93 protein-coding genes, 1 tRNA gene and 1 pseudogene are annotated in these 91,364 nt (G+C 64.6%); 56 read left to right on the top strand and 39 right to left on the bottom strand.

Annotation, left to right across the window (positions count from 1 at the left end; genetic code table 11):
- A pseudogene (locus tag FS320_RS47165) lies at nucleotides 1–210 on the top strand (hypothetical protein); the annotation flags it as partial.
- Nucleotides 211–346: 136 nt separating this feature from the next.
- Nucleotides 347–2,602, top strand: coding sequence for a hypothetical protein (locus FS320_RS49680; protein ID WP_152709769.1), 2,256 nt, complete (start codon nucleotides 347–349; stop codon nucleotides 2,600–2,602).
- Between the two features lie 103 nt (nucleotides 2,603–2,705).
- Here the strand turns inward: FS320_RS49680 and ppa are convergent, their stop codons facing one another.
- Together ppa and FS320_RS04670 are read right to left on the bottom strand one after the other, a co-directional pair.
- On the bottom strand, nucleotides 2,706–3,233 hold the full coding sequence (ppa, locus tag FS320_RS04675) for an inorganic diphosphatase (RefSeq protein ID WP_152709767.1): 528 nt from the start codon (nucleotides 3,231–3,233) through the stop codon (nucleotides 2,706–2,708).
- Nucleotides 3,234–3,471: 238 nt separating this feature from the next.
- Nucleotides 3,472–3,978, bottom strand: coding sequence for a GNAT family N-acetyltransferase (locus tag FS320_RS04670; protein ID WP_152709765.1), 507 nt, complete (start codon nucleotides 3,976–3,978; stop codon nucleotides 3,472–3,474).
- 226 nt (nucleotides 3,979–4,204) lie between these two features.
- Between FS320_RS04670 and FS320_RS04665 the strand changes: the two genes are divergently transcribed.
- Nucleotides 4,205–7,744 carry a calcium-binding protein gene (locus FS320_RS04665; protein ID WP_162002828.1) on the top strand — a complete coding sequence of 1,180 codons (3,540 nt, stop codon included), beginning with the start codon at nucleotides 4,205–4,207 and terminating at the stop codon, nucleotides 7,742–7,744.
- Here the strand turns inward: FS320_RS04665 and FS320_RS45060 are convergent.
- On the bottom strand, nucleotides 7,737–7,901 hold the full coding sequence (locus FS320_RS45060; RefSeq protein WP_153885285.1) for a hypothetical protein: 165 nt from the start codon (nucleotides 7,899–7,901) through the stop codon (nucleotides 7,737–7,739). The genes FS320_RS04665 and FS320_RS45060 overlap by 8 nt on opposite strands.
- A gap of 164 nt (nucleotides 7,902–8,065) precedes the next feature.
- A complete protein-coding gene (gene acnA, locus FS320_RS04660; RefSeq protein WP_162002827.1) occupies nucleotides 8,066–10,771 on the bottom strand; it encodes an aconitate hydratase AcnA in 2,706 nt (901 codons plus the stop codon).
- Between the two features lie 220 nt (nucleotides 10,772–10,991).
- On the opposite strand from acnA, the gene ccmA reads away from it, so the two are divergent.
- From ccmA to FS320_RS04640, 4 genes are read left to right on the top strand one after another with little or no spacing between them, the layout of a single operon-like run.
- The gene (gene ccmA / locus FS320_RS04655) at nucleotides 10,992–11,624 is read left to right on the top strand and encodes a heme ABC exporter ATP-binding protein CcmA (RefSeq protein ID WP_152709761.1); all 633 of its coding nucleotides are present in this window, start codon (nucleotides 10,992–10,994) and stop codon (nucleotides 11,622–11,624) included.
- Nucleotides 11,621–12,289, top strand: coding sequence for a heme exporter protein CcmB (gene ccmB, locus FS320_RS04650; RefSeq protein ID WP_152709759.1), 669 nt, complete (start codon nucleotides 11,621–11,623; stop codon nucleotides 12,287–12,289). The genes ccmA and ccmB overlap by 4 nt, the downstream gene beginning before the upstream one ends.
- 3 nt (nucleotides 12,290–12,292) lie before the next feature.
- Nucleotides 12,293–12,781 (top strand): GNAT family N-acetyltransferase, encoded by a 489-nt coding sequence (locus tag FS320_RS04645; RefSeq protein WP_244626972.1) that lies wholly within the window; start codon nucleotides 12,293–12,295, stop codon nucleotides 12,779–12,781.
- A 49-nt stretch (nucleotides 12,782–12,830) separates the two neighbouring features.
- Nucleotides 12,831–13,727 carry a bifunctional helix-turn-helix transcriptional regulator/GNAT family N-acetyltransferase gene (locus FS320_RS04640; protein WP_152709756.1) on the top strand — a complete coding sequence of 299 codons (897 nt, stop codon included), beginning with the start codon at nucleotides 12,831–12,833 and terminating at the stop codon, nucleotides 13,725–13,727.
- Here FS320_RS04640 and FS320_RS04635 read toward each other — a convergent pair.
- Nucleotides 13,722–14,399 carry an ArsR/SmtB family transcription factor gene (locus FS320_RS04635; protein WP_152709754.1) on the bottom strand — a complete coding sequence of 226 codons (678 nt, stop codon included), beginning with the start codon at nucleotides 14,397–14,399 and terminating at the stop codon, nucleotides 13,722–13,724. The two genes, FS320_RS04640 and FS320_RS04635, sit on opposite strands and share 6 nt — an antisense overlap.
- 79 nt (nucleotides 14,400–14,478) lie before the next feature.
- Between FS320_RS04635 and FS320_RS04630 the strand changes: the two genes are divergently transcribed.
- Both FS320_RS04630 and FS320_RS04625 read left to right on the top strand, forming a co-directional pair.
- A complete protein-coding gene (locus FS320_RS04630) occupies nucleotides 14,479–14,808 on the top strand; it encodes an NIPSNAP family protein (RefSeq protein ID WP_152709752.1) in 330 nt (109 codons plus the stop codon).
- Nucleotides 14,805–15,170, top strand: a complete 366-nt coding sequence (locus tag FS320_RS04625; protein WP_152709749.1) for an antibiotic biosynthesis monooxygenase family protein — start codon at nucleotides 14,805–14,807, stop codon at nucleotides 15,168–15,170. Before FS320_RS04630 ends, FS320_RS04625 begins: the two co-directional genes overlap by 4 nt.
- Here the strand turns inward: FS320_RS04625 and FS320_RS04620 are convergent.
- The gene (locus FS320_RS04620) at nucleotides 15,154–16,140 is read right to left on the bottom strand and encodes a M23 family metallopeptidase (protein ID WP_152709747.1); all 987 of its coding nucleotides are present in this window, start codon (nucleotides 16,138–16,140) and stop codon (nucleotides 15,154–15,156) included. The two genes, FS320_RS04625 and FS320_RS04620, sit on opposite strands and share 17 nt — an antisense overlap.
- A gap of 432 nt (nucleotides 16,141–16,572) precedes the next feature.
- Between FS320_RS04620 and FS320_RS04615 the strand changes: the two genes are divergently transcribed.
- From FS320_RS04615 to FS320_RS04605, 3 genes are read left to right on the top strand one after another with little or no spacing between them, the layout of a single operon-like run.
- Nucleotides 16,573–17,313: a heme ABC transporter permease gene (locus FS320_RS04615; protein ID WP_152709745.1), complete on the top strand. Its 741-nt coding sequence runs from the start codon at nucleotides 16,573–16,575 to the stop codon at nucleotides 17,311–17,313.
- A gap of 3 nt (nucleotides 17,314–17,316) precedes the next feature.
- Nucleotides 17,317–17,472 carry a heme exporter protein CcmD gene (ccmD, locus tag FS320_RS04610; protein ID WP_152709743.1) on the top strand — a complete coding sequence of 52 codons (156 nt, stop codon included), beginning with the start codon at nucleotides 17,317–17,319 and terminating at the stop codon, nucleotides 17,470–17,472.
- The gene (locus FS320_RS04605) at nucleotides 17,465–18,043 is read left to right on the top strand and encodes a DsbE family thiol:disulfide interchange protein (protein WP_162002826.1); all 579 of its coding nucleotides are present in this window, start codon (nucleotides 17,465–17,467) and stop codon (nucleotides 18,041–18,043) included. The genes ccmD and FS320_RS04605 overlap by 8 nt, the downstream gene beginning before the upstream one ends.
- Here FS320_RS04605 and FS320_RS04600 read toward each other — a convergent pair.
- Complete coding sequence (locus FS320_RS04600; protein ID WP_152709741.1) at nucleotides 18,009–18,497, bottom strand: YaiI/YqxD family protein; 489 nt, start codon at nucleotides 18,495–18,497, stop codon at nucleotides 18,009–18,011. The genes FS320_RS04605 and FS320_RS04600 overlap by 35 nt on opposite strands.
- A gap of 137 nt (nucleotides 18,498–18,634) precedes the next feature.
- Here FS320_RS04600 and FS320_RS50165 point away from each other — a divergent pair, with 137 nt between their 5' ends.
- A complete protein-coding gene (locus FS320_RS50165; RefSeq protein ID WP_152709739.1) occupies nucleotides 18,635–19,978 on the top strand; it encodes an adenylate/guanylate cyclase domain-containing protein in 1,344 nt (447 codons plus the stop codon).
- Nucleotides 19,979–20,106: 128 nt separating this feature from the next.
- Here FS320_RS50165 and FS320_RS04590 read toward each other — a convergent pair whose 3' ends face one another.
- Entirely contained in the window at nucleotides 20,107–20,703 is a 597-nt protein-coding gene (locus FS320_RS04590; protein ID WP_152709737.1) for a septation protein A, read from the bottom strand.
- Nucleotides 20,700–22,049 carry a signal recognition particle-docking protein FtsY gene (gene ftsY, locus FS320_RS04585; protein ID WP_152709735.1) on the bottom strand — a complete coding sequence of 450 codons (1,350 nt, stop codon included), beginning with the start codon at nucleotides 22,047–22,049 and terminating at the stop codon, nucleotides 20,700–20,702. The genes FS320_RS04590 and ftsY overlap by 4 nt, the downstream gene beginning before the upstream one ends.
- A 69-nt stretch (nucleotides 22,050–22,118) precedes the next feature.
- On the opposite strand from ftsY, the gene FS320_RS04580 reads away from it, so the two are divergent.
- A complete protein-coding gene (locus FS320_RS04580) occupies nucleotides 22,119–22,796 on the top strand; it encodes an RluA family pseudouridine synthase (protein ID WP_152709733.1) in 678 nt (225 codons plus the stop codon).
- Here the strand turns inward: FS320_RS04580 and mtaB are convergent.
- Both mtaB and dapF read right to left on the bottom strand, forming a co-directional pair.
- Nucleotides 22,793–24,046, bottom strand: coding sequence for a tRNA (N(6)-L-threonylcarbamoyladenosine(37)-C(2))-methylthiotransferase MtaB (mtaB, locus tag FS320_RS04575; RefSeq protein WP_152709731.1), 1,254 nt, complete (start codon nucleotides 24,044–24,046; stop codon nucleotides 22,793–22,795). The two genes, FS320_RS04580 and mtaB, sit on opposite strands and share 4 nt — an antisense overlap.
- The gene (dapF, locus tag FS320_RS04570; protein ID WP_152709729.1) at nucleotides 24,046–24,930 is read right to left on the bottom strand and encodes a diaminopimelate epimerase; all 885 of its coding nucleotides are present in this window, start codon (nucleotides 24,928–24,930) and stop codon (nucleotides 24,046–24,048) included. The genes mtaB and dapF overlap by 1 nt, the downstream gene beginning before the upstream one ends.
- Nucleotides 24,931–25,147: 217 nt before the next feature.
- On the opposite strand from dapF, the gene FS320_RS04565 reads away from it, so the two are divergent.
- On the top strand, nucleotides 25,148–25,816 hold the full coding sequence (locus FS320_RS04565; RefSeq protein WP_152709727.1) for a GyrI-like domain-containing protein: 669 nt from the start codon (nucleotides 25,148–25,150) through the stop codon (nucleotides 25,814–25,816).
- Between the two features lie 9 nt (nucleotides 25,817–25,825).
- Nucleotides 25,826–26,497 (top strand): HAD family hydrolase, encoded by a 672-nt coding sequence (locus tag FS320_RS04560; RefSeq protein WP_152709725.1) that lies wholly within the window; start codon nucleotides 25,826–25,828, stop codon nucleotides 26,495–26,497.
- Here FS320_RS04560 and FS320_RS04555 read toward each other — a convergent pair.
- Nucleotides 26,454–27,518 carry an MBL fold metallo-hydrolase gene (locus FS320_RS04555; protein WP_152709723.1) on the bottom strand — a complete coding sequence of 355 codons (1,065 nt, stop codon included), beginning with the start codon at nucleotides 27,516–27,518 and terminating at the stop codon, nucleotides 26,454–26,456. The two genes, FS320_RS04560 and FS320_RS04555, sit on opposite strands and share 44 nt — an antisense overlap.
- A gap of 410 nt (nucleotides 27,519–27,928) precedes the next feature.
- Here FS320_RS04555 and FS320_RS04550 point away from each other — a divergent pair, with 410 nt between their 5' ends.
- The 8 genes from FS320_RS04550 to FS320_RS04515 all read left to right on the top strand — a co-directional run bounded on the left by FS320_RS04550 (nucleotide 27,929) and on the right by FS320_RS04515 (nucleotide 32,718).
- Nucleotides 27,929–28,144, top strand: coding sequence for an eL24 family ribosomal protein (locus FS320_RS04550; RefSeq protein WP_152709721.1), 216 nt, complete (start codon nucleotides 27,929–27,931; stop codon nucleotides 28,142–28,144).
- Between the two features lie 2 nt (nucleotides 28,145–28,146).
- On the top strand, nucleotides 28,147–29,709 hold the full coding sequence (gene ffh / locus FS320_RS04545) for a signal recognition particle protein (protein ID WP_152709719.1): 1,563 nt from the start codon (nucleotides 28,147–28,149) through the stop codon (nucleotides 29,707–29,709).
- On the top strand, nucleotides 29,706–29,975 hold the full coding sequence (locus FS320_RS04540; RefSeq protein WP_152709717.1) for a hypothetical protein: 270 nt from the start codon (nucleotides 29,706–29,708) through the stop codon (nucleotides 29,973–29,975). Before ffh ends, FS320_RS04540 begins: the two co-directional genes overlap by 4 nt.
- A 10-nt stretch (nucleotides 29,976–29,985) precedes the next feature.
- On the top strand, nucleotides 29,986–30,345 hold the full coding sequence (gene rpsP / locus FS320_RS04535; protein WP_152709715.1) for a 30S ribosomal protein S16: 360 nt from the start codon (nucleotides 29,986–29,988) through the stop codon (nucleotides 30,343–30,345).
- 5 nt (nucleotides 30,346–30,350) lie between these two features.
- Nucleotides 30,351–31,052 carry a ribosome maturation factor RimM gene (gene rimM, locus FS320_RS04530; RefSeq protein ID WP_152709713.1) on the top strand — a complete coding sequence of 234 codons (702 nt, stop codon included), beginning with the start codon at nucleotides 30,351–30,353 and terminating at the stop codon, nucleotides 31,050–31,052.
- A complete protein-coding gene (gene trmD / locus FS320_RS04525) occupies nucleotides 31,049–31,732 on the top strand; it encodes a tRNA (guanosine(37)-N1)-methyltransferase TrmD (RefSeq protein WP_162002825.1) in 684 nt (227 codons plus the stop codon). Before rimM ends, trmD begins: the two co-directional genes overlap by 4 nt.
- Nucleotides 31,733–31,840: 108 nt before the next feature.
- Nucleotides 31,841–32,185, top strand: coding sequence for a hypothetical protein (locus FS320_RS04520; RefSeq protein WP_152709711.1), 345 nt, complete (start codon nucleotides 31,841–31,843; stop codon nucleotides 32,183–32,185).
- Between the two features lie 134 nt (nucleotides 32,186–32,319).
- Nucleotides 32,320–32,718 (top strand): VOC family protein, encoded by a 399-nt coding sequence (locus FS320_RS04515; protein ID WP_162002824.1) that lies wholly within the window; start codon nucleotides 32,320–32,322, stop codon nucleotides 32,716–32,718.
- A gap of 102 nt (nucleotides 32,719–32,820) precedes the next feature.
- On the opposite strand, the gene FS320_RS04510 is transcribed toward FS320_RS04515, so the two are convergent.
- On the bottom strand, nucleotides 32,821–33,771 hold the full coding sequence (locus FS320_RS04510; RefSeq protein ID WP_152709707.1) for a PLP-dependent cysteine synthase family protein: 951 nt from the start codon (nucleotides 33,769–33,771) through the stop codon (nucleotides 32,821–32,823).
- Between the two features lie 102 nt (nucleotides 33,772–33,873).
- Between FS320_RS04510 and FS320_RS04505 the strand changes: the two genes are divergently transcribed.
- The 3 genes from FS320_RS04505 to leuC all read left to right on the top strand — a co-directional run bounded on the left by FS320_RS04505 (nucleotide 33,874) and on the right by leuC (nucleotide 36,774).
- A complete protein-coding gene (locus FS320_RS04505; protein ID WP_152709705.1) occupies nucleotides 33,874–34,539 on the top strand; it encodes a winged helix-turn-helix transcriptional regulator in 666 nt (221 codons plus the stop codon).
- A 220-nt stretch (nucleotides 34,540–34,759) separates the two neighbouring features.
- Nucleotides 34,760–35,143, top strand: a complete 384-nt coding sequence (gene rplS / locus FS320_RS04500) for a 50S ribosomal protein L19 (protein ID WP_152709703.1) — start codon at nucleotides 34,760–34,762, stop codon at nucleotides 35,141–35,143.
- Nucleotides 35,144–35,367: 224 nt separating this feature from the next.
- Nucleotides 35,368–36,774, top strand: a complete 1,407-nt coding sequence (gene leuC, locus FS320_RS04495; RefSeq protein WP_152709701.1) for a 3-isopropylmalate dehydratase large subunit — start codon at nucleotides 35,368–35,370, stop codon at nucleotides 36,772–36,774.
- Between the two features lie 73 nt (nucleotides 36,775–36,847).
- Here the strand turns inward: leuC and FS320_RS04490 are convergent, their stop codons facing one another.
- Nucleotides 36,848–37,153, bottom strand: a complete 306-nt coding sequence (locus tag FS320_RS04490; protein ID WP_152709699.1) for a hypothetical protein — start codon at nucleotides 37,151–37,153, stop codon at nucleotides 36,848–36,850.
- 124 nt (nucleotides 37,154–37,277) lie between these two features.
- Between FS320_RS04490 and FS320_RS04485 the strand changes: the two genes are divergently transcribed.
- The 9 genes from FS320_RS04485 to leuB all read left to right on the top strand — a co-directional run bounded on the left by FS320_RS04485 (nucleotide 37,278) and on the right by leuB (nucleotide 45,637).
- A complete protein-coding gene (locus FS320_RS04485) occupies nucleotides 37,278–37,535 on the top strand; it encodes a hypothetical protein (protein ID WP_152709697.1) in 258 nt (85 codons plus the stop codon).
- 4 nt (nucleotides 37,536–37,539) lie between these two features.
- A complete protein-coding gene (locus tag FS320_RS04480) occupies nucleotides 37,540–37,947 on the top strand; it encodes a metallopeptidase family protein (RefSeq protein WP_152709695.1) in 408 nt (135 codons plus the stop codon).
- A gap of 142 nt (nucleotides 37,948–38,089) precedes the next feature.
- Nucleotides 38,090–39,826 carry a ubiquinone-dependent pyruvate dehydrogenase gene (gene poxB, locus FS320_RS04475; RefSeq protein WP_152709693.1) on the top strand — a complete coding sequence of 579 codons (1,737 nt, stop codon included), beginning with the start codon at nucleotides 38,090–38,092 and terminating at the stop codon, nucleotides 39,824–39,826.
- A 121-nt stretch (nucleotides 39,827–39,947) separates the two neighbouring features.
- The gene (leuD, locus tag FS320_RS04470; RefSeq protein ID WP_152709691.1) at nucleotides 39,948–40,550 is read left to right on the top strand and encodes a 3-isopropylmalate dehydratase small subunit; all 603 of its coding nucleotides are present in this window, start codon (nucleotides 39,948–39,950) and stop codon (nucleotides 40,548–40,550) included.
- A gap of 34 nt (nucleotides 40,551–40,584) precedes the next feature.
- Nucleotides 40,585–40,962, top strand: coding sequence for a cupin domain-containing protein (locus FS320_RS04465; RefSeq protein ID WP_152709689.1), 378 nt, complete (start codon nucleotides 40,585–40,587; stop codon nucleotides 40,960–40,962).
- Between the two features lie 57 nt (nucleotides 40,963–41,019).
- Nucleotides 41,020–42,210 (top strand): lytic murein transglycosylase, encoded by a 1,191-nt coding sequence (locus tag FS320_RS04460; RefSeq protein ID WP_152709687.1) that lies wholly within the window; start codon nucleotides 41,020–41,022, stop codon nucleotides 42,208–42,210.
- A gap of 68 nt (nucleotides 42,211–42,278) precedes the next feature.
- Nucleotides 42,279–43,019 carry a metallophosphoesterase family protein gene (locus FS320_RS04455; RefSeq protein WP_152709685.1) on the top strand — a complete coding sequence of 247 codons (741 nt, stop codon included), beginning with the start codon at nucleotides 42,279–42,281 and terminating at the stop codon, nucleotides 43,017–43,019.
- Nucleotides 43,020–43,021: 2 nt separating this feature from the next.
- Nucleotides 43,022–44,446, top strand: coding sequence for a serine/threonine protein kinase (locus tag FS320_RS04450; RefSeq protein WP_152709683.1), 1,425 nt, complete (start codon nucleotides 43,022–43,024; stop codon nucleotides 44,444–44,446).
- Between the two features lie 84 nt (nucleotides 44,447–44,530).
- Nucleotides 44,531–45,637: a 3-isopropylmalate dehydrogenase gene (gene leuB, locus FS320_RS04445; protein WP_152709681.1), complete on the top strand. Its 1,107-nt coding sequence runs from the start codon at nucleotides 44,531–44,533 to the stop codon at nucleotides 45,635–45,637.
- 50 nt (nucleotides 45,638–45,687) lie between these two features.
- Here leuB and FS320_RS04440 read toward each other — a convergent pair whose 3' ends face one another.
- On the bottom strand, nucleotides 45,688–46,032 hold the full coding sequence (locus FS320_RS04440; protein WP_152709679.1) for a hypothetical protein: 345 nt from the start codon (nucleotides 46,030–46,032) through the stop codon (nucleotides 45,688–45,690).
- Nucleotides 46,033–46,172: 140 nt separating this feature from the next.
- On the opposite strand from FS320_RS04440, the gene FS320_RS04435 reads away from it, so the two are divergent.
- Nucleotides 46,173–47,327, top strand: a complete 1,155-nt coding sequence (locus tag FS320_RS04435; protein ID WP_152709677.1) for a sulfite oxidase — start codon at nucleotides 46,173–46,175, stop codon at nucleotides 47,325–47,327.
- Here the strand turns inward: FS320_RS04435 and FS320_RS45795 are convergent.
- Nucleotides 47,305–48,099, bottom strand: a complete 795-nt coding sequence (locus FS320_RS45795) for a hypothetical protein (protein ID WP_162002823.1) — start codon at nucleotides 48,097–48,099, stop codon at nucleotides 47,305–47,307. The two genes, FS320_RS04435 and FS320_RS45795, sit on opposite strands and share 23 nt — an antisense overlap.
- 120 nt (nucleotides 48,100–48,219) lie before the next feature.
- Between FS320_RS45795 and FS320_RS45790 the strand changes: the two genes are divergently transcribed.
- Nucleotides 48,220–48,702 (top strand): GNAT family N-acetyltransferase, encoded by a 483-nt coding sequence (locus FS320_RS45790; protein WP_162002822.1) that lies wholly within the window; start codon nucleotides 48,220–48,222, stop codon nucleotides 48,700–48,702.
- Between the two features lie 264 nt (nucleotides 48,703–48,966).
- The gene (locus FS320_RS04420) at nucleotides 48,967–49,998 is read left to right on the top strand and encodes an aspartate-semialdehyde dehydrogenase (RefSeq protein WP_152709671.1); all 1,032 of its coding nucleotides are present in this window, start codon (nucleotides 48,967–48,969) and stop codon (nucleotides 49,996–49,998) included.
- A gap of 171 nt (nucleotides 49,999–50,169) precedes the next feature.
- On the opposite strand, the gene FS320_RS49675 is transcribed toward FS320_RS04420, so the two are convergent.
- The 3 genes from FS320_RS49675 to FS320_RS50160 all read right to left on the bottom strand — a co-directional run bounded on the left by FS320_RS49675 (nucleotide 50,170) and on the right by FS320_RS50160 (nucleotide 57,090).
- Nucleotides 50,170–54,591 carry a beta strand repeat-containing protein gene (locus FS320_RS49675; protein WP_152709668.1) on the bottom strand — a complete coding sequence of 1,474 codons (4,422 nt, stop codon included), beginning with the start codon at nucleotides 54,589–54,591 and terminating at the stop codon, nucleotides 50,170–50,172.
- Nucleotides 54,592–54,698: 107 nt separating this feature from the next.
- Nucleotides 54,699–55,382, bottom strand: a complete 684-nt coding sequence (locus tag FS320_RS04410) for a carbonic anhydrase (RefSeq protein ID WP_152709659.1) — start codon at nucleotides 55,380–55,382, stop codon at nucleotides 54,699–54,701.
- Between the two features lie 13 nt (nucleotides 55,383–55,395).
- Nucleotides 55,396–57,090 (bottom strand): serine/threonine dehydratase, encoded by a 1,695-nt coding sequence (locus FS320_RS50160; protein ID WP_338105286.1) that lies wholly within the window; start codon nucleotides 57,088–57,090, stop codon nucleotides 55,396–55,398.
- Between the two features lie 68 nt (nucleotides 57,091–57,158).
- Between FS320_RS50160 and FS320_RS04395 the strand changes: the two genes are divergently transcribed.
- Nucleotides 57,159–58,043, top strand: a complete 885-nt coding sequence (locus tag FS320_RS04395; protein WP_152709657.1) for an HpcH/HpaI aldolase/citrate lyase family protein — start codon at nucleotides 57,159–57,161, stop codon at nucleotides 58,041–58,043.
- Between the two features lie 215 nt (nucleotides 58,044–58,258).
- Here FS320_RS04395 and FS320_RS04390 read toward each other — a convergent pair whose 3' ends face one another.
- Genes FS320_RS04390 through FS320_RS04375 form a run of 4 tightly spaced genes read right to left on the bottom strand, consistent with a single transcriptional unit; the run spans nucleotide 58,259 to nucleotide 60,672 of the window.
- Nucleotides 58,259–58,480, bottom strand: a complete 222-nt coding sequence (locus tag FS320_RS04390) for a Trm112 family protein (RefSeq protein ID WP_152709655.1) — start codon at nucleotides 58,478–58,480, stop codon at nucleotides 58,259–58,261.
- An 11-nt stretch (nucleotides 58,481–58,491) separates the two neighbouring features.
- A complete protein-coding gene (locus FS320_RS04385) occupies nucleotides 58,492–59,163 on the bottom strand; it encodes an LON peptidase substrate-binding domain-containing protein (RefSeq protein ID WP_152709652.1) in 672 nt (223 codons plus the stop codon).
- A gap of 24 nt (nucleotides 59,164–59,187) precedes the next feature.
- A complete protein-coding gene (gene trxA / locus FS320_RS04380) occupies nucleotides 59,188–60,093 on the bottom strand; it encodes a thioredoxin (protein WP_152709650.1) in 906 nt (301 codons plus the stop codon).
- A gap of 51 nt (nucleotides 60,094–60,144) precedes the next feature.
- Nucleotides 60,145–60,672: a prolyl-tRNA synthetase associated domain-containing protein gene (locus FS320_RS04375; RefSeq protein ID WP_152709648.1), complete on the bottom strand. Its 528-nt coding sequence runs from the start codon at nucleotides 60,670–60,672 to the stop codon at nucleotides 60,145–60,147.
- 148 nt (nucleotides 60,673–60,820) lie between these two features.
- On the opposite strand from FS320_RS04375, the gene FS320_RS04370 reads away from it, so the two are divergent.
- Together FS320_RS04370 and FS320_RS04365 are read left to right on the top strand one after the other, a co-directional pair.
- Nucleotides 60,821–60,895, top strand: a tRNA-Gly gene (locus FS320_RS04370).
- A gap of 221 nt (nucleotides 60,896–61,116) precedes the next feature.
- Nucleotides 61,117–63,513 (top strand): transketolase-like TK C-terminal-containing protein, encoded by a 2,397-nt coding sequence (locus FS320_RS04365; protein ID WP_152709646.1) that lies wholly within the window; start codon nucleotides 61,117–61,119, stop codon nucleotides 63,511–63,513.
- A gap of 15 nt (nucleotides 63,514–63,528) precedes the next feature.
- Here the strand turns inward: FS320_RS04365 and FS320_RS04360 are convergent, their stop codons facing one another.
- Nucleotides 63,529–64,155 (bottom strand): LysE family translocator, encoded by a 627-nt coding sequence (locus FS320_RS04360; RefSeq protein WP_152709644.1) that lies wholly within the window; start codon nucleotides 64,153–64,155, stop codon nucleotides 63,529–63,531.
- A gap of 185 nt (nucleotides 64,156–64,340) precedes the next feature.
- Here FS320_RS04360 and FS320_RS04355 point away from each other — a divergent pair, with 185 nt between their 5' ends.
- A complete protein-coding gene (locus FS320_RS04355; protein WP_152709641.1) occupies nucleotides 64,341–66,122 on the top strand; it encodes an ABC transporter ATP-binding protein in 1,782 nt (593 codons plus the stop codon).
- A 161-nt stretch (nucleotides 66,123–66,283) separates the two neighbouring features.
- Here FS320_RS04355 and FS320_RS04350 read toward each other — a convergent pair whose 3' ends face one another.
- A complete protein-coding gene (locus FS320_RS04350) occupies nucleotides 66,284–67,006 on the bottom strand; it encodes a fused DSP-PTPase phosphatase/NAD kinase-like protein (protein WP_162002821.1) in 723 nt (240 codons plus the stop codon).
- A gap of 308 nt (nucleotides 67,007–67,314) precedes the next feature.
- Between FS320_RS04350 and FS320_RS04345 the strand changes: the two genes are divergently transcribed.
- From FS320_RS04345 to FS320_RS04310, 8 genes are all read left to right on the top strand, one after another.
- Nucleotides 67,315–67,596 carry an acyl carrier protein gene (locus FS320_RS04345; protein ID WP_009490841.1) on the top strand — a complete coding sequence of 94 codons (282 nt, stop codon included), beginning with the start codon at nucleotides 67,315–67,317 and terminating at the stop codon, nucleotides 67,594–67,596.
- 250 nt (nucleotides 67,597–67,846) lie between these two features.
- Nucleotides 67,847–68,308, top strand: a complete 462-nt coding sequence (locus FS320_RS04340) for a 3-hydroxyacyl-ACP dehydratase FabZ family protein (protein WP_152709639.1) — start codon at nucleotides 67,847–67,849, stop codon at nucleotides 68,306–68,308.
- Nucleotides 68,308–69,432 carry a beta-ketoacyl-ACP synthase gene (locus FS320_RS04335; protein ID WP_152709637.1) on the top strand — a complete coding sequence of 375 codons (1,125 nt, stop codon included), beginning with the start codon at nucleotides 68,308–68,310 and terminating at the stop codon, nucleotides 69,430–69,432. Before FS320_RS04340 ends, FS320_RS04335 begins: the two co-directional genes overlap by 1 nt.
- A 10-nt stretch (nucleotides 69,433–69,442) precedes the next feature.
- Nucleotides 69,443–70,723, top strand: coding sequence for a beta-ketoacyl-ACP synthase (locus tag FS320_RS04330; RefSeq protein ID WP_152709635.1), 1,281 nt, complete (start codon nucleotides 69,443–69,445; stop codon nucleotides 70,721–70,723).
- Nucleotides 70,724–70,726: 3 nt separating this feature from the next.
- Nucleotides 70,727–71,473, top strand: coding sequence for an SDR family NAD(P)-dependent oxidoreductase (locus FS320_RS04325; protein ID WP_152709633.1), 747 nt, complete (start codon nucleotides 70,727–70,729; stop codon nucleotides 71,471–71,473).
- 351 nt (nucleotides 71,474–71,824) lie between these two features.
- Nucleotides 71,825–72,847 carry a zinc-binding dehydrogenase gene (locus FS320_RS04320; RefSeq protein WP_152709631.1) on the top strand — a complete coding sequence of 341 codons (1,023 nt, stop codon included), beginning with the start codon at nucleotides 71,825–71,827 and terminating at the stop codon, nucleotides 72,845–72,847.
- Nucleotides 72,848–72,977: 130 nt separating this feature from the next.
- Nucleotides 72,978–73,925, top strand: coding sequence for a lipid A biosynthesis lauroyl acyltransferase (locus FS320_RS04315; RefSeq protein WP_162002820.1), 948 nt, complete (start codon nucleotides 72,978–72,980; stop codon nucleotides 73,923–73,925).
- Between the two features lie 28 nt (nucleotides 73,926–73,953).
- Nucleotides 73,954–74,691, top strand: coding sequence for a DUF1223 domain-containing protein (locus FS320_RS04310; protein ID WP_152709629.1), 738 nt, complete (start codon nucleotides 73,954–73,956; stop codon nucleotides 74,689–74,691).
- On the opposite strand, the gene FS320_RS04305 is transcribed toward FS320_RS04310, so the two are convergent.
- From FS320_RS04305 to FS320_RS04295, 3 genes are all read right to left on the bottom strand, one after another.
- Nucleotides 74,692–75,303 carry a TPM domain-containing protein gene (locus tag FS320_RS04305; RefSeq protein WP_152709627.1) on the bottom strand — a complete coding sequence of 204 codons (612 nt, stop codon included), beginning with the start codon at nucleotides 75,301–75,303 and terminating at the stop codon, nucleotides 74,692–74,694.
- Nucleotides 75,304–76,059, bottom strand: coding sequence for a TPM domain-containing protein (locus FS320_RS04300; RefSeq protein ID WP_244626970.1), 756 nt, complete (start codon nucleotides 76,057–76,059; stop codon nucleotides 75,304–75,306).
- A 61-nt stretch (nucleotides 76,060–76,120) separates the two neighbouring features.
- Nucleotides 76,121–76,720, bottom strand: a complete 600-nt coding sequence (locus tag FS320_RS04295; protein ID WP_152709625.1) for a LemA family protein — start codon at nucleotides 76,718–76,720, stop codon at nucleotides 76,121–76,123.
- 147 nt (nucleotides 76,721–76,867) lie between these two features.
- Here FS320_RS04295 and FS320_RS04290 point away from each other — a divergent pair, with 147 nt between their 5' ends.
- Nucleotides 76,868–77,509: a LysE family translocator gene (locus tag FS320_RS04290; protein ID WP_152709623.1), complete on the top strand. Its 642-nt coding sequence runs from the start codon at nucleotides 76,868–76,870 to the stop codon at nucleotides 77,507–77,509.
- On the opposite strand, the gene FS320_RS04285 is transcribed toward FS320_RS04290, so the two are convergent.
- Nucleotides 77,481–77,975, bottom strand: a complete 495-nt coding sequence (locus FS320_RS04285; RefSeq protein ID WP_152709621.1) for a hypothetical protein — start codon at nucleotides 77,973–77,975, stop codon at nucleotides 77,481–77,483. The genes FS320_RS04290 and FS320_RS04285 overlap by 29 nt on opposite strands.
- Nucleotides 77,976–78,192: 217 nt before the next feature.
- Between FS320_RS04285 and FS320_RS04280 the strand changes: the two genes are divergently transcribed.
- Nucleotides 78,193–78,699 carry a hypothetical protein gene (locus FS320_RS04280; RefSeq protein ID WP_152709619.1) on the top strand — a complete coding sequence of 169 codons (507 nt, stop codon included), beginning with the start codon at nucleotides 78,193–78,195 and terminating at the stop codon, nucleotides 78,697–78,699.
- 158 nt (nucleotides 78,700–78,857) lie between these two features.
- Here FS320_RS04280 and rlmN read toward each other — a convergent pair whose 3' ends face one another.
- The 3 genes from rlmN to FS320_RS04265 all read right to left on the bottom strand — a co-directional run bounded on the left by rlmN (nucleotide 78,858) and on the right by FS320_RS04265 (nucleotide 81,675).
- A complete protein-coding gene (rlmN, locus tag FS320_RS04275; protein WP_152709617.1) occupies nucleotides 78,858–80,171 on the bottom strand; it encodes a dual-specificity RNA methyltransferase RlmN in 1,314 nt (437 codons plus the stop codon).
- A 148-nt stretch (nucleotides 80,172–80,319) separates the two neighbouring features.
- Entirely contained in the window at nucleotides 80,320–81,027 is a 708-nt protein-coding gene (locus FS320_RS04270) for a hypothetical protein (RefSeq protein WP_244626969.1), read from the bottom strand.
- Between the two features lie 300 nt (nucleotides 81,028–81,327).
- Nucleotides 81,328–81,675: a YkvA family protein gene (locus FS320_RS04265; RefSeq protein WP_244626973.1), complete on the bottom strand. Its 348-nt coding sequence runs from the start codon at nucleotides 81,673–81,675 to the stop codon at nucleotides 81,328–81,330.
- 119 nt (nucleotides 81,676–81,794) lie between these two features.
- On the opposite strand from FS320_RS04265, the gene FS320_RS04260 reads away from it, so the two are divergent.
- The gene (locus FS320_RS04260; RefSeq protein WP_152709613.1) at nucleotides 81,795–82,580 is read left to right on the top strand and encodes an SDR family NAD(P)-dependent oxidoreductase; all 786 of its coding nucleotides are present in this window, start codon (nucleotides 81,795–81,797) and stop codon (nucleotides 82,578–82,580) included.
- A gap of 7 nt (nucleotides 82,581–82,587) precedes the next feature.
- Here the strand turns inward: FS320_RS04260 and FS320_RS04255 are convergent, their stop codons facing one another.
- From FS320_RS04255 to FS320_RS04225, 7 genes are all read right to left on the bottom strand, one after another.
- Nucleotides 82,588–82,992, bottom strand: a complete 405-nt coding sequence (locus FS320_RS04255; protein WP_152709611.1) for a GFA family protein — start codon at nucleotides 82,990–82,992, stop codon at nucleotides 82,588–82,590.
- Between the two features lie 3 nt (nucleotides 82,993–82,995).
- Nucleotides 82,996–83,298, bottom strand: coding sequence for a 4a-hydroxytetrahydrobiopterin dehydratase (locus tag FS320_RS04250; protein WP_152709609.1), 303 nt, complete (start codon nucleotides 83,296–83,298; stop codon nucleotides 82,996–82,998).
- Between the two features lie 67 nt (nucleotides 83,299–83,365).
- Nucleotides 83,366–84,382 (bottom strand): YeiH family protein, encoded by a 1,017-nt coding sequence (locus FS320_RS04245; protein ID WP_152709607.1) that lies wholly within the window; start codon nucleotides 84,380–84,382, stop codon nucleotides 83,366–83,368.
- A 127-nt stretch (nucleotides 84,383–84,509) separates the two neighbouring features.
- Nucleotides 84,510–85,100 (bottom strand): histidine phosphatase family protein, encoded by a 591-nt coding sequence (locus FS320_RS04240; protein WP_152709605.1) that lies wholly within the window; start codon nucleotides 85,098–85,100, stop codon nucleotides 84,510–84,512.
- A gap of 36 nt (nucleotides 85,101–85,136) precedes the next feature.
- Nucleotides 85,137–85,673 carry an RNA 2',3'-cyclic phosphodiesterase gene (gene thpR, locus FS320_RS04235; RefSeq protein ID WP_152709603.1) on the bottom strand — a complete coding sequence of 179 codons (537 nt, stop codon included), beginning with the start codon at nucleotides 85,671–85,673 and terminating at the stop codon, nucleotides 85,137–85,139.
- A 196-nt stretch (nucleotides 85,674–85,869) separates the two neighbouring features.
- Complete coding sequence (locus FS320_RS04230; protein ID WP_152709601.1) at nucleotides 85,870–86,913, bottom strand: aldo/keto reductase; 1,044 nt, start codon at nucleotides 86,911–86,913, stop codon at nucleotides 85,870–85,872.
- A gap of 65 nt (nucleotides 86,914–86,978) precedes the next feature.
- Nucleotides 86,979–87,641 (bottom strand): arylesterase, encoded by a 663-nt coding sequence (locus tag FS320_RS04225; RefSeq protein WP_152709599.1) that lies wholly within the window; start codon nucleotides 87,639–87,641, stop codon nucleotides 86,979–86,981.
- 72 nt (nucleotides 87,642–87,713) lie between these two features.
- Between FS320_RS04225 and FS320_RS04220 the strand changes: the two genes are divergently transcribed.
- On the top strand, nucleotides 87,714–88,406 hold the full coding sequence (locus tag FS320_RS04220; RefSeq protein WP_152709597.1) for an ABC transporter ATP-binding protein: 693 nt from the start codon (nucleotides 87,714–87,716) through the stop codon (nucleotides 88,404–88,406).
- Between the two features lie 11 nt (nucleotides 88,407–88,417).
- A complete protein-coding gene (locus FS320_RS04215) occupies nucleotides 88,418–91,006 on the top strand; it encodes an ABC transporter permease (RefSeq protein ID WP_152709595.1) in 2,589 nt (862 codons plus the stop codon).
- Nucleotides 91,007–91,364: the final 358 nt, after the last annotated feature.

The raw sequence follows: 91,364 nt of genomic DNA, 5'->3' as shown, positions 1-91,364 counted from the left end.
TCAGAGGCCTCGGCCTCGCCTCTGTCCACGTCCAGCCAGTCGAGTAATCCGACGAACCGCCGTATACGGACCCGTATGTACGGTGGTGTGGGAGGGGTGGAACCGCGAGGCTCCCCCCTATCCCGATTGTCCTCGGCGGTGCAGATCCTGCGACAGGCCTGGGCCGAGTATCGCAGCACCGGGTCAGACGCCGCCGTCCCGGCCGAGTGACATCATGAAGGGGCCAGGTACCCGGCCTGGCCTTCGTCGTTGCGGGGGCATGCCGCATGCCGACAGCCTTCCTTTTATGCACGTAATAACATAATAATGCACCCAAGCTGCTATTTCAGACCGCTGGGGCACATTCATGGCCAATTACGTTTACGACTCGCCTGACGACCTGCCGCTTCCCGGCGCCGACGCATTGATCCAGCTCGCGGACACGATCGCGGGAAGCACCATCATCGACATGATGCTTGAGAGCGCCACCGGAACGGTGTTCCAGGCGTCGAGCAAGCAGCGTGTTACCGTCGGAAGCAACGGCTCCGTCAAGGGCGACACTTACGGTCTGCACCTCCTGGGGATCGACAGCAGCGTCCTCAATGACGGCGTGATCGGCCAGATCGCCGCCACAGCAAGCGACTTCACGACCGATGTCGGCATCCGCTTTTCCGGCGCCGGACTAGGCTCAGTGACGAACTTCCAGACGATCAAGGGCGCCGTCGGCATCGAGATCGCCGCGACATCAGCCGCGGCCAGGCTGGATCTGCTCAATTCCGGCACGATCGAGACCACAGGTCTCGCTGTGATCGGCGGTCAGGGAGGCGACCGGATCATCAACACAAATGCCCTCAAGACCACCTCCGTCACTCCCGGGGCCGTTGCCCTGGACCTGGGAGCCGGCGATGACCTCTATGATGGCCGGTCGGGAACGGTCGTCGGGATCATCAAACTCGGAGACGACAACGACGTCGCCTATGGCGGTTCCGGCAGCGAGACATTCTCCGGCGGAAAAGGCAGCAACATCATCGACGGTGGAGCGGGCGACGACACCTTTGTCGTCGGGGACGGGTACAACACGATCAATGGCGCCAGCGGCACCGATACGGTCGATTATTCGAACGCGACGTCAGTATCGACGCCGCCAAGCGGCTTCACCATCAATCTCGGGTCCAATTCGGCCTACGGCAACGGGTACGCGGACGCACTCACCAATATCGAAAACGTCATAGGGAGTGCTTATGCGGACACGATCACGGGCGCCTTTCTCTCGAACAACATCAAAGGCGGCTCCGGCGACGATACCCTGGACGGCGGCTCCGGCGATGACACTCTGGACGGCGGCAGCGGCAACAATACCGCAAAGTTTACGGGTTCGACAGCGGCGATCGTGGATCTCTCGAACCTGCAGCCTCACAACACGGGATACGGTAACGACAAGCTGATCGACATCCAGAATCTGGAAGGCGGCTCGGGAGGCGATCAGCTCAAGGGCGACCAGCATGCCAATCGTCTCGACGGCAACAGCGGCAACGATATCCTCACCGGTCAGGCGGGCAACGACACGCTTCAGGGTGAATCGGGCAATGACACGCTCGAAGGCGGCGCGGGCAACGATATGCTCGATGGCGGGAGCGGGGCCGACACGGCGGTCTTCTCCGGTGCACGGGACAATTACATCATCGTGACCGACACCAATGGGGTTACGATCACCGACAAGACCGGGCAGGACGGCACTGACCTTCTTAAGGATATCCGGTTCGCCCAGTTCGGCGATCAGACCGTCGCGCTCGTCAACGGCAATCCGACCAGCATCTCCCCTTCAGGCGCCAGCGTCTCCGAGAGCTCTGTCATCGGCGCCACGGTGGCCACATTGTTCGGTTCCGATCCCGACGGAGACAGTCTGACCTTCAGCCTGATAGCGGATGCTGGAGGCCTCTTCGGCATCAGCGACGGCAAGCTCATTGTCAGGAATGCCCTCAACTACGAAACGGCGACGCAGCATATCGTCACCGTCAAGGCTTCGGATGGCTGGGGCGGAGAGTTCACCAAAAGCCTGACGATCACCGTCAGGAACAACACGGCCGAGACGACACCGATCGTCAAGTCAGGCACGGCGGCCGCGGACCAACTCGTGGGCGAGGCAGGCAACGATCGGTTATTCGGCCTGGACGGTAACGACGCGCTCTTCGGCGAAAATGGCGCTGACACGCTCAACGGGGGCACAGGAAACGATACGCTCTCCGGCGGAATTGACGCCGACACGCTCAATGGGGGAGCAGGAAACGACACCCTTTTCGGCGGGACGGAGAAGGACGTCTTCGTGTTCGATCACAAATTGAGCGTGAAATCCAACCTCGACTATGTGCAGGATTTCCTTCCGAAGGACGATATCATTCATCTGTCGAGAAAAATCTTTTCCAAGATCTCCAAGGGAACCCTGTCGAGCAAGGCGTTCGTCGTCGGCGATCACTTCAAGGACAAGGACGATCGGATCCTGTATCTCAAGAGCGCCGGCGCCCTCTTCTACGATCCGGATGGGTCCGGATCCGCGAAGCCGATTCAGTTCGCCAACATCTCGAAGAAACTTCCGATCACCCACAAGGACTTTCTCATCTTCTGAGGCTTGTCGGACCGAACAAAAAGGCCCGGCTCACGGATGAGCCGAGCTGGAGGCTTCGGCGACCGGCGAGAACGCCGGCCGCTCTTGATCCATCGATCTGACCTTATTTCTTCGCCCGCTCGATCGCCTCGACGATCAGGCGGCGGGCCTCTTCGGCGTCGCCCCAGCGGATGATCTTGGCCCATTTGCCGGGCTCGAGGTCCTTGTAGTGCTCGAAGAAGTGCTCAATCTGCTTGATGGTGATCTCGGGCAGATCCGTATAGGTCGAGACCCGGTCGTAGCGCTGGGTCAGCTTGCTCGACGGAACCGCGATGATCTTCTCGTCCTGGCCGCCGTCGTCCTCCATCACGAGAACGCCGACAGGGCGCACGTTGATGACCGCGCCCGGCGCGATGGCGCGGGTGTTGGCCACCAGCACGTCGCAGGGGTCGCCGTCGCCCGACAGCGTATGAGGAATGAAGCCGTAATTACCCGGATACCGCATCGAGGTGTAGAGGAAGCGGTCGACGAAGAGCGCGCCGGATTCCTTATCCATCTCGTATTTGATGGGCTCGCCGCCGAGCGGCACTTCGATCACGACGTTGACGTCGTCCGGCGGGTTCTTTCCAATCTTGATCGCGTCAAGGCGCATAGAGCTGTTCTCCGGAACGAGGCTTGAAGCATTGTCTCGGGTGAGCCGTCCTGCCATGCAGGGGCGCCTTCACACCGGTGAAAATGCGGCAAAAGCGAGACTTGAGAGCGACTTAGGCCCGATGATCGAGTGGCCGCTCCTGAAGCTTGGACGCTTCACTAACCGGACGAAGCTCCGGCAACAAGGACCGAGAGCCTGATTTTTCGGGCTTTTGACCGAATGAAGGCCGTTTCAGACGTCAGCGGAAGAGATAGGCGACCTTGGCGAGCGGCGTTCCGCCGATGCGCTCCTCGACCCGGGCGATCGTTTGCCCGCCCATGCTCTCGTAGAACGCGCAGGCGCGCTCGTTGTCTGCAAGCGCCCAGACGACGATCCTGTCCATCTCCCGGGCCTTGAGGTCGTTACGTACGGCCTTGAACAGGCGCCGCCCGAAGCCGATGCCCTGGTATTCCGGCAGCAGGTAGAGCTCGTCGATCTCGCCGTTCGCGGGCAGCGACCGGTCGCGGCATCGGCCGTAGGACGCATAGCCGACGGCGCCCTGGCCGATGTCGAGCACCACGAGCGGGCGTCCGCGCGACACGGTGGAGCGCCACCAGCGCGGGCTGCGCCGGGAGAACATCTTTTCCAGGGTCACGCCGGGAATGATGCCGAGATAGGCCTCCCGCCAGGCCGCATCGAAGACCCGCGAGAGGGCCGGGGCGTCACCGGGCTTGGCGTGACGGATACTGACGAGAAGGTCGCTCATGGACACGAAGGCGGGCGAGAGGAAAGTCAGGATGAAGTGTCCGCCCAGCGGGGTTAACGGGCCATTAACGGCGCCGCGCCCACCGGTCGCGGAAGCCTGACTTTATAAGGTTCGCTGGCCGCCAGGGGGCGGGCAAAAGGACGCAAGCGGGCACCTTGGATCGTGTGGCAGCCGGCATGAGGGGTGCTATGTAACGTTACATAGCAAAGGAATGAGGTGTTTGGTAATGGCAGCCCCAGAACAATGGAGCCCGATCTTCGACATTGGATCGTACGGTAACTCTCTCTACCCGATAACCAGCACAGCTGTGTTGAGGGACGGATGGGTTGTCGTTACATGGCTGAATACTACCACTCATCAAACTCAATATCGTGTCCTCAATGCGGATGGCACTGCCTTCACGAGTGAAGTCATTGTCAATTCTTCACAAGAAAAGCCGATAGAACAACCAAATGTCGCGGCTTTACCGAACGGCTTGTTCATGGTTTCTTATGACGACTACCTGACCGGTGGCGAAAGTAACCTCAATTTAAATAAATACGACGTCTTCACGGGAATCTTCGCGTCTAATGCTATCGATCGTAAGAACGGTCCTTTAGCTCCAGTAATCTCGTCATTTAAAGACGGTTCTTTTAATATAAATTACAACTACGGCGTAGATGGAAGTAAATACTATCATGATGCTGCGCCATCGGGTTCCGACACAAACGGTTACGGTCAAATCGACGGCGATTACAAGTTAAAGATTTTTGGAATAGGGAGTGTTTCTGTCGACCAATCAAGCTATGCGCTTCTATTTAAGCAGCAGATAGATGCTCAAAGAGAAAATATCTCTATCAATATCAGAAGCAAGAAGGGCGATCTTATCGCAAATAAGCTGGTAGTGACGGCAAATAACTCTCTCAGTGAATACGCTTCCGTTGCAGCTCTTAGCAACGGCAATTATGCCGTCGTTTACGTTGAGCAAAGCAATCCGCAAACGCTGAAGGCAAAAATCTTCTCAGCAGGCGGAATTCTTCTCACCCCCAATGCAATCGTCCTTTATCAGTCCGACTCTCTCATCTGGGACCCATCAGTACAAAAAACATCCAACGGCGGCTTCGTATTTGCGGTTTGCCGGTCGGCCGGGGTGGTACAACTGGGGACTTTCTCAAGCGAAGGTATCAATCTCTTCCAAATCAACGGAGGAACTTCCGTAAATGAGTCGGAGATCAGCACTCTCAATGACGGGCGATTTGCCGTCACTTGGCGAGCAGATCTGGCGATCAAAGGTCAAATCTTCGATCCCCGCACGGCCCCGGTCGACTGGACAGGCGACGATATCGGGCAGCAATTTGCCGGGACGAAGTTCGGCGACCATCTGCGCGGCGCGGGCGGCAACGATACGCTGTTTGGGTCCGCTGGGGACGACGTTCTGAACGGAGGCGACGGCGGCGACCGGCTCGACGGCGGCGCCGGCTGGGATCTCGCGACCTATATCGACACGCCGGACGCCGTGATCATCGATCTCTCCGACAATTCGAACAATGGCGGCGCGGCCGCCGGCGACGTTCTGATCGGGATCGAAAGCCTCCAGGGCACCAACCAAGGCGACACCCTCACCAGCGTCCTGGGTGCTAACGGAAGCGGGTCGGAACTGCACGGCGCCGGCGGGGGCGATATTCTCAAGGGGCAGAACGGCGGCGACAGGCTTTATGGTGAAGAGGGCGACGACACCCTGGAGGGCGGCGCCGGCAGCGACATCCTCGACGTCGGCAATGGCTGGGATCTTGCCACCTACATCAACGTCGCCGGCCAGGGCGTGACCGTCGATCTCTCGAACAATGCCAACAACGCGGGCGGCGCGCTGGGTGACACGCTGGTCGACATCGAGGTCGTGCAGGGCTCGAACCAGGCCGACACGCTCACCAGCATCGACCGGGGCGGCGGCACCGGGGCCGAGCTGCACGGCGCCGGCGGGGCTGATACCCTCACCGGGAAAGGCGGCGGTGACCGGCTGTTCGGCGAAGCCGGCAACGACATTCTGCGGGGTGGCGCGGGCGGCGACGTGCTCGACGGCGGCGCCGACAGCGACACCGCCGTGTTCTCCGGCCAGCGCAGCGCCTACACCATCACTGACAACCTGGACGGAACCTTCACGGTCACGGGCCTCGACGGCACCGACAGGCTCACGAATATCGAGCTCGTGAAGTTTGACGACGTCACCGAAACACTGACGCCCGGCGCCGAGAACCACGATCCGGATCGTCTCACCTTCCTGGACGACAGCAACGCGGCAAGCGTCGACGCAGACGCCATAACCCCGGTGCTCGGAACGCTGAAGGCGCACGACCCGGATACCGGCCAGACCCTGAGCTATGCGATCGATCTGTCCGACGCGAACCAGGGCAGGTTCACGATCACCAACGGCAACCAGCTGTCGGTCGCCTCGGGCACCCTGGACGCCGGCACCTACACGGTGAAAGTGCGGGTGTCCGACGGCCACGGCGGCGCGCTGGTGAAGGATTTCACCATCGTCAGCAATCCCGTGGTGAACGGCAATCATGCGCCGTCGACCCTGCGCCTCAATGACGCCACGCAGGTCTCGATCAACGAGAATGCCCTGTTCAACGGAACCTTGTCGGCGTCGGACGGGGATGGCGACACCAACCTGACCTGGAGCTTCGACGACAGCGTCGCCGGCCATGCCAACAGCCTGTTCGAGATCGACAATTCGGGTACCGGCAACAAGCTTCTCAAGCTGAAGGCCGGGATCGACTACGAGGCTCTGCCGGCCGGTCAGAAATACGTCACGGTCTACCTGAAAGCCGATGACGGCAAGGCGGGCGGGACCAGCGCCACCCAGGCCTTCACGATCGCCGTCGCCGATCTGGACGAGACCCCGCCGAACCAGGCTCCGACCGGGGTGACGCTGTCCGGGCACGCGGCCAACGAATACGCCATGGCCGGGCGCGAGGTCGGCACCCTGTCGGCCACCGACGCCAACAACGATGTCCTGTCGTATGCGCTTCTCGACGATGCCGGCGGCCGCTTCATGCTCTCCGGCAACCGGATCCTGGTCGCCGACGGCTTCCGCCTCGACTTCGAGCAGGCGCGCTCGCACACGATTTCCGTGCAGGCGTCGGACGGCCGGGGTGGCGTCACGAGTCAGGACTTCACCATCGACGTCGGCAACATCGATCCGGAATTCACGGGTGGCACGGCGCGCAACGACATGTTCTACGGCGGCGTGAAGAACGACGTTCTGCTCGGCAATCTCGGCAACGACCGCCTGTTCGGTGGGGCGGGCAACGACACGCTCAAGGGCGAGGCGGGCAACGACACGCTCGGGGGCGGCGCGGGGCTGGACAAGCTCTACGGCACGAAGGGTGCGACGAGCCGGGACGCGTTCGTCTTCGACACCAAGCTCACCAGCAGGAGCGTGGCCTCCAAGAACAAGGACACGATCGTCGATTTCGGGCCGAAATACGACTCGATCTTCCTCGACGACGCGGCGTTCGGCAACAGGACGATCGCCAACTACCTGAAGGGGAAAGGGGCGGGGCTCGACCATGCCTACAAGATGAAGAGCAGCTTCTTCCGCGTCGGCGACAAGGCGCTCGACCGGGACGACTTCTTCATCGCCAAGAAGGTCAAGCCGACCGAGGTCAAGCTGTACTGGGATGCGGACGGTTCCGGCTCGAAAGCCATGCTGGAAATCGGCACCGTGAAGCTTCAGAAGGGCGAGGGCACCGCGCTCACCTACAAGGACTTCCTCTTCATCTGAACGAAGGAGTTCGCCGCGAACTCATCCTGAGAAGCTGGAAATCCCCCTCCCCCGTCATGGCCGGCCTTGTGCCGGTGATGCCGATGAAGTGAAGCGCCGAGCCTGACAGGATCGGGATGGCCGGCACGAGGCCGGCCATGACGGGGGAGGGTGTCATCCCGGCGGCCACAGGCCGGTGATGACGAAGACGGTGAATGCCCCGCCTCTCGGGACAAGGCAGCGCTTCATCGATCGGCCCGGGGCCTCATGAGAAGACGCGCTCAAAGTGAAGCCCGCCCCTTCGCAGGGGCGGGCTCGTTCGTTTTGGGAGGCTTGCCGTTCTTACGCCGCGAGCTGGCGCAGGACGTAGTGCAGGATGCCGCCGTTGCGGAAGTACTCGACCTCCTCCAGCGTATCGATGCGGCAATGCACCGGCACGCGCTTCACCGAACCGTCGGCGGAGGTGACCTCCATCTCCATGCGCTGGCGCGGCTTCAATTCGCCGGCCAGCCCCTTGATGGTGATGGTCTCGTCGCCCTTGAGGCCGAGGGTCTCCCAGGACGTGCCCTGCTCGAACACGAAGGGAGCGACCCCCATGCCGACCAGGTTCGAGCGGTGGATGCGCTCGAAGCTCTCGGCGATGACGGCGCGCACGCCGAGCAGGTTCGTGCCCTTGGCCGCCCAGTCGCGGGACGAGCCGGTGCCGTATTCCTTGCCGGCGAACACAATGAGCGGAACGCCTTCGGCCTTGTAGCGCATGGCGGCGTCGTAGATGAACATCCGCTCGCCGGAGGGGTGGTGGATGGTGTAGCCGCCCTCGACCACATGGCCGCTCTCGTCCTTCACCATCTGGTTCTTGATGCGGATGTTGGCGAAGGTGCCGCGCATCATGACCTCGTGGTTTCCGCGACGGGTGCCGTACTGGTTGAAGTCGGCGACGCGCACCTGGTGCGACTGCAGGTATTCACCGGCCGGCGAGGCGGCGCGGATGTTGCCTGCGGGGGAGATGTGGTCAGTGGTGATCGAGTCCTGGAAGAGGCCCAGAATCCGTGCGTTCAGGATGTCCGTGACGGGCTTGGGCTCCTTGGTCATGCCCTCGAAGTAAGGCGGGTTCTGCACATAGGTCGAACCCATGTCCCACTCGTAGGTGAGCCCCGGCTCGAAGGTGACCTTCTTCCAGTTGGCGTCGCCCGAGAACACGTCGGCGTAGCGGGTCTTGAACAGCTCGCTGGTGATCGTGCGGTCGATGAACTCCTGCACTTCCACGGACGACGGCCAGATGTCCTTGAGGTACACCGGCTTTCCGTCCGAGCCCGTGCCCAGCGGATCGTTGACGAGATCCACCAGCATGGAACCGGCGAGCGCATAGGCCACCACCAGCGGCGGCGAGGCGAGGTAGTTCGCGCGCACGTCCGGGTTCACGCGGCCTTCGAAGTTGCGGTTGCCCGAGAGCACCGACACGGCCACGAGGTCGTTGTCGTTGATCGCCTTCGAGATGTTTTCCGGCAGCGGGCCCGAGTTGCCGATGCAGGTGGTGCAGCCGAAGCCCACGAGGTTGAAGCCGAGCGCATCCAGGTCGCCCTGGAGGCCGGCCTTCCTGAAATATTCCTCGACGATCTGCGATCCCGGCGCGAGCGAGGTCTTCACCCACGGCTTGGAGGTCAGGCCCTTCTTGACCGCGTTGCGGGCGAGCAGGCCGGCGCCGATCATCACGCTCGGGTTCGAGGTGTTGGTGCAGGAGGTGATCGCCGCGATCACCACGTCCCCGTGGCCGAGATCGTAATTGGCGCCGTCCACCTTCACGCGCTTGGCCGTTTCGCCGGCCTTGCGGAACTCCTTCTCCATGGCGCCGAGGAACTCGGGCTTGGCAGTGTCGAGAGTCACGCGATCCTGCGGGCGCTTCGGACCGGCGAGGGAGGGAACCACGTCGTTAAGGTTGAGCTCGAGGGTGTCCGTGAAGACCGGGTCCGCCATGTCGGGAGTCAGCCACATGCCCTGCGCCTTGGCATAGGCCTCGACGAGGGCGACGCGCTCGTTGGTGCGGCTCGTGGTGCGCAGGTAATCGATGGTCTTGGCATCGACGGGGAAGAAGCCGCAGGTGGCGCCGTATTCGGGAGCCATGTTGCCGATGGTGGCACGGTCCGCGACCGACATGTCGGTGAGGCCGGGGCCGTAGAATTCCACGAACTTGCCGACCACGCCCTTCTTGCGCAGCATCTGGGTGACGGTGAGCACGAGGTCGGTGGCGGTCACGCCCTCACGGAGCTTGCCGGTGAGCTTGAAGCCGATCACCTCGGGGATGAGCATGGAGACCGGCTGGCCGAGCATGGCGGCCTCCGCCTCGATGCCGCCCACACCCCAGCCGAGAACGGCGAGGCCGTTGACCATGGTGGTGTGCGAATCGGTGCCGACCAGGGTGTCGGGATAAGCGGTCTCTTCGCCGGTCGCCGTGTCCTTGCGGGTCCAGACGGTCTGGGACAGGAACTCCAGGTTCACCTGGTGGCAGATGCCGGTGCCGGGGGGCACGACGGAGAAGTTCTCGAAGGCGGTCTGGCCCCACTTGAGGAAGCGGTAGCGCTCGCCGTTGCGCTGGTATTCCAGCTCCACGTTGCGATCGAAGGCCTTCGGGGTGCCGAACTCGTCGACGATCACCGAATGGTCGATGACGAGGTCGACGGGCACGAGCGGGTTGATCTTGCGCGGGTCGCCGCCGAGGTTCTTCATGGCGTCGCGCATGGCGGCCAGATCCACCACGGCCGGAACGCCGGTGAAGTCCTGCATCAGGACGCGGGCGGGACGATAGGCGATCTCCTTCTCGTCCTTGCCCTTGTTGTTGAGCCAGGCGGCCATGGCCTCGATATCGGCCTTGGTGACCGTGCGGCCGTCCTCGTAGCGCAGAAGGTTCTCGAGCAGCACCTTCATGGAGAAGGGCAGCTTCGAGGCGCCGGTGAGACCGTTCTTCTCGGCCTCGACGAGGGAGTAATAGGTGTAGGACTTGTCACCGACCTGAAGGGTCTGGCGGGCATTGAAGCTATTGTTGAGCGTCACGGCGAATCCTCGCGTGCATTTGGGTTACGAACATTGTGTTCGGCCGAAAGCGCGATATGCGCGCGCCGCTCCGGGGGCGCCCGGACAGGGGAGTAAGCGCGCGAGGCGGATTGGACGCCTTGGCGCGCGGCGCAGCCAGGGGTGCTATAGATCATTTCGAACCATCCCGCTACACGGTTTAGAACCATTCTGGGGTGCAATCAGGGCAGGGGTGCAGGGTTTGCGTCTGAGCGTTAACAATTTGGCCTGCGAGCGAGGGGAGCGCCGGATCTTCGAAGGCGTTTCGTTTACCCTGCAGGCCGGCGAGGCCCTGGTGATCACCGGCCGCAACGGCGCCGGCAAGTCCTCTCTCCTCGACATCCTGGCCGGCCGGCTGCACCCCGCAGACGGCATGATTCTCTTCAGCGACGCCGGCGAGCGAACCCTCGCCGAATGTCTGCATTATGTGGGTCATCGCGATGGCCTGAAGGCGGCGCTCACGGCGGGAGAGAACCTGACCTTTGCCCGCGATTTCCTCGGCAACCCGGATTTGTCGCCGAGGGAGGCCCTTGAAGCGGTCGGACTGGCCCACGCGGCCCGGCTGCCGGTCGCCTATCTCTCGGCCGGGCAGCGCCGCCGGGTCGCGCTCGCCCGTCTGCTAGTGGCCAAACGGCCGCTCTGGCTTCTGGATGAGCCGACCTCGGCCCTCGATACCGCCTCTCAGGAGACCTTGCGCCTCCTGCTCGAGAGCCATCGGGAGAACGGCGGCATGATCGCGGCCACGACCCATTCGCCGCTCTTCCTGACGGACGCGAAGGAGATCCGGATCGAGCGGAGCCTCTCTCCCGCAGCCCTCGCGGGAGAGGGAGCATGATTCGCTCCTTCCGCGCGGTCCTGATCCGCGACCTGAAGCTCGCCGCCCGCGTCGGCGGCTCGGGCGTCATGGGGCTCATCTTCTTCCTGATGATCGTGACGCTCATTCCCTTCGCGCTCGGGCCCGACCTCAACCTGCTCTCGCGCATCGGCCCGGCGATCCTTTGGATCGCCGCGTTGCTCGCCACGCTCATCGGTCTCGACCGGCTGTTCCAGGCCGATCAGGAGGATGGGTCCCTCGATCTTCTGCGCCTGTCGCCCGCGCCCCTGGAGATCGTCGTGCTGGCGAAGGTGGTGGCCTATTGGCTGGTCACCGGCCTGCCGCTCGCCGTCGCGGCGCCCTTCCTCGGCCTGCTCGTCGCCCTCTCGCCGGAAGGCATGCTCGCCATGGTGGCGACCCTTCTGGTCGGCACGCCCGCGCTCACCTTCATCGGGGCGGTGGGCGCAGCGCTTACCTCCTCTTTACGGCGCGGCGGGCTGATCCTGGCGATCCTCGTCCTGCCTTTCATGATCCCGACCCTGATCTTCGGCGTCTCGGCGGCCAATGCGGCTCTCGGCGGCACGATCCCGTTCGCAACGCCGTTCCTGATCCTGGTCGCCCTGTCGCTGATCGCCGCGGTGGTCGGGACCGTCGGGGCCGCCGCCGCCCTGCGGTCGGGGGAATAGCCGATGACCGAGCGCCTCGTCCTGCGCATGCGCCGCTCCCTGGCCGAGCCCGTCCCGCAGACTGCATGGCCGGTGGGAACTGGACTGATCCCATTCGCGCCGGACCTGCATGCGGGGCAAGTCCATGCGCTCCTTGGGAAGGCTTACGCGCAGGGCGGCGGCTATGTGGAGCCCTTCGCGATCTGGTGGCCGAGCCTGCGGGATGATTCGGAGTATGATCCGACGCTCTGCTTCATCTCGGCGGATGAGCAAGGTGAGATTCTGGGGGTGGCGCAGTGCTGGACGAGCGCCTTTATCAAGGATCTGGCGGTCGCTCCGGCGATGCGTCGGCAGGGACTGGGCTCGGCCCTGCTGTGCCACGTGCTCCGTGCCTTTTCGGAAAGAGGGGCCTTTTTCGTCGACCTGAAGGTTGATACCGGCAATCCATCCGGAGCGCTGCGGCTCTATCGCTCGCTGGGCTTCGACGAGATCGAGTCCTATCCGACTGGCTAGAAGCGGACGAAAGCTTGCGTCGCCCTGATCCTCTGACTAGAGTCAGATAATGAACGAGCGCCAGATCCAGCAGGTTCGCCGCTTCAACCGCGTCGTCACGCAGCATGTGGGCGCGCTGGAGGACAGTTATCTTCGGCGCGGTCGCCCCCTGGGCGAAGCGCGGCTCCTGCACGAGATCGGACCGGACGGTATTGATGTGCGGGCCCTGCGCGACAGGCTCAAGCTCGATTCAGGCTATGTCAGCCGCCTGCTGCGTTCGCTGGAAGCCCAAGGTCTTGTGAAGACCCACCGCCGGACGGGCGATGCACGGGTCCGGCGCGTCGTCCTGACACCGAAGGGGCGTACGGAACGTGCGACTTACGATTCGTTGTCGGACGATCTCGCAGCCTCGTTCCTCTCACCCCTCGACCCGGTTCAGCGCGACCGTCTGGTGAACGCCATGGCGGATGTCGAGCGGTTGCTGCGTGCAGGCGCGGTGGAGCTGCGCCTCGAGAGGCCGGACAGCGCCGCGGCGCGCTCATGTCTGGAGCAGTATTTCAGGGAGCTTGCCGAGCGTTTCGAGATCGGCTTTGACCCTGCCAGAAGCAACCCGGCCACCATCGAGGAAATGACGCCGCCGGCAGGCTTTTTCATCGTTGCCTGGCTCGACGGCCATCCCGTGGGGTGCGGAGCGCTCAAAGCGGGGGACGGCATCACGGGCGAGATCAAGCGGATGTGGACGTCGCCCTCCGCACGCCGTCTCGGGATTGCGCGAAAGATGTTGCGCTCGCTCGAGGAAAAGGCGCGCGACGCCGGTCTTGAGTGGCTGCACCTGGAGACCAACCGCACCCTGACGGAGGCTCAGGCGCTCTATCGCCAGGAAGGCTATCGGGAAGTCACCCCCTTCAACAGCGAGCCTTATGCGCATCACTGGTTCGAGAAGCGGCTGGGATCGAACTCTCTATGACAGGCCGAACGCCGCTTCGAATCCCTCCACGCCCTCGCAGGTGAAAGTGAGAACGCGGCCCGCATCGCGCCGGACCCATTTCCTGTCGATCATCGTGGAAAGAATCCCGGCACCCAATGCGCCGCCGAGATGGCTGTGCCGCTCGCTCCAGTCGAGACAGGCCCGGCAGACCGGGCGGCGGCCCTTTTCCAACCTGGACAGATCGATCCCGAAATCGGCGAAGAAGACGCGGCCCTTGTCGGTGAGGGCAAGATCGTGCCCGCCTTCGATGAGGCCCCGGCGCAGGGCTCCGTTCAGCATCGCGACGCCGCGCTCTCCGGCGAGATGATCGTAGCAGACACGGGCGGATCTGAGCGCGGCATCCTTCGGGCCGGTCCTGACGCGGGTCGCCCCGGTGCGCTGGGCGAGGCCCATCAGGGCCTCCAGAACCTGGGCCACGTCCGGTCCCGAGAGCCGGAAATAGCGATGCCGTCCTTGCTTCTCCGCGGTCAGCAGGTTGGCGGCATCGAGCTTGGACAGATGACCGCTTGCGGTCTGAATCGTGACGCCCGCGGCTTCCGCGAGCTCGCTCACGGTGAGCGCTCGCCCATCCATGAGGGCGGTGAGGATATTGGCCCGGGCCGGATCGCCCAGGAGGGCAGCCACGGACGCGATGACGGGACCATCTTTCATAGTTCGATCATAGCCGAACCATCGACGTCCGGCAATGTGCTAAGACGGGGATGCGTTCCAGCAGACAGGATGTGTTGAGATGATCACCTGCTTCATTCGCTATGAGATCGATCCCTTCAAAGTGGAGGCTTTCAACGAGTATGCCCGCAACTGGGGGCAAGCCATTCCCCGTTGCGGCGCCGATCTCATCGGCTATTACGCGCCGCACGAGGGCTCCGCCACGACGGCCTACGGGCTCTACAACATCAGGAACCTCGCCGAATACGAGGCCTATCGCGAGCGCCTGCGCGGCGATTCCGCAGGGCGCACCAATTACGAATTCGCTAAAAAGGAGCAGTTCATCCGCCGGGAAGACCGGATCTTCCTGCGGCTGGTCTCGGCCCCACATGCGGAGCTCTTGAAACCATGATCGCTGTGATCTTTGAGGTGTGGCCGGACGGGGATGGCGGAAAGCGGGATTATCTGGGTCTTGCCGCCGCGCTCCGCTCCGACCTCACGGCCATGGACGGCTTCATCTCCGTCGAGCGCTTCCAGAGCCTCACCGAACCCGGGAAGCTCCTGTCCCTGTCGTTCTGGCGCGACGAGGAGGCGGTGCAGGCCTGGCGCAACCTGCCCTCCCATCGCGCGACCCAAGGGGCCGGCCGCACCGGCGTCTTCCGCGATTACCGCCTGCGGGTCGCGGCCGTGATCCGCGACTACGGCTTGAACGAGCGCGAGCAGGCGCCCGCGGACAGTCGGCAGGCGCATGAAGACATCACGGCCGGAGGCTGATTCCGAAAGCCTGCTCGATGGCGGGCTTTCCATCGCGCTCGACCTGGTAGATGGCGCGATAGAGGCCGGGGCGGAAACCGCCCTGAGGCTGCTTCACGCCGGCAAAGGCCATCCACTGCGCCTTGGCGCGGTCGAGGGGCGGGGCCTTATTCTGGGCGAGCGGCTTGCCGTCGGGGTCGAACAGGGTGAGCGTCTGAACGTCGCCGCCCTTCAGGCCGATCGCGCGGACATAGGCCACGAGCGCGGGAGACTTGGTCGTGGGCGGATCCTGCTCGGCCGCGCCGGATTCGATCGCCTCCATCGTCACGGGACCGGGGGCGAAGCCCTTGTTGAGGACGCTGCCGCCCTGATAGGCGAGCGCCCGCTGCAGCGAGGCTTCCCATAACGACGTGCCGCCGCCGCAGGATTTTTCCGGTGCGCCATAGGCAAAGGGATCGACCGGCTTGCCGTCCTTGATCAGCGTGAAGTGAAGATGCGGAAACTCGGTCAGCCCGGACAGGCCGATCTGCCCAATCTTGTCGCCGGCCTTCACCTCGCGGCCGGAGCGCACCGTGAGGCTGCCTTTGGCCATGTGGCAATAGGCGGTGCGCCAGCCATTGCCGTGATCGATCACCACGGCATTGCCGCAGCCGATCTGGCTGATCCGCTCGCGGTCCTCTTCCTTGACGAAGGCGTCCGGGACGCCCTCGCGGGTGCTCGCGACCTTGCCGTCGGCCGCAGCGACCACGTCGACGCCGGCCTTCTGCACCGCCATGTTCGGCACGCGAATGTCGGTACCGTCATGGGTGTCGTAGGTGAGGGTGCCGCATTGGTAATCGCTGGCGCCGGGCGTCGGATCGCGGTCAACGTAATGCTGGATGAAGCAGCTGCGACCGATCTCGCAGGCGACAGGCAGGCGCAAGGTGATGTCTTGCGCGGCTGCGGGAAGAGCGAACGTAAGGCCGAAGAGGCTCAAGAATCCAAGGCGCATGATCGCTCCGCAACAATGATGCGGATTATAGGCTGGTTCTTGGGGCGGATGAAGGGCAATTGGCTTGATGTCATTCCCGGCCGGAGCGTCAGCGGAGGGGAAGGGAATCCATAGCTCTGCGCCTGACCGTGGATCCCCTTCCCGGCCTGCGGCCGCCGAGGATGACATCCACCGCGTCACGGCCTGCCTGTCCCGGCCATTCCGATAAGGTAAGGCTCTGCGTTTCAATTCCTCGGGATCACCGGCACAAGGCCGGTGATGACGTGAGTGTGGGCTGGATCTCAGAGACACTAAAGCCAAGTTCCTACGCACAATTCCGGAATGCTCAAACCTCGCCAAACCGCCTAAAAACTATCATTCTGGCGAAAACGTTATGCGCCTTGCGACGATCTCCACGTTGCAGGCGCAGTCCAAGGCCGCTACATCGACCTCATGATCCGAGAGCTTGCCAATCCGACCCGCTTCATGAGCCTCAGCGGCGCGATTCTGCCCTGGCTGGCAGGCCTGGCGGCACTGCTCCTGGCGGTCGGCCTCTACATGGTCTGGTTCACGGCGCCGGCCGATTACCAGCAGGGCGAGACGGTCAAGATCATGTACATCCATGTCCCGGCGGCCTGGCTGTCCCTGTTCTTCTACATGATCATAGCCGCTTCAGCGCTCGGCACGCTGGTCTGGCGCCATCCCCTGGCCGACGTGTCGCAGAAGGCGGCCGCGCCCATCGGCGCGGCCTTCACGCTGATCTGCCTCGTCACCGGCTCGCTCTGGGGGAAGCCCATGTGGGGCACCTACTGGCAGTGGGATGCGCGCCTCACCTCCATGCTGGTGATGCTGCTGATCTATCTCGGCATCCTGGCCCTTTGGCACGCCATCGAGGAGCCGAACCGCGCCGCCCGCGCCGTGTCGATCCTCACGCTTGTGGGCGCGGTGAACGTGCCGATCGTGAAATTCTCCGTCGACTGGTGGAACACCCTGCACCAGCCGGCCTCCGTGTTCCGGCTCGGCGGCCCGACGATCCATCCCTCCATGCTGGTGCCGCTCCTGATCATGGCCATCGCCTTCACCCTGACGGGCCTCGCGCTGCATCTGTCGGGCATGCGCACGGAGATCCTGCGCCGCCGGGTGCGCACGCTCACCATCCTCGAGGCCGAGCGCCTCGACGCACAGGCGGCCTGACCCATGTCGCACACGTTCTTCATCGCGTTTTCCTATATCCTGACGGCGCTGGTCGTCGTCGGATTGATCCTGCGCGCAATCATCGATCATCGCATCCAGGTCCGTGCGCTGGCCGAACTCGAAGCGCGCGGCATCGGCCGGAGGTCCCGCCGTGGCTGAAGCCGCCGAGCGCCCGCGCTCCCGCCTCCTCTTCCTGCTGCCGGCGCTCGTCTTCGTCGCGCTGGTGGTGCTCTTCGGGGTACAGTTGATCTCAGGGAGAAATCCCGCCGAGGTGCCCTCGGTCCTCATCAACAAGCCTGTTCCCAGCTTCAATCTCGCGCCGCTCGAAGGTCTTCTCGCTGACGGCAAGCCCGTGCCCGGCTTCTCGAATGCGGATCTCAAGGGCCGCGTGACGGTGGTGAATGTCTGGGCGTCCTGGTGCGCGCCCTGCCGGCAGGAGCATCCGCTGCTGGTCGATCTCGCCAGGGATCCGTCGGTCCGCGTGGTCGGCATCAACCAGAAGGACAATCCCGACAACGCCCGCCGCTTCCTCGGTGCGCTCGGCAACCCTTACGCGGCCGTCGGTGTCGATCCGAACGGCCGCGCCTCCATCGACTGGGGCGTCTACGGCGTGCCCGAGACCTTCATCGTCGGCCCCGACGGCACCATCCGCCACAAGCATATCGGCCCGCTGACGCCAGAGAATTTTTCGGCGTTCAAGGAGCGCTTGAGCCAAATCCCGCGCGCTTGAGGCGGTTGATCGCCACGTCCAGCGCCGAGAGGAAGGCCGAGCGGTCTTTGGGTGAAAAGGCCTTTGGCCCGCCGGTCACCTCGCCCATGGCGCGCAGGTCCTCCATCAGGTTGCGGGTGGCGAGCGCCATGCCGACGGTGGCTTCGGTAAACGGCTTTCCGGTCGGGCCGATCACCTCGGCGCCCGCCTTCACGCAGCGGCTGGCGAGCGGGATGTCGGCGGTGATCACGATGGCGCCACGCCCGGCGCGCTCGGCGATCCAGTCGTCGGCCGCGTCGAACCCTGCGCTCACCACGATGCGTTCGATCAGCGGATCCTGCGGCACCTGCAGAAAGGAATTGGACACCACGAAGACCTTGACCCGATGACGCCCGGCGACCCGGTAGATCTCGGTCTTCACCGGGCAGGCATCCGCATCCACATAGAGGGTGATCGCTTGGAAGGCCTCGTTCATGATCCATATATTCCTGTGGGATGCGGGGATGCTGCCGGGTCTTGCTGGCAGGTCATGATGGCGTAACCATTCGGTAATCGACGTTGAGGCACGTGTCGGCCTGAAAGATCAACCCATCCGGGAGCGAAAAGAAACCCGTGACCCCTCGATCCCGCATCCGCGCCGCTCTCGGCCTTATCGATAACTTACGGACGACTCCAGTCCTGAGCGATGCCACGCACCGGCTGATCCGCGAGGCCGATACGGGCGCGCTGCAGCGGGCGGGGCTCGCCCGTATGGTCACGGCCGGGCTGCTGCTGCTCGCCGTCCTGGTCACCACAGCGAGCGTCGAGCTCACCAATCCCATGGCGCTCAAGCAGGTTTGGGCCGCGGAGCTGACTCTGGTCCTCTTCGGAGCACTGGGCTGGGTCGGCGCCTGGCTCGCCTCGAAGCGGATCGGCATCGAAAGGCTGCCGGTCATCACGGCCGTGCTCGATGCCATCCTCGTCCTGGGCAATCTCGCCTACACCCATTGGGGATTGGGGATACCCGGCAGCCTCTTTGCGGTGTTTCCGGTAGCCTGGGTCGTGCCGATCACCATGGCGGCGGCGGCGATCCATTACCAGCCGAAGCTCCAGGCCTTCGTGGCCGCCATCTATGTGATCGGCCTTTCGCTTCTCGCCTATGGCGGCGGATATTTGAGTCCGGCGGAGCGCCAGCAGGACCTGTCCGAGATCATCGGCGTGTTTTCACCGCAGGCCAACATGGTCCGCATCGTGATGGTCTTTGCCGCCGGCTTGATCCTCATCCTGGTGGCGCGCCAGGGACGGCTGATGCTGGAGCGGGCGGTGCGGGAGACCACCCTGCGTGTCAACCTCACCCGCTACCTGCCGCGCGAGCTCGCGCCGATCCTTACGGACCAAGCCTTCGCAACCCTGCGCCAGGGCAGGCGCATCTCGGTGACCGTGCTCTTCGTCGACATCCGCGCCTCGACGACTTTCGGCGAGACCATGGAGCCGGCGCAGCTTGCCGTCTTCATCACGTCGTTCCGCCGGCGAGTCTTGAGGGCTGCCTCCCGGCATGGCGGCGTCATCGACAAGTTCACCGGCGACGGGGCCCTCATCCTGTTCGGCGTCCCGGGCGCGCGGGACGACGATGCCAGCCGGGCGCTCGCCTGCGGCCGCACCCTTCTGACCCTGATCGAACGCTGGAACGCCAAGCGCGGCTTCAACCCGCCGGTGCGCCTCGGCATCGGCATCCATACGGGCGACGTCTTCTGCGGCGTGGTGGGTGACGAGAGCCGCCTTGAATTCACCGTGGTCGGCGAGACCGTCAACATCGCCTCGCGCATCGAGCAGGCGACGAAAGCCGCCGATTGCGAACTGCTGGCCTCGCAGGAGACTGTCGTGACGGCGGGCGAGGAGTCGCTCTGGACGGAGGCCGAGTGCGAACCCCTCCCGGGCGTCACCCGCAAGATGGTGCTGATGAAGCCGGCCGGGTGAGGAGCACCGAACGCTCCCTTGTCATGGCCGGGCTCGTCCCGGCCATCTCGATTCTGTGAGGCGCCGCGCCTTACCGATCGGGATCACCGGCACAAGGCCGGTGATGACGTCGTGGTGGAGAGAGCAGCTTAAGCCTCTCCTGCCTTCTTGATTTCATGCCGCAGCAGAAGCGGCGTCTGCGCCAGCGCGAAGGCGATGGTGAGCGGCATGATGCCGAAGACCTTGAAGCTGACCCAGAAGTCGGTGGTCTGCGTGCGCCAGACGATCTCGTTCAACGCCGCGAGCGCGAAGAAGAACAGGGCCCAGCGCAAAGTCAGTTTGCGCCAGCCTTCTTCCGTGAGGTCGAACATGCTGTCGAGCACGATCTGGAGCAGGGGCTTGCGGAAGTAGAGGCCGCCGAGCAGCACGAACCCGAACATCGTGTTCACGATGGTGGGCTTGAGCTTGATGAAGGTCTCGTCCTGCAGGAACAGGGTGAGCCCGCCGAACACCACCACGACGATGCCCGACACCACCGGCATGATCGGCAGCTTGCGGACCAGCAGGTAGCCAATCCCCAAGGCGATCACCGTCGCCACGATGAAGACGCCCGTGGCGGCGAAGATGCGCTGGCCTTCCGGGAAGCCGAACCGGTCCCCATAGGCATTGCCGAGGAAGAACAGAGCGAGCGGGCCGAGTTCGAGGGCGAGCTTGAGCAGAGGAGGGAGGCGCTTTGCGTCGGTCATGAGGTTGCTTCTAACCCGGCGATGGCTTTTGCGAAATCCCGTGCGGTGAAAGGTTCCAGGTCCTCGACCCCTTCGCCGACCCCGATGAAGTGCACGGGCAGGCGGAATTTCTCGGCCAGCGCCACCAGGATGCCGCCGCGAGCGGTGCCGTCGAGCTTGGTCATTACGAGGCCGGTCACGCCCGCCGCCTTCTGGAACAGCTCGACCTGGCTCATGGCGTTCTGGCCCACCGTCGCGTCGAGCACGAGGAGGGTGGCATGCGGCGCGGACGGATCGAATTTCTTCACGACGCGCACGATCTTTTCGAGCTCGGCCATCAGCCCGACCTTGTTCTGCAGGCGACCCGCCGTGTCGATGAGAAGCACATCCGTGCCGTTGGCCTTCGCCTCCTGCAGCGCATCATAGGCGAGGCCGGCCGCATCGGCACCCTGGCCGCGGGCCAGGACCGGCGCGCCGACCCGCTCGCCCCAGATTTTGAGCTGCTCAATGGCCGCCGCGCGGAAGGTGTCGCCGGCAGCCAGCATCACCGTCAGGCCTTGCTGCCGGAACTTTTGCGAGAGCTTGCCGATGGTCGTGGTCTTGCCCGCCCCGTTCACGCCGACCATGAGGATGACGAAGGGCTTTTTCGTGCGATCGATGGTCAGCGCCTGGGCGACCGGCTGGAGAGTCTTCTCCACCTCGCCCGCCAGAATGGTCTTCACCTCCTGCGGAGAGATCTCCTTGTTGTAGCGGCCCGACGCGATCGCCTCCGTGATCCGCATGGCGGTGGGCACGCCGAGATCGGCCTGGACCAGGGCGTCCTCCAACTCTTCGAGCGTCGCGTCGTCGAGTTTGCGCTTGGTGAAGAGACCGGTCACGCTGTCGGAGAGGGACGAGGACGTGCGGCGCATGCCCTCCGTCAGACGTTGCCACCAGCCCCGGGCCGGACTTGGCTTGATCTCGGGCGCGGGAGAGGGAAGGATCTCCGCGGGCGCAGGTTCAGGGGCCGGCAGGTCCGCGGCTGCAATGTCGGGGCGCAGCTCGAGTCCGGCCTCGGTCACGATGCGCGGCAGCGGCTCCTGCGGATTGGTGCCCTCCGGGTCCAGGCCCTCCACGGGTTGGAGATCGGCCCCGGCCAGCTCCGGCGGCGTCTTGTCCTCCTCCGTCGTATCGGGGGAGGCGGTGGTCACGGTCGGGGGCGCGGCCGTCAGATCGTCCGCGGCATTCGCCGGCGGCGAGGGCATTGTATCGGGATGGCCGCCGGCCCGCGGTGTCTCCGGCGCCGGTTCGGGGACCACAGGAGCTTCAGCCTTGCGCCCGAACAGACGGGAGAGGAATCCGGGCTTGTCGGGCTTGGTTTCGGCCATGGGTCTCGCTCTCGCCTCTTAAAAATCTCGTGCTTGCATTCATGCGCGTGCCTCGATAGCCGAGGCATCATGAATGCGGAAGAGATAGTGTCCCGATTGCTGTATCGCGATGCCCTGATGCTCGTGATCGACAAGCCCGCCGGCTTAGCCGTGCATCCCGGCCCCAAGGGAGGCGAGACGCTGTTTCATCACCTCGATGCCCTCCGCTTCGGTTTGCCGCGCCGTCCGGAGGCCGCGCACCGCCTCAACAAGGACACCTCCGGCTGCCTTGTTCTCGGCCGCCATCCGAAGGCTATCGCGCGGCTCAACGAACTGTTCCGCAAGAAAGAGGTCGACAAGGTCTATTGGGCCGTGGTCGAGGGCGGGCCTCACGAAGGCGAGGGCGAGATTGATCTTCCACTCGCGCCGAAATCGCCCGATCGCGGCTGGTGGATGAAGGTCGATCCCAAGGGCCAGCCCTCGCTGACGCAATGGCGGGTGCTCGGCCGGGGCGAGGGCCTGACCCTCCTCGAACTGCGCCCCATCACCGGCCGCACCCATCAGTTGCGGGTCCATTGCGCGGCCATGAACTTTCCGATCCTCGGCGATCCGATCTACGGCACGGCCCCACGATTCGGTGGTCCGGGCCTGCACCTGCACGCGAGAAGCGTCACCGTGCCGCTCTATCCGAAGAAGCCGCCGATCACGGCCGAGGCGCCGGTGCCGGAGCATATGCGGGAGCGAATTGCGGCCTGCGGCGTAATTTAAGCCGCCAGCAATTCCTTGCCGTCGTGGCCGGCGATGGTCGCGGGCACGATCTCGCCCGGCGTCACGGGCTTGTCGAAGCGCACGAGCGTAAACCCTTCGGTGCGGCCGAGCTGGTTCGTCTCGACCAGCACGTTGCGTCTCGCTCCGACTTCCTCCCCTAGATGCTTCAGCAGCGCGGCCTCGCCCTTTTCGCGCAGGTGACGCGCGCGATCCTTCACCACATCGCGCGCCACCTGCGGCATGCGGGCGGCCGGCGTGCCGGGGCGAGGTGAGAACGGGAAGACGTGGAGATGGGTCAGGCCGCATTCCTCGACGATGTCGAGGGAGCGGGAGAACATCTCCTCGGTTTCGGTCGGGAAGCCCGCGATGATGTCGGCACCGAACACCATGTCGGGGCGCAGCCGCTTCACCTCTTCGCAGAAGGCGATGGCGTCGTTGCGCAGGTGGCGGCGCTTCATGCGCTTCAACACCATGTCGTCGCCGGCCTGCAAGGAGAGATGCAGATGCGGCATCAGGCGGCCCTCATTGGCGATGACGTCCAACAGATCGTCGTCGGCCTCTACCGAGTCGATGGAGGAGATGCGCAACCGCTCCAGCTCCGGCACGTGGCGCAGCAGGCTTTTCACCATGGTGCCGAGTTTCGGCTCGCCCGGCAGATCCTTGCCGTAGCTCGTGATGTCGACGCCGGTGAGCACCACCTCGCGGGAGCCGTGCTCTACGAGAGTGCGCACCTGCTCCACCACCGCGCCCATGGGCACCGAGCGGGAATTGCCGCGACCGTAAGGGATGATGCAGAAGGTGCAGCGATGGTCGCAGCCGTTCTGCACCTGCACGAAGGCGCGGGTGCGCCCGCGCATGCCGTCGATGAGATGCACGGCGGTTTCCTTCACCGCCATGATGTCGTTGACCAAAACCTTTTCGCTTAGCATTGCACCGAAATCGCGCATGCCGGCCCAGGTCTCGGCCTTCATCTTCTCGTGATTGCCGACGACTTGGGAAACCTCCGGCATCGCCGCGAAGGTTTCAGGCTCCACTTGCGCGGCGCAGCCCGTCACGATGATGCGGGCACCGGGCTTCTCGCGGGCGAGCTTGCGGATCGACTGGCGCGCCTGGCGCGTCGCCTCGCCGGTGACCGCGCAGGTGTTGACGATCACGACTTCGCCAAGGCCCGCCTCTTCCGCGTGGCGCTGCATGGCCTCCGACTCGTAGGTGTTGAGCCGGCATCCGAAGGTGACGACCTCGACCGCCATCAGGCCACCTCGGTAAAAAGGGCAGGGGAGAAGGTGCCCTCATGCTCCAGCTCGGTCGGGCCGGTCATGAGCACGTGGCCGTCGCTCTCGCGCCATTCGATGATGAGATCGCCACCTGGGAGGGTCACCACGGCCTTGCGGCCGGTCAGCCCCTTGCGGGCGGCCGCCACGAGGGCCGCGCAGGCGGCGGAGCCGCAGGCACGGGTTGCACCGGCCCCGCGCTCCCAGACGCGCAGCACGATGTGTTCGGAGCTCGGAACTTGAGCGAACGAGATGTTGGCGCGCGTCGGGAAGACCGGATCGTGCTCGAATTTCGGACCGATGGCGGCGAGGTTATAGGCCTGCGCATCCTCGACCCAGAAGATCGCGTGCGGATTGCCCATGCTGACCGCCGAAGGCCCCTGAAGCTCGGGGGCGTCGGGCAGCGTCGTGTCGACCGCGATCGTGCGGGTGTCCGGATAAGGATCGCGCAGGGGAATCTCGTTCCACCCAAAGCGCGGCGGGCCCATGTCGACGGTGAAGACCGTATCGGAGACCTGCTCTACCGGCAGCAGGCCGGCCCCGGTCTCGAGCACGAGATCGCCTTGAACCGGGCGGCTCATGACCGGATCGGCCGTCAGCGCCCAGGCAACGCAGCGGGTGCCGTTGCCGCAGGCGCCGGCTTCCGAGCCGTCCGTGTTGTAGATGCGCATGAAGGCATCGGTGCCGGGCGTCACGGGATCGTGCAGCACCATCAGCTGATCGAAGCGCGAGCGCGGATCGGCCGCGATGGCTCGCGCTTCCGCCGCGCTCACGCGATGGGAGGAGCCGCGCAGGTCGAGCACGGTGATCTCGTTGCCGAGACCGTTCATTTTCAGAAAACGGCTGTTCGAAAGGGCAGTCATGGGGGCGTATATGGCTTAAAATGCCGGAAATCGCGAGAGGGATCGCGATTGTCTGCGGCAATATCGTCAGATGGCTAGAAACCCGAGGCCTCTGGGCCTGCTGCAATCCGTCCTCCACAGACGCGCGCGGACGGCCTCGCCGCTGCACCAAAACCTCCCTATGGTGCTGCATTATATCCCTTCGTGATTCGTGATTCGCGGGTGAGGCGTCCTACTCATGCGGCTGCGCTCTTTAGGTTTTCTTCTCGTTGTTGCCCTCTGCTCGAGCGTCGCCCTTGCGCAGACGCCACCGGCGGCCAATCCGCCGCCGGCCGCGCCCGAGGCACCGGCTCCGGCACAGCCCGGCGCAACTCCTCAAGGACCGGCAACGGCGCAGCAGGCAGGCCGCACGACCCTGTTCCCGAACCCGAGCGATCCGACAGGCGTGGAGGAGGGCGTTCTGGTTGCAAAGCCCACGGTGGTGCTCAACGGCATCAGCACCTGGGACGAGGCTTTCACCAACCTGAAAAACGCCTTCGCCAAGATCGAGGGCGAGTTGAAGAAGGCGGGGATCACGCCGACGGGCCGGCCGCTGACGATCTTCGTCGATACCGACGACAACGGTTTCAAATACGAGGCGATGGTGCCGATCGCCCAGGTGCCGGAGGGCAAGACCGAGCTCACCCCCGAGATCAAGTTCGGCAAGACGCCGGAGGGCAAGTCGTTCCGCTTCGTGCACAAGGACGCTTATGACGAGATCGATGGCACCTACGAGACGATCACGGCCTATCTCGACATCAAGGAGATCGTCGCCAAGGACGCCTTCATCGAGGAATACGTGAGCGACTTCACGGATTCGCAGGACACTAATTTCGAGGTGAACATCTACGTTCAGCCCAAGGAATAATCGCCCTCAATGATCGCTCTCTTCGACCTTGACGGGACCCTGACGAACCCGAAGGCAGGTATCACCCGTTCGATCCAGTACGCCCTCGAGAGGCTGGGACATCCTGTTCCGGAAGCGGACGAGCTCACTTGGATGATCGGTCCACCCCTGATCGCAAGCTTCGCAAAACTCCTGGGCAGTTCCGATGACGCTCAGGAGGCTCTGCGCCTTTACCGCGAGCGGTTCGGCGAGACCGGGCTGTTCGAGAACGAGGTCTATGCGGGCATCCCGGCCCTGCTCCAGAACCTTCAGGAAAAGGGCGTTCGCCTCTTCGTCGCAACGTCGAAGCCGCATGTCTTCGCGCGGCGGATCCTCGATCACTTCGATCTGTCGCACTTCTTTATCGAAATCTATGGATCCGAACTCGACACTCGGAATGCCGACAAGCGCGATCTCATCCGGCACATTCTCGATCAGGAGAAGTTCGACCCTGCACGCGCCGTCATGATCGGCGACCGGGAGCATGATGTCATCGGCGCCAGGGCCAACGACATCGCCACCATCGGCGTCACCTGGGGCTATGGTTCCCGGCGGGAACTGCTGGACGCAGGCGCCGCCTGCCTGGTGGACGAACCTCGTGAACTGGAGGCACCGATCCTCACCCTGACCGCGTCCATGCCTCCCCGGGCCGTAACGGTCTGAACCGCTCTGCCGGAATTTCGGCCGCCTGGAGCGCCGCCGCCAGTTCCTGCGGCGGCTCGTCGACGCCCTCGTTGGTGAGCCGGAACGTGCCCCAATGATGGCCCAGCGCCTGCTCCGCCTCAATGATGGCGAGCACCTTCACCGCATCCTCCGGGTTCATGTGCTGCGGCTCCATGAACCAGCGCGGCTCATAGGCCCCGATGGGCAGATGGGCGAGACGGGGTCGGTCGAAGCGTTCACGCACGGCATGGAAGATCCTGCCGTCGCCGAAGCCCGTATCGCCGATATGGTAGATCGTGCCCGAGGGCGTGGTGAGCACATAGGCGCACCAGAGCGCCATGCGCCGGTCGTTGATGCCCCGCGCGGACCAGTGATAGGCCGGCTCGAAATGGGCCGTGACGCCGTTCCCCAGATCCACCGCCCCACCCCAGTCCCGCGTCTCGACCGGGATCTCTGGATGCTCGGCCCGGATCACCGCATCGTTGCCGAGCGGCGCGATGATTTTGGGGCGATCCCGCTGCCAGAGCCTCCCCAGGGTCTCGGTGTCGAGATGGTCGTAATGATTATGCGTGATCAGCACCGCATGGATCGGCGGCAGGTCGTTGAAGGCGATGCCCGGCGGATTGACCCGCTTGGGGCCCGCGAAGGAGACCGGGCTTGCCCGGTCGGAGAGTACCGGATCGGTGAGGATGTTGAGCCCGGCCACCTGGATCAGGAAGGAGGCATGGCCGATCAGGGCCGTGCGCAGTCCCTGCACCTCGGCCGGAGGCTTGTCCTGGAAGGGGCTTGGAAAGCTGTCCGGCCAACCTTTCCGCCCGCCGCCGAGCTGCCAGCGGGCGAGCTCCAGAAATCCCTTGTCCTGAGGCTGGCCCGGCGAGAAGAACCGCACCCCGTCGAAATGATCCGTGACCGGACCCTCGTAATAGCGGTTCACCGCCCGGGCGGCGGTCATCCAGCCAAGGGCGCCGGTCGCGGCGATGACGGGGAGGCCTAAAGCTTTGAGAAGGGTGCGGCGGTTCATAGGGGCGTCAGGTCCAGCGAAGCTTTAAGCATGGGGATGCTGGTGCGGATCGGCAAGGGGCCTCAGCATCGTCCCGTCATGTCATCCGCAACGTCATGGCCGGGCTTGTCCCAGCCATCCCGGTTGTTTGAAGCGCCGCGCCTCACACGTCGAGATCACCGGCACAAGGCCGGTGATGACGCGGAGGAGCCTCCGCCTTGTCCGGGAAGGGAGCGATGAAGCCCCCAAGACTCTCCATTTTCTGTCTTTTCCTTGACTCTTGCACCTTTTCCCCTTAAGCGCTGGCCGCAAATCTGTAGAGCGAGCCCTTTTGAGCCGCCGCCCAGCCCGAGAGGCTGGAGGTCAACGTCCGACAGCGCGATGCGCCCTCGGGCGCGCTTTCATTTGGGTTTCGCCTTGAGGACGAACGGATGTCGGACGACACATTGCGCATCGAGGACGCGGTCAACGAGACCTGCCCGTGGTCGGGGAAGCCGATCGCGGCGGATTCGCTCACCCTCTATCGCGGCGAGGTGGTCGGGTTCTGCAATCCGGGCTGCCGCGACAAGTTCGAGGCGGCCATCCGCCACTTTGAAAAGGCCCTTGCCGATCGCGATGTACCCCTCATCGCAAAAGGAATTGAGTGACCATGTTCGAAGGCCTTTCCGACAAGCTTTCCAATATCCTCAACTCGCTGACGCGCCGCGGCGCGCTCACCGAGGAGGACGTCAACGCGGCTCTGCGTGAGGTCCGCCGCGCCCTGCTCGAGGCCGACGTGGCGCTCGAGGTCGTGCGTTCCTTCACGGACAAGGTCCGCGCCCGCGCCGTCGGCGCCGAAGTTGTCAAGTCCGTCTCCCCCGGCCAGCAGGTGGTCAAGATCGTCCACGACCAGCTGGTCGAGATGCTGGGCGCGGACGCCGAGGTCATCGACCTGAACGCGCCGCCGCCCGTCGGCATCCTCATGGTCGGCCTGCAGGGTTCCGGTAAGACGACCACCACGGCCAAGATCGCCAAGCGCCTGACCGACCGCGAGAAGCGGCGCGTGCTCATGGCCTCCCTCGACACCCGCCGTCCGGCCGCCATGGAGCAGCTCGCGGTGCTCGGCAAGCAGGTGGGCGTGGATACGCTGCCCATCGTGGCCGGCCAGTCGGCGGTGCAGATCGCCCGCCGCGCCATGGAGGCCGCCCGTCTCGGCGGCTACGACGTGGTGATGCTCGACACCGCCGGTCGCGTGACCGTGGACGAGGCCCTGATGGTGGAGGCCGCCGAAGTGCGCGCCGCCACCAACCCGCACGAGGTGCTGCTCGTCGCCGATGCGCTCACCGGCCAGGACGCGGTCAACACCGCGCGCGCCTTCGATCAGCGCCTCGGCGTCACCGGCATCGTGCTGACGAGAATGGACGGCGATGCCCGCGGCGGCGCGTCGCTCTCAATGCGCGCCGTGACCGGTAAGCCGATCAAGCTCATCGGCACGGGCGAAAAGGTCGATGCGCTGGAGGAGTTCCACCCCTCGCGCGTCGCCAACCGCATCCTCGGCATGGGCGACATCGTCTCGCTGGTCGAAAAGGCCGCCGAGAATTTCGACCAGGCGCAGGCCCAGCGCATGGCCGAGAAGATGCGCAAGGGCAAGTTCGATCTCGAAGACCTGCGCGATCAGCTCGCCCAGATGGAGAAGATCGGCGGCCTGAACGGCATGCTCGGCATGCTGCCGGGCGTCGCCAAGATGAAGTCGCAGCTCGAGAGCGCCAATCTCGATGACCGGATCATCAAGCGCCAGCGCGCCATCATCGATTCCATGACGCCGGCCGAGCGCCGCAACCCGGACATCCTGAAAGCGTCCCGTAAAAAACGCATTGCAGCGGGTGCCGGCGCGAAGGTCGAGGAGATCAACAAGCTCCTGAAGATGCACCGCCAGATGGCCGACGTCATGAAGATAATGGGCGGCGGCAAGGGCAAGGGCATGGCGGGCGCGCTCGGCAAGATGTTCGGCATCGGCGGCGGTGGCGGAGGTATGGGCGGCATGCCCCAGCCGACACCGGAGCAGATCGAGGCGCTGCAGAAGCAGATGGGCGGCAAGCTGCCCGACTTCCCCGGCGGCGGCGGCCTCCCGTCGATGCCGAAGGGCGTGCCGGGCTTGCCAGGTCTCGGCGGAGGCAAGATCCCGGGTCTTCCGGGCATCGGCGGCTTCCCGTTTGGAGGAAAGAAGAAGTGACCGAAGGTTTGACGGCGGCGGAGCTGCTTCAGCGCGCTCATACGCTGTCCCAGAGACTGGAAGGTGCGGGCATCTGGAATCAGATCCGCCTCTTCCGAGAGGACGGTATTACCGTTCTCGCACGTGTTCCCGGTGAATACTGGGAGATCGATCTGCTCGAGGACGGCACGACCGATGTGGAAGTGTTCCGAACCGCGGGTGACTTGGAGGACGAGTCCTCTATCGAACGCCTGATCAGCGAATTTGGTGAAAAGCCTAAACACTAGGAGCTAAAGAATGTCCCTGAAGATCCGTCTCACCCGTGGTGGTGCGAAGAAGCGTCCCTACTACCGCATCGTCGTTGCCGATTCGCGCTCCCCGCGCGATGGCCGTTTCATCGAGAAGGTCGGTACCTACGACCCGATGAAGCCGAAGGACGATGCCGGCCGCGTCGTTCTCGACAACGAGAAGATCCAGGCCTGGCTCGCCAAGGGCGCCCAGCCGACCGACCGCGTCCTGCGCTTCCTCGATGCCGCCGGCCTCCTGAAGCGTCCGGCCCGCAACAACCCGAACAAGGCCGTCCCGGGCAAGAAGGCCCAGGAGCGCGCCGACGCCAAGGCCGCCGCGGCTGCCGCCGGCGAAGGCGAGGCTGCGTAAGCATCATGAAGAAGGAGCGCTTCAACCAGCGCTCCACTTCTTCCTTCTCTTTGGAGAAGGGCAGGGGTGGTGGTGTTGGCGCAAACCTGCCTAAGGGTACGCCAACACCACCACCTCCCCACAAGGGGGATGAGCGCAGATCTGCGCTCGTCCGGGACGATCTCGTCCTCGTCGGTGAGTTCGGTCGCGCCCATGGCCTCAAAGGCGAGGTGCGGTTGAAATCCCATACTGGCGATCCGCAGGCGATTGCCGATTACAGGCCGCTGATCGCATCCGACGGCCGATCCATTTCTCTCAAAAACGTGCGGCCCGCTCCCGGCGGCGCCCCGGATCTCCTCATCGCCATCGTCGATGGCGTCACCACGCGCGAAGCGTCTGAGGCGCTCAACCGCGTTCAACTCTATGTGGAGCGCGACAAGCTTTCTCCGCCCGATGAGGATGACGAATTCCTGCTCGCGGACCTGATCGGCCTCTCGGTTCAGAACGAAGCAGGCGAGATCATCGGCACCGTGGTCGACGTGCCCAATTACGGCGGTGGCGACCTTTTGGAGATCGCACCGGCGCAAAAAGGCCCGACCGCGTTCCTGCCTTTCACCAAGGCCTTCGTGCCGACAGTGGATATCGCGGACAAACGCATTGTGGCCGTGCCGCCGGACGATCTGTTCGAGCCTGCGAAATCCGCGCCGGAACCTGAGGACGAGGCGTGAGTTTTTCCGCCACCGTTCTCACCCTTTATCCCGACATGTTCCCAGGGCCGCTCGGCATGTCCCTGTCGGGCGATGCGCTCGCGCGCGGCGTGTGGTCCCTGACGGCGAAGAACATCCGCGACCATGGCCTCGGCCGTCACCGCACGGTGGACGATACGCCCGCCGGCGGCGGACCCGGCATGGTGATCCGCTGCGACGTGCTGGCCTCCGCCATCGACGCCACTGTTCCGGCCGACGATCCGCGCCCGAAGCTTTTGATGAGCCCGCGTGGCAAGCCGCTGACGCAATCCCGTGTGAGGGAACTGGCGGCGGGTCCCGGCGTGGTCATTGTCTGCGGCCGGTTCGAGGGCGTGGACGAGCGCGTGATCGAGGCGCGGGGCCTGGAGGAAGTCTCCATCGGCGATTACGTGCTCTCCGGCGGCGAGATGGCGGCGATGATCGTGCTCGATGCCAGCGTGCGGCTGCTCCCCGGGGTCATGGGCAAGGAGGCCTCCGGCACCGAGGAGAGTTTCGAGTCAAACCGCCTTGAATACCCGCATTACACGAGGCCGCGCGAATGGGAGGGGCGGCCCATTCCGGACGTGCTGCTCTCCGGCAATCACGCCGTGATCGAGCGCTGGCGCCGTAACGAATCGGAGCGGATCACGCGGGAGCGGCGACCGGATCTGCTGGAGCGTTAGGATCTCCCTACAGGGCGGGCCTTGGGCAAAATGGACACTGCCCCGCACGCGGAACGCCGACCACAGCCAAGGGTTTAATGGACGGGGCCTCGATCATAGGAGGTCGATATGGTCGGTCGCATCATTCTTGGCACGGCATTTGCCGTCATTCTTGTCAGCCCTGGCTTCGCGGGACCATGCACGCAACGGCTTACCGATCTGGAGAAATCCATCTCGGCAAGGCAGGAGGGCGCCGGACCTGCGCTGGATGCGCCTGCGACGACAGGTTCTGCAGTGCAGGGCTCAACCCCCGGTCAGGGACAAGGTGCAAACGTCACAGGGCAGAGCCAAGGCCACAATCAGGCCATGCAAATGATCCAGCAGGCGAAACAGCTCGATCAGCAGGGCAAGGAAGCCGAATGCATGGACATGGCCAGCAAGATCGGCGCCATGGCTCCGCCACCCACCAAGTAAGACCAAGTGCTCTCCGGTCGGCGTGCGGGCGGTTCGAGGCCGGCCGCATTCCACCGATCTTGATGTGTGCTCCGCTCTGCCCAAAATCCTTCAAACGCCCAAGATCCTTCAAACAATGCAAGGGAGACGCCTTAGTGGTCCAGGGTTTCGAGCATGTGGGCATGACCAGCAGCAATCTGGACGAGACCATCGCGTTCTATTGCGGCCTGTTGGGGCTGAAGGAGGTGCTGGTCAAGCGTACGGGCGAGGGCGGGCGCATCGCGTTTCTCGAGATCGGTGGCGTCATGCTCGAAATCGTCGAGCCGGCCGCATCGATCCAAACGCCGGCGCGCGAGGTTCCCGTCACCGAGGCCGGCATTCGCCACATCACCTTTCGGGTTGATGACGTCGACGCGATTTATGAAAAGCTTCGTTCCGCCGGCGTGGAGTTCACCGTTCTTCCCCGGACGGCCGCGAACAGCGAACTGATCCGCAAGGTGGCGTTCTGCAAAGATCCGGACGGAATCATCGTCGAATTCCTGGAGCGTGTGTGATCGTCACACCTGGAGCATTTTTCGGCGGAGCGGATCCGGTTCGCCGTCAATAAATGCGACACGGCAAAGAAGAGAGTTGCTTCCAGGTCCTTGGAAACAACTCTAGAGGCGATTTGCTTCGAGCCTCGCCCCAAACATCTTCAGATATTTCATCCCCGTATCGCACATGACGGTGACGACGATCGCATCGGGCCCCAGCCGTTCGGCCAGACGAAGGGCCGCGACGACATTGGCGCCCGTCGAAGTGCCGGCGAACAGGCCTTCCTCGCGGGCCAGCCGGAGCGCCATCGCCGTGGCTTCTTCCGTCGTGACCCGCTCGATCCTATCGGCGATGCTCGCCTGCCAGAGCGGCACCACATAGCCCGCGCCGATTCCGTCGATCTTGTGGGCGCCCGATGGTCCGCCCGACAGGACAGGCGATTCCGCAGGCTCGACGGCCATGATTTGGATGGGCGAATGGTGCCACCGCAGGCCTTCCGCGATTCCGCGCAAGGACGCCGCCGTTCCGACGCTCTGCACGAAGCCATCGATCCGACCATTCGTCTGCTGCCAGATTTCATCGACCATCCTGTGATAGGCGCCGATCTGATTCCGGTTCTTCATCTGGTCGGTCCAGAAGGAGCCCTTCGCCTCGGCGATGATGCGGGCCTGCTCGATCATGTCCTTCGTCAGCTTCTCGGTCATGCGCCCGCTGTCGCTCGGCACGATGTGCAGCGTCGCGCCCAAAAGCGCCATGTGATCGCGCTTCTCCTGTGCGAAGGCATCGGAGGTCACGATGTCGAGCGGATATCCTTTCACCGCACAGACGAGCGACAGGGATACGCCGGTGCTGCCGCCGGTATATTCGACGACCGAGCCGCCCGGTTCGAGGCGCCCATCGGCTTCGGCAGCCTCGATCATGGCGAGCGCCATCCGATCCTTCATGCTGCCGGTGGGATTCTCGTTTTCAAGCTTCAGCAGGACGCGGCCGCCATGGGCAGGCTGGATGTTGCGCAGAGCGATGAGAGACGTGTTGCCGATACGGTCGAGGATGGTGCTGGGGTGGTCGATCATGGGCGTTATCCAAAACGTCTGCCTTGTAGGCTGCGGCGATCGGCCTGTCAGGTCCGGAATCCGGACTTCTGTTGGGTACAAGGCCATGCTAGCGCTTAACCCATGGCAGATTACGGTCAGTTCTGTTCCGTGGCGCGCGCCCATGAGGCCATCGGCGGGCGCTGGACCCTTCTCGTCGCGCGCGAGCTTCTGTGCGGCAGCCGGCGCTTCAACGACATCCGCCGCGGCATCCCGCGCATCTCCCGCACCATGCTCTCGGAGCGTCTGCAGGAATTGGCGCATGTCGGAGCCATCACGCGCATCGACGGCGAGAATGGGCCGGAATATGCGCTGACGGAGGCAGGCAGGGAGCTGATGGGTATCGTGGGCGCTCTCGGCACCTGGGGTCAAAGATGGCTGCCGCGGCGCGCCGAGGATGAGGATCTCGATTTGGAACCCCTGCTCGTCGACATGCAGCGGCGCGTCCGCACCGACAAGCTGCCCAAGGACCCGATCGTCATCCGCTTCGCGATCGAGGGGCAGCGCCAGCCGCGCTTCATGCTCCTGAAAGCGGCGGAGGTTTCGCTCTGCACGCAGAACCCAGGCTTTCCGGAGCCGCTCTGCATTCGGACCCGTCTCCCTGCGCTGGTCGCCTGGTGGCGGGGAGACGTGAGCTTCGCCGAGGTGCAGCGGATGGGACTGACGGTGGAGGGGCCGAGGGTGCTGGCACGGGCGTTTCCGAACTGGTTCGAGCGCTACCTGTTTGCCGAGGTCGCACCGGCCGTTTAGGGGTGAGAGGAGCGCCATCCCCGGCGGTCGTCGGCTGGGGATGTTATCTGGGCCTCGCGAGGTCCGGATCGCCCGACTTCCATCCGGGATGACAGCCGGCCCATAGGCTCGACAATCCTCCAAATCTCCTGTATAGGCGCGGCCTCAACTTAAAACAGGACGCCGAAATCCCGCGGGTTTTGAGATCGCTCAGGGCCTCGCAACGGCAGGAGTATAGACGATGAACCTCATTCAGCAGCTCGAGCAGGAGCAGATTGCCAGGCTCGCCAAGACCATCCCCGTCTTCCAGCCCGGCGATACCGTTATCGTCAACGTGAAGGTGAAGGAAGGCGAGCGTACCCGCGTGCAGGCCTATGAAGGCGTCTGCATCGCCCGTTCCGGCGGCGGCCTCCACGAGAGCTTCACGGTCCGCAAGATCTCCTACGGCGAAGGTGTCGAGCGCGTGTTCCCGCTCTACTCGCCGCTGGTCGAGTCCATCAAGGTCGTGCGCCGCGGCGCCGTCCGCCGCGCCAAGCTCTACTACCTGCGCGATCGTCGCGGTAAGTCGGCCCGTATCGCCGAGCGCGCCGAGAAGAAGACCGCGACCCCGGCCGCGGCCGAGTAAGGCTCTCGTCCCATCAGAGAATTCGAAAGGCGCGGCTCAAACCGCGCCTTTTTGCTGACGAGGCAGGCTTGGCGGCAAGCCATCGCGACAAAAATATAATTGCGCGATGACCCGCGTCTGCTATGCGATCGTTTCAAGGCGGTGTGCGCTCAGGACATCTTCCCGTCCGGGCGATAGGCCGCTAAACACGCCAAACCACTTTTTACGACCGTTGGAAGAGACACATGGCCAAGCCCCGCACCCTCTATGACAAGATCTGGGACGATCACGTCGTCGATCAGCAGGATGACGGGACGTGCCTTCTCTACATCGACCGTCACCTCGTCCATGAGGTGACCAGCCCCCAGGCCTTCGAGGGCCTGCGCATGACCGGACGACAGGTGCGCCAGCCGCACAAGACGCTGGCGGTGGTCGACCATAACGTGCCGACCTCCGACCGCTCGCACGGCATCGAGGATCCCGAAGCCGCGACCCAGGTTGCCGCTCTCGCCCAGAACGCCAAGGATTTCGGCGTCGAGTACTACAACGAGCTCGACACCCGCCAGGGCATCGTCCACGTGGTGGGCCCGGAGCAGGGCTTCACTCTGCCGGGCATGACCATCGTGTGCGGCGATAGCCACACCTCGACCCATGGCGCCTTCGGCTCGCTCGCTCATGGCATCGGCACCTCGGAGGTCGAACACGTCCTCGCCACCCAGACGCTGATTCAGAAGAAGGCCAGGAACATGCGCGTGACCGTGGACGGGCAGCTGCCCGCCGGCGTCACCGCCAAGGACATCATCCTTGCCATCATCGGTGAGATCGGCACCGCGGGCGGCACCGGCCATGTGATCGAATATGCGGGCGAGGCCATCCGGTCGCTGTCGATGGAAGGCCGCATGACGATCTGCAACATGTCGATCGAGGGCGGTGCCCGCGCCGGCATGGTGGCGCCCGACGAGAAGACCTATGCCTATCTGAAAGGTCGCCCCAAGGCGCCGCAGGGTGAGGCCTGGGAGGCGGCCGTGCGTTACTGGGATTCCCTGCGTACGGATGAAGGCGCTTTCTTCGACACCGAAATCCGCCTCGACGCCGCCAATCTCCCGCCCATCGTCACCTGGGGCACATCGCCTGAGGATGTGGTCTCGATTGCCGGCGTGGTGCCGAACCCGGACGACATCCCCGACGAGAACAAGCGCCGCTCCAAGTGGCGGGCGCTCGAGTACATGGGCCTCACGCCGGGAACGAAGATCACCGACATCGCCCTCGACCGTGTCTTCATCGGCTCCTGCACCAACGGCCGCATCGAGGACCTGCGCGAAGTGGCGAAGGTGGTCGAGGGTAAGCGCGTGGCCGAGAGCGTCGACGCCATGATCGTGCCCGGCTCCGGCATCGTGAAGATGCAGGCCGAGGCCGAAGGTCTGGACAGGATCTTCAAGGCCGCCGGCTTCGACTGGCGTGAGCCCGGCTGCTCCATGTGCCTCGCCATGAACGCCGACCGCCTCGCGCCCCACGAGCGCTGCGCCTCAACGTCGAACCGCAACTTCGAGGGCCGGCAGGGCTTCAAGGGCCGCACCCATCTGGTGTCCCCGGCCATGGCGGCGGCTGCGGCCATCGCGGGTCGGTTCGTGGACATCCGCACCTTCGGCTGATCCGAAACCTCAGACAAACAAAAAGCCGTGGCTCACCCGAGCCACGGCTTTTTTCATGAGAAATGCCTAAAGCTTAGTCCACATAGACCCGGCGACCGCCGGCCACGACTTGGCGGCAACGCTCGACCGGACGGCGGACGACCACGCCGCTCGGGCGGACGCGCTCTTCCATCACCGTGCGGCACACGGTGCGGGTTCGCGCCGGACGCACCACGCGGCGCTCGACCACGCGATCGCGATAATAGGGCCCATGATGCCGTTCCTGTGCCACGCGAACGCCCGACGGGCCGATCCGCACATCGACGCCCTGAGCCGACGCCGCACCGGTGCCGAAAACCACCAGCCCGGCCGCAGCCAGGATACCAAACACTTTACGCATTGTTGCCTCTTGATCAGTTGTCTACTCGGGGCTGTTAACGGCCAAGCGTGCGAGGCGTTCCGTTGCGAAGAAGCAATCCGATAGCCATGGTAAAGCAACGGTAAAGGTTTTTGAGGAGGGTTTCATGAGCGATCGGGACCAGGAAGCCCGCGAGGCGCTGGAGCGAGTCCAAAGGGATTCGGAGACTCTCGGCTCATCGGCGCTCGCCCGCATGGGCCGGCGGGCCGGCGATCACTTCGGCGCCAAGGATGCCGTCGGCTCGGCCAAGGATGGTGGTACCGATCCGATCGAACTCTGGGGGCGCCGCATCGGCCGTGCCCTGTCGCTCGTCGGCGTGGTGATCTTGGGCCTGTGGCTCATGGTTCAACTTGGAATTCTCTGACCCCATGATCGTTCCAGCCCATCTTCAGGCACCCTCCCTCGACGATCTCGAAGCTCTGGCGCAGGATGCCTATGCCCGCCTGCCGGAGGAATTCCGTCGACTCTGCGAGGGTGTGGTGATCCGGGTCGAGGATTTCCCCGATGACGAGACCATGCAGGAGATGGGCTGTGAGACCCCCTTCGACCTGCTCGGCCTCTTTCGCGGCATCGGCCTCGCCCAGGGCGGCAGCATGATGCACACGGGCCAGTTCCCCAACATGGTCTGGCTCTACCGCCGCCCGATCCTCGACTATTGGGCCGAGCACGAGGAGACCCTAGGCGGCGTCGTGACCCATGTGCTGGTCCACGAGATCGGCCATCATTTCGGCCTCTCCGACGAGGACATGGAAGCGATTGAGGCGGCGGCCGGGTAAAGCGCTTTGTTGCGAAGGGCCCTGCCACGTTTTGCAGGCTACCCTCGGCCCACAGCCGCGCCACATAGCTCTTGAGATTAACAGCCCTACCGAAACAGCCGCTCCGGCAGCCGCGATCCACCTGCGTTCAGGAGAATCCCCCATGGCAAAGACTGTGGCCGAACAGTTCGTCGAGATCCTGGCCGCTGCCAGGATCAAACGCATTTACGGCATCGTCGGCGACAGCCTCAACGGTCTGACGGACGCCATCCGCCGCCAGGGTCAGATCGAGTGGATCCACGTCCGGCACGAGGAAGTCGCCGCCTTTGCGGCCGGTGCCGAGGCGCATCTGACCGGTGAGCTCGCCGTCTGTGCCGGGAGCTGCGGGCCGGGCAATCTGCATCTCATCAATGGCTTGTTCGACTGTCACCGCTCCCGTGTGCCGGTGCTCGCCATCGCCGCACACATCCCCTCGGCCGAGATCGGCAGCGGTTATTTCCAGGAGACGCACCCGGAGAATCTCTTTCGCGAATGCAGCCATTATTGCGAACTCGTCTCCGGTGCCAGTCAGATGCCGCGCACCCTCGAGGTCGCCATCCGTGAGGCGAGAGCCAAACGCGGCGTATCGGTGCTGGTGATCCCTGGCGAAGTTGCCCTCCAGCCGGCAGCCGCTGCGCCTCCAGTCAAGCTCGACGGGCTGCTGCCGTCCGCTCCCGTCATCACGCCTGCGCCGGACGATCTCGACCGTCTCGCGGCGCTGCTCAATGGCGGCGATCGCATCACGATCCTGTGCGGCTCGGGCTGCGCGGGTGCCCATGACGAGCTGCTAGCCTTGGGAGAGCACCTCCAGGCGCCCATGGTGCACGCTTTGCGTGGCAAGGAGCACGTGGAGTGGGGCAACCCCTACGATGTCGGCATGACCGGGCTGATCGGCTTCTCGTCCGGCTACTACGCCATGCGCGATTGCGATGTTCTGCTGATGCTCGGCACTGACTTTCCCTATCGTCAGTTCTACCCGGACGATGCCGGCGTTCGCATCGCGCAGGTCGACCTCCGGGGCGAGAACATCGGCCGCCGTGCCGCGGTCGATGTCGGTGTCGTGGGCGATGTCCGCGCGACATTGGCGGCCCTGCTGCCGCGGCTCGATCGAAAGCGCGACGGAACCCATCTCGGCCGGGCGCGGGAGCATTATGCCAAAGCACGCCAGGCGCTCGACGACCTCGCCGTCGGGACGCCCGGCAAGCGGCCGATCCATCCGCAGCAGGTCGCCAAGGCGATCAGCGACCAGGCCGCGGCGGACGCCGTGTTCACCTGCGATGTCGGCCTGCCGACGGTCTGGGCTGCGCGCTATCTCGCGATGAACGGCAAGCGGCGGCTTCTCGGGTCGTTCTGGCATGGCTCGATGGCGAACGCGATGGCGCAGGGGATCGGCGCCCAGGCGGCCTGCCCCGGCCGGCAGGTGATCTCGCTGTCGGGCGACGACGGCTTCGCCATGCTGATGGGCGATCTCCTCACCCTGACCCAGCAGCGCCTTCCGGTGAAGGTCGTCGTGTTCAACAACGGCACTCTCGGTTTCGTCGAACTGGAGCAGAAATCCACCGGCTTTCTTGATTTCGGCACGGAACTCCAGAACCCGGACTTCGCCGCCATGGCCGAAGCCATCGGCATTCGCGGGATCAGGCTTGAAGATCCGGCCCAGGTGGATGAAGGGATCGCTGCCGCGCTTGCCCATGACGGGCCGGTCCTGATCGATGCGGTGGTGAACCGGACGGAGCTGGCAATGCCGCCCTCGGTCACTCTGGAGATGGCGAAGGGATTTACCCTCTACATGGTGAAGGCCGTGTTGAACGGCCGCGCCGACGAGGTTTATGACCTCGCCCGGACGAATCTCTGGCGCTGACGCAGCCGGCACCGTTCAAGGCCTGCGCTCCCGCGACCATCGTTGGCCTAGCCGTCTTCACAAGCCTTTGATATGAGGCACCTGACAGCGGCCCGGCTGCCGCCTTCAGGGATGTGAGACCATGGACAAGTTCACCGTGCTGGAAAGCGTCGCGGCGCCGCTGCGGATCATCAATATCGACACCGATATGATCATCCCCAAGCAGTACCTGAAGACGATCAAGCGCACGGGTCTCGGCACGGGCCTCTTCTCCGAGATGCGCTACCGGGAGGACGGCTCGGAGAACCCGGATTTCGTGCTCAACCAGCCGGCCTATCGCAAGGCCAATATCCTGGTGGCGGGCGACAATTTCGGCTGCGGCTCGTCCCGCGAGCATGCCCCCTGGGCGCTGCTCGACTTCGGCATCCGTTGCGTGATCTCCACCAGCTTCGCCGACATTTTCTACAACAACTGCTTCCAGAACGGCATCCTGCCGATCAAGGTCTCGCCCGAGGACCTGGAGAAGCTCTTCGACGATGCGGAGCGCGGCGCCAATGCCACGCTGACCATCGACCTGGAGAAGCAGGAGATCCGCGGCCCCGATGGCGGTACGGTCACCTTCGATATCGACCCGTTCAAGAAGCACTGCCTGCTCAACGGCCTCGACGGCATCGGCCTGACCATGGAGAAGGCCTCGGCCATCGACAGCTTCGAGAAGAAGCTCTCTGAACGCGCCTGGGCCTAAAGCCGCTTCCTCCCATTCCCGACCGGGACAGGCGATGGCACAAGGCAAGCCAAGGGTTCTTGATCGCGACGAGCGGGCCTCGCATCCCGACCTCTGGAAAGGTCGTGTAGAGGGCCATACCCTCGGGACGGGCGTCACCGTTCTCTTCTATGCCACCGAGGAGGTCGGCGTCGGGCCGAAATGGCACGTTCACCCTTACGATGAGATCTTCATCATCCGCCAAGGCCGGGCTCTCTTCACCGTCGGCGACGAGCGCTTCGAATGCGAGGCGGGTCAGATCGTCCTCGGCCCGGCCGGAATGCCGCACAAGTTCACAAATCTCGGTCCGGGCCGTCTCGAGACCACCGATATCCACGTCAGCGATCGTTGGATTCAGACCGATCTTCCCGATCCAGACCTTGGTCCGGGTTAAGCAGTGCTTCTGCCCCGTTTTCACAAGATTAACCAAATTCCCTGCAATGTGCGGGGCATGAAGAACATTCTTGCCCCCGCTCTCTTCGTTCTCGCCGGCCTTGCTGCTGCAACCCCGGCCTCGGCCCAGGCCGATTTCGGCTCATGCCTTTCCGGCCTGCGTGCCCAAGCCGCCGCCAAGGGCATTTCCGGCCAAGCTTTCGATGTCGCGACCCGCGGCCTCACGCCGGACCTGACCATCCTCGACCTCATGAACAACCAGCCGGAGTTCAAGACCGCGATCTGGGATTATCTCTCGGCGCTCGTCGACGAGGAGCGGGTACAGGACGGCCGGACCGCCATGCGTCAGTGGGGGCAGGCGCTCGCCTCGGCCGAGGCGCGCTTCGGCGTCGATCGCCATGCCATCGCCGGTGTCTGGGGCGTGGAGTCCAATTTCGGCAAGGATATCGGCGGACGGCCGCTGATTCAGTCACTGTCGACGCTTGTCTGCTATGCGCCGCGCCGCAACGACTACTTCAAGGGCGAGCTGATGGCGACGCTCAAGATCGTGCAGGACGGCGACATCAACCCGGCGAACCTGCGCGGCTCCTGGGCCGGTGCTTTCGGCCATACCCAGTTCATGCCGTCCACCTTCCAGCGCCTCGCCGTCGACGGCGACGGGGACGGGCACCGGGACGTCATGACCTCCGTGCCGGACGCGGTTCACTCGACGGCCAACTTCCTGAAAAAGGCCGGCTGGGTGAACGGCCTGCCATGGGGCTACGAAGTACGCCTGCCGTCGAACTTCAACGCGAGCCTCGCCGGGCGCAAGAACAAGAAGCCGCTCGCCACCTGGGCCGCCATGGGCGTGCGGCGCGTCGACGGGCGTCCGCTTTCGGGCAGCTACGCCGCCGGCATCATCACCCCGGCCGGCGTGAACGGCCCGGCCTTCATCGTCACCAAGAATTTCGACGCAGTCTATTCCTACAACGCGGCCGAATCCTACGGCCTCGCCATCGCTCTGCTGGGCGATCGCCTCAAAGGCCTGCCCGGCATTCAGACCGCCTGGCCCACAGACGATCCGCCGCTCTCTCGCGCCCAGCGCCGCGAGCTGCAGCAGCTCCTGACTGCCCGCGGCTATGATGTGGGCGAGCCGGACGGCAAGATCGGCGCAAAGACCCGCGAGGCCATCAAGGACGTGGAGCGCCGCATCGGCCTCGAGCCGCGCGGCCGGCCCGGCGGCAAGGTGCTGGAAGCCCTGCGGGGTTGAGCCCGCGCACCCCAATTCCCAGCACCGGCTAGTTGCAGTGGCAGTGAGTTTGGAGTTGTACTGACTCCATGCTCATCGCCATTCTCACTGATATCCACGGTAACCGCGAGGCATTGTCGGCCTGCCTCGCCCATGCACGCCTGCTTCATGTCGATCGTCTGATGTTTCTGGGCGACTATGTCGGCTACGGCGCCGATCCGGCCTGGGTGGTCGACACGGTCAGGGGGCTCGTGGATAAGGGCGCCGTGGCGCTGCTCGGCAATCACGATGCGGCGATCGACGGCTCCGACGAGGACATGAACAGCGTGGCCCGGGAGGCGATCCGCTGGACCCGCAATCAACTCGGCATGGAGCAGCGCCGGTTCCTGGCCGACCTTCCCCTCACCCATGAGGAGGGGAGCGTCCTCTACGTTCATGCCAACGGATATGCCCCCCGCAACTGGGACTACATGGCCGGTCCCATGGAGGCCATCCGGCATTTCAGCCGCGTGGACTCACACATCACCTTCTGCGGACATGTGCATGTGCCCATGCTCTACCATATGAGCACTACTGCCAAGGTCGGCACCTTCTCGCCGGTCGCCAACAATGACATCCCGCTTCTGCCGACCCGGACCTGGCTCGCGGTGATCGGTGCTGTCGGGCAGCCGCGGGATGGGGTCGCGGCGGCGAATTACGCGGTCTTCGACACCGCCCGTCAGACCCTGCGCTATCTGCGCGTGCCCTACGACACGGCCACCGCAGCCCGCAAGGTGCGCGAGGCGGGTCTGCCGGAAAAGTTGGCCCTGCGCCTCGAGCAGGGCCGCTGAACATGCGGTGGCGCCTGAGCCCGGGCATGGTGATCGACGGCTTCGAGCTCCAGGAAAATCTGGGCACCGGCGGAATGGCGCAGCTCTGGGCCGTTTCCCGAGGCGGCGAGCCCGCGCCGCTGATCATGAAGATCCCGATGCTGATCGACAGCGATGATCCGCTGCCCATCGTCTGCTTCGAGACCGAGCAGATGATCATGCCGCGTCTCGCGGGTCCGCATGTGCCCCGCTTCGTCGCGACGGGCTCGCTCGATCTCATGCCCTACGTCGTCATGGAGCGGATCCCTGGCGAATCGCTCAAGAGCCGGCTCGACGAGGTTCCTCTGCCCTGGCCTGAAGTCGTCACGATCGGAGCGAAGGTGGCGCATGCCCTGCACGACCTGCATCTCCAGCACGTGATCCATCTCGACATCAAGCCGAGCAATGTGATGATCCGGGACACCGGCGAGGCGGTTCTCATCGATTACGGCTTTGCCCGGCACGAACGCCTGCCCGATCTCCTGGCCGAGGAGTTTCGTGAGCCGTTCGGAACCACGCCCTACATGGCGCCGGAGCAGGTATTGCAGGACAGGGCCGATCCGCGCAGCGATCTCTTCGCGCTCGGCGCGATGCTGTATTTCTTCGTCACGGGCGAGCGCCCTTTCGGTAATCCGCGCGGCGGCCAGATCCGCCGCCGCCTGTGGCGGGATCCGGTTCCGCCGCGGGCGCTGGCTCCCGATTGTCCGCCCTGGCTGCAGGAGGTGATCCTGCGCTGCCTGGAGATCGATCCGGACGACCGTTACGCCACAGCGGCCCAGCTCGCTCTGGACCTGGAGAACCCGGAACAGATTCGGCTCACCGAGCGGGCCGAACGGCTGGAGCGGGACGGTGGCGTGAAGACCTTCCGGCGCTGGCTCAAGGCCCGCAAGGCACAACCTCTCGAGACGCCCAACATTGCCGGACAGCTGTCCCGGGCGCCCATCGTCCTTGCCGCCGTCGATCTTTCACCGGGAAACGAGGATCTTGCCGAATCCTTGCGCATGATGATCGGCCGCATTCTCTCCATCGAGGGCGAGGCGCGGATTGCCTGCGTCAATATCCTGAAAACCTCGCGCATCGCCGTCGACATCCTGGAGGACGAGGAGGGGAGAAGCCTCCATGTCCAGCGTCTAGTCCTGCTCCGGCATTGGGGCGCGTCGCTCGACATTCCGAAGGAGCAGATCACCTACAGCGTGCTGGAGGCGCCCGATCCGGCCTCCGCGCTCGTCGACTACGCCCGCCACAACAATGTCGACCACATCGTCATCGGCGCGCGGGCCTCTTCCGCCCTGCGCCGCTACCTGGGCAGCGTTTCGTCCCGCGTCGTGGCGGAGGCGCCCTGTTCGGTGACCATCGTCAGGACTTCGAAGGACCGACGGGCAGAGAACAGCCCCGACGCCTTCGCCTAACGGCCAACGCGACAAGAGCTTGCCAAGCCGTCCATTCGGCCCTTTAAGGGCCTGCATTGGATCACGATAGAACAGGGGTCACCCATGGCAACGCACAAGCTTCTCCTTCTCCCCGGCGACGGCATCGGTCCGGAGGTCATGCGCGAGGTCGAGAAGATTGTGGGCTGGTTCCGCAAGCGCGGCGTCGGTTTCGAGACGGAGACGGATCTCGTCGGCGGCTCGGCTTACGACGCGCACGGCGCGGCGATTTCCGAAGCTGCCATGGAACGTGCTCAGGCCGCCGATGCGGTGCTCTTCGGCGCGGTCGGCGGGTCGAAATGGGACAGCGTACCTTACGCGGTGCGTCCCGAGGCCGGTCTGCTGCGCCTGCGCAAGGACCTCGGACTCTTCGCCAACCTGCGCCCGGCGATCTGCTATCCGGCGCTGGCCGATGCCTCCTCGCTCAAGCGCGAGGTGGTGGAAGGCCTCGACATCATGATCGTGCGCGAGCTCACCGGTGGCGTCTATTTCGGCGAGCCGAAGGAGATCGTGACCCTGGAGGACGGCTCCCAGCGCGCCGTCGACACGCAGCTCTATCACACGCATGAAGTCGAGCGCATCGCGCGCGTTGCTTTCGATCTCGCCGGGAAGCGTCGCAACAAGGTCTCCTCGGCCGAGAAATTCAATGTCATGAAGACCGGCGTGTTCTGGCGCCAGGTCGTCACCCGCATCCATAAGGCCGAGTTCTCGGACGTGGAACTCGAGCACGTGCTCGCCGACAACTGCGCCATGCAGCTTGTGCGCAATCCGAAGCAGTTCGACGTGATCGTCACCGACAACCTCTTCGGCGATATCCTGTCGGATATCGCCGCGATGCTCACCGGCTCGCTCGGCATGCTGCCCTCCGCCTCGCTCGGCGCGGAGGATCCGGCGACCGGCCAGCGCAAGGCGCTTTACGAGCCCGTGCACGGCTCCGCGCCGGACATCGCCGGCAAAGGCCTTGCCAACCCCATCGCCATGATCGGCTCCTTCGGCATGGCCCTACGCTATTCCTTCGGTCTCCTCGACGAGGCGGACCGTCTCGATAAGGCCATCGCCAACGTGCTCACCTCCGGCACTCGCACCAAGGACATTGCAGGTCCCGGCATGAACGCGGTCGGCACGCAGGATGTGGGCGATGCCATCGTCAAGGAACTCGAGGCTCTCTCGTAAAACGCAAAAGCCCCGGGTCATGCCCGGGGCTTTCCGTTTCAGGGATCGATTTATCGGATCGAGCCTGTCGCCTCGACGTCCGGAACGCCGAACATGGGGAACGGATTACGTGACCCTACGAAGGGTCCGTTGGTGATCGGATCGGGCAGGGTGCCGACGCCGAAGCCCGCGCCGGCGGGAGCATAGGGCGGGCTCAGCAGATAGGATTGCGCCTGCCCGTAACCCGTGTAACCCGGATTGATCGATCCGACCGGAACGACGGGACCCGGATCGAGGAAGCTGCGGGGCTGGACCCTGAGGACGAGGGGGCGGTTTCGGGTCTGCGCCTCCGCCACTCCCGAGACGATCGTGAGCGCAGCCAATGAAGCCAGACCCAAAAGTGCGAAGCGGCGCATGGGTAATCCTCCAAGAACGGCGCCCAGTCCTTGTGCTGTGCGCGATCATCGTGTGCGATGATGTCAAAACAAGACGGCCCCCCTTAAAATGGTTCCGTCGAAGCGTGACATTCACCAACAGGTGAGAAGGACAGCAGCCGATGCAGGACAAGAAGGCCCGTTTCGACCTCTCAGCGAAGGAAGGTTTGAGCCTGTTGGGCGAGACTCCACTGGTCGCTGAAACCCCCGAGGAGCTTCTCGACGACGAGACGACGCCGATTGCGCGCTTCTTCGTCCGCAACAACGGATTGCTGCCCCAACCGGTGGACGACGCTGAGTCCTGGACCTTCACCATCGATGGCGAGGTCGAGCGCCGGCTCGACCTGACCGTCGCGCAATTGAAGTGCCGTTTCCCGCAAAAGACCTTTCGTATGGTGCTCGAATGCGGCGGCAACGGACGGTCGTTCTTCGAGCCTGAGGCGGAAGGCAATCCCTGGACCCATGGCGGCGTCGGCTGCGCGGAATGGACGGGTGTCTCGCTGGGTGACGTTCTGCGCGAGGCGGGCCTGAAAGAGACGGCATTGTTCACGGGCCATTTCGGTGCCGACCCGGACAAGCACGGAAGTCATGAGCGGCAGGCCATGTCGCGTGGCGTGCCGATCGCCAAGGCCCTGGAGGAGCATACGCTGCTGGTCTGGGCGATGAACGGCGAGCCCTTGCCCTTCATCCATGGCGGCCCCTTGCGCCTCGTCGTGCCGGGCTGGCCAGGGTCCTTGAGCCAGAAATGGCTCACGCGGATCTGGATCCGTGATCGGGAGCATGATGGACCGGGCATGACGGGGCTGTCCTATCGCCTTCCGATCCGTCCCCTGCCGCCGGCCTATCGCCTTCCGATCCGTCCCCTGCCGCCGGGCTCGAACGGGCAAGGCATCGAAACCCGGATCCTCGAATCGATGCCCGTGCGCAGCATCGTCACAGCGCCGGCAGATGGCAGGCGCTATCCTGAAGGCACGCGCTCGATCGAGGTCCGGGGCGCCGCCTGGGCGGGCGACGACGATGTGGCGCGGGTCGACGTGACCGTCAACGGTGGCGCGACTTGGACCGAGGCGGCAACGACGCTGCCGCGCAACCGCTACGACTGGGTGCGCTGGCACGCTTCTCTCACTCTGCCCGGCAACGGCTATTATGAGATCGTCGCCCGTGCCACTGACTCGCAGGGGCGCGCTCAGCCCTTCCGGGCCGCCAACTGGAATCCGAACGGTTATGGCTGCAATGTCATGCACCGCGTGGCGGTTACCGTCGGGCCGGAGGTCTGACCGTAACCGACGCGGTGCGGGCGCTCGGGCCACAGGCGTCTGGGCGATTGCGCTCGGCCTGGGCGAAAACCGCTTTTAATGACGGACCGGCGCCGCCTGCCGGGGTGATCCCGTCGATGAAGCAGGCGAGCTGCGCCTCGTCGGGAGGTGAGGATCCGCACAACCAGCCCTGGAAGCTGAATTCAGCCATCGCATCCGAAAAACGGAAGGCCTCGCAGGTCTGCTCACCCTTGTTCGCAAGGATCATAGGGGCGGCTTCCACGGGGCCGAATTTCGTCGCGACAACCCGGCTTTGGCCCTGATGGGCGACCGCGAGGCCCGAGCGCGCCGCCCGCCGAACCGTCTCGATATAGAAGCTTCCGGCAGGCTCAGCCGGTCCTTGGACCAGAACAAGCTGCGCATACCGGAAATCGCCGAAGCGCCCCAGGATCAGGGTGTCCTCCCGGGCTCCGTTCGCATGCTCGCGTGCTTCCGACGTCACGGGGCCGGACGTGCCTGCCAATGCATAGACAGCCGGGGAGGGAGGCAGCGATTTCCAGACCGGCGCCGGCGCGACCAGAACAGAGGACGGAATCGCTTTCTGGCGCTCGGCCGGACGAATGTTCTGCTCCTGCTCGAGGGCGAAATAGACGAGGCCTGCGATGCTGCAGGACGACATCAGAACGACGCGCAACCAGGGCAGGGGTTTTCGACGCAGGCGACGAGCGGGGCGTTCGTCGACCCAATCGGCAACGTCGTCCTCATCCCATTCGGCATAAACCGCCCGCGGCATCGCTCAAACCAATCAAGTCCAGTGGTCAGATCATCCACATGTTCTACCGTGACACTGGCCAGGCTTCGAAAGGTTTTGCTAAGCAGGGTAAACCAAAGCTTAACCGACCCGAGCGCTCCCATGTCCCAGACCGTCGTTCGTCTTGCCACGCTTGAGGATGCTGCGCATGTTGCGGCCTTGGTTCGGGCTGTGGATCTGCATTATGTCGGCCCCGACGTCGCCCGGCCCATCGAGCCGACCTTGGCCATGGTCGAGCGCTCCATGCGGGAGGCGGAAGGCACGCGCTATGCCCTGGCCTCCCGTGACGGCCGCGCTGTCGGCCTCGCCTGCTTTGCGGTGCTGCGGCCCGGCTTCAGGCTCTCGGGTCTCCTGTTCGTCAAGGAGCTCTTCGTCGAGAGCCACGCACGCGGACAGGCCGTGGGCGTCGTGCTCATGCGGTGGTTGGCGGAACATGCCCGTGCCCAGGGGCTGACGCGAATCGACCTGACGACCGACGGCACCAATACCGGGGCGCAGGCGTTCTATGAACGCCTCGGAGCCGAGCGGATGAACAAGGTCTTCTATCGGTTCAACCTCTCGACCGACGTGCTGACGGGCGATTGAACGCTTGCCACAAAAGAGAACGCTTGACGAAAGCGTGCCTTTGGTGTGTTTCTGGCGGCGTATCGAAGCCCGGTCAGGGCTTTTGGATGGACGATGGCAATGGCGCTGCTCACCCTGACGACGAGCAAAACGAAAACCGCCACGACGGCTGCAAAAACAGCCGAATAAGCCTCGTCGTCCCCGGTCCTCTCTCCCTCGGGGCGAGAGGCGACACCCCAACAGGGTTTTTGGTTTTCCGGGGAGAGCGATAACAGGAGAAGTTCAATGGGTTTCAAGATCGCCGTCGTCGGTGCGACCGGCAATGTGGGCCGCGAGATGCTCAGCATCCTCGCCGAGCGGGCCTTCCCGGCCGATGAAGTCGTGGCACTGGCCTCCCGCCGCAGCCAGGGGTCGGAAGTCTCCTACGGCGACAAGATCCTGAAGACGAAGACCCTCGACACCTACGATTTCTCCGATGTCGACCTGTGCCTCATGTCCGCCGGGGGCGAGGTCTCGAAGGAATGGTCGCCCAAGATCGCTGCCCAGGGCGCAGTCGTGATCGACAATTCGTCCGCCTGGCGCTACGACCCGGATGTGCCGCTGGTGGTTCCAGAGGTGAATGCCGAGGCCCTCCGCGACATCCGCAAGGGCATCGTCGCCAACCCGAACTGCTCCACGGCCCAGCTCGTCGTGGCCCTCAAGCCGCTGCATGAGCGCGCCACCATCAAGCGCGTGGTCGTCGCCACATACCAGTCGGTCTCCGGCGCCGGCAAGGACGGCATGGACGAGCTCGACCGCCAGACCAAGGCGCTCTACTCGCTCCAGGACGTGCAGGAAAAGAAGTTTCCCAAGCGCATCGCCTTCAACCTGATCCCGCACATCGATGTGTTCATGGAGGACGGGTACACGAAGGAAGAGTGGAAGATGATGGTCGAGACCAAGAAGATTCTCGACCCGAAGATCAAGCTCACCGCAACCTGCGTGCGCGTGCCGGTCTTCATCAGCCACTCGGAGGCGGTGAACGTGGAATTCGAGAACCCGATCACCGCCGACGAGGCCCGCGACATCCTGCGCGCGGCGCCCGGCGTCATGGTGATCGATAAGCGTGAGCCCGGCGGCTACATCACGCCCCACGAGGCAGCCGGCGAGGACGCCACCTACATCTCGCGCATCCGCGAGGACATCACGGTCGAGAACGGCCTGTCCTTCTGGTGCGTCTCCGACAACCTGCGCAAGGGCGCGGCGCTGAACGCCGTGCAGATCGCCGAAGCCATGGCCAATCGCGGATTGCTGAAGCCGAAGAAGCAGGCGGCCTAAGCGCTGATCGGACGCAAGGCGTCCGTTCTAACGCATGAAAGCGAAGAGCCGCTGTTGGATGCGACAGCGGCTCTTTTCACGTCCGCAGCGCCTAGAGGGAGCGGCTTCCCGTCTCGAACTCGGCCTTGGTAGAACCCCTGCCGGGGTCGAGTTTGTCGCGAAGATCGTCGATCAGATGATGAAGAAGTCGGTGTGATCGAGCACCCCGCCCATCTTCTTCGGATTGGGTTCGTAGTTGATCGTCGCGACCTCGACCGCGGCCTTGCGGCCGGTGCCGTCGGCATCGAACAGGATCTGCGCCTTCTTGGCCCCGGTCTTCTTGATGATGATGTAGTCGTTCCCGTCCTTCGCGCTGTCGAAGGCGACGTTGGCGGCGCTGATCTTCTGGGCCTTCAGGTCGTTGCCCTTCTTGTCCAGCTTCGTGAAGACCGGGGTCTTGAACACGTCGCCGTCGAGCCAGATGGCGTCCTTCTTGTGCTCGAAGCCGTAGACAATGTCCTTGTGCTTGTTCGCTTCCGCCTTGCTGTTCTTCAGGTTGGTGTCGAAGAGGAAGACGTCGACGTCCTTCAAGCCCTTGGTCGCGCTGGTGCTGCCGTAGAGCTTGTCCTTGCCGGAGCCGCCGCCGATCGTGTCGTTGCCGCCATCGCCCTTGAGCATGTCGGCGCCTGCTCCGCCGACCAGCCGGTCGTTGCCGAGCCCGCCCGAGAGCGTGTCGTTGCCGGCGCCGCCAAAGAACACGTCGTTGGCGATCGAGCCGGCCGTGGATTCGGGATTCCAGTCGATCACGCCGATGGCGATGTCCTTGACGAAGGAGGCTCCGGCGCTGTCGGTCACCTGGACCTTGATCCTGTGCGCAGCCGCCTGCTCGAAATCGAGCAGGAAACCGTTGTCGACCACAAGGTCGTGTCCGTTGACGATCTTGAAGCGGCCGCCGGCGGTGTCGATGAGCTGGTAGGTGAACGTCTCGCCGTCATCCTGGTCGGCAGCGCCCAGATCGCCCACGAAGTCGCCTGCTGCCGACAATTCGCGGATGGAGGTGTTCGACAGGGTGATGTCGGTCGGTCCATGGTTGATCGGCTTGATCGTCAGATCGATCTGTTTGGTGACGGTGAAGGCCGCATTGCTCTGATCCGTGATCTTCACGTGCACCGGAACCACGGTGGAGCCGAGCACGTCGCGCAGCCCGCCCGCCCCTACCTTCACGTTCCCGCCGGCATCGATTGAGAACTCGTTGCCCGTATAGGCGCTGCCATCGGCATTCACGAGAGCATAGGAGTAGCTGCGGAAGGCCGGCCGCGTATCCGGATCGATTACGCTCTGCAGAGTCGCCAGCGCGGTGCCAGCTTGCGCGTCCTTCGACACCGCATTGACCGCATAATTCGCGCCTGTCTGCGCCTCGTTCACGTCGTTGAGATAGACCTTCACGGTCGTGTTGCCGGATACCTGCCCGTTTTGCCCGCTCTCCCGGGCGCGAACCACCACGTTGAAGTACTTCTTCTCGTTCGACTGACCGGCATTTTCGGTTTGAAGCCCGATGTTCGCGGCCTCGTAATTGGCACCGCCCGTGAAGGAAATCGCGCCGGTATTCTGATCGATGGAGAACAGGTTGCCGGGATTGACGACGAGCTCGTAGAGGATCGTCGTCCCGCCGAAACCGTCGTCGGTCGACTGAACCGTCGCGACGGTCGCCACTGGTCCGCCGTTCTCGCTGAGTTCCGTGACCGGGCCGTGTTGAGGCGCCGACGGCGGCGCGTTGCCGTCACCGACAGGGTTCACCGTGATCTGGAAATCCTTGTAGGTCGAGACGGCTCCGGGACCGCCGTTCCTGTCCGTGACCTTCAGGGTGATCGTATAGGTTTCGGTTTTGGTGATGTCGGTCAGCGCCGCCACTTTCAGCTGGCCGTTCTCGATCTTGAACCGCCCGCCCGCATTGCCGGCGCCGCTCGTACCATTGGCACCCGTGGTGTCGAAGGCATAGAGGAGCCCCGCATCGCCTTCCGGATCGCTTGCCTGCAGGGCGCCGATGAGGGCGCCGTCGGCAGCAGATTCGCTGATCGCGGCCTTCGTCGTCCCATCCGTGAAGGAGAAGCCCGTCGCCGCCTCGTTGACGTCGCTCACATAGACTTTTACCTGGGTGGCCGCGGACGACCAGCCCGTGAGAGTCTCGGTGGCCTTGACGCTGAGCATATAGAACTTGCGCACCAGCGTCCCGACCATCTCGGTCTGGAGATCGGGATCCTCCATTGATTCATAATCGACGGCTCCCACGAGACTGATCACGCCGCTTGTCGGGTCGATGACGAACTTGCTGCCGGGATTGGACGCGATCGAGTAAGCGACGGACCCGGCCGCAAGTCCGGGCGATAGCACGCTCGCCACGGGGGTGAACGGCGCGGCGTTCTCGTTGATCGGGTTCACGGACCCTTGCACCGCGGGCGCGACAGGGGCCCGCGTCGGTACGGTGATCGTGCCGTCCTGGAATTGCAGGAACTCGATGTTCTTCAGCGTGTCCGTGCCGTCGCGTGCGGCCGTGTTGTCGATGATCGTCAGGGTGCCGTCGGGGCTACGTGTGATGGTGTAGTCGGACAGAAGTCCTGAGAACACCGCCGTGTCCTGGCCGGCGCCGCCGTCGAGTTGGTCGTCGTTGCCGCCGCCTTCGAGACGATTGCTCCCGCCGTTGCCGGCGATCATATTGGCAAGATTATTGCCCGTGCCGTTGCTGTCGCCGGCGCCGGTGAGGACGAGGTTCTCCACATTGTTGGCAAGCGCGTAGGAGATCGAGGCGCGCACCGCGTCGGTGCCCTCGTCAAGACCCTCGGTGACGATGTCGCTCGCATCGTCGAGGATGTAGGTATCGTTGCCGAGCCCGCCGGCCAGGCGGTCTGCCCCCGCGCCACCGTCGAGGAGGTTGCTGCCTGCGTTGCCGGTGATCTCGTTGGCGCGTTCGTTGCCGATGCCGCTGATGTTGCCCGACCCGGTGAGAACGAGATTTTCCACATGCGCGCCGAGCGCATAGGACACGGAGGCGCTCACCGTGTCGGTGCCTTCGCCGGCCTGCTCCGTTACGAGGTCGCCTTCATGATCGACAATATAGGTGTCGCTGCCCTCGCCACCGGCGAGGACGTCCGCCCCTGCGCCGCCGTCGAGATGATTGCTGCCGCCGTTGCCGACGATGCTGTTCGCGAGGTCGTTGCCGGTGCCGTCGATATCGCCTGCGCCCGTGAGAAGGAGATTCTCTACATTCACACCGAGCGTGTGAGACACGGAAGCGCGCTCCGCGTCGGTGCCCTCGTCGGCCGCTTCCGTCACGACGTCGTTTCCGTCGTCGACCACATAGGTGTCGTTGCCCGCACTGCCCGCAAGATTGTCGGCGCCAATGCCGCCATCGAGAAGGTTGCTGCCGGCATTGCCGGTAATCCTGTTGGCCAGTGCGTTGCCCGTGCCGTTGAGGTTGGCGCTGCCCGTCAGCCAGAGATTCTCGAGATTCGTGCCGAGCGCGTAAGAGATCGACGCGCGGACGAGATCGGTGCCTTCGTCAATGGCCTCGCCCACGACATCACTCAGGTCGTCGATGACATAGATGTCATCGTCCATGCCGCCTGCCATTTGGTCGATGCCTACGCCGCCGTCGAGATAATCCTGCCCGACGCCTCCGACGAGGCTGTCGTCGCCGCCATTTCCGAACAGCGTGTCGTTGCCGTCGCCGCCAGCGAGGGTCTCCGTACCGCTGCCGCCATAGGCGACGTCATCATCGTCGCCTAAATCCACGATATCGGTCACCGTTCCGGTGCGCCCATCATAGAGATCGTTGCCAGTATTGAGCAGAATGGCACCCTGGATTATGCCCTGGTTGAGGATAGTATCCCGCTCACCGGAGCCGGAGACGGCAGTCTGCGCCGCAATCATGCCGGTATTGTTCAGGAAGGCATCGCCAAAGCCGAAGGCGATTCCGAAAGCCCCGGCTTGGACTAGGCCGCTGTTGGTGACGTTGCCGGAGTTCTCGACGAGGATCCCCGTCTTTCCAGCGAGAATCGTGCCGCTGTTGAAAACGCCATAGGGAATATCGGGCGACACGGTGGTGGAGGGGACGAGACCGGAGGCCGCGTTCAGACGAATTCCGGTGTCGCTCGCCTCGATCCGTCCCGTATTGACGATATGGTTGAAGTTGCCATCGCCGTGGGTGTCGGTGCCAAGAATGCCGTAGAAGCCCGACAGGATTCCATTGTTGAGAATATGATTGTCGGTACCGTCGATCCAGATGGCGGCACTCTCGAACACGGTCAGAGAGGACGAGATCTGGCTGTCGTTGACCACCACATTGGCAACATCCCCTAGAAAGATGCCACTGTTGATGCCTCTAACGGTCCCGGTGCTGCCGACCGTGATGGAACAACCAGCCGAGGAGAAATCAATCGCATTTATTTGTGAGCGGATCGCGCCATCGACGAGGACCTCCAAGCCCTCATATCCACCTGTTACGGCCGAGTTGACAGTCGTGATCGATCCGCTCTGCGTGACGTGAAGTGTCTCATACGTCGACGGATCAAGGTCGATTGTGGTGGTCCGCGCGTTGGAAACGAATAAAGTAGACATGACAGCCCCCTGAATAACCGAGATATGTTATTATATCTCGTAGGGCCGTCAATCTCTAAACAGTCTAGGAATAAACCGAACGGATGGTGGCCGATCGGTACCCGCGTCTAGGGCGCGTCGACGCGGCGGGCGCTGAACATCGAGACGCGGTGGGGCATATCCTCGACCATGGATCTGTATTCCCCAGTCTCCGGATCGCGCACCATCAGGACGCCGGATGCTACGCCGAAAAAGGCGCCATGGAGCTGCAGCTTGCCACGCTCCACGAGAATGCGGACGCAAGGGAAGGTCATCAGATTGTTGAGACTGTTCTCAATAGCGGCGAGTTCCAGCCGGGCGAGATAATCGGAAAAATCCGTGTTTGCCCGTGGGCCGATGCGATCGGCGGCAGGTGCAATCAGGTTCATCCAGCCGCCGATGAAATCGCCCGGCGACAGGGGGGCCTTATCGTCGGCGAAGGCGCGGATGCCGCCGCAGCGGGCATGGCCCAGCACCACGATATGCTTGACCCTGAGCGCCTGCACGGCGAATTCGAGCGCCGCGGAGGTGCCGTGGTAATCTCCACCCGTCTCGAAGGGCGGCACCAGGTTCGCCACGTTGCGCACCACGAACAATTCGCCGGGGCTTGCGTCGAAGATCACCTCCGGCGAGACGCGGCTGTCGCAGCAGCCGATCACCATCACCTCCGGCGACTGGCCTTTTTCCGCGAGAGCCTCGAAGCAGTTCTTCTCGCGCGGGAAGCGCTCGTCGAGGAACGCGCGGTAGCCTTCGGTCAGACGTTGCGGGAACATGGGCGTCCTTCCATTACGGGTGGGTTATCTCGGCGAGCTTGGCGAGTTCGACATTGGCGCCGCACAGGAGCACGCCAACCCGCTCGCCCGAACGGGGTTTATAGGCCCCCGAGATCAGCGCCGCCAGTGCCGCCGCGCCACCGGGCTCGGACGCGACGCGATAGTCTCGCCAGAGCAGCCTCTGCGCATCGCGGATCGCCGTGTCGGTGACGAGCGCCACGTGATCGACGGTTTCGCGGCAAATGGAATAGACCAGATCGCCCGTGTTCTTCGCGCCGAGCGAATCGGCGGCGACGGAATCGACCTCCACGTCCACAGGCCGCCCGGCCTCGAGGGAGGCGTGAAGCGCCCGCGATCCTTCCGGCTCGACACCCACCACCCTCACGCGGCCGGCCCACCAGCTCGACACGCCGCTGATGAGCCCACCGCCGCCCACCGCGACGAGAACGGTATCGAGGGCTGGGGCATCCTGCTCCCATTCGAGCGCCGCCGTGCCCTGTCCGATCACGGTGCTCTCGGCGCTGAAGGGATGGATGCGCAGGGCGCCGCTCTCGGCCACATAGAGGTCGCAGGCGGCTTGGGCATCCGCATAACGCGCGCCGCCGATCACCACCTCGGCCCCGTGCGAGCGAATGACGGCGATCTTGGCCGGGCTCGAGATCTCCGGCACGAAGATGCGCGCTCTCACACCCAGCTGCTTCGCCGCATAGGCCACGGCCGCGCCGTGATTGCCCCCGGACGCGGCCGCAACGCCGGCTGCCGGGACCTCCTTCGACAGCAGAGTGTTGAAGGCACCGCGGGTCTTGAACGAGCCCGCATGCTGCAGGAATTCCAGCTTCAGGCTCACCGGCCCGTCATGGCCGAAGGCGTTTCCCAAGTTCAGAACCGGTGTGCGGCGGATATGAGGGGCGATGCGGGCAAGAGCCGCTTCGATATCGGTGCGGGTGATGGGCATGGTTGAACCTTGGGGCAACATGCGGAGCGTCCAGATGGCGACCGGAAGGCCGTGCGCATCACGGCCGGGCGGATCGGGAAAGGATTGTCCCCCACCTCTCGCGAGATCCAGCGCCACGGTCAACCCCGCAAGCGCATCGAGCAGGTCGTCGGCCGCGGCGCCTCGAGGAGGGGAAGCCTCGATGAGGGCCTCGGGAAGAAGCCCGGAGCGCCTGAGAAGCTCGCGACGAAGCGCCATGCCGGGCCCGTAGGGTGTTCCCTTCGCCTTCTTCGGCTGGCCGAGCGCCTGGCCTCCGTTCAATGCCCAGAAGGCGAGTTCAGGATGCACCTCGTAAACGCGCGGTATCAGATCGGGCCGCGCCCGCAACAAGGCATCGATCTCGCGGATCTTCGGGAAGATGGCAAAACCCTGCCGCGACACCTTTCGTGACGGATCGGAGGTGGCGGCGGCGATCGTGCAGGCGTCCGCGTAGTCGATTGCTTCCACGGCGCGGCGCGAGGGAATGGCGAAGACGGAGGATTGCCGTTCGCCGAGCAGGGGACGAATCAGCTGCTCCGGCAGGCGGCCCGATCCTTCAGTCCGGTCGGGCAGGCCGATGGGCATGTCGACCGCGATGACCGCAGGCTGCTCCGGCGCATCGGCGATGGCTTCCAGCGCCCGGACCGTCACGACACGCTGGGCGTTCGGATCGTCCACCCGCATGAGCACCGCGATCCACCCGGCCCGGCAGCCGTCGACTCCTGCAACCCACATCCTTCGGCATCTCCTTTGCTGACACTCCCGAGAGCATTACAACCGATCGGTCACCTAGGGAAAAAGCCATGATTCCGATTCGCCCGCGCCGCAGCGCCCTCTACATGCCCGGCTCCAATGCCCGTGCCATCGAGAAGGCGACGACGCTGGCGGCCGATGTGGTGATCTTCGACCTGGAGGATGCGGTGGCGCCCGACACGAAGGCGCAGGCGCGCGAGCAGGTCTGCGCGGCCGTGGAGGCGGGGGGCTACGGCCTGCGGGAACTGGTGATTCGCATCAATGCGCTCGAAACGCCCTGGGGCGAGGCGGATCTCGCGGCCGCCATCGCGGCCGCTCCCGATGCGATCCTCGTGCCGAAGGTTTCCTCTGCGGAAACGCTCGCGGCGGTGGGCCTGCGCCTGCGCAAGCTCGGAGCCGCGGAGCGCACCAAGATCTGGGCGATGATCGAGACGCCGCTCGCCATTCTCCGAGCGGAGAACATCGCCAGCGCAGCTCGTGACGTCGACACGCGGCTGGCCTGCTTCGTCATGGGCACCAACGATCTCGCCAAGGACACCCGCGCCCGCCTGCTGCCGGGCCGCGCGGCGATGCTGCCCTGGCTGATGACGGCGCTCGCCGCCGCGCGGGCGCACGGCATCGACATTCTCGACGGGGTCTACAACAACCTGTCCGACGCGGACGGCTTTCGCACAGAGTGCGAGCAGGGGCGCGATTGCGGGTTCGACGGCAAGACTCTGATCCATCCCGATCAGATCGCGGCTGCCAATGAGATTTATGCACCGTCACAGCAAGAGATCGAGAGCGCCCGTGCCATTGTCGCGGCCTTCGAACGGCCGGAGAATGCAGGCAAGGGCGCGATCAGCCTCAACGGCCGCATGGTCGAGCGACTTCATGCCGAGATGGCGAAGCGGACATTGGCGTTGGCCGAGGCGATTGCAGAACAGGCGCCGTGAAGGTCATCCCGGGCCGGGGCGCGGAATATGGGGGTTGTTCGCTGGAGCCTCCTCGTCATGGCCGGCCTGTCCCGGCCATCCCGATTCACAAAGGCGCTGCGCTCTGCTCGATCGGGATCACCGGCACAAGGCCGGTGATGACACGAGAAAAGGGCGATGTCCGCTGCTGCGAGAACCCGGACCGCCTGAGGCGTTCGGAATGCCTCTGAAATCGCTCAATCGGCCAATTGCCTGGCCTCTTCGGGCAGCATGATCGGGATGCCGTCGCGGATCGGGTAGGCGAGCTTGGCGCGTCGGCTGATCAGCTCCTGTCGGACCGCATCGTATTCGAGGGTTTCCTTGGTGAGCGGGCAGACGAGAAGCTCCAGGAGCTTGGGGTCGATCCGCGTCGCCTCCACGGGCTGGGGCGTCTCGCTTTGAGTCGTATCCGGAACCATCGTCGTCATTCCTATTGCAGGGTCGAGTCGGAGCCGGCACCGCCGCGGGCGAGCTCGATCTCGGTCAGCGCGATGAGCACCTCCGCGCGGCTTTTCAGATTGGGCGCTTCGAGCAGCGCCTGCTTCTCGCGCACGCCGAAGGGGCTCATCATGCAGAGCGCATTGACGAGGGCCTCGTTGGGAGCCTCCTCGATGCCGCGCCAGTCGACCTTCACATGCACCGCGTTGACGAAATCGCGCAGGGCCTTCACCACACCGGCGCGATCCACGTCGTTCTCGCCGAAGCGGGCGGTGAAGTCGTTGGCAAACGGCTCGAACCTCACCCGGCACTGGCGGAACAGGTTGACCGGCGGCAGCTCCTCCTCGATGCGGAAGCGTGCGATGCCGATGAGCGTGATCAGATAGCGCCCGTCGCCGGTCTCGGCGAGCTGAGTGATGCGGCCGGCGCAGCCGACCCGATAGAGCTTCGGCACATTCGCCAGGGGATCGTTGTCCGCATCGGGCTGCACCATGCCGATGATGCGGTTGGTTTTCAGCACCTCATCGACCATCGCAAGGTAACGTGGCTCGAAGATGTTGAGGGGCATCTGCCCCCGCGGCAGGAGGAGGGCGCCAGGGAGCGGGAAAACGGGAATGACCGACGGGCAATCCTCCGGCCCTCGGTATACCGCGTTCATTCCCATTCCGATCTCCCAAACCGTCGGGCGTCAAGAGAACAGGAGCGAGGAGAGCCTCCGCCGCCCTGCCAGCGTCATCGCATCCATCGGCCCCCAGGCCTCGAAGAACTGGACGAGCTGCTTGCGCGCGCCATCATCGTTCCAATTGCGGTCGCGGCGGACGATTTCAAGGAGGTGGTTGGCAGCTTCTTCGCGCCGTCCGCGGGCGTTCAGCCCCACCGCCAGATCGAAGCGGGCCTGATGGTCCGTGGGGTCGGTCTCGACCCTGCGCTGGAGATCCGCCAGGTCGCCGAGAGAGCCTGCCTGCTCGGCGAGCTCGATCGCCGCCCGAGCGCCGGCGAGAGCCGGATCGTTGGCTTTGGCTTCGGGCGCCATGGCGAGGAAGCGCTTGGCGCCCTCCAGATCGCTCACCTCCACATGCAGTTTCACGAGCGCGGCCAACGCCACGACGTTCTCCGGGTCCTGGGCAAGGACGGCGGAATAGAGCTCGGCCGCCCCGCCGATATCGCCCTCGGTAAACAGGCGGTCGGCCTCGGCCAGGATCTCCTCGGCCGCGTTGGGGCCGAGCGGACCGACCAGGCGCTCGATGAAGCTCTTGATCTGGCTTTCGGGCAGGGCGCCCATGAAGCCATCCACCGGCTGGCCGCGCTGGAAGGCGAAGACGGCCGGGATCGACTGCACGCCGAGCTGGCCCGCGATCTGCGGATGCTCGTCGATGTTCATTTTCACGAGCTTCACCTTGCCGCCGGCGGCACGCACGGCCTTCTCCAGAATCGGGGTGAGCTGCTTGCAGGGCTCGCACCAGGGAGCCCAGAAATCGACCAGCACAGGCTGCTGCATGGATTCGGCGAGCACGTCCTGGCGGAAATTCGCCGTGGTGGTGTCCTTCACGAGATCGTCGGAGGAGGTTCCGGGGACAGGGGTATCGGACAGCATGCGATCCTCGAAAGGTGAGAGTCGTGAGAAAGACGCTCCTTAAATGGGAGCTTAAGCGTTGTCTGGCAATTCCACCGGCGGCTCCGGGAGGCGCAGAATGAGCGGATCGTGCCCCGTGGCCCGCAGGAATGTCACCAGATCCTCCCGTGACACGCCGGTGGTCATAGAATTGACCAGGGGGTGAAAATTCACCCGCTCATGCTCCATGAGATTGGCGTCGAGCACCATCGTGACCCTGCCTTCACTATCGTTCACCACTGCGAAGGCGGTGACCGAACCGGGCTCGACCCCGAGCAGGGCACGCAGCTGCTCGGCGGAGCCGAAGGAGAGGCGGCCGGAGGCGCCGATGGCCTCATGCGTGCGCTTGAGATCGATGGCGGTGTCGTGCTTGGCGGAAATCAGGAAGTAGCGGCCCTTCTTGTCCTTCACGAACAGGTTCTTGGAATGGGCGCCCGGAACCTGCTCCTTGACGGATTTCGATTCGGCCACCGTGAAGACGGGCTCGTGCTCCACCGTCTCGGCCCTGATGCCGAGCGAGGACAGACGATCCAGGAGTTCCTGCGGAGACAGATGGGCCAAGATGATCCTCCATATGCACTCGGCTTCTAGCGACCGGATGAAGCAGGCTCAAGGGTCTGCTGAAAAACTTCTGCAGGACCCACTTGCAAAGCGAGCCGTTTTGGGGCACATCAACGGCCTCGCAACGATGCCTCGCGCATCGCGGAGCGCGGGTGTAGCTCAGGGGTAGAGCACAACCTTGCCAAGGTTGGGGTCGAGGGTTCGAATCCCTTCGCCCGCTCCAATTTCTCTCACAATCGAGAGTTTTACGAAGGCCCGCCGCTTGGCGGGCTTTTCGTTTTCTCAAGCTCCTCCGAAAAGCCGATCCGACGCTCAATCCCTTCTGCGGCGCATCGTTGATGCGAAAAACCGGGCCCCTTTTCCGCACGATGAGCGCGGCCGCCGGCTTGGGCCTCGCCTCCCCGTAGCTTCGAGCGTATATCTCGGCCAAACGGGAGAAAACACATGGCGGACGCGCGGCACCTGGGCATCTTGAAGGAACTCGAGCGCAAGGTGCTCTGGCTCTCCACCTGGACGATTCATAACGCCAATCACCTGCGTTCCAACGAAGACGGGTTGAAGATCGGCGGCCATCAGGCCTCTTCGGCTTCCCTCTCCACGATCCTGACCGCGCTCTACTTCTCGGTGCTGCGGCCGGAGGACCGGGTGGCGGTGAAGCCCCATGCCAGCCCGATCTACCACGCGATCCAGTACCTCTTCGGCCGCCAGACACGTGAGAAGCTGGAGAATTTCCGCGGCTACAAGGGCGCGCAATCCTATCCGTCCCGCACCAAGGACATCGACGATGTGGATTTCTCCACCGGCTCGGTGGGCCTCGGCGTCGCACAGACCCTCTTTGCCAGCCTCGTGCAGGATTACGTGAAGGCGCACGGCTGGGCGAAGGACATGCCCGAAGGCCGCATGATCTCGCTCGTGGGCGATGCGGAGATGGACGAGGGCAACATCTTCGAGGCGCTGCTCGAGGGCTGGAAGCACGGCATCCGCAATACGTGGTGGATCATCGACTACAACCGCCAGAGCCTCGACGCCGTGATCCGCGAGGGATTGTGGGAGCGCTTCGAGGCGCTGTTCCGCAATTTCGGCTGGGACGTGGTGATCCTCAAGCATGGCGCTCTGATGCAGGAGGCGTTCAAGGAGCCCGGCGGCGAACGCTTGCGCGACTGGATCGATTCCTGCCCGAACCAGCTCTATTCGGCCCTGACCTACCAGGGCGGGGCTGCCTGGAGGAAGCGTCTCCTCGACGATCTCGGCGATCAGGGTCCGGTGACGCGCCTGATCGAGAAGCGCTCGGACGAGGAGCTGGCGCAGCTCATGTCCAATCTCGGCGGGCACGACCTGCCGAGCCTGCTCGACGCCTTCGAGAAAGCGCGCCGGCATGACCGCCCTGTTTGCTTCCTCGCCTATACGATCAAGGGCTTCGGCCTGCCGCTCGCCGGCCACAAGGACAACCATTCCGGCATGCTGACGCCGACCCAGATGGAGGCTTGGCGCGCCACCCAAGGCGTACGCGCAGGGCACGAATGGGACAAGTTCGAGAGTTTGAAGCTCCCGCAGGCTGAGATCGAGCGATTCCTGAAGGAAATCCCGTTCATCCAGAAGGGCACCCGGCGCTACTCCGCGCCGCAGGTGCCGGTCCCCGAGAAGCTCGCCTTCCCGGCCAATCCAGCCATGTCGACCCAGCAGGGGTTCGGCTTCATCCTCAACGAACTCGCCCGCTCCGACCACGCGCTCGCCTCGCGCGTGGTCACCACGGCGCCGGACGTGACCGTCTCGACCAATCTCGGCACCTGGGTGAACCGACGTGGATTGTTCGCCCGCGAGAGTCTCGTCGACACCTTCAAGAAGGAGCGGATTCCCTCGACCTACAATTGGGAATTCTCGCCGAAGGGCCAGCATATCGAACTCGGCATTGCCGAGATGAACCTCTTCATCGTGCTCGCGGCGCTCGGCCTCTCGCATTCGCTCTTCGGGGAGCGGATCCTGCCCATCGGCACCCTCTACGATCCGTTCATCTACCGCGGCGCCGATGCGCTGAACTATGCCTGCTACCAGGATGCCCGCTTCATGATCGTCGCAACGCCCTCGGGCGTGACGCTGGCGCCTGAGGGCGGCGCACATCAGTCCATCGGCACGCCGCTCGTCGGCATGGCGCAGGACGGGCTCGCCTCCTTCGAGCCCGCTTTCGTCGACGAGCTTGCCGTGATCATGCGCTGGGCCTTCGACTACATGCAGCGCAACGGGGAGGGCGAGGCGGACGAGAATACCTGGCTGCGCGACGAGACCGGCGGCTCGGTCTATCTGCGCCTGTCGACCCGCAGCCTCGAACAGCCGCAGCGTGAGATGACCCTGGACCTCGCCTCAGACATTCGGGCCGGCGCCTATTGGCTGCGAAAGCCCGGCCCCAATGCCCAGGTGGTCGTCGCCTATACGGGTGCGGTCGCGCCGGAGGCCATCGAGGCCGTCGGACTCATGGCCGAGGACCGGCGCGACATCGGCCTGCTCGCCATCACCTCGGCCGACCGGCTCAATGCCGGTTGGACGGCGGCGCAGCGCGCCCGCGAGCGCGGGCTTGTCCATGCGCGGTCCCATGTGGAGCGCCTGCTCGCCGACGTGCCGCCCCATTGCGGGCTGATCACGGTGATCGACGGTCATCCTGCGACGCTCGCCTGGATGGGCTCCGTCATGGGCCACCGCACGCGCTCGTTGGGCGTCGAGCATTTCGGCCAGACGGGCACGATCAAGGACCTTTACCGCCATTTCGGCATCGACGCGCAAGGCATTATCTCAGCCGCCGAGATGATCGCGCCCGGCCGGCCGATCCGGCATCTCAAGGCCGTGTGAAACGCGGCGGGGCCTTTAAGCCTGCCCTGCCCGCAAAGCTACCGTTGCGACGCCGGCACCGATCAGAAGGCTGCCGCCGGTTCGGTTGATCACGCGCATCGTCCGCGGGCTCTGCACCATGCTGCGCGCCCGCGACGCGATGAGGGCATAGGTGATGACGTTCGCGAAGGCGAGGATCAGGAAGGTTGCTGCAAAGAGGCTGACCTGCGGCAGGAGCGCGAGCTTCGGATCGATGAACTGCGGCAGGAAGGCGATGAAGAAGGTCAGGCCCTTCGGATTGAGCGCCGTGACGAGCCAGGCATGGCTCAGCATCTTCAGGGCCGACGCAGCATCCATGCGCGGCTTGGCATCGAGGGCTCCGCCGGCCCGCCAGAGCTTGATGCCGAGCCAGATCAGATAGGTGGCGCCTGCCCACTTGAGGATTGTGAACAGCGTGGCCGAGGCGGCGAGCAGCGCCCCGAGGCCGAGAAGCGATAATGTCATGGCGGTGAAATCGCCCAGCGCGACGCCGATGGCCATGGGCAGGGCGGTCCGCCAGCCCTGTCCGAGGGCGTAGGAAACGACCAGCAGGATGGTCGGTCCCGGAATGACGAGCAGCACGGCGGAGGCAGCCGTGAAGGCGAGCCAGGTCTCGAGGGTCATAGCATTTCCTGTTCGATGGTCCGGTCATGCAGCCATGGATTCGGGCCCGTGTCGAGAGGAGGAGTGCGCTTGTCCGAAAGCGGCAAAGCGGCGCTGGTGGCATTCGAGCCCTGCACAGGATTTGCCGCCGGGGGGCTTTGCGTGCTAACCGCGAGCCCTTCGGCACGAGAATCTCAAGACAGAGCATGGCCCGTCAAAGCCTCCTTCGAGGCGACACCCTTCCCTTGATCGTCCGCCTGTGGCGGGACTGGATGCGTCCGCACGCGAGGACGCTCGCCCTGGTGCTCCTGCTCGTGACCCTGGTGTCGGGCGCGACAGGGCTCTACCCGGTGCTGATCAAGGCGGCCTTCGACGCCTTCGACGCCAAGGACGCGCAGGCCATCATGCTGGCGCCGCTCTTCGTGATTGCGGTCACCTCCGTGAAGGGCTTTTCGCTCTTGGCTCTGACGGTCCTCACCAACAAGGTGGTGACGCGGATTGAGGCCGACATGCAGACGGCACTCTACGGCCACCTGATCGAGGCCGATCTCGCCCAGATCGGGCGCGAGAGCCCGGCCGCCCTGACTCAGCGCTTCACCACGGATTTCGCATTCATCCGCGAGGCGCTCACCCGTCTCTCGACGGTGTTCCTGCGCGAGATCACAACCATCATCGCCCTGGTCGCGGCGATGCTCTGGATCGACCCGGTCCTGACCCTGGTGGCGGCCGTCATCGCGCCCTTCTTCGCCTATCCGGTGAACAAGATCGGCCGGAAGCTGCGCCGCGTCGCCGTCTCGACCCAGGAGCAGACGGGCCTGATGGCAAGCCTCATCACCGAGAGCCTGGCTGGAACCCGCATCGCCAAGACCTATGGGCTCGAGCGCTATCTCAAGACCAAGGCCGCCAGAACCTTCGACAATGTGCGCGACCTCAAGATGAAGGCCGCCAATGCGCGCGGGCGCATGGATCCTATCCTCGAGACCGGCGGCGGCCTCGCCGTTGCCCTCGTGCTCATGCTGATCGGCCGCAGGATCCTGTCCGGCAACAGCACGATCGGCGACTTCACCGGCTTCGTCAGCGCCCTTGTCATGGCGGCGCAGCCGATTCGGGCGCTCGGGAACCTGAACGCCATCGTGCAGGAGGCGGCGGCGGCTCTCCATCGTACCTTCACCATCATGGACGAGGCGCCCCGGATCCAGGACAAGCCCGGAGCCAAGCCGCTCATGCTCGAAGGCGGCGAGATCGTATTTTCGGATCTCACCTTCTCCTACGACGGCGAGGCCGTGGCGCTCGACCGCGTCGATCTGGTGGCCAAGGCCGGCCAGACCACGGCCCTGGTGGGCCGCTCCGGCTCGGGCAAATCGACCCTCCTGTCGCTTGTGCCGCGCCTCTATGACGTCAACCAGGGCGCCGTCTTGATCGACGGGCAGGACGTGCGGGACGTGACCCTGCCCAGCCTGCGCCGCGCCGTTGCGGTCGTGAGCCAGGACGTGATCCTCTTCGACGACACCATCCGGGCCAACATCGCCTTCGGCCGCTCGGATGCGTCCGAGGAAGACATCGTTGCTGCGGCCAAAGCGGCAGCGGCCCATGACTTCATCCTGAAGCAGCCGGAAGGCTACGACACGGTGGTCGGCCCCGGTGGCGGACGCCTGTCGGGCGGCGAGCGCCAGCGCATCTCGCTCGCCCGCGCCTTCCTGAAGGATGCCCCGATCCTGCTGCTCGACGAGGCGACCAGCGCCCTCGATTCGGAATCGGAGCGCCTGGTGCAGGATGCCATCCGTCGCCTCATGAAGGGCCGCACCACCCTCGTCATCGCCCACCGCCTCTCGACCGTGCGCAATGCGGAGAAGATCGTGGTGATGGAGAACGGGCGGGTTGCCGAGACGGGGTCGCACGAGGCTCTGATTGCGAAGAGAGGCACCTACGCCCGCCTGCACCGCCTGCAGCTCTCCGACGACGGAGAGCACAACCTCGTGGCGTCTTAAACTCTGCGAACAGCCTTCAGAGCCTCACCCCAAGGAAGGAAGCGTCTCGAAGGGCGAGGCGTCTCCAGGGGGCGCTGGATCCTCCTTCGAGACGCGGACTACGTCTGCTCCCCAGGATGAGGTTCGAGAAGGTGACCGGGCTAGGCCACCGTCGCTGCGGCCTATTCGCGCCGTATGATCCTGTCGATCAGGAGGCTCGACCAGAAGCTCGGGCGGAAGTTCCGCTCCAGGGCCTCGGCATCGTATTGCGTCTCGATCCAGGTGAGGAACGGGATGCCCTTGGCCTCGCCCTCTCGGCGGTAAAGATCGAAGAATTCATCGAGGATGCCCGTCTTCGAGAAGCGGAAATGGCCGAAGCGCACGGAGAGCTGGCGCTGAGCCTCATCGATGGATCTGCCTTCGAAGACGACAAGGTAGAGAGCTGCGACAAAGCCCGCCCGATCTGCGCCCGACTTGCAGTGCAGGACGGCCGGGTATTCGATCTTGTCGAAGAATGCCTTTGCGGACAGCAGCGTTTGCCGGTCCGGCGCCCCGCGGGACCGGACGATAAACTCCTCCAGATGGATGCCGAGCCGCTCGCAAGTCTCCTTCTGGAGCTGCCACGAGCCGTGCTCGCGACCGCCGCGCAGATTGATGATGGTGCGCACGCCCTCGCCTTTAAGGGCGGCAATCTGATGCGGAGCGGGTTGGGCCGAGCGCCACAGGCGGTCGGTCACCCGGTGCTTGTTCAGGTAGAAGAGGCGGAAGACCCCATGATCGACGAGCAGCATGTTCGCCCAGGCGCGCAGGCGACCGGGCAGCCCCTCCACGGGCCTGTCCCAGCGCGCGATGCGAGCCATGCGGCGGGCATAGCGGATTTCAGGCTTGAGAAACCTGTTGAACACGTCGATCCAAGCAATCTGTCTAAATGTAAGATAATTCGGGTTGCGACCGAAGGCGGCCCTTATCGGCGATGGGAACCGATTAATCAATCGCTTGCCCCTTAAGTAGTTGCCGCAGGTAAAATTCCGACGCTTGGGCCGAAACGGGTCCTCAGAGATGCAACCAATCGGTTGCCGCCCTGCAGCCGGTCGTGTAAGGGGTGCGTTTCGAAACAACCCTCCTCGACGAAAAGAGCGGCTGGACACCGGGCCTTGAGAGCTTGCCGGCGCTGGATCGTTGAGATCAACAAGCAGTTCAGGAGAGCGGCGTCATGTCGTCCACCTTCGAGACCGTCGCCGGCATCATTTCAGAGACCGCCGATATCCCGCGCGAGCAGATCACGCCCGAGAGCCATGCCATCGAGGATCTGGGCATCGACTCCCTGGCCTTCCTCGATATCGCCTTTGCCATCGACAAGGCCTTCGGGATCAAGCTGCCGCTGGAGCAGTGGACGCAGGAAGTGAACGAGGGCAAGGCACCTGCCGAGGAGTACTTCGTCCTGAAGAATCTCGTGGCGCGCATTGACGCACTCGTGGCCGCCAAGCAGGCCTAAAGACAAATCATCCCGGCGGGCCGGCCGATTGAAGCCGGCTCGAAGAGGCGATCCATCAGCGCTCCGCCTCATGGATTCTCTTCCCATCGAAACCGCCGGGAGCCTAACGCATCGTGCGGAACCAGAGGCCCGCGTCAGCGAAAAGTGGACCCGGTTTTCCGCATCAAAGATGCGCCAGTTTAAAATGAGCATCGGACCCAAAGGTGCAATCCACTTTTGGGTCCGATGCTCTAGAGGGTACGAGATCCGGATGCGCCTCGAATATTTTGAAATGATCGACCGGGTGACGAGCCTCGACCGCAACACCAAGCGGATCGAGGTATCCTCCACCGTGCCGATGGAAAGCACGGTTTTCGAAGGACATTTCCCCGGCCATCCCCTCGTCCCCGGCGTCCTTTTGACCGAAACCATGGCCCAGGCCTCCGGCTATCTCGTGCTCGGCCTCATGGGCTTCACCCACATGCCGTTCCTGATGGGCGTCGACAAGGCGCGCTTTCGCACCTTCGTCGGACCGGGTACGGTGCTCACCGTCACGGCACAGCTGGAACATGAAGGCTCGGGCTACGCGGTGACCAAGGCCAGGATCACGGCCGAGGGCAAGCCGATCTGCGATGCGGAGCTGCGCTTCCGGATCATGCCCTTCCCCGAAGGCATGGACGGCCTGATGCGTGCGCAAGCCAAGCGCATCGGCCTCCTGGAGGAGGCGGTTTGATGCGGGATGTCATCATTACGGGGATCGGCCTGGTCTCCAGTGCCGGAGAGGGCCTGGAGGCGCATCTGACAGCGCTTGCGGGCGGCGGTGCTCCGAACACGGACACCACCACCTTCGAACCCTTCCCGGTCCATCGGATCACGGCTCTGGAATGGGACCGGCAGATCCCGAAAAAGTCCGACCAGCGCCAGATGGAGGCATGGCAGAAGCTCGGCTGCTATGCCGCAGGCCTCGCCCTCGACGCGGCCGGTGCGAAGGAGGATGCGGCCCTGAAAGGCCGCATGCAGCTCATCGTCTCCGCCGGCGGCGGCGAGCGGGATTATGCGGTCGACGGGCAGATCCTCACCGGGCTGCGGCAGGCCGAAAACCCGGGCGTCTTCCTCAACGAGCGCCTGATGGGCGACCTGCGCCCGACCCTGTTTCTCGCGCAGCTCTCGAACCTCCTGGCGGGCAACATCTCCATCGTCCACGGCGTGACGGGAGCCTCGCGCACCTTCATGGGTGAGGAATCGAGCGGCGCTGATGCGATCCGCATCGCCCGCGAGCGCATCGCCTCGGGGCAGGACGACATCTTCCTCGTCGGCGGCGCCTACAATGCCGAGCGGGCCGACGTGCTCCTGATCTATGAGATGGGCGGCTTCCTCTGGAAGAAGCCCTACCGTCCGGTCTGGGAACGCCCCGCCGATGGCGGCGGCATGATCCTCGGGTCCGGCGCCTGCTTCATGGTGCTCGAATCCCGCGAGCACGCGGCATCGCGCGGCGTAAAGCCGCTCGCCGCTATCGCGGGCATCGCTTCGGACCGCTCCCGCCGCAAGGCAGGCAGCATCGTGGGGGCGCTCCATGCCCTGTCGAAGCAGCTCGGCGCGAAGCCCGATGTGGTGCTGTCGGGCGCCACCGGCATCAAGGGCCTCACGGACGAGGAGCAGGCGGCGCTCAAGGACATCGCGCCGGGTGCAGCGGTTCACGCCACTGGCGATCTCGTCGGCCATACGATGGAGGCGCAGGCTCCCACAGGCGTCGCGCTGGCCGCTGGCCTGATTGCACAAGGAAACGCAGGCGAGGCGCTCGTCACCTCCGTCGGCCATTGGCGCGGCGAGGGCGCCATCCGGCTCACCAAGGCTTGAGGAGAAGGCTATGGCGCTTCGCGATAATCAGGGTCGCCCGCTCGTCGCCGTCACCGGCATGGGCACGGTCACATCCCTCGGCCAGGGCAAGGATGATACCTGGGCCGCTCTCACGGCCGGCAAATCCGGCATTCACCGTATCAACCGCTTCCCCACGGAAGGCCTGCGCACCACGATTGCCGGCACCATCGACTCGATCGATGTGGAGCCCTTCTGCGCTCCCATGCTCTCCGAGCGCCTCGCCATGCTAGCGACCGAGGAAGCCGTCGGCCAGTCCGGCCTCGCCCAAGAGGATTTTCCGGGGGCGTTGTTCATCGCCGTGCCGCCGGTCGAAATGGAATGGCCGCAGCGCGAGGCACTGGCCAAGGCTTCCGGTCAGGAGGGTGACGTCACCTACAAGGACCTCCTGAAGGCGGCGGCTTCCGGCGAGTTCAAGCCCTGGCACGACCTCTTCATCTTCGGCACCGTCGCTGACCGGGTCGCCGACCGCTTCGGCACCAGGGGTTCGCCGATTTCCCTTTCCACCGCCTGCTCGTCCGGCGCCACCGCCATCCAGCTCGGCGTCGAGGCAATCCGCCGGGGCGAGACCGATGCGGCGCTCTGCATCGGCACTGACGGCTCGGTCAATCCGGAATCTCTCATCCGCTTCTCGCTGCTCTCGGCGCTTTCGACCCAGAATGAGAACCCGGAAGGCGCCTCGAAGCCCTTCTCCAAGAACCGCGACGGCTTCGTCATGGGCGAGGGCGGCGCGGCCCTCGTGCTCGAGAACGCGGAAAGCGCGAAGGCGCGCGGCGCCAAGATCCTCGGTTATGTGCTCGGCTGCGGCGAGAAGGGCGACGGCTTCCATCGTACCCGCTCCTCGCCTGACGGCATGCCGGCCATCACGGCGATCCGCCAGGCGCTCGAGGATGCGGGCGTTGTCCCTGAGGACATCGACTATATCAACGCCCACGGCACCTCGACGCCGGAGAACGACAAGATGGAGGCCATGAGCTGCACCGCCGTGTTCGGCGAGCGCATGGCGAATCTCCCGATCTCCTCGAACAAGTCGATGATCGGCCACACGCTCACGGCCGCCGGTGCGGTCGAGGCCGTGATGTCGTTGCTCACCCTCGCCACCGGCCGCATCCCGCCGACGATCAACTATCAGGTGCCGGACCCTGCGATCCCGCTCGACGTGGTTCCGAACGTCGCCCGCGACGCGAAAGTGAATTACGTGCTTTCGAATTCCTTCGGTTTCGGCGGCCAGAACACCTGCCTCGTCTTCGGGGCCGAGCCGAAAGGGGCTTAGATCATGACCCGGGTTCTGGTGACGGGCGGGGCTAAGGGTGTGGGCGCCGCCATCGTGCGGGCGCTGGTTGCGGCCGGCCACGATGTCGATTTCACTTACCGCTCCTCGGGCGATGCCGCGAAGGCGCTGGCCGACGAGCTGATGCAGGCCCATCCCGGCTGCACCATCACGGCGCATGAAATCGATCTCGCCGACAAGGCAGCCCTGGACGCCTTCTGCGAGAGCATCGAAGGCGAGGGCTTCTTCGGCCTCGTGCACAATGCCGGCCAGCCCTACGACGCGCTCGCCGCCATGATGCAGCAGGACAAGGCCGAAGCCGCCATGCAGGTGAACTTCTGGTCGCTCACCCGGATCGCCAAGGCGCTCATGCGCGGCATGATCCGCGCCAAGGCCGGCCGCATCGTCACCATCGGGTCCGTCGCGGCGCTCCAGGGCAATCCCGGCAACGCGGCTTACGCGGCCTCCAAGGGCGCGCTGATCTCCTATTGCCGCACGCTCAGCGTCGAGACCGCCAAGCGGGGTGTCACCGTCAACGTGATCGCGCCGGGCTTCATCGACACGGACATGATGGCCCCTTACGCGGCCTACCGTGAAAACATGGAAAAGCAGATCCCGGCAGGACGCTTCGCCAAGCCGGAGGAGGTCGCCGGCCTCGCCGCATTTCTCCTGAGCGAGCCCGCCGCCTACATCACGGGCGCAGTACTGCCGATCGACGGCGGCCTGACCTCGATGCTGGGCGTGCATCGGTAGTCTCCCCTGTCGTCCTCGGCGCTGATGCTTTGCGAGAGAATGATACCTCTCACGTCATCCCCGGCCCTGTGCCGGTGATCCCGATGGATTGAAACGCCGCGCTTTTCCTTATCGGGATGGCCGGGACAAGCCCGGCCATGACGTGGAGGGTGTCGTCCCCGGCGGCCGAAAGGCCGGGAGAGGGTCCACTGACAAGCGCTGCGGGCGATGATGGATCGTCTTTCCCGCTCCGGCCGGGAACGACACAAAACTTGTCATCCGCCCCTCAGCCCTTTAAGCCGCCGGAAAAGAATTTCTCTGTGAACGCTGCACTTTGAGACGCAGGCGGTCACACGACCAGGATTGGTTTTCATGCGCTCCCTTCAGCTCTTCGGCGACCGTGACCTTCGCATCACCGAGATGGAGGCGCCTCCGCCGCCTGCTCCCGGCGAGGTACAGGTGCGGGTGAAGGCGCTGGCTCTCAATTTCCTCGATGTCTGGGGTTTTCGCGGCATGGCCTTTGCCAAGCGCAAGATGCCTCAGGCCGTGGGCGTCGAAGCCTCGGGGGAGATCGCCGCGGTAGGCGAGGGTGTGACCCGGTTCAAGGCGGGCGATCCGGTGACCATGTACGGGGCCGAGACGTGCGGCCACTGCAAGGCCTGCCAAAAGGGCTGGGACAATCTGTGCGAGAACGTCGCCGGCATCATGGGCTTCCATATCGACGGCTTCGCGCGCGAGCTCATCAACCGGCCGGAGCGGCTGGTCATCCCGGTGCCGCAGGGCGTCTCCTTCGAGCAGGCGGCCTGCGCGCCCATCGGCTTCGGCACCGTGCAGCACATGCTCTTCGACAACGCCAAGCTGGAGCCGGGCGAGTCGATCCTCGTCCATGCCGGCGGCTCGGGCATCGGCACGGCGGCGATCAAGATGGCCAAGGACATCGGCTGCACCGTCTATACGACGGTGGGCGACGACGAGAAGGGCGAGAAGGCGAAGGCGCTCGGCGCCGATAACGTCGTCAATTACCGCACCGAGCGCTTCGAGGGCGAGGTGCGTCGCCTGACCAAGCGCAAGGGCGTCGACGTGGTGTTCGAGCATGTGGGCGCCGAGACCTGGAACGGCTCGCTCCTCTGCCTCAAGCGCGGCGGGCGCCTCGTGACCTGCGGCTCGACCTCGGGCGTCTCTACAACCATGAACCTGATGCAGCTCTTTCAGCAGCAATACCGGATCTTCGGCTCTTTCGGCTGCCGGATCGAGAACATTGCGCAGTCGCTCGACAAGATGGCCGGGGGCATGACGCCGGTCATCGACGCTGTCTTCCCGTTGGACGAATTCCAGAAGGGCCTGGAGCGGCTAGAGGGCCGAAAGGTCTTCGGCAAGGTCGTCGTGACTTTCTGACCCGGCCTCTGGTACAAACGGCCGCGCAGCTACAGATCTTGACGAAACGGGCTCCCCGCGAAAAACACGCGGGGCCTTTTCTTTTTAATGCCGGCCCGGCGCCGGCTCATGATGCCAGGACTCAAACGACGTGCAGCAGCCCCACCGCTCCCGCAACCTTGTCTCGCGTTTCATCGGATCGGTCGTGGTCGGCATCGTGCGTGGCGTCTTTGCTTTCTCGCGGGCTCTGGGTCCTGAGCGCTCCGGCGCCGTGGGGGCTGCGCTCACCCGCACCTTCGGTCCCTTGCTGCGGGCCCACAGGACGGCCCTTGCCAATATCCGAGCGGCTTATCCGGACAAATCCGACGCCGAGGTGAAGGCTCTGGCGCTCGCCGCCTGGGACAATCTCGGTCGCACGGGCGGCGAGTATCCCCATCTCGGCCGCCTGTTCGATTTCGATCCGGACAGCACGACACCCGGCCGGACCGAGGTCGACGGGATCGACCACTTCCTGGCTCTTCGTGACGACGGCAAGCCCGGGCTCATCTTTTCCGCCCATCTGGCCAATTGGGAACTGCCCGCGATTTGCGCCGCGCGCTTCGGGCTCGATACCACGGCAGTGTTCCGCGCGCCCAACGATCCGGCCATCGCCCGCGTCCTGCACGAGATCCGCAGCGAGACCATGGGTAATCTGGAGGCGGCCCGCCAGGGTGCGGCCTTCGCCATGCAGGGCGCGCTGGAGAAGGGCGGCCATCTCGGCATGCTCATCGACCAGCATTTCACCAGGGGCGTGATCGTGAACTTCATGGGCCACCCGGCCCTGGTGAACCCGATCCTCGGCAAGTTCGCCCGCCGGTTCGATTGTCCGGTTCACGGCGTGCGGGTGATCCGCTTAGCCGACCATCGCTTCCGCCTGCAGCTCACGCCGCCGCTCGATCTGCCCCGCGATCCCGACGGGCAGATCAACGTGCAGGGCGCCATGCAGGCCATGACCTCCGTCGTTGAGGAATGGGTGAGGGAATATCCCGAGCAATGGCTGTGGATGCACCGCCGCTGGCGGGTTCCGGCCGCCGTTCAAGGTAACGTGAGTTTCCCTTGAGGTCGATTTCGTGTTCGATAGCGGCACCATGGCGTCCCGTTTGACACTGACTTTGGCGGCCCTCGGTCTGGCCGCTCTCCTTCAGCCTGCTCTGGCGGACCCCCCGCGTGCGGTCGTCGAGCTGTTCACGAGCCAGGGCTGCTCCTCCTGCCCACCGGCGGATGAGCTCCTGGTTGAATATTCTCGCCAGCCGGACGTCATCGCGCTGTCCATGCCCGTGAATTATTGGGATTATCTCGGCTGGAAGGACACGCTCGCCCGTGTGGCCTTCACCGAGCGCCAGAAAGCCTACGCCCATTCCCGCAAGGACCGGCAGGTCTTCACGCCGCAGATGATCGTCAACGGCAAGAAATCCTGCATCGGCTCCGACCGGGACCAGATCGAGACGGCCATCCAGGCCACCTCGAAGGGGCGCAAGTCCCTGCCGGTGAACGTGACCGTGGGTGAGCAGAACGGCATGTTGACGATTGCCGTGGAGGAGACCCCGGACACCGCGCAGCGTTCGGCCGAATTGTGGGTGCTGCCCGTCCTGAAGTCGCAGACGGTGCCGATCGAGCGCGGCGAGAACCGCGGCAAGACGATCACCTATGCCAATGTGGTGCGCGGCCTGACGCGCGTCGGCGAATGGCTCGGCGGCTCGGCCCGTTTCGAGGTGCCGCTCGAAACCGCGCGCAGCGGCGGGGACGCCTATGTGGTGCTCCTGCAGAGCACCGACGCGGCCCGGCCCGGCGTCATCCTGGGCGCCGCGAAAGGCCCCGGCCTCTAGTCACATCAGAATGATGACTTTGTTGGGCAGCTCGTCCACGTCGTCAAGGCGGGGAGGGGCGTGCTCCGCCAGGATCGCGCCCGTGCGCCGGATGGCCTCGATCAGACCTTCCGTCATGCGCCCGTCTCTGATCGCTGCGGTCAGGTCTGCGACGATGTCGGCCCATAGTCCCGCATCGACCCGGTCCGCGACGCCCGTATCGGCCAGGATCTCGGCATGGTGCTCGGCGAGCGCCAGATAGATCAGCACACCCGTCTTCTCCCGGGTGCGGGTGAGACCCCGGCGCAGGAACTCGTGCGAGGCGGCCTCGTGGGCCTGGGCACGCCTGATCGAGCGCGGCACCAGGGCATAGCGCAGCTTCGGCCAGGAGAGGGCGAGGCTCAAAGTCAGCGCCACCGCGAGCTGGATCAGGAAGATCCGCGACGTGCTGATCGATGTCAGCCAGATCAGCGGCCAGGGCGTGATCAGCGCCGCGAGAAGCGCCCAGAGAAGCGGGATCGCGCGGTAATGGCCCGCCTGCTCGGCGATGACGAGCACGACCTCGCCGGAGGTGTTGTCCTCCTCGTCGCTGATCGCATGGGCGAGCCGCATCTGATCGTCGGGTGAAATCATCTACCAGCTCCCCGAAGCGCCACCGCCGCCCGACGAGCCGCCGCCTCCCGAGAAGCCTCCCCCGCCTGACCATCCACCGCCGCCACCGGACCAGCCCCCTCCGCCCGACCATCCGCCGGGCGTGACGATCCAGGGACCACGGCGTCCCCGCCTGACGCCGCGCCCTCGTCCTGCTCCCATCAGGCGCGAGATCAGAAAGAACAGCATCAGGAGAATGATGAAGGCAATGACGGGATCGATGCTCGTGGTGTTGTCCTCGCGCACTTCGGCCCGGCGATGCCATTCCTCTGCGTCGCCGGTGAGGATCGACAGCATGGCGTCGACGCCTGCATCGATGCCGCCGGCGAAATTACCTTTCTGGAACTGTGGCGCGATGGCCGTGGTGATGATGACCTTGGAGAGCGCATCCGTCAGCGCACCTTCCAGCCCGTAACCCACTTCGATGCGTACCTTCCGCTCCTGCGGCGCGACGAGGAGCAATGCGCCGTTGTCCTTGCCCTTCCGGCCGAGCTGCCAGTGCCGGAAGAGCCGGTTGGCGTAGTCCTCGATCTCGTAGCCTTCGAGGGAGCGCAATGTCGCGACCACCACCTGATCGGTGGTTTTGTCCTCATGGGCCTTCAATTTCGCTTCGAGTGCTGTCCGCTCCTCGGGTTTCAGGAGATTCGCCGCATCGACGACACGGCCGGTGAGCTGCGGAAAGGTCTGAGCGAGGGCGGGATTGAGCCCAAGGAAGACCATGACGCCAAGCGCCACCATGACCCCCTGCCAAGCGGATAAGGGCAGGACGGAAGGGCCACCCCTCATCGGACGAAGCACGTCAGAACTTCACCTCTGGCGGGCGATCGGAGCCGGCGGTGGCGGTGAACGTCTCCATCGGCTTGGCGTCGGGATAGACGATCGAGGCGATCCAGCGGCCGGGAATGGTGCGCAGCTCCGTGTTGTAGCCCTGCACCGCCGCGATATAGTCGCGCCGCGCCACCGCGATGCGGTTCTCCGTCCCTTCGAGCTGGGATTGCAGGGCCAGGAAGTTGGCGTTTGATTTCAGTTCCGGATAGCGCTCGACGGTGGCGAGCAGCCGGCCCAGCGCACCGGAGAGCTGGTTCTGCGCCTCTTGGAACTGCCGGAATTTCTCAGGGTCCGTCACGGTGGAGGCATCGACTTGGACCTGCGTGGCCTTTGCCCGAGCTTCCGTCACCTGGGTCAGCACCTCGCGTTCCTGCTGGGCGAAGCCCTTCACGGTCTCGACGAGGTTGGGGATGAGGTCGGCCCGGCGCTGGTACTGGTTCTGCACCTCGCTCCAGGCGGCCTTGGCCTGTTCCTGCAGGGTCGGGACGTTGTTGATGCCGCAGGCGGACAGGCCGAATGCCAGGATCATGCCGATCAGCGCCACGTGCATCCTTGAGAGCAAAGCCTTCATCTTTGTCCTTCCCGCGATTCGGTTTTTTCGAACCTTTGCTGGGTTCAACACATGGAGCAGGGGTGGCGTTTCAACAAGCTGCTTTTCGGTGGCCGTACACATGGGATTGGGGCATGATCCCGCCGGTTTACGGATCGGATTCTCCGCATGACCTTCCTGCCTGACGTCAGCACCCTGCTCACCTATACGCTGGCCGCGATCCTGCTCTTCATCACGCCGGGTCCGGACATGAGCCTGTTCCTGGCGAAAACCATGGCGGGTGGGCGGAAGGCGGGCATGGCCTCGATGCTGGGCGCGATGGCAGGATGCTGCGTGCATACCGTGCTGGCGGCGCTCGGCCTCTCGGCGCTTCTGGCGGCTTCCGTGACCGCCTTCACGGTGCTGAAAGTCGTCGGTGCGCTCTATCTGCTGTGGATGGCGTTCGATGCCGTACGCAACGGCTCAGCGCTGCATCTGAGAGAGGAAGGACGGGCGGAGGTTCCGTTCTGGAAGACCTTCTTCATGGGGGTGGGGATCAATCTCACGAACCCGAAAGTCGTCCTGTTCTTCGTGACCTTCCTGCCGCAATTCGTCGACTCGGCCGATCCGCATGCGGCAGACAAACTGATGTTCCTGGGCCTCTATTTCATCGCGCTCACGGCACCCATGGGCGCGCTCGTGATCCTGGGCGCCGACAAGGTGATCTCGCTCCTGCGCGGGCACCCGAAATTCATGCGCGGAATCGATTATTCCTTCGCCGGTCTGTTCTCGGCCTTCGCGATCAAGATCCTGACGACATCGGCGCGGTAGGATCGGGACGCCGAGGCTCGCGCCGGGCGATAAGCCAATAGACCAAGCCCGCCACGGCTCCGGTCAGGCCGAGCACGAGACTCACATGCAGCTCCGCCGGCGAGGTGATCCGCGCCGATCCGCGCAAAATCCATGGCACCGCTGCCGTCAGAATCCCGGTGGCAAGCGCATGCCAGAGCAGGCTTCGCAGCCCGAGAACCTCGCTGATGATCGCGATCAGCAGCGGCGGGAAGATGAGCAGCGTGAACATGATGCGGCCGACGGCCAAGAACGCGTCCTCCACGATAGGGCCGGGATCCTCAGCGGCGAACACCGCGTCCACCAGCGACCAGAAGCCGACGAAGAGCGTATCCCCCGTCAGCATCGCCATGACCGGATCGACGACGGTGGCTATGAGGAAAAAGGTGCCGCTCGCGCCGATGGCGATGAGGAGCGCGAAGGGGATGAGGAGGAGCCAGCGGAACATGCCGGCGCATAGTGGCAAAGTTCGCATCGCCCCGCCAGAGGTCCCCGCGGGACGGACCGGTTTCCCCACCGAACGATGCGCTAGAGCTATTTCTCCTTGCCTGGAGATAGCTCCCTTCCTTGCCTTGCGGCATTTTTCGGTGAACCGGAGCCCCTTCGCCGAAAAATGCTCTAGTTAAGGAACAGGGCGGCGGGCATCCATGCAGGAGGAGGACGTCATGGCCACGTCGAAGCTGGACGAGCGACGGCTCATGAGCGACGAGGAATATACCCTCGTCGAGCAGACCCATTATCCCGTGCTGGGCAAGTTGGAGGATGCGGCGCTCAAGGACCTGACCCAGCGTCTGCGGGAGCGGCGCGACCGGGCCCGGGATATCGCCCATCGCCAGCGCCGCGACGTCCGCGGCAAGGGCCGGCAGGCCACGACCTTCGAGAAGCAGGATGCCGGCAACCGTCAGAAGGCGGGCATCCTGGCCGAGGCCCTGACCCGGATCAACAGCGAGCGCATGCACCGGAAAGCGGACGAATTCCGGGCGAACGCCCGCCGTGCGTTGCTTCTGCGGCAGGGCGCAGAGGCCGCGGAGCGTCCCGGTTCCGGACGGACGCCCCGGACCGGCATGCGCAAGAACCCGAGCACCCGTCGCGAGCGGATCGTCAATCCCATGGACGCCGGGCGCGTCTCGCAGGCGGGCAAACGCGCGCAGGCGGTGCGGGACAATGCTTAGGGAATGCTCCGCTTCCTCTTCCGTCATCACCGGTCTTGTGCCGGTGATCCCGATGAATTGAAGCGTCACGTTTTTCCGATTGGGATGGCCGGGACAAGCCCGGCCATGACGAGGAGAGGTATGATCTCTTCTGAGCGAAGGCGTGGAAAGTCGGAGCGCTACTCCCCGTCCCCCAGGGCATAGACGCCTTCGGCCCCGATGCCCTGTTCGGCCATCATGCGGGCGCGGGCGCGCAGCTTCTCTGTCTCGCTCTTGAGCTGGCCGCAGGCGGCGAGGATGTCGCGGCCGCGCGGGGTGCGGACGGGCGAGGCGTAGCCTGCGCGGTAGACGATCTCGGAGAAGCGCTCGATCCGCTCCCAGTCCGAGCACTCGTATTTCGAGCCGGGCCAAGGATTGAACGGGATCAGGTTGATCTTCGCCGGAATGCCCTTCAGCAGGCGCACGAGTTCGCGGGCGTCTGCATCCGAGTCGTTCACGCCCTTGAGCATCACGTATTCGAACGTGATGCGGCGCGCGTTCGACAGGCCTGGATAGGCGCGGCAGGCATCGAGCAGCTGCTTGATGTCGTATTTGCGATTGATCGGCACCAGTTCGTCGCGCAACTCGTCGCGCACCGCATGGAGCGAGATCGCCAGCATGGTGTTCGCTTGCGCACCCAGACGCTCCATCTGCGGCACGACGCCGGAGGTGGAGACGGTGATGCGCCGGCGGGACAGGGTCAGACCCTCGCCGTCCGACATCACGTCGATGGCGGCGATCACGTCACCGATGTTGTAGAGCGGCTCGCCCATGCCCATGAACACGATGTTGGACACGAATCGTCCGCCGTCGTTGGGCACGAACGCGCCTTCCGGCGGGGTGGCGTCGGGCCAGTCGCCGATGGAATCGCGGGCGACGATGAGCTGCGCCACGATCTCGGCCGAGGTCAGGTTGCGCACGAGGCGCTGTGTGCCCGTGTGGCAGAAGGAGCAGGTGAGCGTGCAGCCGACCTGGCTCGACACGCAGAGCGTGCCGCGGTCGACTTCCGGAATGTACACGCACTCGATCTCCGCGCCCTTGTCGAGCGGGCCGGTGGAGGGCATGCGGATGAGCCACTTGCGGGTGCCGTCCTTCGACACCTGCTCGGACACGACCTGCGGGCGGGCAAGCGTATAAGCGGCCGCCAGCTTGGCGCGCAGCTCCTTGCCCATATTGGTCATCTCGGCAAAGTTCTTCGCCCCGCGGAAATAGATCCAATGCCAGAGCTGGGCGACGCGCATCTTGAGCTCGCGCTCGGGCACGCCGATGGCGGAAAGCGAATCCTTGAGCTGGTCGCGCGTAAGGCCGATGAGCGAAGCGCCGCCGGGGGCTGCTCCCGCCGCCACGTTCAGCTCCGCTTTCTTTTCGATGAACCCGGCCGCGCGCGCGGCATCGCTCACGGCCACGGGGGCCGCATTGGGGTTACGCTTGGCGATGTCGAGCACCGTCGCCATGGGAAATTCAGCCTCGTTGTTGGGAATGAGCGGGTCTTATAACACGATTGCGTCGGAAACGTGAGCCTCGCAACGCAAAATTCCGGGCTTTCAGGCCCGGAACATGCGCATCGAGGCTGTCATTTTCAACGGTGCAGGGTGCTTCTGCTTACGACGCGCATTCCTTGCGGGCGTGCTCCAAAGCTTTGCCGAAGCCGGTGAGGGAATAGCGGTCCGTCAGGCTCGAGCCGCGGGCCGATTGCATCTTCACGGTCACGGTTCCGCTGCGTGCCATGGTGGCGATGGCCTGACCTTCCTCGGCGGGGTTTTTGAGCCAAGCATTCGTGGTCTTGGTGATCAGAGCATAGGAGGCATTGCCGATGGCGGCTTCCGCCGGGCCGTTCTCCTTGGCGGCGAAGCCGAGCACCAGGGCGACCTCGTTCTTCACGTTCTCCGCCGGGCGGAAGGACACGAAGAGATAGGCCGGGTCCCGGTTCACGTTCTTCGGCAGCCGGTCCTTGGGCTGGCTCAGGGCATAGCAGATCTTCGAGCGGCCGGTCTGAGCCGTATAGACGCCCCAGTCGCCATAGGATGTGAGGAGCGAAGCGCCGCCCGGGCCCGTCGCCGCCTGGGCCGGCCTTGCGGCACTGGCCGCCGCCGCGCCAGCTGCGGCTCCTGCCGCTGCGGGCTTGGCCGCATTGGTCCTCGTCGTCGTCGCAGGCTTGGGCATTGCCGTTGGCGCTGGTTTGGCTGCGGCCGGGCGCGTCGATTGCTGCCCACGCTGGGACTGAGCCAGAACTGCAGACCCGGTTCCGATGGCGAAAATGGCGGAAAGGATGCCTGCGGCGATGCCGCGCTGGAGAGATGCAGTAATCATGGGGCGGACCATATAGGCGGATGGTTAAGAACTCTTCACCATCTCCGTTAAGGCTGCGCCAGGGAATTGGCGATGCGTCGAAACGTGGCGGTGGGACAAGCATGGCGGTTTCAGCTGAACCGCAGCCCAATAAAAAGGGCCGCCGAAGCGGCCCAGAGGTGTGTTGAAAAGCTTGTTCGTCTTTAAAAGCCCGAGGAAACGAAATAACTTTTTTGCGAACAAGACATCTTTACGACAGCTATAATAACATTTCAATAAGTCAATATTCTTTCTCCTGAATAGAATCCTTCCAAGACGGAATTAGCCTCGTCCGGTCGCATCCCTCAGGGCATTCCGCGCCCTTTCCTTGTGCTCTTCCGTAATGGAACCGGCCACCTGGGTGATGGCGGCTGCCAGAACTGCGGCGTCGTCGGCAAAGCCGAACAGGGGCAGAAGGTCGGTGACCGCATCCGCGGGGAACACGAAGTAGGCGATGGCTCCGAGGAGGATGAGCCTCACGCGGCTCGGCGTCGACGGATCCGTGGCGCAGAAGAAGGCCGCCACGAGGTCTTCCGCGAAGGGAACCTTGCCGGCAACCCGCTTCAGCTTGTCCCAGAACCGACGCTTCAGGCCCTCCTCGTCACGGGTTGCCTCGCGCATGGCCTCCATCTCGGCCTTGGTAAAAGGCTTCGTGAAGGGTTCGCTCATGTAATCTGCTCCTTCCATGGTCTGCGTTCCCGTTGCGTCGAGAATAGCTTAAGAGGTCTCCAGAGAGTGGGAGAAAAGCGATGAAGCTCGACAAATTGATGGCAGCCATCGTCACTGGAGGTGCCTCGGGCCTCGGCGAGGCCACGGCGCGCATGCTTGCCTCCAGCGGCGCAAAGGTCGCCATTCTCGATATGAACGCCGAGCGCGGCGAGGAGGTTGCCCGGGACATCGGGGCGGTCTTCTGCAAGGCCGACGTCACGGACGAGGCTTCCATCGATTCGGCCCTTGCCGCGGCCCGCGCCGCCAACGGCATCGAGCGCGTTCTCGTCAATTGCGCCGGCATTGCGCCGGGCAGGCGCACGGTCTCGAAGAAACGCGAAACGGGCGAGTTGATCCCGCACGACGTGGCAAGCTTCCGCCGCGCGGTCGAGATCAATCTGATCGGCACCTATGCCATGATCGCGAAATGCGCTACGGCGATTGCCGGGCTCGACCCGGTGACACCCGATGGCGGGCGCGGCGTCATCGTCAACACCTCGTCGGTGGCCGCGCAGGACGGGCAGATCGGGCAGGCCGCCTACGCTGCCTCCAAGGGCGGCGTGCTGGGACTGACGCTTCCCGTCGCCCGCGACCTGTCCGGCTTCGGCATCCGCGTGATGACGATCATGCCCGGCCTGTTCCACACGCCGCTGTTCGAGGGCATCGCGGAGGATTACCGCAAGGCGCTCGAAGCCAACGTGCCGTTCCCCTCGCGGCTCGGGCGCCCCGAGGAATATGCGACGCTGGTGAAGGCCATCATCGAGAACGACATGCTCAACGGCGAAGGCATCCGCCTCGACGGCGCGCTGCGTATGCAGCCGAAATAGGAAGCGTTCACGACGCTTTACCCCGGTTCTCGGGAAAGCTCTCGAGATCCGGGGTGCGGAGCCAGTGCTCTCGACGCCTGGCCCAGGCTTCATAGGTCGGCGTGAAAAGGTTGGGCTCGTCGAAGGCCCCGAGCTTGATTTCGATCTCGGTATCGGAGTCCCGGTCAAAGACCTGCGAGCCGCACGAAGTCCAGAAGCAGCGCTCGGATTCCGGCGTGGCGGACCAGCCCCGAAAGTCGCCCGAGATCGCCACCTGATCGATGGCGAAGATCAGGTAGGCGTTGAAGGGCGCGCCGCTGATCTTGCGGCAGGTCATGCAATGGCAGAGCCCCACGCGCTTCGGCTCGCCTTGGGTCCTGAAGGTCAGCTGCCCGCAGGCACAGCCGCCCGTCCGGATGCGTGTCTCGGTCATGGTCTATCGCTTCGCCGTTCCTGTCGTCATCTGGTCCATGCGCTGTGCCAGTTCGATGTCGCGGCGTGTCAGACCCTTGGCGTCGTGGGTGGCGAGCGTCACCTCGACCTTGTTGTAGGTATTCGACCATTCCGGGTGGTGATTCATGGCCTCGGCCACGAGCGCGACGCGGGTCATCCAGCCGAAGGCCGCGTTGAAATCGTCGAACACGAAGCGCTTATGGATCGCGTCGCGGCCTTCGACGAGCGCCCAGCCGTCGAGGGCGGGCAGGAGTTCGGAACGTTCGGCTTCGGTCAGGCGAGGCATGAGCGCACTTCATCGTGAGGACAAGGGTCGCCTTAGTGATGAAGCGGCAGGGCGAGGTTTCAAGGCCTCATGCGATGCCGAGGAGCCGAATGAGGCTCAAGCTGATCGCGATCAGCACCAGGAGCGAGAGCGTCACGGCGAGCGTCACCCGGGCGCCGACACTTTTCAGGACCCTGAGATCGACGCCGAGGCCCAATGCCGCCATGGAAATGACGGTCAGGAGCGTTGCCGTCGGCACGATGACCTGCAGGATCGCATCGGGAACGGCGCCGAGGGAACGCAGCACTGCGAGGCTCAGGAAGCCGACGATGAACCAGGGCACGAGCCGGCCCCAGGACAGGCTCGGCTTCGCGTTCTTCCTTCCGTGGCCTGCGACGAGCGACAGCGCGATCACCACCGGCCCCAGCATCAGCACGCGCACGAGCTTCACCAGGGTGCCGAGCTGCGTGCTGACGAGGCTCACCGGCACGGTGGCGGCCAGCACCTGGGGCACCGCATAGACCGTCAGCCCCGCGAGCACGCCGTATTGGGTCATCGACAGGCCGAGGAGCGGCACCAGCAGGGGCAGGGTGAGCACGACGATCACGCCGAGGATGGCCGTGAACGCAATGGAGGAAGCCACGTCCTCCGGCTTCGCCCCGATGACGGGCGCCACGGCGGCAATCGCCGAATTGCCGCAGATCGAGTTGCCGCAGGCGACCAGCATCGCCATGCGCTTCGGCAGGCCGAGCCATCGGCCGAGCCCGTAGCTCGCCCCGATAGCCAGCACCACCACGACGGCAATGCCGAGGATGAGGCCAAGACCTGCATCGAGAACGGCCTGAAAGCTGATCGAGGCGCCCAAAAGCATCACGGCGATCTCGAGCAGGGTCCTGGCGGAGAAGCCGATGCCGGGACCCCAGCGCCTGTCGGGCGTCCAAAGGGTCCTCACGACGGTGCCGAGCAGGATCGCGATGACGAGCGCCTCCAGCCACGGCCGGCCGGCCCAGTGCTCCTCGACCCATTGCAGGCCCATCGCGGCAAGCGCGATCGCTGCGCACAAGGCTATGCCGGGCGCCAGTTGCGCGATGCGGTTACGGATCATGGAAAGTCGTTCTGCTTCAGGCCTCTGGCTCAGGGGCTAGTCTCAAGGCCGGCAGGATGCAAGCGCGAAACGCACCACGGCCATCCCGGCTCGCCTGCGGCGCCCGGAACGACGAAGAGAATTTCGCTCAATCCGCGAACCCGTCCTCGATGGCGCGCCAATCCTGAGTCAGTGTGAACGAATGACGGTCGATGACGATGAAGCAGCCGCCGCCCGGATGTCGAGGACGGCTCTCCTTCCCGATGTCGACCTGCTGCAGGTGCGCCGTGAGCAGGCATCCGACCGCCCCGTGGGAGACGACGACGATATCGCCGGAGGTCTCGTCCCCGCGCAGGATCCGGCTGACGGCCTGCACGATTCGCGTCTGCGCGTCGACGGCGCGTTCCCAGCCGCGGATGCTCTCATGCGGCCGGCCGAAGAACTCGCGCACTACGTCCCAGAATTCCGGCGGCGCGATGTAGCCCGTGGCGGAACGGTCGTTCTCGCCCAAATCCTCGTCGGTCCGATAGGAGAGGCCGAGGCGCTCCGCCACCATGGCGGCACCGTCCCGCGCTTTCCGCTCGGTGCTGGCATAGACGGCAGAGATGTCCCTGTCGGCGAGCAGTCCCGCGAAACGCTCCATGCGGGCGCGCCCGATGGCGTTCAGGGGCCATTCGGGAATGGGCTGGTCGGGGTCGATGACCACTTCGGGATGGGTGATGAAGACAAGTGAAGCCATGGACGCGAAATAACCGTCCCACACCCGCGCGTCGAGCTAGCTCAAGGGATAGGCCGCCTCGATGATGTAAGGCCCGCCACCGACGGAATTCCGGGAGGAGTACAGAACGAAGCGGTCGGCCGTGAAGGTCAGCTTCGGGAAATGGCCGCGGGTCGCGATGTAGTCGGCCACATCGATGGGCGAGACGTTGCGCAGGCGCGCCAGGGTCACGTGCGGCGTGAACTTGCGTGTCTCCGGCGGCAGGCCGATCTGGCGCAGCAGGCGTTCCTGCTCCGCCTGCAGCTCGTTCAATTCGCCATTGCCGGAGGTGCGGGCGAAGACGGCGCGGGGCTTCCCGCCGCCGAAGGTGTCGAGCCCGTCGATGGTGATGGTGAGCGGAGTGCGTTGGCGCCTCTCCCCAAGGGCCGAATAGACATCGTCCGCCATGCGGTCGTCGATATCGCCGATGAAGCGCAGGGTGAGATGATAGTTCTCAGGATCGATCCAGCGCGCTCCGGGAAGGCCGCCGCGGAACGTCGAGAGGGCCAGGGCGATCTCGGCTGGGATCTCGATGCCGGTGAACAGACGGGGCATACGGCACCTCCCGAGGCTTGCTGGTGTGATTCAGACGATTGGTGGTGAGGTTTGTTCCGATGGGGGCATCCTCCTCGTCATCGCCGGCACAAGGCCGGCGATGACGAGGAGCAGAGCGCAGCGCATTTGTGAATCGGGATGGCCGGGACTGATCCCCGGATCGAGCCCGGGGACGGCCATGACGCGAGAGGGTGAATTACGGGCAGGGATTGCAGTGCTCGACATGGATCGCGTTGATGCGCTCCTCCAGCTCCGGCGTGATCGTCACCTCGATCGACGCGATATCCGTCTTCAATTGCTCCATGGAGGTCGCGCCGATGATGTTCGACGTGAGGAAGGGGCGGGAATTGACGAAGGCGAGGGCCATCTGGGCCGGATCCAGGCTGAATTCCTTCGCGAGCGCGATGTATTTGCGGATGGCGGCCTCGGCGGTCGGGTTCTCGTAGCGCTGGCCGCGACTGAACAGGGTCGTGCGCGCTCCCGGCGGACGGGCGCCGTCGAGGTACTTGCCCGTCAGGTAGCCCTGGGCCAGCGGCGAGTAGGCGAGCAGGCTGACATTCTCGTGCATGGTGACCTCCGCCAGCGCGACCTCATAGGTGCGGTTGAGGAGGTTGTAGGCGTTCTGCACCGACTGCACTCGGGCTTGGCCCTTGGCGTCCGCGTGCTTGAGGAAGGTCATGGTGCCCCAGGCGCTCTCGTTGGAGAGGCCGAAATGGCGGATCTTCCCGGCCTTCACCAAGTCGGTCATGATCTCGACCGTCTCGGCGATGGGGTGGGATTGGCCTTCCTGGTGGCGGAAGATCGTCGGGTTCGAGCCCCAGGGCATGGGGCGGTCGGGCCAGTGGATCTGGTAGAGGTCGATATAGTCGGTCTGGAGCCGCTTGAGGCTCTTGTTCACCGCCTCCTCGATCTGGGCGCGCGAGAGTTCGCCCTTGGAGCCGTCATCCCGGTACCAGGTGCTGTCGGAGCGGCCGATCACTTTTGATGCCAGAATCACCTTGTCGCGGCTGCCGCGCGCCTTGAACCATGAGCCGATGATCCGCTCGGTGGAGCCTTGGGTCTCGGGGCGGGGCGGGATCGAGTAGAGTTCGGCCGTGTCGAAGAAGTTGATGCCCTGCTCAAGGGCATAATCCATCTGCGCGTGACCATCGGCCTCGGTGTTCTGCTGGCCCCAGGTCATGGTGCCGAGGCAGAGGAGGCTGACATTGAGGTCCGTGCGGCCGAGGCGGCGGTATTCCATGGGCATAAGCTCCTCGCGGGGACATGATCCGCCGCGTTCAGGCGAGAATGAGGCGCTGAAGACGATCAGCGCTGAGAAAGGCGGGCGAGAAAGCTCTCGACGCTGGGCAGGATGCGCTCGACGATGATCTCAACGCCCTTGGCCGTCGGGTGCATCCCGTCGGGCAGGTTGAGGGACCGGTCGCCGGCGACTCCATCCAGGAAAAAGGGATAGAGCACAAGGTCGTGCTTCTTCGCAATGTCCGGATAGATGCTGTCGAATCTCTGCACATATTCCGGCCCGAGATTGCGCGAGGCATACATGCCCGCGAGCATCACCGGGATGTTGCGGCTTTTAAGGCGCTCGACGATGGCCTCGACGTTCTTGCGGGTCCCAGCCGGATCGAGGCCGCGCAGCATGTCGTTGGCGCCGAGTTCCAGGATCACTCCGTCGGTGCCGTCGGGCACGGACCAGTCGAGCCGGTCGAGGCCGCCGGAGGAGGTGTCACCGGAGACGCCTGCATTGGCGACCTCCACCCTGTAGCCCTTGGCCTTGAGCGCGCGCTCCAACGCCACCGGAAAGGCCGCTTCCTGCGGCAGGTTGTAGCCGGCGCTCAGGCTGTCGCCCAGCGCGACGAGGCGGATTGGGTTGTTTTGGGCGTGAGCTGCGGGGAGGGGGGCGATCACGGCGACGAGGACCGCCGCACACGCAAAAATGATCGTCATGAATGGGCCGGATTGGCGCTTCATCGATAGGCTTCCCATCTATGCCGGACTAGAACCGGGTAGCTTCGGATTTTCCAACAGATCGGGTGAGTGGGTATGCAGGACAAGGCCATCGCGCTGCACGATGTCGATTTGAGCCTCGGGCGCGGGCCCGCACGGGTGCATATTCTCAAAGGAATTTCCTTGAGCGTCGACAAAGGCGAGGCGGTGGGCCTGATCGGGCCCTCGGGCTCGGGCAAGTCGACCCTGCTCATGACCATGGCCGGGCTCGAGCGTCCCGATTCGGGGAAGGTGATCGTCGACGGCACCGACCTGTCAGGCCTGGATGAGGATGCGCTGGCTCGTTTTCGCGGCCGGCGGATCGGCATCGTGTTCCAGTCCTTCCACCTCGTACCCACCATGACGGCGCTGGAGAACGTGGCGCTGCCCCTGGAACTCGCCGGCGAAAATGAGGCCTTCGAGCGCGCCGAGGCGGAACTGCAGGCGGTGGGCCTGGGCCATCGCCTTCACCATTATCCGGCGCAGCTTTCGGGCGGCGAGCAGCAGCGCGTGGCGATCGCCCGGGCCATCGTGCCCAATCCCGCCATTCTCGTGGCGGACGAGCCTACGGGCAATCTCGACGAGAACACGGGCGGGTCCGTCATCGACCTGCTCTTTGCCCTGAAGCGCGACCGGGGTGCGACCCTTGTCCTCGTGACCCACGATCTCAATCTCGCCCGCCTCTGCGATCGAATGGTGCGCCTGCGCTCGGGGCAGGTGGAGGCCGGCGCGGCCTCGGTCGCGGTTTGAGGGGGCTCGTCATGCACGGCTCCCTTCCCGCCACGCCGCAGCGACGCCCGGCATCCGCGTCGCGCCTGCCCCTCCTGCTCCGCCTCGCTTTCCGTGAATTGCGCGGCGGCCTGAGAGGGTTCGGCATCTTTCTCGCCTGCATCGCGCTCGGCGTGGCGGCGATTGCCAGCGTCTCGTCCCTGTCCCGCTCGCTGACCGAAGGGATTTCCCGCGAAGGCCGGCGGATTCTCGGCGGCGACATGGCTTTCTCCCTGCTCCAGCGGGAGGCGGGTGCGCCTGAGCGGGCGTTCCTCGAATCGAAAGGCCGCGTCAACGTCGTTGCCACCATGCGGGCGATGGCGGTGGCCGGCGAGAAGGGCTCCGGTCTCGTGGAGATGAAGGCCGTTGACGGCGGCTACCCCAATGTCGGCATGCTCGAAACCGATCCGCAGCTAGCCCCCGCCGATCTCTTCGCCGAGCGCAATGGCGCCTTCGGGGCCGCGGTCGATCCGGCGCTCCTCGCTCGCCTCGACCTGAAGGTGGGTGATCGCGTCACGGTCGGCGCGGCCAACGTGGAATTGCGGGCGCGTCTCGTCTCCGAGCCCGACAAGATCGCCGACGGCATCGGCTTCGGGCCGCGGCTCCTGCTTTCGCAGGATGCCCTGCAGGCGACCGGCCTCGTGCAGCCGGGCAGCCTCGTGCGCTGGACGTACCGGCTGACCCTGCCGCCGGAACAATCGACCGAAGAGAGACTGACGCGGATCGACACGGAGGCGAATCGCGTCCTGCCCGAGGCCGGCTGGAACATCCGCACGCGCCTCAACGCGGATCCGCGCTTTGCCCGCAATATCGAGCGCTTCACCCAGTTCCTCACCCTCGTCGGCTTGACGGCGCTCCTCGTCGGCGGCGTGGGCGTCGCCAATGCGGTGCGCGGCTTCGTCGACCGCAAGCGCGCTTCGATTGCCACCTTGAAGAGCCTCGGCGCTCCCGGCGGGCAGGTGGTGCTGCTCTATCTCACGCAGGTGATGCTGATCGCGCTGGTCGGCATCGGCATCGGCCTGGCCTTCGGGGCTGCGCTTCCCTTCGTGATCACCGGGCTCTTCGGACACCTCCTGCCGATCCCGATCCAGCCGACCCTCGCCTGGAGCGAGCTCGGCATCGCGCTGCTCTACGGCATCCTCACGGCTCTGGTCTTCGCACTGGCCCCCTTGGGACGGGCCCATGACGTGCCGGTCTCCGGTCTCTTCCGCGATCAGATCGACCCGGAGCGGCGCTGGCCGCGCAAACGCTACCTGACGGCCCTCCTGCTGTCCGTCGCGGCCCTCGTCGGGCTGTCGCTGCTCGCCGCCTATGACCGGCGCATCGCCCTGATGTTCGTGGGCGCGGCGGCCGGATCCTTCGTGCTCCTGCGCCTCGTCGCGCTGGGAATCATGGCGCTCGCCCGCCGCCTGCCGCGTCCTCGCGGCACCGCGCCGCGGCTCGCGCTTGCCAATATCCACCGGCCTGGTGCGCTCACCCCCTCCCTGGTGCTGTCCCTGGGACTCGGGATCACGTTGCTGGTCACCCTTGCGCTCATCGATACCAACCTGACCCGTCAGCTGACACAGAGCCTGCCGGAGCGGGCGCCGAGCTTCTTCTTCCTCGACATCCCCAACCAGCAGGCGGATGCCTTCGAGGGCTTCCTCAAGAACCAGGCCCCGGAGGCCCATATCGAGCGTATGCCGATGATGCGCGGGCGCCTCGTGACGCTCGGCGGGCGGCCCGTGGCCGAGATCAAGGCGAACGAGGACGTGTCCTGGGTGCTGGAGGGCGACCGCGGCATCACCTATGCCAAGGCGCCGCCGGAAGGCTCGAAGGTGGTGCAGGGCGAGTGGTGGCCGGAGGATTATCGCGGCAGACCGCTCGTCTCCTTCGACCGCAAGATCGCGGAAGGTCTCGGGCTGAAGATCGGGGACGAGATCACCGTCAATGTGCTCGGGCGCAACATCAGCGCCACCATCGCCAACCTGCGCGAGATCGAATGGCGCTCCATGGGCATCAACTTCGTCATGGTGTTCTCGCCCAACGCCTTTGCCGGCGCACCGCATATGCATCTGGCCACGGTCACCTTCCCGAACGGCTCGGACGCGGCGCTCGACGCCCGTATCCTGAGAAGCTCCGCTCAGGCCTATCCCATGGTCACCAGCGTGCGGGTGAAGGACGCGCTGGAGGCGGTGAACGACGTGGTTTCGCAACTCGTCATGGCGATTCGCGGCGCCAGTTCCATCGCGCTGATCGCAAGCCTTCTGGTTCTCGCCGGCGCCCTGGCGGCGGGCCACCGGGCGCGCCTCTACGATGCGGTTGTGCTGAAGACCCTGGGCGCCACGCGGGCCCGGCTGATCTCCGCCTATGCGCTCGAATATGGATTGCTGGGCTTGGCCACGGCCGTGTTCGGCCTGCTGGCGGGCACGGTCGCGTCCTATTTTATCATCACCCGGGTCATGAACCTAAGCTTTACGTTAGATCTCTCGGGAGCCGTGCTGGCTTCCCTGCTCGCCGTGCTCGTGAGCGTCGGATTAGGCCTGATGGGAACCTGGCGGATCTTAAGTCAAAAGCCGGCTTCATACTTGAGAAATGTTTAAAGCCGAGCGCGGCTCGGGCCGTTATAAAGGATCGCGGAAAGCCGAACGAGGAGCAGCATTCATTCTGCTCTTCATTCTTCTTCTTCACGAAGGTTTGAAGCTTGACGCTCCCCCTTGCGGAATGAAGTCAGCCCTCTCATATTTCAGGTGCCGTCGAAAACTTGCGCCGGCCGAGGGCTGACTTCCCAGCCTTTCGAGGGAACATCAACGGGACACCGTGAGAAAGGGCTCCGATGCAACCGTATGAGCAAAACCAAACCGCCTATGGCACCGGCTTTGCCCGGACGGAGGCTCAGGTCGACCAGGGCCTGCGTACCTTCATGCTCGGCGTCTACAACAACATGATCCTGGGCCTTGC

Source organism: Microvirga tunisiensis (genome assembly GCF_009296175.1).
Taxonomy (GTDB): Bacteria; Pseudomonadota; Alphaproteobacteria; order Rhizobiales; family Beijerinckiaceae; genus Microvirga; species Microvirga tunisiensis.
Note: the sequence above shows the minus strand (reverse complement) of the source record. Positions and strands in the feature narration are given on the sequence as shown.

What these genes read in the sequence shown, in the direction of transcription:
- FS320_RS49680 (WP_152709769.1), top strand. Translation starts at nt 347, where the DNA reads ATGGCCAATTACGTTTACGACTCGCCTGACGACCTGCCGCTTCCCGGC.
- ppa (WP_152709767.1), bottom strand. Translation starts at nt 3,233, where the DNA reads ATGCGCCTTGACGCGATCAAGATTGGAAAGAACCCGCCGGACGACGTC.
- FS320_RS04670 (WP_152709765.1), bottom strand. Translation starts at nt 3,978, where the DNA reads ATGAGCGACCTTCTCGTCAGTATCCGTCACGCCAAGCCCGGTGACGCC.
- FS320_RS04665 (WP_162002828.1), top strand. Translation starts at nt 4,205, where the DNA reads ATGGCAGCCCCAGAACAATGGAGCCCGATCTTCGACATTGGATCGTAC.
- FS320_RS45060 (WP_153885285.1), bottom strand. Translation starts at nt 7,901, where the DNA reads ATGACACCCTCCCCCGTCATGGCCGGCCTCGTGCCGGCCATCCCGATC.
- ccmB (WP_152709759.1), top strand. Translation starts at nt 11,621, where the DNA reads ATGATTCGCTCCTTCCGCGCGGTCCTGATCCGCGACCTGAAGCTCGCC.
- FS320_RS04645 (WP_244626972.1), top strand. Translation starts at nt 12,293, where the DNA reads ATGACCGAGCGCCTCGTCCTGCGCATGCGCCGCTCCCTGGCCGAGCCC.
- FS320_RS04640 (WP_152709756.1), top strand. Translation starts at nt 12,831, where the DNA reads ATGAACGAGCGCCAGATCCAGCAGGTTCGCCGCTTCAACCGCGTCGTC.
- FS320_RS04635 (WP_152709754.1), bottom strand. Translation starts at nt 14,399, where the DNA reads ATGAAAGATGGTCCCGTCATCGCGTCCGTGGCTGCCCTCCTGGGCGAT.
- FS320_RS04630 (WP_152709752.1), top strand. Translation starts at nt 14,479, where the DNA reads ATGATCACCTGCTTCATTCGCTATGAGATCGATCCCTTCAAAGTGGAG.
- FS320_RS04625 (WP_152709749.1), top strand. Translation starts at nt 14,805, where the DNA reads ATGATCGCTGTGATCTTTGAGGTGTGGCCGGACGGGGATGGCGGAAAG.
- FS320_RS04620 (WP_152709747.1), bottom strand. Translation starts at nt 16,140, where the DNA reads ATGCGCCTTGGATTCTTGAGCCTCTTCGGCCTTACGTTCGCTCTTCCC.
- FS320_RS04615 (WP_152709745.1), top strand. Translation starts at nt 16,573, where the DNA reads ATGATCCGAGAGCTTGCCAATCCGACCCGCTTCATGAGCCTCAGCGGC.
- ccmD (WP_152709743.1), top strand. Translation starts at nt 17,317, where the DNA reads ATGTCGCACACGTTCTTCATCGCGTTTTCCTATATCCTGACGGCGCTG.
- FS320_RS04600 (WP_152709741.1), bottom strand. Translation starts at nt 18,497, where the DNA reads ATGAACGAGGCCTTCCAAGCGATCACCCTCTATGTGGATGCGGATGCC.
- FS320_RS04590 (WP_152709737.1), bottom strand. Translation starts at nt 20,703, where the DNA reads ATGACCGACGCAAAGCGCCTCCCTCCTCTGCTCAAGCTCGCCCTCGAA.
- ftsY (WP_152709735.1), bottom strand. Translation starts at nt 22,049, where the DNA reads ATGGCCGAAACCAAGCCCGACAAGCCCGGATTCCTCTCCCGTCTGTTC.
- FS320_RS04580 (WP_152709733.1), top strand. Translation starts at nt 22,119, where the DNA reads ATGAATGCGGAAGAGATAGTGTCCCGATTGCTGTATCGCGATGCCCTG.
- mtaB (WP_152709731.1), bottom strand. Translation starts at nt 24,046, where the DNA reads ATGGCGGTCGAGGTCGTCACCTTCGGATGCCGGCTCAACACCTACGAG.
- dapF (WP_152709729.1), bottom strand. Translation starts at nt 24,930, where the DNA reads ATGACTGCCCTTTCGAACAGCCGTTTTCTGAAAATGAACGGTCTCGGC.
- FS320_RS04565 (WP_152709727.1), top strand. Translation starts at nt 25,148, where the DNA reads ATGCGGCTGCGCTCTTTAGGTTTTCTTCTCGTTGTTGCCCTCTGCTCG.
- FS320_RS04560 (WP_152709725.1), top strand. Translation starts at nt 25,826, where the DNA reads ATGATCGCTCTCTTCGACCTTGACGGGACCCTGACGAACCCGAAGGCA.
- FS320_RS04555 (WP_152709723.1), bottom strand. Translation starts at nt 27,518, where the DNA reads ATGAACCGCCGCACCCTTCTCAAAGCTTTAGGCCTCCCCGTCATCGCC.
- FS320_RS04550 (WP_152709721.1), top strand. Translation starts at nt 27,929, where the DNA reads ATGTCGGACGACACATTGCGCATCGAGGACGCGGTCAACGAGACCTGC.
- ffh (WP_152709719.1), top strand. Translation starts at nt 28,147, where the DNA reads ATGTTCGAAGGCCTTTCCGACAAGCTTTCCAATATCCTCAACTCGCTG.
- rpsP (WP_152709715.1), top strand. Translation starts at nt 29,986, where the DNA reads ATGTCCCTGAAGATCCGTCTCACCCGTGGTGGTGCGAAGAAGCGTCCC.
- rimM (WP_152709713.1), top strand. Translation starts at nt 30,351, where the DNA reads ATGAAGAAGGAGCGCTTCAACCAGCGCTCCACTTCTTCCTTCTCTTTG.
- FS320_RS04520 (WP_152709711.1), top strand. Translation starts at nt 31,841, where the DNA reads ATGGTCGGTCGCATCATTCTTGGCACGGCATTTGCCGTCATTCTTGTC.
- FS320_RS04510 (WP_152709707.1), bottom strand. Translation starts at nt 33,771, where the DNA reads ATGATCGACCACCCCAGCACCATCCTCGACCGTATCGGCAACACGTCT.
- FS320_RS04505 (WP_152709705.1), top strand. Translation starts at nt 33,874, where the DNA reads ATGGCAGATTACGGTCAGTTCTGTTCCGTGGCGCGCGCCCATGAGGCC.
- rplS (WP_152709703.1), top strand. Translation starts at nt 34,760, where the DNA reads ATGAACCTCATTCAGCAGCTCGAGCAGGAGCAGATTGCCAGGCTCGCC.
- leuC (WP_152709701.1), top strand. Translation starts at nt 35,368, where the DNA reads ATGGCCAAGCCCCGCACCCTCTATGACAAGATCTGGGACGATCACGTC.
- FS320_RS04490 (WP_152709699.1), bottom strand. Translation starts at nt 37,153, where the DNA reads ATGCGTAAAGTGTTTGGTATCCTGGCTGCGGCCGGGCTGGTGGTTTTC.
- FS320_RS04485 (WP_152709697.1), top strand. Translation starts at nt 37,278, where the DNA reads ATGAGCGATCGGGACCAGGAAGCCCGCGAGGCGCTGGAGCGAGTCCAA.
- FS320_RS04480 (WP_152709695.1), top strand. Translation starts at nt 37,540, where the DNA reads ATGATCGTTCCAGCCCATCTTCAGGCACCCTCCCTCGACGATCTCGAA.
- poxB (WP_152709693.1), top strand. Translation starts at nt 38,090, where the DNA reads ATGGCAAAGACTGTGGCCGAACAGTTCGTCGAGATCCTGGCCGCTGCC.
- leuD (WP_152709691.1), top strand. Translation starts at nt 39,948, where the DNA reads ATGGACAAGTTCACCGTGCTGGAAAGCGTCGCGGCGCCGCTGCGGATC.
- FS320_RS04465 (WP_152709689.1), top strand. Translation starts at nt 40,585, where the DNA reads ATGGCACAAGGCAAGCCAAGGGTTCTTGATCGCGACGAGCGGGCCTCG.
- FS320_RS04460 (WP_152709687.1), top strand. Translation starts at nt 41,020, where the DNA reads ATGAAGAACATTCTTGCCCCCGCTCTCTTCGTTCTCGCCGGCCTTGCT.
- FS320_RS04455 (WP_152709685.1), top strand. Translation starts at nt 42,279, where the DNA reads ATGCTCATCGCCATTCTCACTGATATCCACGGTAACCGCGAGGCATTG.
- FS320_RS04450 (WP_152709683.1), top strand. Translation starts at nt 43,022, where the DNA reads ATGCGGTGGCGCCTGAGCCCGGGCATGGTGATCGACGGCTTCGAGCTC.
- leuB (WP_152709681.1), top strand. Translation starts at nt 44,531, where the DNA reads ATGGCAACGCACAAGCTTCTCCTTCTCCCCGGCGACGGCATCGGTCCG.
- FS320_RS04440 (WP_152709679.1), bottom strand. Translation starts at nt 46,032, where the DNA reads ATGCGCCGCTTCGCACTTTTGGGTCTGGCTTCATTGGCTGCGCTCACG.
- FS320_RS04435 (WP_152709677.1), top strand. Translation starts at nt 46,173, where the DNA reads ATGCAGGACAAGAAGGCCCGTTTCGACCTCTCAGCGAAGGAAGGTTTG.
- FS320_RS45795 (WP_162002823.1), bottom strand. Translation starts at nt 48,099, where the DNA reads ATGCCGCGGGCGGTTTATGCCGAATGGGATGAGGACGACGTTGCCGAT.
- FS320_RS45790 (WP_162002822.1), top strand. Translation starts at nt 48,220, where the DNA reads ATGTCCCAGACCGTCGTTCGTCTTGCCACGCTTGAGGATGCTGCGCAT.
- FS320_RS04420 (WP_152709671.1), top strand. Translation starts at nt 48,967, where the DNA reads ATGGGTTTCAAGATCGCCGTCGTCGGTGCGACCGGCAATGTGGGCCGC.
- FS320_RS49675 (WP_152709668.1), bottom strand. Translation starts at nt 54,591, where the DNA reads ATGTCTACTTTATTCGTTTCCAACGCGCGGACCACCACAATCGACCTT.
- FS320_RS04410 (WP_152709659.1), bottom strand. Translation starts at nt 55,382, where the DNA reads ATGTTCCCGCAACGTCTGACCGAAGGCTACCGCGCGTTCCTCGACGAG.
- FS320_RS50160 (WP_338105286.1), bottom strand. Translation starts at nt 57,090, where the DNA reads ATGTGGGTTGCAGGAGTCGACGGCTGCCGGGCCGGGTGGATCGCGGTG.
- FS320_RS04395 (WP_152709657.1), top strand. Translation starts at nt 57,159, where the DNA reads ATGATTCCGATTCGCCCGCGCCGCAGCGCCCTCTACATGCCCGGCTCC.
- FS320_RS04390 (WP_152709655.1), bottom strand. Translation starts at nt 58,480, where the DNA reads ATGGTTCCGGATACGACTCAAAGCGAGACGCCCCAGCCCGTGGAGGCG.
- FS320_RS04385 (WP_152709652.1), bottom strand. Translation starts at nt 59,163, where the DNA reads ATGGGAATGAACGCGGTATACCGAGGGCCGGAGGATTGCCCGTCGGTC.
- trxA (WP_152709650.1), bottom strand. Translation starts at nt 60,093, where the DNA reads ATGCTGTCCGATACCCCTGTCCCCGGAACCTCCTCCGACGATCTCGTG.
- FS320_RS04365 (WP_152709646.1), top strand. Translation starts at nt 61,117, where the DNA reads ATGGCGGACGCGCGGCACCTGGGCATCTTGAAGGAACTCGAGCGCAAG.
- FS320_RS04360 (WP_152709644.1), bottom strand. Translation starts at nt 64,155, where the DNA reads ATGACCCTCGAGACCTGGCTCGCCTTCACGGCTGCCTCCGCCGTGCTG.
- FS320_RS04355 (WP_152709641.1), top strand. Translation starts at nt 64,341, where the DNA reads ATGGCCCGTCAAAGCCTCCTTCGAGGCGACACCCTTCCCTTGATCGTC.
- FS320_RS04345 (WP_009490841.1), top strand. Translation starts at nt 67,315, where the DNA reads ATGTCGTCCACCTTCGAGACCGTCGCCGGCATCATTTCAGAGACCGCC.
- FS320_RS04340 (WP_152709639.1), top strand. Translation starts at nt 67,847, where the DNA reads ATGCGCCTCGAATATTTTGAAATGATCGACCGGGTGACGAGCCTCGAC.
- FS320_RS04335 (WP_152709637.1), top strand. Translation starts at nt 68,308, where the DNA reads ATGCGGGATGTCATCATTACGGGGATCGGCCTGGTCTCCAGTGCCGGA.
- FS320_RS04330 (WP_152709635.1), top strand. Translation starts at nt 69,443, where the DNA reads ATGGCGCTTCGCGATAATCAGGGTCGCCCGCTCGTCGCCGTCACCGGC.
- FS320_RS04325 (WP_152709633.1), top strand. Translation starts at nt 70,727, where the DNA reads ATGACCCGGGTTCTGGTGACGGGCGGGGCTAAGGGTGTGGGCGCCGCC.
- FS320_RS04320 (WP_152709631.1), top strand. Translation starts at nt 71,825, where the DNA reads ATGCGCTCCCTTCAGCTCTTCGGCGACCGTGACCTTCGCATCACCGAG.
- FS320_RS04310 (WP_152709629.1), top strand. Translation starts at nt 73,954, where the DNA reads ATGGCGTCCCGTTTGACACTGACTTTGGCGGCCCTCGGTCTGGCCGCT.
- FS320_RS04305 (WP_152709627.1), bottom strand. Translation starts at nt 75,303, where the DNA reads ATGATTTCACCCGACGATCAGATGCGGCTCGCCCATGCGATCAGCGAC.
- FS320_RS04300 (WP_244626970.1), bottom strand. Translation starts at nt 76,059, where the DNA reads ATGGTGGCGCTTGGCGTCATGGTCTTCCTTGGGCTCAATCCCGCCCTC.
- FS320_RS04295 (WP_152709625.1), bottom strand. Translation starts at nt 76,720, where the DNA reads ATGAAGGCTTTGCTCTCAAGGATGCACGTGGCGCTGATCGGCATGATC.
- FS320_RS04290 (WP_152709623.1), top strand. Translation starts at nt 76,868, where the DNA reads ATGACCTTCCTGCCTGACGTCAGCACCCTGCTCACCTATACGCTGGCC.
- FS320_RS04285 (WP_152709621.1), bottom strand. Translation starts at nt 77,975, where the DNA reads ATGTTCCGCTGGCTCCTCCTCATCCCCTTCGCGCTCCTCATCGCCATC.
- FS320_RS04280 (WP_152709619.1), top strand. Translation starts at nt 78,193, where the DNA reads ATGGCCACGTCGAAGCTGGACGAGCGACGGCTCATGAGCGACGAGGAA.
- rlmN (WP_152709617.1), bottom strand. Translation starts at nt 80,171, where the DNA reads ATGGCGACGGTGCTCGACATCGCCAAGCGTAACCCCAATGCGGCCCCC.
- FS320_RS04270 (WP_244626969.1), bottom strand. Translation starts at nt 81,027, where the DNA reads ATGATTACTGCATCTCTCCAGCGCGGCATCGCCGCAGGCATCCTTTCC.
- FS320_RS04265 (WP_244626973.1), bottom strand. Translation starts at nt 81,675, where the DNA reads ATGGAGGCCATGCGCGAGGCAACCCGTGACGAGGAGGGCCTGAAGCGT.
- FS320_RS04260 (WP_152709613.1), top strand. Translation starts at nt 81,795, where the DNA reads ATGAAGCTCGACAAATTGATGGCAGCCATCGTCACTGGAGGTGCCTCG.
- FS320_RS04255 (WP_152709611.1), bottom strand. Translation starts at nt 82,992, where the DNA reads ATGACCGAGACACGCATCCGGACGGGCGGCTGTGCCTGCGGGCAGCTG.
- FS320_RS04250 (WP_152709609.1), bottom strand. Translation starts at nt 83,298, where the DNA reads ATGCCTCGCCTGACCGAAGCCGAACGTTCCGAACTCCTGCCCGCCCTC.
- FS320_RS04245 (WP_152709607.1), bottom strand. Translation starts at nt 84,382, where the DNA reads ATGATCCGTAACCGCATCGCGCAACTGGCGCCCGGCATAGCCTTGTGC.
- FS320_RS04240 (WP_152709605.1), bottom strand. Translation starts at nt 85,100, where the DNA reads ATGGCTTCACTTGTCTTCATCACCCATCCCGAAGTGGTCATCGACCCC.
- thpR (WP_152709603.1), bottom strand. Translation starts at nt 85,673, where the DNA reads ATGCCCCGTCTGTTCACCGGCATCGAGATCCCAGCCGAGATCGCCCTG.
- FS320_RS04230 (WP_152709601.1), bottom strand. Translation starts at nt 86,913, where the DNA reads ATGGAATACCGCCGCCTCGGCCGCACGGACCTCAATGTCAGCCTCCTC.
- FS320_RS04225 (WP_152709599.1), bottom strand. Translation starts at nt 87,641, where the DNA reads ATGAAGCGCCAATCCGGCCCATTCATGACGATCATTTTTGCGTGTGCG.
- FS320_RS04220 (WP_152709597.1), top strand. Translation starts at nt 87,714, where the DNA reads ATGCAGGACAAGGCCATCGCGCTGCACGATGTCGATTTGAGCCTCGGG.
- FS320_RS04215 (WP_152709595.1), top strand. Translation starts at nt 88,418, where the DNA reads ATGCACGGCTCCCTTCCCGCCACGCCGCAGCGACGCCCGGCATCCGCG.